Origin of the sequence: Fluviicola sp., from assembly GCF_039596355.1 — a bacterium.
Classification (GTDB): Bacteria; Bacteroidota; Bacteroidia; order Flavobacteriales_D; family Crocinitomicaceae; genus Fluviicola.
The window spans coordinates 1,095,758-1,193,794 of record NZ_JBCNJW010000001.1; the positions used below are offsets into that span (position 1 = coordinate 1,095,758).

A 98,037-nucleotide genomic window follows, 5' to 3' on the forward strand; every position below is an offset into this window, starting at 1 on the left:
TTTATAAAAGCAAAACTCACAACATGTTTATAGAAATCAATCCGGACAATATTGACAATCGTTTGGTTCAACAAGTCGTTGACGAACTCAAAAAAGGCGGCATCATCATTTTTCCGACCGATACGGTTTACGCTGTAGGATGTGATGTCATGAACAAAAAAGCGCTGGCCGAACTGGCAAAATGGAAAGATGTAAAACTTTCAAAAGCGAATTTTTCCATTATCTGTTCAGACCTGAGCCAGGTTTCCGAATATGTCAAACAACTCGACCGCAATATCTTCCGCCTCTTGAAGCAATCGCTTCCCGGACCTTTCACGTTTATCCTGGACGCAACCAACGAAGTTTCCAAGTTATTTGATGTCAGCAAGAAAGAGATCGGGATTCGGATTCCGGACAACAAAATTGTTCAAACAGTAGTGGAGCGATTGGGAAATCCGATGGCGGTCACTTCCCTGCACGATTCCGAAGATGAGATTATGGATTACTTCGTGGATCCTGCAGCTATTTATGAACGCTATGACGATGAAGTTTCCGTCATTATTGACGGCGGCCCGGGGAATCTCGAAGCTTCCACCATTGTGGATTGTACTTCCGGAGCACCGGAAATCATTCGTCAGGGAATCGGACAAATTGAGTTATGATTGTCGTTATCGATTGCGGAAGTTCCAAAACGCCCCTGATCGAATCCATTGTATATGAATACATGGACACCCGGGTCGTTCCTCTTTTCGAATTTCAACGCGAAGCACATTCCGACGCACTCGGATTCATCATTTCCGGGGCACCGATTTTGATCACGGAGGTCGACACCGAACCGTATCTCAAGCAGTTCGAATGGATCAAAACCGAAGAAAAACCGGTTCTCGGGATCTGCTTCGGACACCAGATGCTTGGGCTCACTTTCGGAGCACTTTCCAACCGTCAGCGGGAAGACCGCGACTGGCAAACCGTGGAAATAATCGCCGATTGCCCGCTTTTTAATAAACTTCCTTCCGAAATTGAACTCATGGAAGATCATTGTGAAGCAGTCAGCATCCCGAAAGATTTCATTCACACAGCCGTTTCAGATGCCACCGTAAATGAAGCCATGATGCACCGCGAAAAGCCGTTCTACGGCGTTCAGTTTCACCCGGAAGTGTCCGGAAATCACGGTGCTGTCATTCTTGAAAACTTTGTTCATATTTGCGAACAATACGAACGATCTCAGAGCAATTAAATCCCGATTTTTGATCTATGGTATTGAATAGAGTTTGGATCGGAATGTTTGTCATTGCCATCCTGATGGGATTTTCAAAATTCATTTTCTGGCAAGACACCTGGATTTTGAAACACATGATGGACGGTCTTTTTGAGACGGCCAAATCTGCATTTGAATTGGCAATCGGGATGACCGGAATTCTCTGCCTTTGGATGGGCTTAATGAAAATCGGTGAAGACAGCGGTGCTGTGAATGTGATGTCGCGGCTGGTGAATCCGCTTTTTTCCAAATTGTTCCCGGAAGTTCCGAAAAATCACCCTGCGATGGGAAGCATCATGCTGAATTTTTCGGCCAACATGCTCGGACTCGACAACGCAGCTACACCTGCCGGTTTAAGAGCCATGCAGCAGCTCCAGGACATCAACCCGGAAAAGGATAAGGCGTCCAACGCCCAGATCATGTTTTTGGTACTCAACGCTTCCGGTTTAACGATCATCCCTGTTTCGATCATTGCAGCCAGAGCAAGTGCCGGTTCTCACAACCCTACTTCTGTCTTCATCCCGATCCTGTTAACGACTTATTTCGCTACACTTGGAGGGCTGCTGTTCGTGGCAATCCGTCAGAAAATCAATTTATTGAATGCTACTATCCTCGGATATATCGGTGGGTTAACTGCATTGATCGTGCTGCTTCTGTGGTATTTGAATGCCCATCCTGAACAGGTCAATTTCCTTTCGCGGATTTTGAGCAACACCATCATGTTCGGGTTCATTACTTTCTTCATCATCATGGCCATCAAAAGCCGGATTGCAGCGTTCGAATCGTTTGTGGAAGGTGCAAAAGGCGGCTTTCAGGTGGCTTTGAACATTCTTCCGTTCCTGGTAGCGATGTTGTGTGCGATCAGCTTATTCAAATCATGCGGTGCGCTAACCGACCTGATGAACAATTTGAAATGGCTGGTAATTGAATTGGGAGTAAAATCTACCGAATTCATTGATGCGCTTCCCGTGATGCTGATGAAGCCGTTCTCCGGTTCCGGAGCCCGGGGATTGATGGTCGAAAACATGCAGCAATTTGGTGCAGATTCTTTTGTGAGCAACTTGTCTGCTACTTTCCAGGGAAGTACCGAAACTACCTTCTACGTCTTATCCGTTTATTTTGGTTCTGTCGGGATAAAAAAGACCCGATATGCTGCAACTGCGGGATTATTTTGCGATCTTGTAGGAGCAATTGCGGCAGTTTTGATTGCCTATTTATTCTTTGCTTGATATGAACTGGTTTAAACGTGTATTCGGAAAAGAGCCTTTGGAGGAAAAACGGAAAAAGGCCGAGGTGAAGAAAGCAAATATTGCGTTTGCGGAATTCAATTACCCGACCAAAATCATTTTGGCCTGGATCAAAGCCCTGGAAGGACACCAGGAACTCGAAAAATTCCTTTACGAAAACGGATACGAAGAAATCTTCTTTCTGAATCAGGCTATTTTACTCAAACAGGAAGCCCGCGACTGGCTCATGAAAAACGGGTATCCGCACCTGATGGCTTTTATCAATGCAGCAGAAGGAAATGAAAGCGCACAGCACTGGCTCCAGGTTCACGGATTTGAATTTCTGTATCACGCAGCAATGGCCATCGACGACGAGGAATCCGGTTTTAAATGGCTGAACCAAAACACCGACGAATTTGTATTCGGTCTGATCAAAACAATCAAGCATGTCAAAGACAAGATTGAATTCAATCACAACGACATGTATTCCTTCGGAAAAGATTTGTAACAACATGGTAACTTTACGCTTAGCAACAGTCGCTGATATCGCATTAATCCAGGAGATTTCAGAAAAGACCTGGCCCGTTTCCTACAAGGGGATTATCACCCCGGAACAGATTCGTTACATGCTCGACCGGATGTACAGCACCTCCAATATAGAGCAGGCAATCCTGGATTCGAACCAGGCGTTCTGGCTGGCAGAAAAAGACGGTCAGGCAGTTGGTTTCTGCGGAATCGAGCATCATCATCCGGAAGCTCATTTTACGCGGATTCACAAACTATACGTTCTTCCCGATACACACGGTATGGGAATCGGAAAACGCTTGTTGGAACAAGTCGAAAAACAAGCTCTTTTTCATGCAGATACGCATCTTCACCTGAATGTGAACAAAAATAACAAGGCCGTGGATTTTTACCGCAGGCACGGATTTTCCATTGCGTCTGAAGAAGTGTTGGATATCGGAAACGGGTTTGTGATGGATGATTTCATCATGACGAAAGCACTTTGACACTGAAAATCAGGTGGTTTAACCAGTTCTCCGGCTCCTTTCGTTTTGCCTGGAAATACTTTTTGTGTATCTTGTGTAAAATTTGTGCCTATGAAATACCTGACTGGTATCCTTCTTGCCTCATTTTTTTGTGTTTTAACGAATCAACTGAAAGCACAATCAAGTTACCGGGTGCTGTTTCTCGGCAACAGCTATACCAGTGTAAATAATTTACCGGCAATCGTACATGATGTTGCCTTGTCTGCTGGTGATACCATTATTTTTGACAGCTATTCTCCGGGTGGATATCAACTATTGGATCATACCCTTGACCCAACCAGTCAAAGTAAAATAATGTCCGGATCCTGGGATTATGTGGTGATTCAGGGACAAAGCCAGGAACCCATAACCCAATACAATCAGTTTAATAATGGAGGTCTCACCTTGTATAATCAGATAAAACAGTACAACTCCTGCGCCGTGACCGTGCCCTTTATGACCTGGGGAAGAAAAAACGGAGATCCATCCAATTGTGCCGCATTTTCAGCAATGTGTACTTATCAGGGAATGGATAGTACCATCAAAGAATGCTATTTAGACCTTACATCTTCTATTAACGGAGAAGTATGCCCGGTTTCGGTAGTCTGGAATTACCTCCGACAAAACTATCCGATGATTGAATTGTACCAGGCAGACGAGAGCCATCCATCAGTTGAAGGATCTTATGCTGCTGCATGCTGCTTTTATACCGCGCTCTTTAAAAAAGACCCTACTTTGATTAGTTTTGACTTCGGGTTAAATGCAACGCGGGCTGCTATCATAAGAAACGCCGTAAAAACACAAGTCTTTGATCATCTTCAAATTTGGGATTTCAAGAAACCACCTTTCTCTAAGTTGCTGTATCAAATCGGTACAAGCACTACCAATGAAGTTCTTTTCAAAGCGGTCAGCAATGGTGTCCGGCAAGTGTATTTTTGGGATTTTGGAGATGGCGCTACCTCTTCCTTAACCAATCCGGCACACGCTTATTCATCTGATGGAACCTATACTGTTTCTTTAACAACCACAACCTGTGACTTACAGGGCATTCATACCAGCTTTTCAGATACCGTCATTCAATTTTGCAGTCATACACCAACAATTTACACCACTAACCCGTGGTTGTGTCATTACGATACGCTCCGGACACAGGTTGCAGATTCTTACCAGTGGTTTATGAACAATACTCCCTTACCTGAGACCAATCAATACCTAGACAATTACTCCCGTTACGGAGCTTCGGGGTTTTCTGTTATCACCACCATCAACGGTTGTTCTGAATTATCTGTTCCCTATACGGTATCAGCAGAATGGTCCGGTTATTACTTTGATGCTATGGGCGATCCGTGTACGGGAGATACTGTAATATTTGCGGTATTGCATACGAACAGTTTTTTATCCGGCACAGAAAACATCCTGTGGTATCGAAATAATGCACTGTTACCAATGATGACGAATGAAGACACCTTATTGATCACTACATCCGGAACCTATTTTTGTAAAGTCAGTAACCCAAACGCGATTTGTCCTTCCGATACAACGACCTCTTTCATACTTGAATTTAATTGTGGTACGGCAGATGCTGCCTATCAAAAGCCGGAACCTTCCTGGTCTGTATCTCCCAATCCGGCATCAGAGACAATTACCTTAACTTTTTCTGACTTTCCTGAGGAAGAATCTATCCTTATTTACAGTGCAATTGGTCGTTTGGAGCGATCGGCAGCTATCTCAGCAAAGACGATGGACATCCCTATTCATGATTTGCCCGGTGGAATTTATTACATCCGTCTGAAGTATCACCCACAAGCTACATACAAATTTATCAAACAGTAAAACTCCGATTGAATGTAAATCCGGGTCATGCAACAACGTTGATCTCCGTCTGAATGAAAAAATCATGATGCCCGCTTCCCGGAACATTGCTTCAATGAAATTGATGCTGTTTTTTGGGCCGGAAAGTACTTTTATGTACTTTTAATAAAATTGTCTGTATGAAAAAGCTGGGGATTATTTTACTAACCGCGGGTGCGCTGGGTTCCTGTATGGGTGGCGGTAGCACGATCAAAAAGAATCGCAACATGCAATTCGACTGCGAAAATGAATTCAAGGTAACTTTCAGCGAACGTGTTGTCATTGCTTCGGGCGATAGCACGACCAGTGTGAAAGTGTCTGTGAAAAGTCCGGAGCTGAACGGGGAATACGACATGCAACAGGTTCGTGCGGCAAGCGGTGTGAAGTACGCAACAAAGGATGGAAAATACTACTTCTGGGAACACCAGGGCGAATTTACTTTCGGAACAGAAGATTCTATTTACTCTGTCTGTAAATAAGTGTTATTTCCTTCTGGTAAAGATTCTTAATAACCCAAAAGACAAAAACGAAGTCAGCAGGAATAACAGGTCAAAATAATACTGGAACGGAGCAAAAATAATGGCTGCCGGTAATAAGGGATTGCTTGTTTTTAACCCTAACCCCATCACCAACTCCATTCCCAGCATCAGAAAAGCGCTATATGAAAGCAAAGTCAGAACCAGGAAGAAAAAATAATTGGCCTTTCGACCTTTCCGGATTCTTCTTATCCAACCAGCAAACGCGATGAACGGAAGAAATGCCCAGGAAACAGCTAATGATACCGATACCGCTTCGAATGCCACTAATTTATTGCGGAGCTTAAAATATGCGTTTAAGAACCCGACGAACTGAGAAAAACCGAACAATCCACCCACTAGAAAAAGAATGCACAAAACAACAGACAGAATAAGCGTTTTATTCCTTCTGTTCTTTTCTTCAATGGAGAAATTAAGCTGATCGAACGGTTCTTCGGACATCACCAGTTCGGGTGAAATTCTACAGCTGTAGCGCCTTTCCCATATTCAAGGAAATCGGCATCGTATACTTCAATTTGATCTTGTTGTGATAAATAGGTACGGATTTCATTTTTCAACACTCCCTCACCTACGCCATGAATGACGATCAGTTTGTGAACCGATTGATTTTTGGCTTTTTTGAATGTTGCCCGGAATTCTGCCATCTGCTTCATCAAAATCTCCGTATTGGACATTCCCTGCGTAGATTCCAGGATTTCTTCGATATGCAGGTCGATTTCCCAAATAGTACGCGGTTTTTTAGCTCCGGTGCGCTCTTCGATAACCCGGAAGGTCGTTTCCGGTTCTACATCTTCTTTGGAAATGGTTATTTCATCATCCACATACTTCTCAGAATGGATGTATACCAACTCATTCAAGGGAAACCAGCGGTCAAAACCCGAATCATCCGAAACAAGTGCCCGGTTCGGTTCGAGCTTTAAAATAACACCGTCTCCCTTTTCATATAAAAACGACACTTTTTGTCCGATCTTAAACTGCATAGATTTTATTAAAAAAATCCTGACTCCACATCAGGTAAATCGGGCCAAAAATAGCCAAAATCCAGGCAATAAGTACTGAAATCTTCATCAGAAGTGTTACATCCTGTTCCATCGGAGGCTCCAGCATGTTTTTCACTTCATTCGCCACAACGGTTTTCGTGTCTTCCCCTTCCATGTTTTCGACAAATCGTCTCAGCCCCGGAGTGTGTTCCAACACGTGGTTCTTCACGAAATGATACGAACGGTCCGAAAGGTTATCATAAGTCGAATTGAAGTTCACCTCGTCTTCCTTCAGCCCTTTGTGAATGAGGTAGCGGCGGTGCAGGCTTCTGACCTGGAATCCCATCAGGAACCCGAAGATCATAATAATGTACCAATCCAGGAAATATCCCACTCCTATCAGTACCAGGGATGAAATGAATGAAAAAACAACCTGGAATAATTCGATTCGCTCGAAAAACAAGATGCTCAGCATACGACCGCCATCCAGCGGAAGCAATGGAAGCAGATTCAGAATATTGACCGCAAAAAGCAACAATGCTGTTTCAACCATCCAAGACACCTGGTAATTCAATCCGAGCAACCAAAGCGCAATTCCGATAATAATTCCGGGAAATGGTCCTGCCATCACCACCATCAGGCTTTGTCTTTGCCTGTACGATTCCTTGTGTCCGTGCACAAATGCTCCCATCAGCGGAACAAAAAGCATCCGCACGTTTTCGTATTTGTACAGTTTCATAAACAGGTAGTGTCCACCTTCGTGGATCACCAATACCGCGATCAATTCAATAAGGAACAAAAACTGATTGTCAAAAAACAGCAAAAAGCTCAATGCGAAAAGCAAAAGCGAAAAAACCGTCACAGCAATATGACCTTGCCGCATCGGTTCCTTTTCCAAAAAAGGTTTTGGCGGATATAGTGAATTTAAGTCGTTGTCCATAATAACACTAATGTACAAAATTCCTTTTTCAGAATCAATTATCAGACCAAGAAATCGGTGATTCTTTTTGCCACACGATCAGCTTCTTATCGTCGCCATAACTGGCAAAGGTTTGCTGGTCAATCAGAACCACTCCGTTTACCGAACGGTTGTGTCCGCCTTCTTTCAATTCAATGCGTTGTTCCACTTTTGAAAAGTCTGAATTCCACACCTTCATTGTTTTATCAAGGGAAGCGGTGACGAATTGATTTCCGACAGCAATCAGCTTGTAAATGGCCTGGTAATGTGCCGGAATCCGTTTCAAAATCTCGTAATCCGGGCTATTGATCACAATATGGGCATCTCTCCCGGCTGTGATAATGCGGCTGGCAGTTTCGTCGACATACAGGGCATTACTTCCCAACTCATTGGGTTCCCAGGATGCAATTTCGTTCCAGGTATCGCAGGAAAACACCAGTACACCGATCAACTGCGTGCTGACGAAGCAGCGGCTGTCCTTCCTGACAATTGTGCGAATCTTTCCCGCAGCCAGAGGCAGGTGCAAAATCCGTTTTCCCGATTTTGGGTCGAGAACCAGTAAATTTCCTTCGGAGTCACCGGCAATGAGCCAGTTCTGATCGGTATCCATTAGCAGGGAAAACCACGCATTTCCGAAGAAATTGTGTTCCCATAAGATGTTTTTCTGCTGTGTATCGATTGCAAGCAGCGTTCCGTCCGTACACCCGATAAAGCAGCAATCCTGCTTTGCTTCGATGACATAAGCTGCATGTTCCAGCTTAACAGTGAACGAAGAATCTTGCAGAGAAGCCGCAAGATCCCAACGCGTGACATATTTATCTCCGGACGAACTGTATAAAAAACGACCATCCCAGGAAGCCGCGTAAATCGGGCCGGCATGTCCGTTCAATACTACTTTCGACCGAAACATATCTTATTCTTCTTCCGGCTCGTCTGAATCTACCTGCTTCAGGCGCAGGGCGTAATCTTCCGGCAAGAAATCAAAGAAGGTATCCCCTCTCAGTCCCAAACGAAGGCATTCCAATGGAATTACTTCATTCGGAGCAATGTTTCCGAGGTTTACGTTTGCTCCGAAGAGTTTAACAAACCAAACCTGCTGATTTTTCTGCGGAGCTTCCCACAGGATATCTTCCGGTTTTACTTTCGCAATGATTTTATTGATCAACATAGTATGTGCTGTTCCGTTCGGACGGAATACACCTACGTTTCCGGCTTCACGTCCTTCAGCGATCACTTTCCAGGATCCTGCTTCGAGTTCGGAACTCATCATTTTAATCCATCTTCCCGGACTAATCAGAATCCCAGAATCTTTTGAACCTACTTCAGAAAGTACCGTTCTGGTCTTAGACAAACGCTGGATCAACTCCAGTTTCTCATCGTGGTTCAAAATGATTGAACCGTCAGAAATTTCAGCCAAATCCAGGTCGTATTTATCGAGCAGACGTAAGTAATCTTCAAAACGTCCGCGGGCATAAAATGCTTCGAAAAGCGTTCCTCCAAAATAAGGTCTTAATCCTGCCGAACGATATACCTTGAGTTTTTCTTCCAGATTGTTTGTGACGAATGCTGTTCCGAAACCAAACTTGACGATGTCTGTCAAATGACCGCTTGCCTGAATGAAATTCTCTGCTTCATTCAAACTCAAGCCTTTGTCCATCATCATGGTGATCCCGTTTTTCCGTGGTTGTTTGGTGCGTTCCGGAATATAAGGTAAACTAAAATTCATTTTTGGTAAAATTGGTAATTGAAAAATGCCAACTAAACTCCTACGAGCGAGTCAAATTTACGAATTCTTGGACATCCTCCAATTCCGGATAGCGAATAAAAACATCTTTTGTTTTTTCAGGATCCTTATTAAAAGACTCAAGCAACACAATCTTAGCGCCTTCCATATTTCCTGCCGCCCAATTCATATAAATGATCGGCAAGACGGAAAAGAAGAATTGATGCTTCAGAATATAGTTTTCTACAAAGGTTCTTGCGTCTCCTACCCGGTGTTCCAACATATAGTCGACATAATCGAAAAAGCAGTCTTCATTTCCCGGTTCCAATGTCAAACACGCCAGGTATGCTTCTTCGGCTTCTTCCAGCAGTCCGGCATTTTCCAGCGCCCCGGCATACACATGATAATAGCCGTCCATATTGGGTTCCAGTTCGAGCGCTCTTTCGATATAGTGCAGGCTTTCTTTGGGTTTTCCTTCCAAATCTTTGACAATTCCCAGTCCCAGCCAGGCTTCTCCCAGATTGGGAGCGAGTGAAAGTGCTTTCTGGTAAAAATCCCAGGCAACACCCAGGTTGTTCAGCTGTTCGTTCGCTTCGCCCAGGTAACAATAAGTCAATGGATCGTCTCCGTCTATTTCAATACATAATTCAAAAGACTCAATTGATTCGCGGTACTGCTCCAAGGTCAACTGTGCATTTCCCATATTGAAATATGCCGGGGAAAAACGATCGTTGATCGCTACACAGTATTCATAAGCTGTGATTGCATCCTGGAATTTTTCTTCTTTGGAGTAGGTATTCCCGAGGTTATACCACGCCGTAAACGAATAGGGATTATCGTCCAGGAAACGTCTATATGTTTGAATTGCGCGGGCATTATTCCCTAACTGATCGAAACAGAAGGCAAGTTCATACAATGCACCTTCGTTTTTCGGATTAGCCTTCATCGCTTCTTCCAACACTTCTACAGCAGCCTTGAAATCTTTCAGCTGTTCCAGTTCGGTTGCCAAATCGAGGTAAATCTCATCTTTTTCTTCCGTATCCGCCAATTCCAGCGCGCGACGGAAGAATGCAGCCGCTCTTTTGCTGTCGCGCAACTGACTGAAAATCGTTGCTTTCGTCAAAAACAACTCCATCGATTCGGAATCAATTTTCTCCGCTGCATCCAGTAATTCAAGCGCTTCCTTCAATTTTCCCAAACCGGATAAGGCCTGGGCTCTGCGAATCTGAAACAGGCTGTTGAACGGATACTGCTGTGCTCCGATCTCTGCGGCCAATTCACCTTTGGAATAGTTCCCGTTCATCAAATAATGATCGATGATCGCTTCCAAACGGTCACTGTCAAAAAAACCGACTGAATTGCTCTCCAACTGCGCCTCAAAGCGCGCCAGATCATCATTCAGGTGGTTTTCAAAATTATCACTATCGTCTTCCCAGTCAAACATGTGCTATATTGAGTTTCTATAAAATTAACCAAAATTGAAGGAGGGTTCGAAAGAATTAGGAAAGTTTATGAACAGGTTATTAATAATTACGAATGCCAAATGCTTCATTACGAATGGATATATGCCTGGTTATTAAAACGTAAAAGAAGTGGTCGTATTGTGGTTTTGGTGTGTTAAAATACAGTCCGTTCCCGCTACGCTTCGACTCTCGATAACTATTGAAGCGAACTGGCAAATTCACTGTACAAGACGATTGAGCGGAGTCGAAGGCATCTTGTGCAAAAAAAATCCCCCTATTGTTTCCAATAGAGGGACCTGATGATAAGAATAAAGGATTCTTAGTTTTTCACAAAGCGTGTAGCGGAAGTTTGTCCGTTGCTGTTCAGGCGAACCACATATACTCCTGCTTTCAAGTTGCTTACATCTACGGATGCAGTCCCTTTGATTGCTGAATGATACACCTCGTTTCCAAGCAAATCAACGATTGTCAATTCAGCTGCTGTGTTTTTGTCAGTCAGCTCAACAGTTACCTGGTTGATTGCAGGGTTCGGGTAAAGTGTCGCTGTTGCAGCAGACCATTCGTTCAATCCGACGAAAGAGTACGCCAGGATTACTTTTCCTAAGATATTATTATCAACTGAATCGATGTTTTTCAATTCCACTTCTCCTGTTGAACCGAAGTTGTAAACGTTGTTTACGTACAATGCTTCTACATTTTGAGAGAACGGTTTCATCGTCGTAACAGCGTACGGAGCCCACAATGGGTATGCTGTACTTGTTCCTTCCTGGTCATCCAATACGATGTAGTTTCCTAAATCCGTATCGAATGTGTTCTGATCTGCAGCTGTTGTACCACCGATTGTAATATCCGCAAATGCCGGAGTGTTTACACCATAGTGGTCAGCAAATACGATTGCAGTACCACCGTCTGCTGCTCCTGCAGTAAACGTGTTTCCTGTAATAACGATCTCATCAGAATATGTATTTCCCTGAACTCCGTTTGTCATCAATTTCGTGTTAGCCATGATAGAGATAAACGCATCTGCAGTTGATTTCGGAGTGAATTCGTTTGCATTCAGGGTTACATTTTTAGAAGCCATGCTCAATACACCGATTGTAGAGAAGTTCTCAATCGCGTTGTTGTTGAAGTCCAAAGAACCTTCAGAGATTCCACGGATATCGATTACTGCGTACAAGCTGTCAGAAGTCATGCTTGTATTCATATCTGCACCGGAGAATGTGTTGTTGTGAACGTTGAACAATGCGTTGTTGTGAGGCACATTCAACATCGTGATTCCATTGATATCATTGGATTCGATTGTCAGATCAGTCAAAATGTTCGCTGTCTGAATACCGTAATATGCTTTGATATCGTTGTTAGCGATCAATCCACCCGGACCGTTTGTAGAACCGGAACCTAAGTAAATTCCGCGACCGAATACATTCAGGTTCGCAGACTCAGTTGTTACCGTGTTATCTGTTACGGTGATGGTATCAATCTCTCCAGCCGCAGAACTCAATTGCACTGCAAATGCTGTCCAAACCATTCCTTCAGCATCCAAAGCAGCTGTAGAAACGAAGTCGTTGTTTTTCAGAGTCAGGTGGTTGAAGTTGTTTCCAGTAGAAACAATTCCTTTGATTCCTGAAGTGGAAGTCAATCCCATTTTGAACTCGAATCCGTTGATGACAACATCGTCTCCGTTCACGTCGATTACGTTTGCCTGGTTGCTTGTAACAACCGGTTTGTTTGTAATGTCAGATGCAGTCAAAACGATTCCGTTCTGGCTGATTGCCAATACGCTTGTTTCAGCGTAGTTCCCCGGAGCAACGATTACTGAATCTTCAGCTGCTGCAACAGAAAGTGCGTGTCCGATTGTCAAACAAGGGCTTCCCGGCAAGGTACATGTATTTACATCATCCGAACCTGTTGTTGATACGTAACGGTTTGTTCCGTCAACAGACAATTTGATTTTACCCAACAAGTTGTTATCCAACTGGTCGTAGTTTTTTGCTTCGATTGCAGCCAATGTTGTCAACCCGTATGAGTTGTAAATAGCATAAGCGTTTACATCTTCAGCAAATGGCTTCATGGTTGTTGCCGGATACGGTGCCCACAACGGGAATGAAGTACTTGCTCCTGTTTGCGCATCCAAAGCGATGAATTGACCCAAACCGGAAGCAAAGATGTTTTTCTCTGCTGTAGTTGGTCCTCCAACTGTGATGCTTGCAAATGCAGGTGTGTTTACTCCGTAATGGTCTGCGAAAACGATTGCAGAACCACTTGCTGCAGCTCCTGCGTTGAATGTGTTTCCTGTAATCACGATCTCATCGGAATACGTGTTCCCCTGAACACCATTCGTCATCAATTTCGTGTTTGCCATGATGGAAGCAAATGCGTTTGCTGTTGCAGCAGGTGTAAATGTGTTACCGGCAACCGTTACGTTTTTAGATGCTTCACTCAACAAACCTACGTTTACGTATTCGTTGAACTGGTTGTTTGTAACATTTACAGATCCTACTTCGAATGAACGCAATTCCAATACAGCGTAGTAACTTGCAGGAGTCATTTGAGTATCATTCCCCAATGTGTTGTCCTGGATGTCGATTACAACGCCAGCACGAGGAGAACTTACCAGCACTGTTCCGTTGATGTCGTTGTCAGAGATCAATAAATCATCTCCCATCAACACCGACTGGATTGCGTAGTAAGCCGCGATGGTGTTTCCGCGGATTATTCCTCCCGGAGCATCCAATCCTGCGCCACCGTTTCCAAGGAAAATTCCACGTCCGAATACGTTCGCTGATGCATCTGCACTAATCTCATTGTCTTCGATTGTTACGTGCTGAACGTCTCCTGCTGCAGAAACCAGGGAAATCGCGTAAGCTGTCCAAACCATATTCGTGTTCGGTGTTCCGGAAACCGGGTTCACCGATTCGAATACGTTGTTTACGATTTTCAGGTCGTTAAAATCCCCTGTGTTTGCAACGATTCCACGCAAACCGGTAGAAGCCGTTAATCCCATTTCGAACTGGATGTTGCTGATAGTCACATCATCGCTGTTTACAGAGATTACATCAGACGCTGTCGATGTAATAACCGGTCTGTTTACCGGGTCAGCACCAGTTAAAACAACTGATTGTAGTAAATTCAAAGTAGCTGTGAGTTGGTAGTTTCCCGGAGCAATCTGAATCGTATCTGTTGCCGCAGCTTGAGAATACGCGTGAGAGATTGTTCCACAAGGGTTTCCAGGTGTCAAGCAGTTATTAGACGCATCTGATCCGGTGGAGGATACATAAAGTGTCTGTTGAGAAAAACTGATACCTGAAACCATCGTGACGGAGGCTAGGGCTAGCCATTGTAAAGGTGATTTCATATTGTATTTTTAAAATTCCCAGCAAAAATAGGCCTTCAGCGAGCCGTTTCCTATCATGCGCCCTTCCCAAAACTTGTTAAAAGCACCATAACAATTAGTTCATCCAGGGATAACAATTGAAACCTCAGACGCTTATGTTCCTCCAATAAGAATTGTTAAAAAAACCAATTCCGGGTCGTTTTCTGCTTCAAACACGGTTCAAATTGCCGGATTCCTGATTTTTCGGGCTTTTTTCGAGACATTCTCTTTCCCGGAACACGGGCTTAAACGAAGACAGGTGATAACAACTATTTATAGAGTATCCGTTCAACATGTCCTATCTAAAGCATCCCCAAAGTTCAAACAAGTCTATTTTTGGTTTAAGCTGTAGAATGCTTTGTCGGCGATGTACAATGTTTTGACCGCTTCTGCATAGATTGTTCCGGCTTCATCCTGGAATGCGGTTGTAAAATCGATGGTGTATTTGCCATTCCGGGCTACTGCTTCGCGAATTTCAGCCAGCTGCTCATCCCCGATTTCAAATTTGGCGTAGACCGTTTTCCGAACCGGTTTTATGAATTTTACCTGGGCGGATTTATCCCAAACAACGTAGTCGTTACCCAGGATACGAATAAGCTGAATCATGTAAATCGGGTCAAGTGCTCCGTAAATACTTCCGCCGAAAACCGAACCAACATAATTCTTCGTGAAGAAATTCAGGCGCAGGCACACATGAACTTCATTCCAGTCTCCGGAGCAGAAAACGATCCTCCCTCCTGTCCTGCGGTAAGCAGGGAACCAATTGAAAAGAAGCCGTTTGCCTTTCGACTCGCGGCTTTCTTTTCTCCGGGTTTCGAAGATCGTCTTCATATCTTTTCAGCTGACGCTTTAATTTTCATTGATTGAGCGCATCGCGACTTTTGCAATGGCACTGTTCGACGCAGTTGTTTCCTGCGATTCGATGATTGCTTCGAGTAATTTCCGCGCGGTATCCGAATCGCCTTTCTCATGGAGAATCATGGCTTTATTGAGCATCAGGATTCCTTTTGTTTCCGAATCCGGGTTTCCAGCCAATCCCTGCTCGATGGCATACAGGCGTTCTTCGGGATCGTTTTGCAGATAAACCAGTTCTTTCCATGCCGGAGCATATCCGGGAATATTGTCGACAATCCGTTTCGCGATCTCGTATTTCTTTTCCGGCTCTTCCGTCCACTCAATCTGCATGTAGAACGTATACAATCCTTCCGGGAACAAACCGTTCTGCTCACCTTCCAGCGTGTAGACCGCTGTTTTGGTCGTGAAGAAACCTGCGGGTTCCAACTCGTCGGTTTGTTTGTAGTATTTCAACGCATTGGCAAAATCACCTTTCAGCAAATAGGTAAATGCCAAATCGTATACCGGGTAGGCCCAATTGGGTTCGATGACCATGGCTTCGTTCAGTTTTTGAATCGCCAGATCGTAGTTCCCAGCCTGTCCTGCTTCTCTCGCTTCTAAGTGTAATGTTGTTGCCTGTTCGTTTCTCGGTGCGGTTTCCATGTGTTTTGCCGGTTTGATTTTTCAGTACATGAACTTAGTCAATTCGTTTGAATTAGGAATCACTTTTTGGGAAAATCATCAGATTTCTCCCTTTAAAACCTTTCGAAAGCGTTTGGTCAACACCTTTGAATTCGTTGAAAGCGTATCGGTTTTCGGCTTTGAAAAATCCAGCAGGGCGTATTCCCTCCATTCGTCCACCGTATGATCCGTCGTGTCTTCCACTTCATGGTTGTATGAACTGTAAGCATACACCAACGCCTGGAGCTGTTTTTTATCCTTTCTGAACAACCAGGATGTCTTTATAAATGCATCTCCGGCATCCCCGAATACTTCTCCCAATTGGATGTATTCGGGAAGGAACTGATCTTTCTGTTTGTCGAAAAAGAACAGCTGAACGGATGAAGATTCGTACTCGGAAGGCGTTCGTGCAATGAGTCCCAAACGATTCTCATCGATATCAAATCGTCCGCAGGCATATACTCCCGACAACTTCCCGAAGTAATTCTCTTCAATCCCGATCGGAAGCAATTTGGCTTCTTGCAAGGTCAATTCTTTGCCGGAAAAGGCCTTACTTCCATAGTCATAAAACACTTTTAAGGTATCAAACACCAATGCTTTGAACTTTTTCAGCGTTTCGGCATGAACACTTTTCGTCTCCCAGGAAACAGCATCAACCAGCGGTTCTTTGTCCGGAACCGCTTTTGGAGTCGTTGAATTTCCACAGGATGTAAGCATTGTAAGCAAAAACGCGCCTGACAGCCAATAAGCGGACTTTCTCATGAATAAACAACTTTAGTTTCGCAAACTAGTGATTTTCCGCCACACTACGATTGATTGATCGCATCAAAAACTTCCGACAGGATTTGGTAAGATTTCAGGCGTTTCTCCGCATCGAAGATATTCCCGGCAATCATTATCTCATCTACCTGGTTTCCATCAATAAACTGACTGAATTGCTGAATCAGGGAATCTTTGCTTCCGACAAAGGTGCAGGCTGTCATCCCATTCACCGCATCAATCAATTCCTGCGGCCAGGAATCCAGCAGATTCGGGATCGGCGGAGAAAGCGGTTTTCGTGCATTGGTCAGGATTCCGGAGAAGAGCTGGTACAAACTCATGGATAGCAATTCTGCCTCTTCGTCCGTATCTGCCGCAATTCCGTTCACGCAAGCCAATACATACGGTTTGTCGAGGTATTCGGACGGCTGGAAATTGTGCCGGTAAATCTGCAGGGCATGTCTGAATTGTTTTGGCGCAAAATGTGATGCAAACGCATAGGGAAGTCCCATTTCTGCCGCCAGGTAGGCACTGTCGGTACTCGAACCTAAAATCCAGATCGGAATATTGAGTCCTTCTCCCGGAAATGCTCTTACCATGGACTTTTTGTTTTCCGCGCTGAAATAGTTTTGCAAAGCGATCACATCTTTCGGGAACTGGTATGCCGTATTCAGATCGCCTCTTCTCAGGGCAATCGCTGTCTGCTGATCTGTTCCGGGTGCTCTTCCCAGCCCGAGGTCAATTCTTCCCGGGTAGAGGGTTTCGAGGGTTCCGAACTGTTCTGCAATTGCTAATGGAGCGTGATTGGGAAGCATAATTCCACCGGAACCAACGCGGATAGCTTTTGTTTTCGATCCCACGTGTCCGATTAATACGGAGGTAGCCGAACTTGCAATGTACTCCATGTTGTGGTGTTCTGCAAGCCAGATGCGCTCGTAACCAAGTTCTTCTGCTTTTTGTGCTAATTCTACTGTTCGCTGAATGGCTGTTGCTGCGTTGCCGTCCTTGGTAATCATGGATAAATCCAGGACGGAATATTTGATTTGTTTCATGCCCTAAAATTACGGAACGAAGCGGCAACCAACATGACCCGGAACGTTAAATTTTGTGTATTTCAGGCTAACTGTTTCCACGAGTGAACCCTGGTGTTTTTCCCGCTGATCCCGCTCGTGATGCAGGAAGGTATAACTTATCAGAACGACATCCGCTTAGCGGTTAACGTTTTACTTATTTTCCGCAGACTTCGGCATGAGCTTAGCCGAACAAGAACATAGATACATCAATTCGCACCGATTCACACAAACAATCATGATACGAAATTACAATCCATTCCTATGTGTTTTTATGTGACCTATGTGGTCGTACCATTTACCTGCTTACGGAAAGTTTTTCACGTTGAGCACCGCAGATCACGTAGTATGTCCCGGAATTCCAGGTCGACACTTCGATTAATTGTGTTCCGCTGATTCGTCCCTGGTACACTTCTTTTCCGTCTGATCCGAAGATCTGGAAAGATTGTGCCTGCTTCACCCCCAGCAATTCAAGAGTAATGTAATCCGAATTCGGACTGGAATGCACCACTAAAAACGTTGAATTTGATTCTCCCGAAACGGGAAGCGCGCTTTGCGCATGTAAATTATTGTTGCCTAATAACCACACAGATAAACCGAACAACAGAAGTTTCATCTTTTCCATCTTTCACCAATAATTAATATAATTACGGCTTCAGTTTATGTTACAGCAAGATACAAAAAATTCGTTATTCCGTACCGGTTGATTCTTTAAAATTTCATAAAAAAGGAGTGCTTCTCACACACTCCTTCAACCTTCATCTCAATTTACGTAGTTGTACGATTAGACTGAACTTCACCAGTTTTAGTTCTTTATATAAAAACAGGTTATTACTTCCGGAATTTCTTCCGAAGCAGAAATGTACACTGAATCCCTGATTGTCAATTGAATTCACGGTAATGAGCGTGTTTTTAGCGGTAAAGAAGGTGTTTTAATTGTTCAAGTGCACCAGGATCGTGTCTCTCCGGTATTTCCCGGTTTTGTTTTTCACCGTTTCAACTTCAATTTCTTTGGATGTTTTTTTCGTTATGTGATACCCCATTACTTCCTGGTCATTGATCCCATGCAACCACTGATCCTGGTATTCAAAGATTCCTTTTTTCACAATCAGATACACATGCTCAGGTGGTGAGCCCAATACTCCAACCGCAGCCGGACGTTCGATCCGGTAATGGCTATCCGAATAGCGCACTTGTCCGAATTCGCCGAAAAACTCGTTTTTAACAACCCCCACAATGGACAACCCTAAGATCGGAATGAACAGCAGAAAGGCTAATAGGATCGGAAAAAACAGGAACATGCTGTAATAGACTTTCCGGATTCCTTTCAAAAAAACAGAGCTTCCTGAATTCAGGATACTCAAAGCTGAAAAATAAAAGAGCCACCAAATTGCTTCTTCTGTCCGGTAGCCGCGGAACGACATCCCGTAGCGCCTCATCCAGAGAATGGCGATGACCAGCACCAAAGTGGAGATATGAACCCGATGGATCACTTTCGTTCTTTTTTCAGAAACCGGTCGTTGCTTTTTACTGAAAAAATCCAGCAGGAATGCGACATAGAAAATAGCAAATACAATCATACATGTTAATTTACAGGTGAATGAGATTACTCCAGATCAGCTCCCCTTCTTTTCTGTTCTGATAATGATAACGGCACAAATCCCGTTCCGAGAGGTATTCATTGGGAGAAAGGGCGTAAAACCCGATCCGGAGCATGGTCTCCCGTTTTGAGCGTTTTACCAGGAATTCATAACTCACGGAGTCTTTCGGGGGAATCGCAACAATCACAGGATAGTTACTGTAGCACAATTTGACTGGCATCACTTTATTTTCTTGCGAACTGCTCGTGAAGAAATCGTCAATTGAGCAGGTCATTTCCAATACACGGATTGTATCTGTTCCTTTGTTGACCAACACTGCCTGAACTCTTACCGCGTATTGGTCTTCCTGCATTTCCACCGAATCTTTCAATTCTTTTACCTGTAAATCTAAAGCGGTGTTCAGGTTTCTGTTGCTGAGCAGATCCATCCGCCTTTCCATCCCGATTCTGCCGGAAGTACTGATTGGATAGGTATTTAGCTGCTCCAAATCGAGCAGAGAAGAATCTTTCGTGAGCACAAAATATTTGAACGGAAGGAAAATGCCATCGTATTCCTCTTCCAGCACAATCCGGTTGTTTTCCAAAGTATACGGCCTTAGCAGGACTGAATCTTTCTGTTTTCCGGCAAAAATTTCCCTGCAGGTTCCATCCGGCTGAAAAACGTATTGATGGTGTTGATGGACTCCAAAAGAAGCCTGTAATGTTTTCTGTGCAACAACGGGCAAAGTAACAAACAATAAGATGGTCAGCAGGTATTTCATTGATTTAGGTATTTGTTGTTTATTTGATCTTACTCACTTTTTGGATGACTTTTTCTACTCGTTTGCGTTTGGATTCCTTGTCGATTTCATGCAGTCTGGCACTCAATGAATTGACGAAAAGTTCCCGGTTTTCTTTGGTGATCAGATGCATTGCTCTTTCGGCATACATGGGAAGCTGGTTGGTGGGACTCTTGCGAAATTGTTCGATTAATAAAGGGAACGCACTTCCAGCAAAATCAGAGATTCCACACAATTTTATAAAAATGTTTACCGCACCGTCTTTGGTAATTACCGAACCTTTGTCAGCTGCATCCGCAATACGCGGCAATGCTTCATAAATCTGTTTCGGCGCTTCTCCTGCCACCGATTCCAAAGCAGCCATTGCTCCCCACTGCAACCGATTATTCTTCGACTCCAGCAAATCCAGGAATACGGAAATGTATTTCGCAATCAACTCCGGTTTTACTGCACCGATTTCGTACAACACCTTAATACTGTCGCTTTGAAGGTCTTTATTCTTCGCACTCAGCAATGTCACTAATTCTTCCACGGCAGAAACATCTCCCGAAGCTGCTATTTTCGAAGCCAACTCCTGGTTCGGTACTTCATCCCTCCGCCCTAACGCGGATGCCAGTTGATCTGCAATACTCATTTATTCTAAATAAATAATAAACTCACCAAACCGGTAACCAGTCCCACTTGTATGATGGTTGCGGCAGTTAGTACCAATCCTTCTTTCAGACGTGTAATCCTCCGGTATTTGAAGTATTCTTTTTTGACCGGAATATTCGTTTGATCTTCCTTCAGTGCTTTTTTAGTGTCTTTCGCATACGAAACCATCGAAAACAAATGCTCTTTTTCCGTGGGCATTTCATCCGCGAGGCCGTAAAACAAATCCGGACGCTGCTCTGCCACCAGGTTGACCGTTTCCCGGAGGTAGCTCGTATATTCATACGACCCCATCGGGAACTGCACATAAATGGATTTGAATTTGGCCAGATCAATGCTGTGCAAGTGATTTCGAACCGAATCTTTCAAATCCTTACAATGCTCATTTGTCCGCATCAGGCTATCGCGCAGCGCCAGTTTTGCCTCATCTGCAAGTGGTCTGAAAACCTCCGGTGCTTCCGTAAAATTCAACTCCGGCAGATTTCTGCGGTAATATTTATAATAAGTTCCGTTGAAATCCGGGTAATGCAACCCGACTTGTGTAACGGTTTTATCGTACAAATCTCCCCAATAATCCAGGTTGAGTGCGTTGTAAACAAAAACCGGATCGTCCATTTTCGTTGCTACGTACGTTTTCTTCGTTGAAATTTTTCCATTACCCTTCACTTTCGATAAGGTAAACCGGTTTTGATCATACGAAACGGCATACACTTTATTCCGGTACAACACCCCAATACTATCTGACGGTTGGGTGAGCGGATGCTCCTGCATCAATACCTGGGTTTCCCACAAACCGCCATATTTGAGGATTTCATAAACCGTACAACCAGTTTCGGAGAGTTCAAAAAAGTAGCTTTTGTGCTCCGTTCGATAATAAACAGGCGCATTCTGGGCCAGTAAAACACGGCCCGAAAACAGGAAAAACAATAGGATGACAAACACGGTTTTCATGGCTCGCAGGCTGATTGACAAACGTTAATTCTTCAGCAGCTGATTGACCATCAGCACATACTTTTCGGGATCAACCAGCGGTCCTTCCAAATGCTCCCCGGTATAAACCAGTGTATCGTGTTTGGTTACACAATTTGCTTCAACTAGTTCATATTGCGCAAACGGAACGCCGGAATCTTCTTTCGAATGAACAAACAACACCGGAATTTTGGTCAGTTTACCAATGTCTTCTTTTGCGGAATAAGGCGATACGATAAACTGGCGGATTGTGTTTTCCTGTTTCGGATCAGACGTTGCAACAGCAATATCCGTAAAGGAAGCGATGGTCCCGTCCAGGATCAGCGCAGTAAGTTTACTTTCGTTCCCAGCCGCCAGGTGTGCCGCAACCTGTGTTCCCATCGAAACACCACACAGAATGATTTTGGTATTCTTGATTTCTTTTTGACGTAAAGCCAGGTCGAACATTATTTGTCCGTCGGATGCCACATTGAGGTGTGTAGGTTTCCCGGTAGATTTCCCGTAACCACGCAAGTCGACCATAAACAACTGGAAACTGTCTTTCAACAACGGACGCACAAATTGCACATAATTCGATACGTTTCCTCCTGCTCCGTGGAAGTAGATGATCGTTGCTTTTGGTTTAGCCACATTCGACAACAGGTAAGCCGTTACTGTTTCTTCACCTGCCTTTTGTTTCAATTCCTTCACTTTCACGGAATCAATTTCCTTCCAGTCTTTCGACGGAAAATAAAAGTGGTCATCCATCTGGGCTTCAGCCTTCAGGGAAACAAATAGCAAAATGATCAGTGACGAAAGTATTTTTCCGGTTTGAAACATAAACGAGTTTTTAGTGTATTATTTCACTAAAATAATATCTTTTACGGCTTCAAATTGCGGTTCTACCACCCATTTTCCACTTTTATCGATTATTCCCCATTTTCCGTTAAATTTTGCCGCAGCATATCCGTTCTGAAATTTGCGCACGTCTTCGAACTGCGGTTTGATCACCCATTCGCCTTTTGCATTGTAAAATCCTCTCAATGCGCCTTTTTTTCCTTCAGCCAGTCCTTCGGAAAAATCGCCCCAGGATTCGGTGTCGGAAATGGTTACAATCTCTCCTTTCTTGTTCACGTAGAGCCATTGATCGCCTTGTTTTACACGGGCCAGCCCGCTTTTGACATCAAACTCTTTCCCGGCTTCAAATTTAGGTTCGATCACCCATTTTCCGGATTTGTCGATGTATCCCAGTTTTTTATCGGCTGTTTTTGCCCATGCCAGTCCGTTAGAGAAATATCCCACACTCTCAAACTGTGCCGGAATAACCATTTCTCCTTCGCCGTTTACGAACCCGAATTTTTTGTCCATTGCCCGGAACGGGGCCAATCCTTCGGAAAAATCTTTGATATCCATTGCCGCAACTGCCGGTTCGATTTCTTTTCCTTTCGTATCAATGATGATTAGTTTACCGCCTTTTTTTACTGTAGAAAAACCTTCCGTAAAATCATTCCCATCATCGTAAATCGCCGGAATTGCCATTTTCCCTTCGGTATCCATGTATCCCCACTTATCGCCGATTTTTACGAGCAGTAATCCATTTTGAAATTTACTCGCATTAAATCCCAGTCCGTCTTTGATCTTGAAATCCGGTTTTTCGGTTTTGAGCTTGTTATTTTCCAAATCAATGATGGAATGCTGACGGCTTTTCGGATCGTAAACAATCGCTAATCCGTTGGATGAAAACTCATAACATTTTTCAAACTGCGCCGGGATGATGAATTTCCCGTTGACATCGGCATAGCCCCAGGTTTTACTCCCGACCGGTTTTGCCTGGAATACCAACGTTTGAGCATGGAATAAAAAGGTGTTGAGGGTCATTGCACAAACTGCAAGTAATGTTCTATGAATCATGGCTTTGTTTTTAAAATCGAAAGATACAACATCTAAATGTAGAATGCAGAATTGAAAATGGAAAAGTAGAAGGATCTTTTACTAATACGAATACCACCTTCTTTCTTTTCAATTCTCCATTTCGATTTTTCAATGAATCAGTTCGTTCCGCTTTATGCACCAACTGTCCATCGATGTAAACTTCAGAGAGGTAATGAGCACCTCATTCTCCATAAAGATACTTCTCTGTATTTTTTACAAATGAAGGAAAAGTTCGGACCACCACAAGGAATAAAACCTTATTTCATCAGTTTTTGCCGGTACACTTTTCCGGTTTCCGTTAGCTGCACTTCGACCTGATACGTACCTTGCCCCAAATGGCTGATCTCCATTTCTTCGCCACTTTGAAGCCCTGTTTTCTGCCACACGATTTTCCCGCTTAAGTCATAAATCGTGACCAGATCCGCAGCTTTCGGCACAGACAAACGAATCGTATTACCCGCTGGGTTCGGAACAATGGAAACTTCGTCTCCTGTTTCGGGTTCATTCAATCCAAGCGTTGTCGGCGGCACAATCCGGATAATCGGGTGCTGACCTGAATTGGTTGCAAGGTAGATTTCCTTGTCCGGCCCGATTGCAATGTCTCTCAAACGTCCGAATTGCGCCTGTAGGTAAAGCACTTCATCGACCACAGCAGTTGTTTGCGCATCCAGTTCCATCGCAACAAGTTTTTGCCCGTTCAGGGTTGTCATCAACACGCGGTTGTTCCATTCCGGGAATGCCGGGTTTTCATAAAAAACGAGGTCTGATGTCGCAATCGTCGGAGTCCAGGCATGAATTGGTTCCTGGTACAAACCTGTCGCACAGGGAGCATTTTCAAAACTTTCATCACAAAAACCGTGAATTAGCGGCCAGCCATAGTTTTTCCCGGGTTCAAGTACCTGGAGTTCATCATCTGTCGAAGGTCCGTGTTCCGAAACCAGGATTTTTCCATTCGGCAAGGCACAAATTCCCTGCGAATTGCGGTGTCCCATGGTGTACACATACGATCCCGGAACCGGGTTGTCGGCAGGAATCGATCCGTCCGGATTCAAACGCAGGTATTTCCCTGAAAGCGAGCTGGAATCCTGCGACAGTTCCTGCACGGAGCATTCTCCGGTCGACATCAGCAGTGTGTTGTCGGGTAAAAAGTGCAGGCGTGAACCGTTGTGATTGGCCCAAGCCAGGATGTTGTCCAGCAGGATATCCGGGTTCTCCAGATCGATCCCGTTGAAGGTGTATTTCACCAACCGTTCTTTGAAATAGCCGTTGCTGTCTTCCGGCCCGTAGGTGTACACCAGGAAAACTTCCGGTGTTCCGGGAAAATCAGGATGGAAAGTGAAACCGAGTAAACCGCTCTCCCCGACCGTATGCACGTCAGCTGTCAAATCCAGCACCACGGTTTTGGTTCCCGTGCCCAGATGAATGCGACTGACCAAACCGCCCCGCTCCGTTACCCACAAATAATCCTCCCCTTCCACTTTCATTTCCCACGGAATAGTTACATCGGTTGTCAGGGTATCAATCCAAACGGTGGTAGAACCGATCTGTTGGGAAACCTGCGCCCGGACTGAAACTGAAACAACACATGCAACGCTGAAAAGTAATTGTTTTAATCGCATAACCTGAATTTTAGAATTGCATCTTTCAAGTTACCGCATTTGAGGTTGAATTCCAATTAAGAAAAGTTAATAACGTGTCTGCCGCTGATTTCAAGGATTACGCAGATTACGACGTTTTTATTTCCAGCCAAGGAACGCAGATGAAGAATTATTGACTAAATGTTTTTCTGTGTCAAGAGGACTATTTCTTTGGACATCGTTTCAAACAATACCCTTTGCGTTAAAAACTATTCGTATTTCTCTTTCATATAAGCGAAGGTACATTCCATCAGGTGAATCAGGCGTTCCATATGGATGTCGGAGAGTTTATTGACATAAACGCAGACTTTTCCCATTTTAAATTTCCCCAGTCCTTCGAGCAAATGTTGGTGTTCGGGCAATCCGGTGTAGACATAGAGCGAAAGAGCTGCTTTTCTGGGAGAAAATCCCATCAATGGCGCATCTCCTTCATGTCCGCTGGCATATTTGTAATGATACGCTCCGAAGCCGATGATGCTCGGCCCCCACATTTTCGGTTCATACCCCGTAATTTTTGTCAGCAATGCGATCAACTCAAGACTGTCTTTTCGTTTTTGCTCCGAAGTGGTAAAGGCGTCAATGAATGCATACACATCCTGATCTGTTTCATTGGTTTTATTCGTTGCCATAGTTCTAGTCGTTTCGTCACTTTATCATACTTCGCCCCACAAAACGTTCTTTCCCCAATAAGTAATTGAGTGCTTTCTCTACATTTCTCACTACGCTTTCTTCGGTTTTGAGATTGGCAATGTAGCGCACAATTTCCAGTTTGTGGGAAGGTGTCAGGGTTTCAAAAACCTGTTTTGCCTCCGGGTTGTTCTGCAGGGCTTCTGCTAATTTCGGATGCATTTCCACCGTTCGTTCTTCGGGATCAAAAATCACAGTCAGGGAAACGGTTTCACCGATGCGTTTGGGCGAGTTTTCCAGCATCTGCGTATTGATGTAAAGCCGCCATTCTCCACTAAACTTTACGAGTGTCTGCCGGTAATCTTTACCATTGATCTGTCCCTTAATCCGAACCGGACCTTTGCTTTTTCCTGCCTGCTGAAAGATGCGTTCCAGGATTTCATCCGGAACAAACACAAACGGATTAATCCCGATCAACTCAATTTCTGCTTCAAAAAAATCCATTTCTATGCTTGTCTGATCAGTTTTTTTATCAGCACAATCTGCCCGAGGTGATAGTGCATGTGCTCGATCATTCCGGCAATGTTCCGGTAATTTGTTCCGTATTTCGGGTCTACGAAACCGGCAGTCAATGCTTCATCGGGAAGGTTTTCAACCAAATTCGCTGTTTTTTCGGCCTCTTTCCAAATGTTCAGCTGCAATTGTTCCCACGCGTCCTGGCTTTCAATCGGTGGTAGAATCCAGCTCAATTCATCTTTCCCCACTAATTTTCCTTCTTCCAAAACCGTGATCATGACTCCCAGGTAATAGCTCATGTGGAACATGAGTGCAGCAATGGAATGAATTCCGTACATGCTCATTTTTGCTTCTTCCCAGCTCACATCTGACAAGGTGGCTTTCAAATCCACAGTTGTCCAGGTTCCGCCGAAATGGACATCGCGCAAGTGTTTGGCTAATTGCCCCGAGAGCTGTTTTTGGTTCGTTTTATCCATTGTCTTTCATTTCTGTTTCATTCGAATTACGGGCTTTCAACACATTTTTACAAATTTATAATCGTGTGTTTAAACGTTTCGTAAAGGACTGTTCCCTCACGACAATAAAGCCCTCAAATCATCTGAAGTTATTTCTTTCTAAACGGGTTTTCAACGGAAAAGGAATACGGAAAATCTGCCGGAACAAACTGGCGTGCAATTCCCGGCGTTGCTGTCATGTTGAAATCAAGCCTTGCTCCCTTCAGTAATTCGGAATGTTTGACGAACAGCTTCGTATATTCTGCCTGATTCCATTGGAGCGACGAAACATAGCGATTTTCAGCACTGTTTTGCGGAGCATTCAATACGATCTCGTTTCCGTTTTCCAGGTGTATCAGCGCTTTCGGGAACAAAGGTGCACCGAGCACATATTCATCCGTTGCCGGACAAACCGGGTAAAATCCGAGTGCTGAGAATACATACCAGGCCGAAGTCTGCCCGTTGTCTTCGTCTCCGCAATAACCATCCGGAGTCGGTTTGTACAAGCGATTCAACACTTCCCGAATCCAATACTGGGTTTTTCCGGGTGCTCCGGCATAATTGTACAGGTAAATCATGTGCTGGATCGGTTGATTTCCGTGTGCATACTGCCCCATATTGGCAATCTGCATTTCTTTGATCTCGTGAATCATGCCGCCATAATAACTGTCGTCGTAAACCGGGGGAAGTGAAAAAACGGAATCCAGTTTCGCCACAAAACGGTCTTTTCCACCCATCAGATCAATCAGTCCCTGTACATCGTGAAACACAGACCAGGTGTAATGCCAGCTGTTCCCTTCCGTAAACGCATCTCCCCACTTGAAGGGATTAAATGGTGACTGGAACTGGCCGTTTTCGTTTTTCCCGCGCATCATGCCGGTAGCCGGATCAAAGAGGTTGCGGTAATTCTGGCAGCGTTTTGCGTAAATTTCCAATTCTTTTTTCGGGCGGTTCAATGCTTTTCCCAACTGGTAAATCGCAAAATCATCGTAGGCATATTCGAGTGTCCGGGCGGCATTTTCATTGATTTTTACATCGTAGGGAACATAGCCCAGTTTGTTGTAATAATTCACGCCCAAACGTCCTACCGCACTCACCGGGCCTTCATTATTTGCTCCGTGAAGCAGTGCTTCGTAGAGTTTTTCGACCGGATAACCTCGCAATCCCTTGATATAGGCATCTGCAACAACTGAAGCCGAATTGTTCCCGATCATGATATCGGAATAGCCGGGACTCGACCATTCCGGCAGAAAACCACCTTCCAGGTAAGCATTGACCAATCCTTCCTGCATTTCGCGGTTGATTTCCGGATAAACGAGGTTCAGCAAGGGATAAAGTGCCCGGAATGTGTCCCAGAACCCGGTTCCTCCGAACATTTTTCCGGGAAGAACCTGCCCGTTATACGGACTCCAGTGTACTTCTTTTCCCGCCGCATCGATTTCGTACAGCTTATTCGGGAAAAACAAGGTTCGGTACAAACAGGAATAAAACGTACGTAGTTGCTCGTCTGTTCCTCCGGAAACTTCGATTTTACCCAATTGTTTATTCCATTCTTTTTCAGCTGACTGAAACACTTCATTGAAACTTTTACTTCCAACTTCCCGCTGCAGGTTCAGTTCTGCCTGCTCGAACGAAATGAAGGACGAAGCGGTTCGCACATGCACTTTTTCGCCTTTCCGGGTTTTGAATCCGACCACAATTCCCGAATGATTGGATGCCGATTCATCGCCTGTTGCTCCCCGTTTTCCATTGGAAACAAGGGAATAAAAGTCTATATCGCGATCCAGGTAAATGACAAAGTAATTTTTGAAATTGGTGAGTTTTCCTCTTGCATAGCGCTTCGTATATCCAACAATCTTACGCTCTTTGGGATAGACTTTCACATACGATCCGCGATCCAGTGCGTCGATTACAAGGAATGAACTATCGCTTTTGGGAAAGGTGAAACGGAAAACGGCCGCACGTTCGGTTGGTGTAATTTCTGTCGTGACATCACAATCTGCCAGGTAAACGGTGTAATAATGCGGTTTTGCCGTTTCTGATTTATGTGAGAACCAGCTTGCACGTTCGTTTTGATCGAAAACAGGTCTTCCGCTTCCGGGCATGATGGCAAACTGACCGTAGTCATTCATCCAGGGCGAAGGCTGATGCGTTTGTTTGAATCCGCGGATTTTGTCTGCTCCATACTGGTAAGCCCAACCATCTCCCATCACGTTCGTTTGCGCCGTCCAGAGGTTCATTCCCCAGGGCAATCCAACAGCCGGATAAGTGTTTCCATTGGACAATTCCATTTTGGAATCCGTTCCCATCAATGGATTCACATAATCAACCGGCTGGAGTTGGGCCGCTGCGGCAAAGGGTAAAAGCAAAAAAACAAGTCGTTTCATCGTCTGTTTTGAAATGAAACCACAAGATACTTATTTCTGTTTTTAAACGTGTGGAAACAGGATTGATCCCCCTTAATAATTTCCGAGAAGTATTGCGATTGTTGTAATCGGGAGTTCTTCGTTCGCAGTCCCAAGGCAGTCGGAATAACTGGTGGAATTTCCCTTGTAGACCTTTTTTCCGCTGATCGTCAGCATACAATCCGAATAGTTGGTTGAATTCCCGAAATACACCTTTCCGTTACTTATTGTGTACAAACAGTCGGAATAGCTCGTAGAATTTCCCTTGTAGATTTTATTTCCGCTAATGGTGTACAGGCAATCGGAGTAACTGGTGGAATTCCCACGGTAAATCTTATCTCCGCTCAGTGTAAAGGCGCAATCCGAATAACTGGTTGAGTTTCCGTGATAGATTTTCGACCCGCTGATGGTGAACAAACAATCGGAGTAACTCGTGGAGTTTCCTTTGTAAAGCTTGGTTTGTGCCTGAATTCCCGTAGATAACAGGAAAGTCATTATGAATAGTAAAAAGTGTTTCATTACGTATTTATTTGATATTGGACTTAAGCAAAAACCCTGCCTTTTTAAATTATTCTCTTTACCGCAAAGAAGCAAAGGGCGCAAAGCCATCTATAAAAGCGTCTTACCCCTGAAAATCGCCGCAATCGTGAACCTCGAAGCGTGGAACTGCTTGTGGTATGGTGAAATACCGGTTAATCCGTAAGTTGTCATTCCGTTGGATATTCCCCGTAATTTTCAACTCGTAGACAGGAACCGATTCGATCCATTGAAACTCAAATGTACACGCTTTGGTTTGGAATGTCATTCCTTCTTTCGTCACCGTTGATTTTAGAATCGGGAATGTTTCCACAATTTCCTTGTCACAGGCGTTTACCAGGCGAATCTGTTTGTTTTCAATCACAATATCGGCCACATCACAGGCATAGCAAAAACCCGTAAAATCGATTCCGTATTTTTCATAGACGTTTTTACTGTCTTTTTTGAGCAGTTCAAGCGCAACCAGTGTATCGGATTTTGTCTCGTTCTCCTGCGCAGGAGTTTCATCTCTTGATACGATGGCGGGCTGCTCGTCAGTTTGAGCTGGTTTTGCAGCTGTTTTTTCAGTATTCTGACTACATGCAGCGATGATGAAAATCAGCGCTAAAGGAACAATCTTTTTCATTTTTCAGATTCGTTTGTTTTTGCAGGTGTTTCGTCTTTCTTTTTGTCCAATTCGGGAGTTGCCATCACACGTGACATGTACCAGCTGGTTCCGTGGTTTCGTGCAACTCTGGTTGCCCACAAAATCCCGGTGACGAGTCCTGCCAACCCAATCAAAACAGCGATTACCAGGCCGGTAGATGTTGTATTGTTGACATAAACAATTACGCCGATCAACGAACCGATCAGTAACGGAGACAGCACAATCTGAATCCAGAAAACCAATCCGATTAAAAAATGAAATACTTTTTGCATCCGTGCGGGAATTGTACACAACTAAAATAGCTTTTCTCCCGCTGATTTCGCAGATAACACAGAAGTTTTTGGTTAATTACCTAAAAACAAAAAAGGAATCTACTGACTGGTCAACAACTTGTAAAACTCCTGATTTCTCACGGCTATGCGAAAACGATCGATTAAGGGCTTGTCCTTGTCTGCTGCAAGGGGTGAAAACGTTTGCATGTAAATGAGCCGAACGGTATCGTAAGGAATTCCATAGGGCTTTTCGCTAAACCCCACATTCAGATACAACTCTTCTGAAAGCGTCCAGTCTACGGTATCGATACTGGTCATGGATTCCAGGCACGAATCAATATCGCGTTTAATCCGTTCTTTTCCCAAAGCCTGAATGTAATACTTCATGCGTAAGATATCCATCCCATAATCCAGATAGAAAGTCATGCTGTTTAGCTCGTTAGCTGCTTCCAAATATTCTCCTTTGGCTGCCCGGATTTTTGTTCGGTTAGCAGTAATTGTCCAACGGGCCTCAATCCAGGCAAGACCGCAAAATCCATAATCGGCAGAATCGGCAGAATCGGCTTTATCCAGCAATTTGGAGGCTTTTTTGTAGTTTCCTTTTTCGATTTGTTTTTCTGCCTGATCAATGAACTTGTAGCCTTCTTGTGAAAATGAGATAAAGCACGACAGGACGAGGGCACAAAATATGATTGGTTTCATGTAGTTTTTCTTTTTAATGTTCTCCCGCAAATTCCGCCGATTTATATCGCGTGACTTATTCGAATCATCAGAATTCTTATCGAGAAGTACTCTTAAGATGTCGTTGATTCCAACATTCCATAAACTTATTTTGTACTTACCAACCGTGTTTCTTTTCAATCAAATCCCACAGGTTCCCGTACAAATCTGCGAAAATAGCGACTTTTCCCCAAGGCTGTTCCAGCGGTTCCTGGATGATTTTTACCCCGTTTTCACGCAGGCGGTTAAAGTAGCGTTCGATGTTGTCCGTATACAGGAAAAATCCGACTTTCCCACCTGCCTGGTTTCCAATCCCTGCCAGTTCTGCTTCCGTTTTGGCTTTCACAAAGACGATCCGCGTTGCCAGGTGATGCGTCAAAGGTGCAACCACGATCCAGCGCTTCGTTTCCGTAAGTTGTGTGTCTTCTTCGAGGTAGAACCCGAGTTTTTCCGTGTAGAAAATCAGTGCTTCATCGTAATCTGCAACCAAAAGCGCTACCTGCGCCAGGCGCTGGCTGGTAATTGCTTTATTCTCCGGATGAAACCATTCATTGGCAAATTTGTTTTTTGCTTCCGTCGCATCAAAGTGCTCATCACACAGGATCTTTTCCCAGCCATCGATCTGAACATGTCGACCGCTTTTCCCGCATTTCTGGCACATTTTCCGGCTGATAAATCCCACTGTGTTGACCAGGTTGGAAAACACTTTGTCGTCGCCGTCGTAGTAAACACGGAGTTCCGCGTATTTGTCCCACACTTCCCGAATGACGATTCCGTCCGGCTTTCCGTCGAAAATAATCTCTACGAGATTGATCCAGCCTTCCCAGTCATTTCGGCGGAATAATGCGATTGTTTCTTCTTTTGTTATCATGTTTTAGTTCTTTGTTCTGTTGAATTTTTTCGGGATTTGTTACGTCTTTTTTCTGGACGTAATTCCGCAATATTACGTCCTCAGTTTATTTTGGAAACTACCCAGAAAATCACGTCTTTCTCCAATACGTACATATCCGTGTTCTTCAAAAATGACCACTTTCGCATCGTTCACATTCACCAATACATCTCCATAAGAGTGAAAAAGCAAAGGATGACTGTATTTCAAAAACAATTCCCAGGTCATTTGGAATCCGGAATACCTGCCAAAAAACAAATACACCACATCTTCCGGGTTCCAGTTCAGGTATGGATTCAAAAAGTCTCCAAGTCCCCGAAGTTGATTCTCATCGCTGTCGGTTTCCCAATTATAACCTTTTACCCGTTCCACTTTCCGGATTTTCCAATGCTGTTCCACATCAGAACGCATCAGGTGATCACTTTCTTCCGTCACAAATTTGCTCCACAATTGCCGGCAGTAATTTGGGGTGAGCATCTTCAATTGTCCCAAATCTTCCTCCTCAACCGGGCGAAATTTCCAGTACCAGTGATTTTTCCATGATTTCGGGTCTACATATTCACGCGCTTCTTCCTCCTGATGTTTTTGCTCCTGCAATTGATGCCAGGCCGCTATCGCCTTGTCGGGAAATTCGAACTCCTCAATCAGCTCTTTTGCTTCCGACAATCCAATTCCCAAAGTATTTCGTACCTGTTTGATGAATTCAATTGCACTCATTTGTTCAGTAAATCCAGTACTTGTACCTCTATTCTCCTGCGCAGCCAATCCTGTTGTTCTGAAGTCAAATCAGATAATAACCCGTTGTTGTTTTCATCAAAATCCGTCCAGACATCGTTTGCAACTTCTTCCCGGAGTTGCTGCATGCGCACTTCATTTTCCCGGTCTATTTTCCCGGTTTTGGAGACGGCACTTTGCAAGCGGTTCTCATTGATGTAGGTACTCAATTCTTCCAGAATGAAAGACAATTCTTCCGATCTCGATTGAATTTTCCTGGTGAACGACCATTTCTCCGATTCGTGGAATTTCTTTTCCTCGTCAAACTCCGGGTTTTTCATCTTGACCACCGGCCGGAAATCCAAACTTTGTAAATGCTGATGATGAAGCGGTTTAATCACCACTCCTTCGATCAGATTGTGCTCCAGTTCAGGCAGATTTAGCTGAGCGGGAATCCCGGAATTGATGCGGATATTGAAATCCTGCACTTCATTCAGCTTCCCGATCATCACTGGTTTTGCATACAGGATTCCGGATTTTTCGAAGTAATCCATTGCCTTGTCATAGTCCAGATAAGACTTCTCCCCATTCAGTTCATAAGCCAGATCAAACGCACAAAAATCCACCGAAGGAGCATAGTAAATGCCCGTTTGAATGGCTTCCACATATTCATCTTTCGGAACATCCGGGTGTGGGTATTCTCCACCGAACAGTTCTCCGTACAGGATGTATTTAGCTGCCGGAACGTCCAGACTCAATTGCTCGAATAACTGCAAAACGGCGTCTTCCCGTTCATTTACTACCTGCTGAAATCCGAAAAAGTCGTCCTCCCAGCTCAGGTAATCTTTTCGCTTTGCAAACAGCAACTTGCGGTCCTCGTATACAAAACTGAAATTGGCGCCGTGAACCTTTTCGGTCACCACCCATTTCACCTTATTCACTTCATTCATGGCCTTTTCGCTTAATCCCAGTTTGGAGAAAGCTTTCGGCATTTTTTCGTATTCTGAATTCTTTTTCATATTGTTTTGAAGCACTTAGCTTCTCATCCGTTTAGTTTGAAGCCGTCTTTCTACTTCAGCTTCCATTTCGCTTACATCATAACCCAATTCGGTCAAATAAGTCATTCCGTTTTGAATTTCCAGTTTGTTTGTTCCGTTCCATCCTTGTTCGATTCCCAATTCGATCAAACGACGGATATATCCCGGTTCGTTCAGGTTTACCCATTCCTCGGAATTGGTCGGTTTGTGGAGCAATCGTACATTTTTGTTCAGGCGCTGGCCCACACGGTAATCTTCTTCGGTCAAAAAGCAAATGATCAGCGGAGTTCGCTTCACTCCCTTCAAAAACACTTTTACCGTTAGCGTATTCAGTCCCGTTTCAGGATCGTATTTGTCTGAAACGCGGTAGATATATTCCGCCTGGTTTACCACTATTTTCCGAATGTCTCCTTTCATCTGCTTCCCGAATACATCTATTCATCGATTCCCTGTTCTTCAAAATTAGTGTGTTTTCGAATCAACTCTAAAACAACGGTCAATACTTCACTCGTTTTCTTGCGGATAATGATCTTGCGTTTATTCTTCTGAATCAATGCGGTGAACTGATTGTCTTCAATGTTTACATCAATAATAAATGCTCCGTATTTCAGAGCCGTTTCCGTAATCGCAAGTGGCAGAGAAGTCGCTCCCGAAGTTCCCAGGATAAACAACACCCCGCTGTTCTTTGCAGCTTTCAGAGCACTGAATTTCTTATGCGTTTTCTCATCATAATACTCATCGAACCACAACACATTCGGACGCATCCATGCTCCGCAAGCAGGGCATTTCAACAAAGCTTTCTCCGGTTCCGTCAATGCGTCATCCAGCGTTTTAACAGCAACGGCTTCCGGTAAAGGCAAAATTCCTTTACATCCTACGCCGCATTTCATTTCACGGATATTCCCGTGGATTTCGTACATCTTTCGACTTCCGGCCCGGTAATGCAGTCCGTCAATATTCTGCCTGATGAGCTGAAAACGATCCTGCAATAACGTTTCAATTTCCGCCAGTGCATGGTGACTCGGGTTCGGATTTGCTTCCGCAAACATTTTCTTGCGGTAGAGCGTGTAAATCCACACTTCTTCCGGTTCTTCCAGGAAGTGTTTGAAGGTTCCGAATTCCTCCGGGCGGTAATTTTTCGTGCCTTTGATCCAAATCCCGTCACTTCCCCTGTAGGTTGGGATGCCGCTTTCGGCAGACAGTCCGGCTCCGGTCAGGAAGGTAAACAGGTTCCGGTGTTTCCTGGAAATGATTTCGGTGATGATGTGTTCTAATTCGTCCATTTGTTTGTTCAGCAGGTCTTTTCGCCCTCTGAAATTACTGTTTTTTGTTCATAGTTCCAGCTTTACGGCACTTTGACCATTTCCAGGTCGCCATCCCAGTCATCCGGATCTTTGTATTTGAGAACCAATTTCTCCCCGGTTTCAAATTCCAGCGTGATTTCACTGTCTTTGCATTGTACCGACCGGATCATTTTTCCTTCCACATCGAATTTCGCGGCATAGTTCCGGTGAACCGAAGTTTCATCTTCCGGCTCAATCTCACCCCAGTTTTCCCATACGCCGATGCAGACATCCAGGTAGTACTGCGACCAGCTGATTCCTTCCATTTTGATGTAGATCAGGATTGGGCCACGCCCGGGGTTTTCCGGGTCTTCCACCCCAATCAGTTGTTCGAGTTTTTTTCCTTTCGCACTTTTGACATTGAAAGTGAGATCCTGGAACATGCGTCCGGCTGCGTTTTTGTGTGTCATTGATTGGTTGTTTTGTGTTCAAAAGCCAGTAAAAACGGACTTTTTACACCATTTTATAAATTTGTGGTGAAACGGGAGCTTTCATGAGACATATTTACTCCCGGCATCATACCCCTCAACCACCCGGATCATTTCATCCAGTTGTTTTCTCCCGAAATTCGGAATCCCGCTGTAATTGGCAATTTTCACATAGGAATCAACATCCTGATTGCTTTTGATTTTTTTGAGTTCTTCTTTCAATCCTTCCAATTCCTTTTTACCTTCCAGCTGCACATACAAATTCGTATATACCTTATAACTGTCGACGTTCAATTGATTAAAATGTGCCGAAAACAGCGCCAGGTAATGATTGAAATATCCTTTCGGGTACTTTTCTTCCAGGGTTTCTGCAACCGCATAATCAAACCGAAAACGAACTTCGGCTGCCAAACATTCAACGATCCGGTCCGGAAGAAACAATACAAAATGCTTCAATTTCGTGCCTTTGAGCGAATCGTTTACGACGACCTTATCCGAAGGAAAATCACTTTTCCAGGTCGAATTGGGCAATTCATAAAACGCTCCCCAGGACAATTGATCGCTTTTGAACCGGAATGCACCGTTTTCATATTCCTCCCGGTTCATCGAAACAATCCGGTAGGCATACACTTCCGAAAAAGCACAAACTCCCTTGTCGCCATCATCAATGTGCGGAAAGGAATCGGCATCCAGTTCAAAAGTCAAGGTAAGCGTTTCATCCGTTACCGAAACCGGAACCTCTGTAACTTGCGGGGCAATCTGCCAATTCTTATTTAGTTTCGTGTATTTCATTCGTTTGTTTGTCCGCGATTTCTGTTGTAAGTTTCGGAATCAACGTTTTCAGTTGACGGAATAATGATCGTATACCGCTTTGGCCAATTCAGCGATCAATTTCCGGGTATCGTCATAGCCTTCCGAAGATTTGGAGACAAAAACCGACAAAGCCACATGTGTTCCGTCGGGAAGTGTGATCACCCCTACATCGTTACACGCATCGTAAACTCCGTTCCGGCTGTCTGAAGTACCGGTTTTATGAGCTACCAGCGTACCTTCCGGAATCAATGCCTTGATTCTTCCCGGATCATTCGTCGATTCGATCATTAAGTTCATCAAAAACAGGTTGCTGGAATCTGACAAGTACTTTTTCTGTTGGAAACCTTCCAGTAGGCGCGCCATTTCCAGCGGGGTACTCCAATTCGTGTATTGAATTTTCCAATCGCTGTGCATCTCGTGTTCCGTAGCAACAATTTCCATGTTTTTAATCCCGATCTGATGAATGAACTGATTGACCGGCTTGGTTCCTTTCGCCAGCTGAAACAGGATATCACAGGCAATGTTATCGCTTTTCGAAACAGAATAATCCAGTAATTCTGCCACCGTTAAATCAACATTCCCTTCAGGATATTTCTTCTTTAACGGACTCCAGGTTTCATCCAGTAAGTCTGCTTTAGTGACGTGATAAACCTGGTTCAAGCGCAGTTTCCCCTGATCAATTTGGTTCATTACAGCCAATGCCTGGGGAAATTTGTAAACGCTCTGCATCGGAAAGTGGACTTCGTTGTTTAAAGTCACCGTATCTCCGCTTTCAATATGGATCACTCCCACTCCAACCGTTGCCTTGTATTTCGATGCAATCGTGTGAAGTACCGTGCGCAGTTCCTTGTTTTGTACCGGTGTTTGGGCATGCACATTGTTCCGGTTTAAACCAACCTGAAGCAGTAACACCAGCAAAAGCAATCCGTTTCGATTCATCCCGCATGAAATAATGACAACACCAAATTAGGCAGAATTTTAATTAATTCGCGTGATTCGCTTTCGGAACTTTCCGCTTCATTACCAAAGCAGTAATCAGGGTAAACAAAATTCCCATCGGGAGAATTTCCATGTAAGTCACCGCGGCATTGAAAAACGGGTTCTGGTAACTAATCATAAATTCCTGCATTTCGCGATCCTGCTTCGCAATTTCCACTGCACTTGCTCCGCTTGCCACCAGTTCCTGGTGCATGCAGTTCGAATAATACTCCATAAAATCAGTTCCTACACCGAAGAAATAAATCAGCCAGGTAAGTACATAAATGGTAGAACCGATCAAGGCAATCAGAAGCCCGACGGTAAATGCCCTTCCAAAAGTAATCACTCCGCCGTTGTACTTATCCCGGTAGTTTTTCACTCCGACCACCAAAAAGATATTCGCAATAATCATCGAGGTATAGCCGAGTACCATCCCGAGAGTCATGTGCATGTTTTTCGGCAGCACAGTCATCGCAATCAATACCCAAATCACCGAAATCAAACCGGAAATTGTTCCGTAAACCAATACATTTCTTTTCATCTTCTTTGTTTTTAAATTTGAGCAAAAGTGCTGTTTGACTGGCGTTTCCCGTTCATACTTTCGGGTGATTTTCCGTTTTAGAGCGGAATAATTCCCAAACGCTTGGCAGATTCCACCGCTTGCGTGCGGCGTTTGACGTCCAGTTTTTCAAACAACCTCGAACAATGGGTTTTGATCGTATTGGGCGACACGAACAGGTGTTCAGCCATTTCATGGTTGCTCAATCCGCGGGCGATGAGTTCAAGGACTTCCAATTCCCTGCGGCTCAATCCCAATTGTTCAATAACGGCTTCGTTGCGTTCAAACGTTTCCGTATTGCCCACATACACTGTTTTTTCGACCAGCACCGTCTGGGGTTTCGTCAGATGGCGTGCAAGCCAGATTCCGAGTACGGTGAATACAACTGCAATCGCTCCGGCATACAATTCGGTAGCATGATCAATCAGCAGCAAACGGAATTCGAGCCAGCGCATGAGAAACAACAATCCGGCGAGTGAGATCCCGTAAAGCAAAATGAGTTTGTATGAACCGAATAATTTCCGAAGCATGAACCTGATTGAGAAGCAAAGATACGGAAATCATCTCTGCTCATTCGAACAGATAATTCGCTATTTTAGTCAGATGCAAACTGTTCCCGTAGACGCTATTTTCAAAGAAGTGGTTCTTTCTGCTTCAGAACAGGAAGTGATCGGATCCACATTCGAAGAAATCCCTGTGAAGAAAGGCGATATTTTATTACACGCCGGACAATCCGTTCCTGCACAGTATTACGTTTTCAGCGGATGCCTGCGGACATTTTACCTCACAGAAGCGGGAAAAGACATTACGCTGCAGTTTGCGGTTTCAGATTGGTGGATCAGTGATTACACCGCCTTTTTTACCGGAGGAAAGGCTTTGTTGAACATCGAATGCGTTCAAAATGCCGTGGTATACAGGATCACCCGGGAAAACATGGAGGATTTGTATTCGAAAATTCCATCGGTTGAATCCTTTTTCCGGGTCAAAATGGAACGGTTTTTTGCCAGTTTTCAGAAGCGCATCCTGTCTGATCTTGCTATGACCGCCAAAGAAAAATACCTGACCTTTTTGAAGACTTACCCGAATATTGAAGCGAATATCAAGAATTATCACCTGGCTTCGTATTTGGGAATTACGCCTGAAAGTCTGAGCAGACTGCGCGCAGAACTCGCGTATGAGTAAGCAATCCACGTAAACGTTATCGTTTATTAGATCCGCGGATTACTACACGCTATTTACGCGAGACGACTCTTCAGAAGTAGGCAAGCAATTAATTTGTGTAACTTGTCCCGACACTATATTCGTCGGGATTTGCGGGAGAATCACCTTACAACTGACCCAAATGGAAATACTTTTTGTAAAAACAGCACCACTTTCATCCGAAATTACCATAGATCAATTTTTTTAAGCCAGAACATCCGGAGATTTGTGTCATAGATTTAAACACACAATCATGGAAAAAACACTCATCGTCAAATGGAAGATCAGGGAAGACAAACTAGCCGATGTCCTGAAATTTCTCCCCGAACTGGCAGCGCAGACTCAACAAGAACCCGGAAACAAGTTGTATGCGGTTTATCAATCAGAGCAGAATCCCGGGGAACTCATCCTTCACGAAACATACGCCGACGAACTGGCTGTGGAAGCTCACAGAAATTCGGAACATTATCAGCGAATAGTTGTCAACGAAATCATCCCTCATCTTGAAACACGGGAAATCGTTTGGGTCAAACAACTCTTCTAACAACAAGGAATGAATCATTCACAATAACACAATCAAACATTCAAGATCATGAAAAAAGTTTTAATTATCGTATCAAATGCAAATGCCATCGGGCCAAACAACAGAAGAACAGGAACCTTTTTACCCGAAGTGGCACACCCTTATGCCGAATTTGAAAAAGCAAACTATCACATAGACTTCGCCAGTTTAACAGGCGACACGCCCTACCTCGATGCATTGAACCTGGCGGATGATCCGGATAACCTCGCATTCCTGACAGGTAAAGGCTGGGCAGACATGCAGCAGGCAGTAAAACTTTCAGAAGTAAACACCGGAGCATACGACGCAGTATTTATTCCCGGGGGACTCGCTCCGATGGTCGATATGCCGGAAAATCCGCTGTTGAAAGACACAATCCGTGAAACGTATGAACGCAATGCAGTGGTCGGAGCGGTTTGTCACGGACCGGTTTCCCTGCTGAATGTGCGCTTAAGCGACGGCACTTACCTGGTCAACGGTAAAAACATCGCGTCATTTACCAACGAGGAAGAAGAACATTATGCAAAACCGGATGTTCCATTCGAACTGGAAACTGCCTTGGTGAATCAGGGAGCTATCTTCCATGGAGTTGCACCATGGGGAGCAAACAGTATCGCCGACGGTAACCTGGTAACGGGGCAAAATCCGGCTTCTGCGAAAGGAGTTGCTGAAAAAATGATTGCTATCCTGGAAGCCTGAATCCGGAACCTCTTTTTGAAATCGGGCCCAAAAGCCCGATTTTTTTTATTGGATCGAATTGGTTTCCTAATGTGACACTGCTTTCAGCCCAACGATGGAACCGATGAGCGTCACGATGAAAAACAGTTTCCAGAAACTAACCGGTTCCTTGAACACGAAGATTCCGATCAAAACGGTTCCCACTGCACCGATTCCTGTCCAAACGGCATAAGCCGTTCCGATCGGCAGTGTCTGAATGGCTTTCATCAACAACAGCATGCTGACGATAATCGACACGAAGAAGCCCATATACCACCAGTACACCGCATTTCCTGCAGCCACTTTTGCTTTTTCCAGGCACGATGCAAATGCCACTTCAAATAATCCCGCGATAATCAAAATAATCCAATTCATCTGTATGTTTTTTCAGATCACAAAGTTCTGAAAGAGATTTCCGGGAGCCTTTTACAAATGATAAAAAAATGATCGTTCGGGGTTCGACTCCGCTCACTCCTCTAAGATTATTAGACTTTTGCGCGGATCCGGCTCAAACTGACCTGGGTGATTCCCAAGTAGGAGGCAATGTAACCAAGCTGTACTCTTTTGAGCAAATCGGGATTGGTTTCGATCAGTGCGGCGTAACGTTCCTGAGCTGTCCGGAACTGGCGTGAAATCAATCGCTCTTCGGTGCGGATCAATTCCCTTTCGGCAAAACGTCGCCCCCAGTTGGCGATGTGGATATCTGTCTGGAACAAGCTTTTCAAATCGCTCATTTTCAATTTCAGTAATTCGCAATCTTCGAGTAATTCAATGTCTTCATAGCCGGGCAAACCTTCCACGTAGCTTCTCATGGAGATCACAGCCTGACCTTCCGATCCGAACCAAAAAGTGATTTCGTTGTCGTTTTGATAGGCATAAGCCCTCACGATTCCCTTCCGGATGAAATAGATACCGGACTCCACTTTATTGGCGCGCAGGAGAATAAATCCCTTTGGAAAGTGCACTTCAGTCAATTTTGACTTCAATAATTCTTTTGATTCCTCCGGGAGTTTCGCTATTTCATCCAATATCTGATCCGCATTCATTGTCCGGCTTTCACTTGTGATCACGGACTAAAAATACGCTTTGTCGGGAAATAATTGATTTCGATTTTTTTATTTGTAGAGATAGTTCAATAGTTCAATTCAAAAATCTTTTCAATTTTCACTTCTCAATTCTCAATTACAATACTGAGCGACCTGTAGTGAGCACTTGCGATGAGTTTGTCGAACTAAGTCGAAGTATCAATTTTACATTTTCAATTATTCATGTATTTCCGTTGAATCAACCCAATCAACTCCCTGGTCATCTGTTCGTCTTTTCTTCCGCTTGCATAGTGTTTCCACAACGCGTCGATGAGCATCAGGAGCAGTTCTGCTTCCAATTCGGGATCGGTGTAGTTCAACTCCGAAAAAGCATGTTTTAAGTGGTCTTCGCAAGGAGTGATGAATGCCCGGTGGTATTTCTTCGACAACTGGTTCAGGGACAGGATATTGTACTGCATCTTCCAGAAAGCCCGGTGACTGTTGACCAAAATGACCGGAAGTTCTACAATTTTCAGAATGTATTTGAGTGCATCAGGTTCCTGAAGATATTCCAGCGTTTTCTTCGATGCCTGCTGGTATTCCGAACGCAGAATTTCGTCCAGCAGGTTGTCTTTCGTGCCGAAATATTTAAAAATCAGCGCTTCGGAAACGTCCGCATGGATGGCGATGGACTTCGTGGTCGTACTTTTCACCCCCTTCTCCGTAAACAGTTCCAGGGATGAATCAAGTATGAGTTGTTTTTTTGTCACGTGTGAAATCGACTAAGTGAAACGAATTATTTGGATCGCAGGTCTAAAATCCGGCTCAGTTTTCCGCCTTCACTTCGGGGAATGATTCCCGGTGAAGCCAGGTTTACTTTCATCGACAAACCGATTTCGTCTTTGATCTTTTTCGTCAGCATTTTATGCGCCTGCTGAATTTTTTCGTGCTGCAACACGTCTTCGAGCGAGGTTTCTTTTAGAAGTCCCTTGTACAATTCCGGGTTGATTTCGATGTTTACTTCCACCGAATCCATTGTTCCTTCGCGCTTCACCACCAGCTGGTAATTCGAACTGAAATCCGTGGAATGCTCCAAAACGGCTTCCACTTGCGTGTGAAACAGGTTCACTCCGCGAATGATCAGCATTTCGTCCGAACGGCCCAAAATCGGCCCCATTTTCACATGAGTTCGTTTCGCGCTTTTATCGTAGTACAAACTCGCAATGTCATTCGTCCAGTAACGCATCATCGGCATGGCTTCTTTGGTCAGCGTAGTGAAGACCAACACCCCGGTTTGACCTTCAGGCACAGGTTCTCCGGTGTCTTTATCCACGATTTCAGGGTAGAAATGATCTTCCCAAACGTAGCTTCCGGTTCCCTTTTCTTCAAAATCTTCCTGGGAAACTCCCGGCCCGATGATCTCCGAAAGTCCGTAGATATTCGTCGCCGTTACCCCTAACTTGGCTTCCACTTCTGCCCGCACACTTTCAGTCCAGGGTTCAGCACCCAAAACGGCATATTTCAGATTCAGGCTTTTCAAATCAATGCCTTTCTTTTCGATCATTTCAGCAATGGTGAGCGCATAGGAAGGCGTACAGCAAATGGCTTCGCTCTGGAAGTCCTGCAATAACATGATTTGCTTTTCAGTTCCACCTCCTGAAATCGGGATTACGGTCATTTCGAGTTTTTCAGCTCCATAATGCAACCCCAAACCTCCGGTAAACAAGCCATAACCGTATGCGTTCTGCATTTTCATTCCTTTCTGACAACCGGCAGCCGTCAACGAACGTGCAATCACTTCAGAGAAAATATCGATGTCTTTTTTGGTGTAACCGACTACAATCGGTTTTCCGGTAGTTCCGCTGGAACAATGCAGGCGAACGGTATCTGAAACCGGAACCGTAAACAATCCGAAAGGGTAATTTTCCCGCAAAGCATCTTTCTTCGTGAAAGGAAGTTTATGCAGATCGTGCACCGTCCGGATATCTGAAGGCTTCAACCCTCTTTCATCGAATTGCTGTTTGTAGAACGGCACGGTGTTGTAAATCATCTGAACCTGGTGCTGTAACCGTTCGTTTTGAAGTTTGCGCAGTTTGTCGATCGGTAAGGTTTCGATGTCTTTGTTAAAGTACGTCATGTTTTTGTTTTTCTGTTATCATTCCAATCCGGTGGCAGGATTTCGGTTTGTCATCCCGCCAACCGGATTTTGTTTCCTTTTTTATTCTTCAGCCAGGTCGATGTGATTTGTTTCCCGGATGGAAATGCTGTTCACCACAATTGCGATGACAATCAGGATCATCGGGTAAATCAAGCCGATGTACGGAGAAAGTGCCGCACTCACAACAATTGTTTTCTTCAGGAATTCCGTGATGAACGTAGTTGATCCTCCCAATACTCCGTTACTCATATTGTAGGCAAATCCCATACTCGTGTAGCGGATTTTCGTCGGGAAAATTTCCAGCATGAATGCACCCAGCGGACCGTAAGTTGCCGCTCCCGCAATGCTCAGCAACAAACTGATTCCGATCAATTGAATCGTGACTCCAGCACTGACTTCGTGCACCTCTTTCAAATGCTGCGGATTCCCGATTTCCATAAACAGGTAGAATGAAAGCGGAATCAGAATTGCACTGGCAATCAAACCGCTCAACAAGACCTTTTTACGCCCGATGCGGTCGCTCAATGCCCCGAAATACTGATAAAACGGCGTACTGCAAATCGTGGTCACTCCCATAATCAGCAAAACAGTTGTTTCCGGAAGCATCACTGCACGCTGCATGAAGAACAAAGTCACGAATAAACTCGTCTGCATAATGGTACTTTGTGCCGCATTGACACCAAAAATCGCTTTCAGCATCAGTTTGATGTTTCCTTTTTCCTTAAATGCGTCTTTGATCGGTGTTTTACTCGTTTTTCCTTCTTTCTTCAATTGGCTGAAAACCGGGCTTTCATGCAGTTTTTTACGTGCAATGTAACTCAGGGCAACCAATACGGCGCTAAACAGGAAGGGAATCCGCCAGCCGTAGCTGATAAAGCTTTCCGGAGTCATACTGCTTTTAGTGACATACACTACGAGCAAACAGATGATCAATCCGACAGGAACGGTTGCCTGAATGAACCCGGTATAGAATCCGCGTTTGTGTTTCGGAGCGTGTTCTGCTACATAAATCGTTGCTCCCGCATATTCCCCGCTGATTGCTAATCCCTGCATCAAACGGAAAAGCAGCAATAGCACAGGCGCAAACCACCCGATGGTTTCAAAAGATGGAATACACCCGATCAGGAACGTAGCGGCTCCCATCAGTAAGAGGGAAACCAGGAAGGAATATTTTCGCCCTACTTTGTCACCGATATTCCCGAACAGCAGGGAACCGATCGGACGGATTAAGTAAGACGAACCAACCACGGCAAGGGTTTCCAGGAATTTGGAATCTCCCGGAGGAAATAATTTCTCAGATAAAACGCTGGTTAGAATCAATGCCAGGAATAAGTCATACCACTCGATCAATGTTCCGGTGGCAGATGCCAGAATGACGAGGAAAAGACTGTTCTTTTCTTCCGGCTGAGCAGGTGTTGTTGTAGTTTGTGTTTCCATATTTTTCAAAAGAGTTAGTCGTTAAAATCAAAAAGTATACGTCGTTGCGAACAGCGCCCGGTAGTTGGTCGCCATTACTTTGTTGTTTCGAACCGTTCCGTCGTTTTCTGCATCCCCCCATTGCGCGGTCGTGCATTCGATTTCAAATCCGAACTTGAAATTGTTGAAGAGGAATTCCACGCGCGGAGATACACGGTACATGTATGCGATAGTGCGTTTTCCGGCTCCTGCAGCAACAGCTCCCAAAGCGGAAGACAATCCATAAGTGGCAACGGTAGCTCCGTCAACCGAACTTCCCGTACCGTCATTTTGTGTGTACCCGAAGAAAATTCCCGGTGCGATTTTCTTGTTGTTTGAAACAATATCGATCCAGGCTGATTTGGTATTCATCGTTTGATACGTTTCCAAACCACCCGGCAAGGTGTAGCCGACAAAACCTCCGAGCATCACAAACGTGGAAGCATTCTGCCCCACAAAAGCTTCCGCACGGATCATCACCGGTTTGGTAATGATTTTGGCATACGCGATCGATGAAAGACTGGTGACACGCTCATTGGAAACCTTCACAACTCCCGGAGCAATTGTTCCGCTGGTTTTCGGACGCAGGTTTTCCACGTGTCCGGCAATTCCGGCTACGAATTTCGCTGTCTTGAATTGGAACTGGAGGTGTCCGGCCGGCAGTGCGCTGTTCCGGTATGCTTCCGTATTCGAAGAGAAATCGCGCTGGGAAACCGCCGCAACGATCATATTGAATTTGGTTCCCAGTTTTTGAGTCAGGCGGATTTGCGGATTCCGGTTAAACGGCATGAAAGGCGCTCCGGTATTAAAGTTCACCACGCCGGCATAACAATCCATCACGGTCATCGGGTTCCAGTATTGTCCCAATCCGAGCTGTGTTTTTTTCCAGTCGAGCTTGATCCAGGCGTGACGCAAACGAAATTCGTTGATACTTGCTTCCGTGTTTCCAAAAAACTCTGCTTCAAAGATTCCGGACGTTTTTGCTTTCATCACATCCGGACCGGTAATCGTACCTGAAAGCCGGGAAATAATGGCCAGCATCTGGAAATTGGGCGCTGCATTGATGTCTTTTCCATCCACATCGCGCACCACATCTTTGGGCCATAAAAGCACACTGGACTCACGCGCTCCGATCACCTGACGCGAATCAAAAGCGGCATCGTGTCTCAAAAAACCTCCGAATTTAATCCCGAAATAAGGCGTTTTGATCATCAAAGAATCCAGGAACTTGTTTCTCTTAGCGGTTGAATCTGCTGTTTGTGCATGAGCAAAACCAATGCAGACCGTACTTAGTACAAGTAGTTTTAGTTTTTTCATAGTTAGTTTTCTTTTGTTTTTTCGGCTTACTAACGTTCGTTAGTTATTAATGCAAAAAAAAATAGTTTGTAACGGTCGCTAAATTAGAAGCAGAATTCAGGAGAAACATAACACGATAGTAACACTTCATATAAGGATAGTATCGTAAGTGAGTAATTACTAACAAATAAAATATTTTAACACATTTTGTTTAAATATTAAAACATAACAAGAAAGGGAGAAATAAAATGTAAATCTCCCTGTATTCCCTGTAATTATGGTATTCCTGCTAAAGTTGGATGACAGATTCGATCCCTATTTCCTCCAAAAAGGTTTCATCGTGTGAAACAACGATCACCGTTCCCGCATATTCCCGGATGGCAGCAGTCAGAATCTCGACACTTTCCAGATCGAGGTTGTTGGTGGGTTCATCCAAGACGATCAAATCGGGCGCTTTCGTTCCGAGTGCCAGACAACATAAAATCAAACGCATTCTCTCCCCTCCGCTGAGCACCGAACAAGGTTTGTCCCAATCGTTTTTGTCAAACAGAAAATAGTCCAGGCGCATCTTTACTTCGTGTTCCAGCAGTCCGGTTTGATTGAATTTAGAGGCTTGATCAAACACCGTTAACTGATTATTAATCAACGAATAATCCTGATCAATGTAAACCGATTGATCCAATGACCGGAAAATCCTTCCTTCAGTGGGTTCCCGGTTTCCGAGAATCAACTGAATCAACGTGGTTTTACCCGAACCATTGTCTCCTTTGATCGCGATACGTTCGCCGCTGTTGATCTGGAAAGACTGCGATTCATTCCACAAGTTGGTTTCCGAATACGTAAACTGTACTTGTTCGGCTTTGAGGATGATTTTTCCGCGGTGCAGGTGAGAATCGTCGAACCCGAATTTCAATTTATCGGGATCCGGCAGTGATTTTCTCAATTCCTGCAGGTTTGTTGAGATTCCCCCGATTTTATCGGCATGTGCCTGTTTAAGTTTAGACGTACTTTTCTCGGCGTTGTTTCGCAGCGTATTGAGCATGATCGTGGGAACTCCCGCTTTTTCCTGCTTCTTTTTCCCCCTGCTATCCAGTTTCTGCTGGCGTTCCATCGTTTCACGCTCTTTGTCTTTGGCTTTCCGCAGGGTTTTCTCCATACTGTTCAATTCCTGGTTCAAAGCCTTCAATTCGGCTGCTTTCCGGGATTGATAGAATTCGTAATTTCCGCCATAGACCGTGATTCCGCGTTTGTCCAGTTCACTGATTTTTGAAACCAGGTTCAGCAATTTCCGGTCGTGACTCACGATGAGCAGGGTTTTCGATGTCGTGCGGACAAAGTCGAACAGCAACTGCCGGGAAGTTTGATCCAGGTGATTGCTCGGTTCGTCCATCAATACCAGTTCTGGCTGATGAATCCATATTCCGGCAAGAAAGACCTTTGTTTTTTGTCCGCCACTCAACGCTGACAATTGTTGATTCAGTTCCAATTCGTCCAGTTTCCAATAGCTCAAAGCTTCTTTGCAGCGATCTTCCACGGTCCAGTCGTCGTCCAGGATTTCGAGGTTCGCTTCATTGGCGTTTCCCGACAAGATCTCGTAAAAAGCGTGTAATTTTTCTGCTACTCCGAGTACCTGCGCCACGGTTTGGTGATCAAACTGACCAAAAATCTGTGGAATGTAATACGGTTCGATGTCTTTCTGAATCGTTCCGGATTGCGGAGCAAGTACTCCGGCTATGAGTTTCAACAGCGTCGATTTCCCGGAACCGTTAGCACCTGCAAGTGCCATTTTTTCGCCTTTCTGAAGTGCGCATTGAATGGTGTCAAACACCTGTTCACCCGAAGCATGGGTGTATGAGATATTCTGTATAATAAGCATGTTTTTGGTCTAAAATGATGAATCGAGATTGGAACCCCCTTGGGTTTCGCATTCATTTATTTTCCAGGGAAACAGCTAATCACATACAGAATTTATTCGTTCAGGTCACAAAGATAAGGCATTTTGCCGTGTTATTCAAACAGGAAGGATTGCAGAGAGTTAAAAAAGATCATTGCAAACACCATACAAACAGCAAAAAATCCGGTTTTTGATGCATGTTCGCGATATTGCATACAACACCTTATTTTACTGGCATTTCAACCCGCACTCTCCGCCACGGCGGATCGAAGTCTGCGGAATCCAGGGAACTTAAAAACCGTGCTTAAACGAACAACAAAATCAATGTCAGAACCAAACCTGCCAGTGAATACAACAACCCGGTTTTGAATACTTTGGTTTTCGGCAAATACATCCAGAAAGCAGAGATCACGAAGAAAAGCAGCGCTACACCGAAAAACACATTCAGCCAGTAAAGCGGATCACTCGTTGTTGCTTTGTGCAGATGTGTCATTTTATCCAGGATATACGGAAGTTCCTTGCTGGTAATATGAGCTACTCCTGTTTGTTTGTTGTAATCGCCATTACGAAAATAAACCATCTCTCCTTCTTCCCGCTCGAACTGGTATTTACGGATTCCCAACTCTTTACCAAGCAATTCGTTTTTCACATGAGGAGCAATTTTCACCTCTTCCGTTACCTGGGTTTTCAGGAAATCCGTTTCACGAAAGATCAATACAATTCCGCTGATTGCATAAACGGCCATAATTCCGGCAAGGAAAAAACCTAAGTACCGGTGAAGGATGCGCATGGATGGTTTAGAATTCTTCATGGCTTAAAATTAGAAAAGAATCCGCTAAAACGCTTCATCCACTAATTCTTTGTTCGTCATTGCTCCAGCCAAAGTTCCCATAGCAACTGCATTTGCAACCGACCGCATCGGGGTCACACAGTCTCCGCAGGCAAACACTCCGGGAACCGTTGTTTTCTGAAAAGCATCCACCTGCAGGAATCCCTGTTCGTTGAGCGCACAGCCCAATTCCCCGGGAATATCCGCATGCTGCTCAAACGGAATCCTGGCATATAGCGCTTTCAATGTCAATGTTTTACCATCTTTAAAAACCACTTCTTCCAATACTCCGGAGGTGTGTTTCAGTGCTTCAATTTCTGTCTCGACAACTGCAATTCCTTTCGTCTCCAGGTGGGCCGTTTGTTCGGCTGTCATCGTCGATTTTCCATGGGTGAGGATGGTCAGATCATGCGTCAGATTATAGACCATTTTGGAGAATTCGTAAGCCATATCCCCGTTTGCAAAAAGTCCGGTTTTTTCACCCTTTACTTCGTAGCCGTGACAATACGGACAGTGAATCACCGAAATTCCCCAGGATTCTGAAAAACCTGGAATAGAAGGAAATAAGTCGCGAACACCTGTTGCAAAAATGAGTTTTTTGGAAGTGAAGACTTCTCCTGCTTCGGTAGTGATTTCAAATCCGGAACCGGTTTGTAGCCCCTGAATTGCTAACCCGGCATGAAATTGCACGGTATTGTACTGTTCTACCTGCTTTTTTGCAATTGCTGCAATGGCAGCCGGTGTTTCTCCGTCGCGGGTGAGGAAGTTATGCGAATGCGGCGTTTGTGCGTTACACGGTTTTCCGCTGTCGATCACCAAAACGGATCTCAATGAACGCCCCAGTGACATAGCCGAAGCCAGGCCTGAGTAACTGCCACCGATAATGATGACATCGAAAGTCTGTGAATGTGTCATGTTGCTGAAAGTTGTCTGTTTCTTTTCAGCAAAAATAGCCTTTCTTTTTATTAATGCAACAAAATTGCAATAACTATTTTAGTTCGATCAATCCTGCTTCCTGCATGAGTTTCACCGCCTTTTTGGTTTCATCCTGTCCGCCGGTTAAGGTTCCCGGCAATAGAATCATCCGTTTTTTGATTCTTCCCTTCTCATCTTCAAAAAACACTTCGAAGCGGGTACGCGTTAATCCAGGGATCGCTTTTTTCAAAACCACCTTCCGGATGCGTGAGCGCTCAATAACCGGTGTGGCAGAATTATTCCTCGAAATCACAATAATTACCACCTGAAACAGGGAGAATCCTAAAAAGAAAAGCGCTTCTTTCATTTTTCCCTCCTGGTACTTGGAGAAAGCCATAAAGAGGAAAAAGGCCACAGCAAGTCCATAAATACCCAAAATCCGGCCTAATTGGTTACCTACTACAACCTGCGACACCGCCCCCACTACTCCGTCTCTCGTCAGCACCAGTCTGTCCGGGAGAATATGGCAAAAACCGGTTTTGGTTTGAAAAACCTTTTCTTCTTCCATGGTCATTTATTCATTCATTTAATTCACACAGTCACTTTAAAACCGGCACAGGCTTCCAAAATTAATCGAAATAGACATTCCTGAAAAACAATTCTATAAAAGAATCCAACGGATCAACCACTTAAACGATGATGGCTTATGTTCCTTAAAATTGCGCCATTTGCTCTCCGAATCTTGTAATTGGACAACGACCGGTGAGAGTTTACCAAAAGCGTTCATGCTATCGTACTATTTTGAATTACAATCGTAAACCGATTATAAAGAACGGAGATTTTTCGAATCCAGCAGTTGTTTCAGCACCATCCGTTCCTCTTGATTCAACAGGCGTTTATCCAGTGGCAATAGGGTTAATAGTGAATCGTCAATCCTGAAAAACAGGAAATCTCCCTCTTCATGATACGATGTAATACTCTCCCATTCAACGATGCGTGCATTCTTTCCGCGATAACACTTCACAAGCTCATCGTCTATTTCAAACGTGATGATCTTATCTGCTTTCTTCAAGTGATTCAGCCTCATGCTCTTCTTTACCCGAATGATTCCTACCAAGTCAATCAACCCGTAAAAAAGGAGTGCAATTCCCAATGCCAGAAACAAATTCAGGTTCAAATAAATCGTTTTTCCCGACATGGAAGCGGTACTATAAGGTTTTGTAAACAATGCCAGCAGGATCAGGAATAACCCCGTAACCGGACGAAAGATCCAAAAAAGTGTCAGTTTCTTTTTCATTGAAATCTTCCAGATTACTTTAAAGCGCTCTTCTATTCTGGAACGTGAATTAGGGTCGTAGATAATTAATTTCATGTGGTTATTTTATTTCCAGCTAAAATACTGGTTTTGTGTAAATAATCAAAAATCACACAACTATTCCTGTAACCAATACCCATTCTCCCGGTGATCAGCAAGGGCGAAAACAGTGTTTGAAACCGGAATGAAGACCCGGGGTTCTTTTTCTCCACAAATTTCCAGGAGTTTGATGTAATCCCGGAACACTAGTTCATCCGGAAAATCAATCCGTATTCCGTGAAGCGAATCATGGGATGCTTTCAGTTCGTTTAAGGTCTTTCTGACCGTTCTGAATACCGGAACGTTTTTCACCGGATCGCTTGTCAGCTCAACCGATTTCCAACTCCACTGTTCGGACAAGTGCTTTAAAATCTGCTCTTCACGGTCTTTAAACAGAAAAGCAACCGGCAGGATTTTTTCCTGATCCATCCCGGATTCTCCGCGCTTTTCACTCCAGGTGATAACCCATAGGAACAATGTGCTGATCAACATACTGAGCAATGATTCGATGATGGTTTTCAGGTTCATGTGTTTATTTTGTTCGGAAGGTATACACAAAACGGGATTCTTCGACACGGTTCAGTGGAAGGTATCGTTCCCTGTACAGGTATAACAAACCGGTTTGATCGTAGTACAATTCTTCAATCCGGTAGCTTTTATTCCGGGTGTCGTAACTGGTTCTTACTTTTTGTTTCAAACTGCCATCCGAAGCGTACAAATAGCGGGTTTTAATCCGATGATTTTCCAGATAAGGTTTACTCATCACCACTTCAATTCGCTCAGAAGAATCGACTCTTCCCTTTTTATCCAGGTACACATCTTCCCAAAAGACAGAATCTTCCCAAGCGAACCAGGGAACCCGGATGTGTGTCCGGCTCAACCGGACGGTATCATTCCAATTCACAGATGTTGTATCTAAAACTTGTTCATTGAGATGCAAACTCGCAAACCCGTTCCCAAAGTTGTGTAAATCCATGTAGTTCATGCTGTTTCGTGCAGAATCTTTTCCAATAAGAGAAACCGAATTAACTGGGTTTTCGGTATCCGAAGACAGCTCTACGCGGCCAATCATTTCGCCTTTATCATCGTAGAAAAACAATGTCCGGGTCTCCACCCTTACCAATGCATCTGACTTTTTGTGTGAATACCCGTTTTTCTCCAGAATCTTCCCATCCTCGTTGAAACGCGCATAATATCCGTTTGGATGTTCTTTGAAGAAAGCAATGGAATCCTGTACCGGGCATTCCCGTATTTCGGACACCTTGTTTTTGATAATAGCAGCTTTTTGATTCAAAGCATGGTGAGAAATCTGACTGAACGAAAGTCCTGAGCAAAATAGTTGAATCACAAACAGCAGTAAACAATTTTTCATCCGGTGGGTTATTTGATTGTTGAAAATAGTGATTTCCGGCAAAACCGAGTTATTCCTACCTCAATCAAACGAGTCGTTCACTCAACCGGAAGAACAGATAGAAACAGCCCGTTCAACCAACCCTGGCAAAACGGACTGTTTTCCGGTTTTATCTCCATCCTCCACCGAGTGCTTTGTACAAAAGCACGTGGTTCTGGTTTTTCAGACGGTCAATTTCCAGCAACTCCACCTGCGACTGCAGGTAATTTTGCTGTGAGGTAATAATCTCCAGGTAGCCGGCTCTCCCGGAGGAGAACAAAATCCGGGAAGTTTCAACGGAACGTTTCAGCAAATCCACCTGTTCCTGTTTCACGGATTTTCGCGAACGGAAATTGTCGTCGAATTTCAAAAGCTGGTACACTTCCGTGAAAGCCTGGAGGATCGTTTTTTCGTAATTCAGATACGCCGTTTGCTGTGAAGCTTTACTTGCCATCAAATCCGCTTTCAATGCCCGCCGGTTCAATAAAGGCGTTGCAAGTCCGCCAATGACGTTGTATGCAATCGAAGCCGGGGATTCAAACAAAAACGCGGCGCGGAACGACTGATAGCCCAGGTTGGCATTCAGGGTTAAAGTCGGGTAAAATGCCACTTTTGCTGCTCTCACGTCTGCATTGCTTGCTCTCAACTGGTGAGCTGAAGCGAGAATATCGGGGCGGTTTTGCAAGACATCCGACGGAATACCTCCCGGGATGGTTTTGGTGAGTTCCGGCACAGTTTCCGCCCTGGAACGAACAACCGGCTGCGGATAACGTCCCAGCAAGAAATTCAGCGTGTTCTCTTCCCGGATGATTTCCTGATCCACTTCCATCACCAATGCACGCGATTCGAGCACTTTTGCCGTAATCAGTTCAATAGCCAGCTGGTTGCTTTTCCCGATATCCTTTTGCAGTCCGATGACTTCCAGCGCGCTTTCCTGCAACAGGATGTTTTCTTCAATGATTGCCCGTTTCCGGTCGAGCAGCATCAGGTAATAATAATGCTGAGCTACTTCCGAAACCAGGTTGGTGAGCACCAGGTTCTTTCCCTGTTCTTCGGCCAGAAACCGGCTCAAAGCTGCTTTTTTCTTCGATTTCAGTTTTCCCCACAAGTCAATTTCCCAACTGGAATACACCCCGGCATAAAAATCGGGAACCGGGTTAGGAAGCTGTTGTTTATCATTCAGGTTGGTAGAAAACTGTGTATCGTAATTCCCCACTCCATCGATGGTGTAATCTCCAAAACGGCGAATCCCCGTTCCGAGATTGATTCCCAGTTCCGGCAGCCGGATTCCTTTGGTATACTGAACTCCTGCCCGGGCATGCTGCACGCGCTGCAACGCAATCTGCAAATCGGGGTTGTTTACCAGGGCAGAATCGATCAGTTGTACCAGGATCGGATCGGTGAAGAATGTACGCCACTCCATCGGAGCTTCTGCGTTCTTTTTCACCGAATCAATAGCTATTAATTCCGACCGGTCTTCATATGTTTTCGGGATAACCAGGTCTGTTTTCAGCGCGTCTTCCCCGACTTTACAAGCCGACAAAGTAACAAGCAGAAACAAGATTATTCCCTGTTTGATGTGATTAATTTGTTTCATTTTTTTGAATTTGATTTGGATGACAGGGAAGCGAAAACCACGTACAACCCGGGAATAACAATGACACCGAAAATGGTTCCGAACAGCATACCACCGGCTGCGGCAGAACCGATTGTACTGTTCCCGATTTCACCGGCTCCGGATGCAAGCATCAGCGGGATCATTCCGGCGGTAAACGCAAACGAAGTCATTAAAATCGGTCGTAAACGGGCCACGGCTCCTTCAATGGCTGCCTGCACAATTGTTTTTCCTTCGGATTGCTTCAGGATCGCAAATTCAATGATCAGAATGGCGTTTTTTCCAAGCAATCCGATCAGCATGATCATAGCAACCTGCGCATAAATATTGTTCTCCAGTCCTAAAATTTGCAGGAAAAACAGCGACCCGAAAATCCCGATCGGGAGAAACAGCAGTACCGGAAGCGGAAGCAGGAAACTTTCGTACTGTGCTGCCAGCAAGAGGTAGACAAACAGCAAACAAATTCCGAAAATGTAGAAAATCTGGCTTCCCGAGAGTACTTCTTCCCGCGTCATTCCCGACCATTCGTAATCAAAACCGCGTGGTAAGTATTTCGCTGCAGTTTCTTCAATCGCCTGGATAGCCTCTCCACTACTGAAACCAGGAGCTGCTTCTCCGTTCAGCATGGCCGAAATGTACATGTTGTAGCGTGTAAGCTGTTCCGGACCGTAAACGCGTTCAATGCGCGCAAATGCACCGTATGGAACCATTTCTCCGGCGCTGTTCTTAATCCGCAGACGTAAAATATCGTCCGGCTGGGCACGGTATTTCGGATCGGCCTGCAACATCACTTTGTACATCTGTCCGTAGCGGATAAAGTTTGTCGCGTAATAACTTCCGATCAGTGCCTGCAGGTTGAACAATGCATCTTCAGCCGAAATCTGTTTCCGTGCCGCCAAATCCGGATCAATGTGAATCAGGTATTGCGGAAAACTGGGATCGAAACCTGAGAAGGCATCTTTGATTTCCGGTCTTTTCTTCAATTCTTTGATGAACAAGTCCGTAATCCGTGCGGTTTCCTGCAAATCTCCTTTCCCGGTTTTATCGAGCAGGCGCACTTCGAAACCATTTGCATTTCCGAATCCGGGAACGGCTGGTGGCGGGAAAAACTGTACTTCGGCATCCTTGACATGGGCCGTTTTGACCATCAATTCTTCGATCAGTTCGTTCGCATTTTTTCCCCTTTCATCCCAGGATTTCAGGTTAATGGTTCCCATTCCGAAGGAAGCTCCCACTCCTTCCGTCATCATACTGTAGCCAGACAGACTGGAGATGGATTCGACTTCTGGCAGTGTTTGGGTAATTTGATCGATTTCATCCATCACGGCTTCCGTTCGTTCGAGCGTGGAACCTACCGGCGTGGTCACATTCACATAAATGGTTCCCTGGTCTTCGGAAGGAATAAACCCGGAAGGCAGTACCTTACCGATTCCCCAGGTTCCGGCAACAAACAGCAGTAGGATTCCAATTGTTACCGTTCTTCGGTTCACAAGGACTTCGAGGAGTTTTTTGTAGCGATCCGAAACCCGGTCATAGCCCCTGTTAAATGCATCGAAGAAGCGCTGAAGACGACTTTTTTTCGCATTCGGATCCGGCTGTTTCAGCATGAGTGCGCAAAGCGCCGGTGTCAGGGTTAGCGCGTTGATTCCCGAAATGACAATCGCAATGGCCATCGTGACGGAAAACTGGCGGTAGAACACTCCAACCGGGCCGGAAAGAAAGGCAACCGGGACAAATACCGCCGCCATGACCAGCGTGATCGCCAGGATCGCTCCCGTAATTTCTTTCATGGATTCAATGGTTGCGGTTTTCGCATCCAGGTGTTCATCGTGCATTTTGGCGTGCACCGCTTCCACTACCACAATGGCGTTATCGACCACAATTCCGATCGAAAGTACAAGTGCAAACAAGGTCAGCAGGTTGATCGAGAAACCGAATAACTGCATGAACGCAAAGGTTCCGATCAGTGAAACCGGAACGGCAAAGACCGGAATCAACGTGGATTTCCAATCCTGTAAAAAGAGGAATACTACTAATGCTACCAGGATAAAGGCTTCGATCAGGGTTTTGATCACCTCTCCCATCGATGCGTCCAAAAAGCGGGAAACATCGTAACTGATCGTATAATCCATTCCCGGAGGAAATGATTTCTGTTTCATTTCTTCCAACCGGGCTTTCACCTGTTCAATGACCACACTGGCATTCGATCCGGGTCTTTGTTTCAAGACAATTGCAGCAGACGGACTACCGTTTTCTTTCGAAATCACATCGTAATCTACCGAACCGAATTCCACTTCCGCTACGTCTTTCAAACGAAGCATTTCTCCGGTTTCGGTTACTTTTACCACCATGTTTTCGTATTGCTCTTTTTCCGTCAGTTTCCCGGTATAGCGCAATACATACTGCATGGATTGTGATTTCCGACCGGAGCTTTCTCCTACTTTTCCGGGAGCGGCTTCCAGGTTTTGCTTGCGTAAAGCGGTCACCACATCATCTGCAGAGAGTTCGTAAGCATCCAGGCGCTGCGGCTTGAGCCAAATCCGCATGGCGTATTCCCGGTTTCCCATAATGTCTGCATATCCCACACCGTTGATGCGGCGCAATTCGGGAAGCACGTTGATATCGGAGAAGTTGTATACAAACTTTTCGTCTACTGAAACATCACTGCTTTTCAGGTTGATGTACATCAGCATACTGTTGATTTCCTTTTCAGTAGATACTCCGGCTTTAATCACTTCTTCAGGTAATTCATCGAGTACGGTTGCCACCCTGTTCTGGACATTCACTGCTGCCAGATCGGGATCGGTTCCGACCTCAAAATACACCTGGATAATGCTGGTTCCGTCGTTTCCTGAAACGGAACTCATGTAGGTCATTCCCGGCACACCGTTGATCGCCCGTTCCAGCGGGGTAACAACGGCTTTCGAACACACTTCGGCATTTGCACCGGTATAGCGTGTCGTAACGGAAACTGCGGGCGGTGCGATATCGGGATACTGCGTCACGGGAAGCGTACTCATTGCCAATAGCCCCAGCAACACAATGAAAATAGAGATGACCAGTGAAAGTACCGGTCTTTCAATCATTTTTTGAATCATCGTATGGATCTTAAATTGGAACTATGCTTCGGAAAACTCCCGGATAATGTGCTTCAACGGAATCCGTTTCTGTTTGATTTTCATCCCTTCACTCACGGATTGAATTCCTTCGTACAGAATCGTATCGTCCTTACTCAATCCCGCGGAAATCATATAGAAATGTGGAATGCGCGCCTGGATTTCCACAGCTCTTGTCCGGGCTTTTCCATATTTGTCGATGACATACACGTACACCTTATCCTGGATCTCGAACGTGGATTTTTGCGGAATAATCAATGCGTTCTTAAACGCTTTCTGCATCCTGATTTTCCCACTGGCTCCGTGTTTCAGTACTTTTCCTTTGTTACTGAAACGGGCACGGATCGCCAGGTTTCCGGTTTCGCGGTCAATCTCGCCATCCATGGTTTCAATCAAGCCCATATCCGGGTGAAGTTTCCCGTTTGCCATCACGAGCTGCACCTTGCGATCCTGTTCTTTCCCGTTCGCAATTTTCGACATAAACTCCAGGTATTCTTTCTCCGAGACATCGAAGTAGGCGAAGATTTCTTCGTTTTGCGACAGCGTTGTGAGCAGGGTTCCTTCTTCGATCAGGGAACCGATTTTATTCGGAAGCCTGGAAATTGTGCCGCTAAACGGTGCACGGAGTTCGGCATAAGAAAGCATCAGCTTGCCGTGTGCTTCTTCCGCAAGCATTTCTTCGACTTTCGCTTTTGCGATCTGCAATTTGTTTTTGGCAAATTCGTATTCGATTTTGGAAATGACATTTTTATCCCACAACACTTTGGTGTTTTCCAGTTCAAGCTCTGCATTTTTTGCTTCGGCACGTGCTATTTTCAGCAAGGCCCGGTCTTTTGCCAATGCTTCGCTGTATTCGCGGTTATTGATACTGAAGAGCAGCTGCCCCTCTCTGACATACGAACCTTCGTCTACATGGACTTTTTCTAAGTACCCGGTAGCTTTTGCCCTGATTTCGATGTTCTTTATAGCCGCAATATCGGCTACGTATTCTATCAGGGTGTTCGTGTCTATGCGGACTGGCGAGGTAACGGGATAGGTTTCCGATACCTGCGGATTTTCTTTTTGATCTGCGCACGAAGTCAATGCAAGCAGCATCAGTACTCCATACAGGAATACGCCACGATAATTCATGTGTTGAAATATTAAGTAATTCTGATTTTATTTATGAAACAGCTGGAATAAAACTGCTTTTCCGGGGAGGCGGAATCAGAATTTCAAGATAGATCGAGGAGAATTTCCGGGGAATGAATGCCCCTTTTTCAGTTGCTTCCGGGAAGAAATAAACGGAATAATGAAAAGCAAAAGGCTGAATAATCGAATCGCGGATAAAATCGAGTTCGTAATGAGTTGCCAGATCTGCTTCGGATTCATCAAAGAAGGTCGTGTTTTGCCCCACTTTTTCTGTTTTACACCGGAAAGGTCTTTCCAAATGGAGGTTGTACAAATAAGTACCCAACAGGAGAACAATCGCCAAACGGGACAGCATTCTGGTCATAAATATCAGACGCATTTTGTTCTCCATAAAGGCAAAACTACTCAAAAAAGAGACAAAACCGGGGCAAAACTGCCGTATTTCGGTCGAAAAACTCTTAAAAAATCCAAAACGGGTATTCGGTCTAGTAGTACTTTTTCCGCAAATCAATCTGCCGGAAAAAGGTCTCCGGAATTTCCCGGTCAATAGTGATTCCTTTAAACGGGCGAAAATCAATTCCCTGAACATCACCCAGGTACTGAATGATGTAACGGACTTCATAATAGGTGCGTTGTTTTCGTCCGGTCATCGTGAAATCTGATTTTCCGTTTGCACGTATTTCAATAGACTCCCCTTTTTTCAAGGTACCGATCCGGTAATGAACCCGGGGAGATTCGTAGATCAGATAGGGATTTTCAAGGAAGTCCACGAACAAATCAAACGTTCCTTCTTCCGATTTTTCGATCGACAACATTCCGAGCGGCCACTTCCGGTTTTGTTTGTTAAAGCAATACAATTCCCGGTTATGCTCCATCTGCGAACGCAGGTACCATTCGGGCAGGAACCTTCGCCTCACTTCCAGTTCCAACTCCCGCTGTCTTTCCCTTCCTGAATACCCCAAAATATCCTGCAACACAATTCCTCCCGTTCGCACAACAGGCGGCACCTGATCTTTCCAATAATCCGGTAAAATGAGCCGGTTGTTTTCGATATACCCCAATTCGGAACGCACAGAACTTCCCCAATCCAAAAATGATTTGCGGAATTCAGGAGTGTACCCGGTTTTGGTAACTGTAGCCGATTTTAAAAAGATGTGAAAAACAGGAATCATGAATGATGATTTAGCCGGGGCACTTTTAGTTGCTCAAAAATAAACACTCCGCACGAAAAAACGGTTTTTCAATTGAAGATTTGATGCGTCTGGTTTGTCTTAACACAAAAAAAGGACGCAGGTTTTCACCCGCATCCTTTCTACCTAACCACCACCCCGAGGGGTTTCATCAAACTAAACTATTACTTATGATTCTGATCCTTTACTTCTTTACAATCCTCGTGCGGGTGACGTGTTTTCCATCACTTAACTGAAGCATGTAAATTCCTGTTTGCAAATGTTCTGCCACAAACGCCTCATTGGTCTGTAACGAGGTTGTTTGTACCTGTCTTCCATTTACATCAAACACTTCCACCATACCACTAAATCCATCGATGTACAAGAGATCGGCAACCGGGTTTGGATAGAGCCGGAATGCCGGCTCCTGCTCTTCCAATCCTGCGGTTTGTTCATCGGCCAGGGAAAGATTGTCGATCGTTAAAAAGGAACCAAAACCATTCTGCACAATGAAACTTTCCGTCCCTCTCCGCAGCATGGACGGATCGATCAGAATCCGCACGGAATCCGGGAGTACCGTTGCATTGACGTAGGTAATCGTACTGGTAAAAGGCGTGTAATTTGTCGCAGCCGAGAGGTTCGCGATTCCCGTTCCGACGGTATCTCTTTTGGAAGTTGCACTATTCCAACGTGTCATATAGACTGCGACCTGTGCCGTATCGATTACATTGTCGGTATTTCCTAAAAGGCTGTTCTCCGTATACTTGTAGAATCCTCTCACGACACTCAGTCGTGTGTTGTAAGCACCAATCTGGATGGCAACGTCTTTCATGTAGTTATACCAGTTACATACGGTGAGTGCATAATCTCCATTTTGTGCATTTGTTGTGGGTGGAGCATAAAAAATATCCAGAGACGAGGGTTCCGTATTTCCGGGAGCCAGCATGAGCCATCCGGTGGGCAGATTACTGAATTGCGCTTCCGTAACCGGATGATCCCAAATTTCAAAATCCAGGTTGCTGACCTGTGCCTTTCCAACCAGCGGAAGCACCATCAGTACAAGCGCCAGCCAGGTGTTTTTATGAGTAGTTTTCATAACAAAATGAATTAATAGTGAATGAGACAAAGCTACATCCGGCTGGATTCATTCCCGTTATGAAAAAACCGCAAAGAGTTGTGAATTTCAGAAAGGTTGAAAGTCGTTTTTAGGAATGGTCATTTACCTGCAGGGATTCCTGGAGTTCTTTTGGAGTGAGTCCCGTGGCATTTTTGATGAACGCGCTGAAATTTGCCGTACTGTCGAAATTCAATTCAAAGGAGATTTCTTTCAGTGATAAATCGCTCACGACCATCATCCGACGGATTTCAATCAATAACTCTTCGTGAATGAGCTTCAAGGGCGTTTTGCCGAGGTATTTCCGGCATAGGACTGTGAGTTTATCGATGCTGTAATTCATCTTATCGGCATAATCTCCCACCTTTCTCTTTTCCTTAATCTGTTCGCTGATCAGAGAAAGGAAGCTGCTCACGAAATTGCTGTCGTCTGTTTCAAATGCCTGGCTGCTGTGTTCAATCAAGGTAATCAGGATAATTTTAAGGTAACTGTATGCCTTGTGGATCGACAAAGCACTCAACTCTTTGGTACGGCAAAGCGTTGAAATGATTTCCGTAAGTGCATAAATGTGTTCGAACGCTTCTTCCGGCAAGCGGATATTTGACTGCTGAAAATACAACTGGTGATGCTTGACCGGAAAAATGTAATCAAAGATATTTTTGTGAAACTGGATCAATAATCCCTGTGACGTGTTGCGGTTAAGCAGGTGAATCTGTCCGGGATAAACGACATAGATATCGTTCGCTTTCAGGGTTGATTCGGTAAAGTCAATCAATTGTTTTCCTTCTCCTTCTTTCACCAAAATGATTTCAAAATAATCGTGCCGGTGCGGTGTGTGAAAATCGTAGGCATTCGGATAATCCAATGATTCGATAACCAGCAGTTTATTCGGGTGCGGAAAGGAAACAACACTCATAGACAGATTTCAATTTTTCTTCTGTTGCTTAGACGTCAATAAATCCTGTTTGGTTGGAAGTTTCACGCCCGGAAATTTTGAATTACCACACAAAAGCTTTGCCTATCTCACTTTCCCGGTAGTTTTAATCATCCCCGACAGGTTGATTTTTGCAAAGCGCTTCTCCGGAACCAGTTCATACTTCTGTCCGGCGGTATTTCTGAGTTCTCCGTAAAACACCGGGAGTTTGAAAAAACGGTTCAACTCCAGCCCGATTCGCTCCGTGGTACTTTTGTCTTGCAAGCGCTTAAAGAAAAATGAGATGTGCAGCGGTTTTTCGTCTTCCGGCAAGTTCATCCGCTCTTTGAGTTCTCTGAAAATAGTGACCTTCGCATCAAAAAACATACTGTAACCATCCATATATTCCCATTGATTTTCCGCGTCGTGGAAGAGTTCTTTGATCTTTAAAAAAGCTTCCAGCTCCGGCTTCAATTCGAGCAGATCTCTTTCAATGATGTAAACGGAAAAATGCAGTCTGTTCATTTTGGAATTGCTCTGAAGTCAGTATGTAATTGGAATATTACGAGCCACTTTCGGCTCTTTTTTCCAGAGATTTTCAAAAAAGTCTTTCTTCCGCATCCGGATATACCAATCGTGTTCGCCGAACAATCCTGCGTTGGTGATTTTATAGTAATGCACCGAATCATTGTACTCCTTCACCACCAGCCAGTAATTTACGATCGTTTTATATGGTTCGGAATGCTGTTTGAAATCAACGGCTTCGCTGATCTGCCCGATTTGCCCGGGGCTTAAATTGACGCACAAACTGTCATTCAATCCCTGTTTCAGTTCGGCCCGTTCTATTTTCTGCCCGCCGAATGTTACCCGCACGGCTTTGGAACTTGTTCCGCAGGAAAAGCACAAACACAAAAGAATTACTACGACTATTTTCATTGTATTCCGGTTATTTCAGTTTTGTACCGATTCTTATACGGGTTCAGCTCCATGTGCAAAATAGGGTACGGCTTCCCGAAGCCATCTGTGTCGGAACTGCTTTTGGTTTCAAACCCGGAATGTTTATAGAACTTCACCGCCTGTTCGTTTTGTTCGTTCACATCTACTTTCGTCACAGCGAGGTGCTCAACGGCGTAACGCAATAATGCCTTCCCCAGTCCCTTTCCACGATGAGCGGCATCAATAAACAACATTTCCAGTTGGTCACCGTTCGTTCCGATAAATCCTGTGATCCGTTGGTCTTCGTCTTTCACGGAGAAAAGCGTTACCTGGTCAAAAAACGCAGGAACCAACTCTTTGTAAAATTCAAAATCTTTCCGACTCAGGAAATGGTGGGTTGCCTTTACTGAAGATTCCCAAACGGAGAGTAATTCGTTGTGCTCTGTATGTGTTACCGGGTAAACCATATGTTTTTTCATTTTTTTATCCTGCAAAAATAGTCCATTTATCGGCACCGATCTTTTTTACAATCTGCTCATTTCACTGGAATGTATGTGAAGTCGCGAATCCGGAATTCTTTGTAATAATACCGGTTGCTCATGACATAATCCCAACGCCTGGAGTTCAGTCCGAAATAGATTGTCTGGTAGATTTGGGGGAATTGGTACTTCTTCAGTTTCACTTCTTTTGTAGCTCTTCTCCCATACCAATCATAATAATCCATGAAGTCAAATATTCCGAAGTTGATTTGATCTCCCTTCCGGAATAAAAAATATTCATCCCGAATGCAGGATAATTTTGGCCCGTTTTCCTTCAAATCCTTTAATTGCTTGCTCAAATTTGTTTTTTCATAAACAGCGAACATTGATTTCAACGAATCAAGCACTGCAGGTTTGCATTTCAGGTAACTGTAACGCGGTTTCTTTTCCTGCAGATCTACCTGGAAAATGGTATCGTGATAAATAAAAAGTACAAAATGGATTTTTTCCGTTTCCAGGTATTGATTCTTTCTCAGGTACAAATCGTCTCCTCTGCTCACAAAACTAACTGCATAGAAATCTTCGCTCAGAGCAACGGGTTCCTCTTTACAGGAATTCAATACGCTCAGTGTGATGAGAAGTGCAAAAGCTGTTTGAATGGGTTTCATCTGATTGGGATTAAGGTTGTTTTTATCCGTTCGGGTCTGTTTAGCGTAAATATACCCGGAAAGCTGGATTGATGGCAGGCTGTGTAACGAATGGCGTTTTTGGCTGATTGAGTGATCTTCCACGCAATTTTACACATTTATAATCCCGATAGACTTCGGCGTTAGCTCAGTCGAACGCTATTGGGATGTGTGGAAAGTCCATTTTTAAAGGGATAGAAAGCATCTAAAGAAAGTAAAACAAACACCAACAAAAAAGCGGGGATTCCTCCCCGCTCCGTCTATTTCTATTTAAAACCTATTCATGCAAATCAAAACGATCCAGGTTCATCACTTTTGTCCATGCAGCAACAAAATCACGCACAAATTTATCCTGTGCATCCGCACTTCCATATACTTCGGCAATAGCTCTCAATTCGGAATTCGAACCGAAGATGAGATCGGCACGTGTTGCGGTCCATTTCAGTGCACTTCCGTCACGACCGCGGCCTTCAAACACTTCCTGGTGCTCGTCCTTCGCTGTCCAAACGGTTGCCATATCCAGCAAATTCACGAAGAAATCGTTGGTCAACGTACCCGGACGACTGGTAAACACTCCGTGTTTCGAACCATCGTAATTGGTATCCAAAACGCGCATTCCGCCAAGTAGCACAGTCATTTCCGGCGCTGTGAGGGTTAACAGTTGTGCTTTATCGATTAGCAGTTCTTCGGTAGAAACGCTGTATTTCGTTTTGAGGTAGTTGCGGAAACCATCTGCCATCGGCTCCAAAACAGAGAAAGATTCTACATCCGTTTGTTCTGCCGATGCATCCATACGCCCGGGTTTGAATGCAACCGTGATGTTCTTACCTGCATCTTTTGCGGCTTTTTCCACTCCGGCAGACCCGGCCAGTACGATCAAATCGGCCAGTGAAATGCGTTTTCCTCCGCTTTGCGCACTGTTGAACTCCTTTTGAATGTTTTCCAGTACATCCAGCACTTTGGAAAGCTGCGACGGATTATTGACTGCCCAGAATTTTTGAGGCGCCAGGCGGATTCGTGCACCGTTTGCCCCACCGCGTTTATCAGAACCACGGAATGTAGAAGCCGAAGCCCACGCTGTTCCTACCAATTCTGAAACGGAAAGTCCGGATGAACTGATTTTCGCTTTCAGGTTGTTCACATCGTTCTCATCCACCAGCGGGTGGTTGAGTACCGGAATCGGGTCTTGCCAGATCAGTTCTTCGGTTGGCACTTCCGGCCCCAGGTAACGGGCAATCGGTCCCATATCGCGGTGGGTCAGCTTGTACCATGCACGTGCAAATGCATCGGCAAACTGATCCGGATTTTCATGAAAACGTTTCGAGATTTTTGCATAAGACGGATCAAAACGCAGGGAAAGATCCGTTGTGAGCATCGTAGGCGTATGCTTTTTGGACGCATCGTAGGGATCCGGAATATTTTTGTCGGTTGTTTTGGCAATCCATTGATGCGCTCCCGCCGGACTTTTACTCAATTCCCATTCGTAACCAAACAGGTTATCGAAGAAGAAGTTACTCCATTGTGTCGGCGCTTGTGTCCAGATCACTTCCAATCCACTGGTAATTGCATCTCCGGCTTTTCCGGTTCCATGTTTGCTGAACCAGCCTAAACCTTGCTTTTCGATGCTTTCGGCTTCCGGCTCCGGCCCAACCAAACCCGCATCTCCGGCTCCGTGCGTTTTTCCAAAGGTATGTCCTCCGGCAATCAATGCCACAGTTTCTTCATCATCCATGGCCATGCGTGCAAAGGTTTCACGGATATCTTTGGCAGCTGCAATCGGATCCGGGTTGCCGTCCGGGCCTTCCGGATTCACATAGATCAATCCCATTTGAACGGCTGCCAGCGGATTTTCCAGGTCGCGGTCTCCGGAATAGCGGCTGTGCGGTTTATCACTCGTTGCCAACCATTCACGTTCCATTCCCCAGTATACGTCTTCTTCCGGCTCCCAGACATCTTCGCGCCCGCCAGCAAAACCAAATGTTTTGAATCCCATGGATTCCAGCGCCACATTTCCGGTTAAGACCATCAAATCGGCCCAGGAAATTTTCTGTCCGTATTTCTGTTTGATCGGCCAGAGCAATCTTCGGGCTTTGTCGAGGTTTCCGTTATCGGGCCAACTGTTGAGCGGGGCAAAACGTTGTTGTCCTCCACCTGCTCCACCACGACCGTCACCGATCCTGTAAGTTCCTGCACTGTGCCAGGCCATGCGAATGAAAAAAGGTCCGTAATGACCGAAATCTGCCGGCCACCAATCCTGGGAATCCGTCATCAAGGCACGTAAATCTTTTTTTAATGCCTGGTAATCGAGGCTTTTGAATGCTTCTGCGTAATTGAATCCTTCATTTAAAGGGTTTGACAAGGTGGAATGCTGGCGCAAAATACTTAATCGTAATTGATTGGGCCACCAATCGCGGTTTCTGGTTCCGCCACCTCCAAGACTGTGTTTTTGAGTACCTCCGTGAAACGGACATTTTCCACTTTCGTTCGAATTGTTTTCCATAGCATGCAATTATTTAACTCACGGAAGTTAAGTTAGCAAAAATCATTGATGGAACAAAAGGAAGGATATTAATTCATTGTTGGTTTTTGTATTCCTTAAATGTAATGGTAAACCACATAGGCACATAGAACACATAGCCCAATGAATGTAGAGGATTAGCGGGAACTTTCATATCTCCCCCGATACACCTTCAGCAAGCAATGGAGTTCCAGGGCATCGATCGGAAGGGTATCGATGCATTGTTTTTCCCTTCCTCCGGGGTGTTCGAATTCGAGATAATAACTGACTCCGTCATCGTCCTCGCGCACTACTCGTTCATGCTGAACAAATTCCCAGCTGATTAATCCTTCAGATGCTATTTCAATTCCCCGTTCATTCAAAACGATTTCCGGCTCATTTTTGCGATAATTCCGGATGTTTTTCCAGATATAATAACATCCGAGTACACACAAAGCCAAATGAAAGTTGTGTTTGGTAAGCCAATAAAGAAACAATGCGGCAATACATCCGACAGCATAGAACAAAGCCCGCATCACATATTTTCGTTTAGGTTTTCTCAGGATCGTTTCTTCCGGCACATCGGACTGATCCTTAAAAATCGCAACGGGCGGGTTCTTTTCCAGTTCGTTCAGTTTCTGTTCCTGAGCAGCTGTTCTGAGGAACTTTTCAAGGAAACCTTCTTCTTTTGAAACCAACCCTACCAGGATAGCACTTGCTTTCAACTCCCTGAGATCTTCGGTCCGTTCGTATGATTTGATTTTCCATTTGGTGAGAAAATAGCTTCTGTATACCCAGGGAACAAAAAATAACATGAACGGTATGACAATCAATTCAATCCACCAGAAAAAAAGCTGATAGGAGAATGCCAACCCCCAGGAGATGATCATAAACCAGTAGATCACCAACACCGGGTAAGTCAGCATGCGCTTTCCTCTCTTAAGTGCTTGTTGAACGGTTTCTTTTTCTTCTGCCATTGATCCATTCAAATCCCGTACCCGTTTCTTTTGATCGCACGCCGGAGGTTTTTCCATAAACTGCCTTTTTCATTCAGTGTAATCCGATGTGTGTATGGCGTTCGAAAAGTAGATTTCATGGCGACTTCATCCTCTTCGTCTGCCAAATGGATGAGCAACCGATACACCAGAATCGCTTTTTCGGTGTTGTTGTGAAACAGAAATGAATGTTCGTCAGACTGATGCTGCAGGTATGCTCCGGCAACAAATTCCAGTCGCTGGTTCAAACTCAGGGCATAGGTACCTACCGGCGGTTTGAACAGGGGATTAAAATAACTATCTTCCAATCCAGGTTCCACTTTTGGAATGTAGTCGCAAATACTTCGGGAAGTAATCCGGATTTCCACTTTCGGGTGGTGGTGTTTCATCGGGAGTTGTTGCATTTCCAAATCGTCTGCCAATCCCGCTTCGCGGATCAGTTCCCGGCACAGTTTCTCCAAATTGGCAACCCGCTTTTGCCCTGCTTTCTCATTGGGAGTAAGGAAAAATCGTTGTACAATACCTTGTTCGGGTTCATACGTCTCTGCATAACGACCCATGACGAATCCCCATAACGTATAAAAACTCCGCGGGTATTTCGACACCTGCCAGACTTGCTGATATTCTTCAGAAAAAAAGTCCATTTCGATTGATTTAACGGTTACTGGTTGATTCGGATCATTAATCCCATATAAACGGGCGGTCTACTCCCATTGCCCGTAAATAGGACAAAAACTGCCCGGCATGAACGGATTCATGGTATGCAATCCGCAGCAAGTAATCGCCCAGCAGTTTTCGCGAACCGTTTCCAGGATGAATGATTTCTGTTTCTGCCAATTCCTGTTCTGAAAAGCGATCTACTGTCTGCAGGAAATTATTCCGGTATGCTTCTGCAAAGAGCAATTCGTCCTGAACATGGGTATAGGGACGGTTTTCCCAGGGAGTACTGTAGTTCGACATGTCTTCCTGGAGAATGATCTTATTCCAACCGTAGTCTGCCTGCAAGACGTGGCGGATCATTTGAATTGCCGTTACAGCATCTGCGTCGGGTTTCCAATCGTAATACGATTCCGGCAAGCCTTCCCACAAGAGGACACTTCGTCTTCTGACTTCCTTCAAGTTTCTCAGAATCAATTCTTTTTGTTTCATACTGGCTATTTCCAGGGTTAAATGACATACCAAAGTTCCCCTCCGGCATATTATCATCTCAAAAATAGCCAAAAAACGAACCTTTAGTCTAATGATCCTGGTGGATCTGCTAAAAACTTATCCGGCGAAATTGACAGAATCAGTGGCAAATCCGATTTTTTCAACATCCCATCGGTTCTTCAAAAATCAGCAGATACGTTTGCTTTCCCCGCTTACCTGTTCCGGAAATCCGCACAAAAATTCTTCCGATTCCGACAATTGGTCTCCCTTCCTTTTGGGTGTACACTCCGGTCAGACTGTCTTCAACGGCTTTTTGTTCCAATTCGTCTACCGTATAGCGCGGAAACCGGTGTGATTCCTTCAAACTGATCTCCGGCATGTAATACCTTCCCGCTTTCGGGGAAAGCACTTTCCAGGGCGAGGTATAATGCTTCCAGTCGAGCAGGTCGAAATGTTCGCCGGAAAAACTGATCGTGAGGCTTGTCTCGTATGCTGTTTCCACTTTGACATCAGTCAATGACCCTCCGGTTACAAATAGACGCTGTCCCTGAATGGTTTCCGGAATGGTATAATACAATGCCACAGCATCCGGATTACTGGATTTGATTGAAAAAGTGTCCTGCTTGCCGGCCAGGTAATCGACCCGCAATTGAAGATCGCGAAACTTAATGAAAGTCGAACTGTCTGCCAGGTAAACACGGCTGGTTAATCCGTTTTCATCTGTTTCAAAATTCATATTTCCGGATTCCCTTTCGGCTTTGGCAGTATTTCCCACCTGTTTGTTCGTTTGCCCGGATGGGTTTGAATGGCAGGCAAGCAGCAAAAAGAGTGCTGCGAAATACCCGGTTTGAAGTGATTTCATGTTCAGATTTCGGAAGAAAACTACTAGGTTATAAGCTTCAGGCTGTTTCCACAAATACACAAATGCTATACGAGGCTACCGCCTCTTCTTAAAAAGACAATAACTTGTAGACTCTGAAACAAATCTATATTACTTGATTGAATACCAAATAACATCACTATCAGGCTCAACAACAGCGATCCAAGGTTCTCGATTTTGTTCACCAGCAAAATCAATAACCATATCATTATCTTCGTATTGAGTTTCGGGAGTTCTAACTCCAACAACCATTCTTCTAGTGCTTCCGTCAGCTTCTATATATGAATGCTTCGCTTCAATGACAATATGATGGTAACCATGAGATTTTAGCCAAGAAACTACTACTCTTTCTTCCTTTTTATGTGCTTCTACGATCATCTCCTCTTACTTTTTTAATTCATCAATTTCATCTCTAACGTCCTTTGGAATTTCCATCTTTAATGCCTTAGATGAAAATTCCAGCAAGTTCTTCACATAACCCTTCACAGAATAATTAGTTACGTCCTTATAACATTCTTTCAATTTAGCAAAATCCTGATAATTTGCAACTATTTCATCAAAATAAATGTGCTCTTTCCTAATGACAAGTATGTGTAAGCTGTCCTCCGTGTATATTGGACTAATCGTCGGCAAATATAAATCACAGGCTGTAAAATTAGTTTCTTCTTCTGGATAAATAATGAACATTTTTGAAATGCTTAAAAGACTCCCCATAAAACGTTCAAATTTTGCAGCTCTAATCCACTTGTCAGCAAATACTGTTCCACCTTCGTAATAAATCTCCCAATACTTAACCAAAGTATATCCTTTCTTTTCTTTCAAATATAGAGCAACGTAAAAATCTGCTTCAATATCAATTAGCTTCATTAATTCTGAACCAAAATCATCTTTGATTTTCGTTGCATCATCTTTATTTGGGACTTTTTGTACTGCCAAATGAAAAAACTCATGCAAAACAACTATTCGAAAGTAATCAAATGAACATTTTCCACATTGAAGAATATGCATATTGAAAGAAACACGACGTTTATCAATATTGACCTCCATCATAGAGTCCTTATCATCGGAGGGAAAATCAAATGTATGCTCTATATAAAACGATTTTTGGATTATCTTCTTATCAAATAACCATTGAATAAATTGATTAATCTCATTTTTTAAATTTTCAACCTCATTTCCAGCACTGGAATTGACTTCATTTATTTCATCAGACATAGTGGTCTATTTGTTTCGAATATAATAAGTTTCTATTAATTCGAAACAAAACAGAAAAAATCAAATTCTTCGTCCTTCCCGGTGTCTGCGTTTTTTGTATGCCAGATTCAACAATGATCCGTTGGCAAGTGTCCAAAGAAAAATGGCAAGCCCCATCAAAGCTCCGAACTGTCCGATTAACTCATACGGCAGGAAAGCCAAACCACTGACTACGGAAGTCAGGATAATCTGGGTAACCGAAAAATGCTTATTCAGTAAATACTTGGTGATGATCAGGAAAAACAGCGATCCCAGTGCCCCGGCCAAAACAGTGATGTATTTGACTTGTCCTTCACCCGAAAACAACCAGGCGCTCCCATGATAAATCCCAACGGAAAGTACCACATGCAACAAAATCCGGACATCTGAATTGGAATGACTACGGCCCCTGAAATAGCAGGTCGTAAGCGGAAATGTTAAGCCTGGTAAGAGTAACATGAGTGAAACAAACAAACCTTTGGTTGCATCTCCCGAATCAACCGACCAGCAAAGGAAGAAATAGAAAGCTCCTGTTAACAGCGAATTGAACAGTGGCTTGTTCTTTTCGTAAATAGTGACCTGCATCATAGCATTGTGTGTTAGTGATTACTTCACTCATACACAAAAGCAGCCGGTATAGCTGTAATAAACTTTGATCCAATTTAGGCCTTTCTGCTTAGTTCTCCTAACAAATCACCAAAAAAAGCTTCACCGGGAGCTCATTTTAACAATCCGATTTCCGGTCAAACGAACTGATTAGTCTTTTACTTTCTCCAGCTGTTCCAGCCAGTCGCGCTCGTTTGAAAGGTATACATCCGGTTTGACTCCCGTTCCTTCATACGACAGGTAACTCCGCCAATGATCCTTCAGGTCGGAAAAACAGATCCGGAATTTTCCGGAAGGCGTTTCTTTGTCTTCTGCATAATTTCTGCCGTAGGTAATCATTCCGCGGGTATTGTCTCCGTACAAGATTACCTTCGGATTACTTTTCCGGAGCTTGACGATAAACTGTTCAGCATTACTGACGGTGTAAAAATTCATCAAAACGGTAATCGGCTGACGGTGCTTTTTGAATAACTCATAAAACTGTTTGGAGCTTTTATCTCCACCGCCGCCATTGTTCCGAAGATCCACCATGAGATTATGTCCGTGGATAGAATCTTTGATCCGTTCGTAGAAGGCTTTTGCTTCTTTGATTCCGTCATTGGAAGCGTTGAAACTTCCCAGCTTGATGTAGCAGGTATTGTTTCCCAAATTGCGGAACACGAATTTCTGATCGGGATACGCCGCCATGTAATGATTGGTTTTCTTCCATTCTTTCTGCCATTGGGCGATTTTGAATTCTCCGTCTGCGAAACAATCCATTACCGAAAAGAGTTGTTTATCGACAAATCCCCCCATCACCAGGCGGAAGCGGTTCGTTTGTTTCGGAAGCAGGTAGAGCATCTTTTCGCCGCGTTCCCAGGACGGAATTTTTGTTTCGAGGACAATTCCCTGCAACACACCATCCGGACAACGCACCACTGCAATCTTGAGATAATTTCTATACACATATATTCCTTCTGGATCTTCTGTTTTTCGTCCGGATAACTCATGCTCCAGGCTATCCAGGTTCAGTGTTGTTTTCGGGTAAAAATTGTAGTCGGATGACTGTTTGATGTTCCGGAGAAAAGCTTCATCCGACAGGTCAGCGAAAGAAAAAGAGGCTGCATTTCCCGAAATTTCATTGTGGAAGTCTGCCACCTCATCGGTTAACTCCAGCAATTTCAGGTAACAATCGAGCGTACTCATTTCCATTGAAAGCAACTGCGTTCTTAAACGTTGGTATTTCGCCTCAACAGCGGCATGCGTTGCCTTTTGCGTTTTGTATGAACTCGTCTGCTTCAGGTTTTGGTACACAAAATCCAAATCCTTCATCCAGGCAGTTACAACAGCGTTTTCCTGCCCGAAACTATTCAAAGCCAGCAAAACCAGTAGCACACAGCTCCATTTCTTTATTATCGGGAATTTCATATGTCTTTGTTTCCAAAAAAGTTTAATCGGTTGAAAGCGTTCCAGGGTATCATACTTCGACAGGCTTGGTATCCCCTTTTAAAGCATGTCAACTTTTGAACTTTTTCAACTCATCGCATTTTTTTATTATCCTTCACTTAAGCAGATCCTTATTTCTTCGTCAACCATTCGGCAACCAGTTTCCGGTACGTTTCACCAATCGGGAGGTATTCCCTGTTCTGCATCTGGATTTGGTTTCCGTCGATCAATTTGATTTTATCTGTCGGGATAATGTACGAGCGGTGAATGCGGATAAAACGGCTGGACGGCAGTTTTTCCAGGATGTCTTTCATGTTTTCCAGTACCAGGATTTTCTCATTCGGCGTATGGATGCGGATATAATCCTTCAATCCTTCCACATACAAAATATCGTCGAATGCAATCTTGTAATGCTTTCTGTCAGCACGGACAAACAACGAATCTTCCTGCTCCACCGGCATGGATGCAAAGGAATCACGCCACTGGATGAATTTCTCGACCCCTTGATAAAACCGGTTAAAGGTAACAGGCTTCAGCAGAAAATCGATTACGTGAAACTGGAATGCTTCCAGCGCATATTCGGGATATGCCGAAGTGATGATAAAATTATTGCTCCGGTTGAACACTTTCATCAGTTCGATTCCAGTCAGTTCGGGCATCTGGATATCCAGGAAGATCAGGTCCACGTCCTGCGTTGTTACCACATCGATGGCTTGGTGCACATCGCTCCCGGCATAAAGTACATTGAGCGACGTGATTTTCTTCGCATAGTCTTCGATCAGCCGCACCGCTAAAGGTTCGTCGTCAATAATCACACATTTGATCGGAGATTTCATCGGAGTTGGATTTGAAGTTTGGCACTAAAATGAGCATTTTCCCTGAGCGTTTGCAGCCGGTGTTTATTCGGATAGAGGATTTCCAGCCGGGTTTCCAGGTTTTGAAGCCCGATCCCGCCCAATTGATCTTTTTTCTGGTTCCCGATTTCGTTTTTCACCTCAAATTCCAATTTCTCGTTATCGCAATAGAGCGATATCCGAATCGGGTTTTCATGGGAAAAAGCTCCGTGCTTCAGGGCATTTTCCACGAAAGGAGACAATAAATACGGCGGAATTTCGATGTGTTCGTTTTGAACATCAACTTCCCATTCAACGAATGATTTTTCGTAATGCCGCAATTCTTCCAGTTCAATGTAGGATTTCATGTAATTGATCTCTTCTGATAAGTGCACCTGGCTCTTCTGTGCTTCGTAGGTCGTGAAACGCATGATATTGCTCAGTTTCTCAATAGCCGATAAAGCGTTCGGCGACTGGAAGTGAACCATCGAATAAATGTTGTTCAAGGTATTGAAGATAAAATGAGGGTTGATCTGTGCTTTCAGGAATTTGATCTCCATATTCTTCTGTTCCCGGATCATGTAGTTGTTGTAATCCAGTGTTCGAACCAGCAGGATCACCGACCACAATACCGTGCTGAGAATAATCGGGTAAAAGCTGTAGAATAAGTTGTCGTAATAGTAATAAATGATTCCCGTACCCGGATAGTAATTGTGTTTCCCGAAAAGAGATGGCATCAGGACTTCTTCCAGCAGGTAGCGGGCAGTTGCAAAAAACAGGTAGCTGGTGAAGAAACCCAAAACCGCCCTTCTCCACCGGAAGGGTTTGAACACCCGTTTCAGTACAAACAGGTAGTTCAGGTAAAAGGTTGACACGTAAACGATATATCCCGTTACCTGGAACAGCGTGATTTCCGCAAAACTCACTCCTTGGTTACTAACAATGACCAGGTTGTAATAAGACCAGATCAACCAGAACACCAGGTTTATGACGATTTCTTTTTTAACGGATACGGAACTTTTATACATCTTGAAATTCGTTTTTGTAAAGCTAGACATATCGTTTCAATCCGTTTCAGGGGTTTGTAGATAAACTCCGGGGGTTCGTAGATAAAAGTTTCGGCCGTCAGACTCTTTGTCAATTTTTGCTTCATCAAAAAACAAAAACGCATGAAAACACTTGTTATCTACATCGGGTTACTGTTATCGGGACAACTCTACGCACAGGAAACCACAATGGTCATCCCGACCAAACTAGCCGATTCAATTCCTGTGATCAATATGGGAACTTTCCACATGGGCTATTCCAATGACGAACACACCACGGAGTTTGATGAATACAACAAAGAGAATGTGCGCCAGATTCATGAAATTGCACGCATGATCGCCGGGTTCAAACCTACTGTCATTATCGTGGAAACACCACCTTCATTCAACAAAGCTCTGCAGCAGGAATACCTGGAGTACCTGAAAAATCCGTCGATGAAATTCGAAGCTCCTTCTGAAATCGAACTGCTGGCTTACGAAATCGGCCGCCTTTCGGATTGCAAACGCATCTACGGAATTGATTTCAAGGAAGGCTATAATTATCTCATCAACCGCAATGTGAAGAAGAACACCGACAGCATCACGTTCAACAACTACTGGAAGATGATTAACGACTTTGACACCAAACACCCGGAAGACCAAATTCCCCTGTTCGAATTACTGAAAATGCACAACCGCCAGGCGTATCTCGACATGATGATCAACGTCAATGCAGATATTCTTACACATGTTTCTTCTGAAGGAAAAGCCCAGGGAGCCGATGAAGCCGCTAAGTTCTACCACCGGAACCTCGTGATGTATTCCAACCTGAATCAAATTAACCTGACCAAAGATGACCGGGTCTTTATCCTGATGGGAGCCGCACATACCGCTTTCTTCAATGATTTCATGAGACGTAGTCCCAAATACTTCCTGGTCGACATTTTCAAATACTTAAAATAATTCATTCCGGCATAAACCCATTTACAGTTATGAAAAAGAGCCTGTTTCTCGTTTTATTTTTATTTTCATTTTCAGCCAGTTACACCCAGACGTTTCAACTAACGGGTAAAGTCCTGAACCAGGAAAAAGCACCGGTTGAATACGCCAATGTATTCCTGATGAATGACAGCATCAAAGCCGGTCAGACACTGACCGACAGTGCCGGAGGATTTACCATCCGCGCAGCCAACGGTGTATACACACTTCACATCCAGCAATTCGGTGAAAAACTCCTGCAGCGGGAAATCATTCTGCTGGGAGACACCGATTTGGGGAACATCGAAGTCAACGAATCCCAGTTACTGGACGACGTGGTAATCGAAGGGCGTAAAAAGATCATCGAGCGCCAGGCAGACCGATTGGTGTTTCATGTCGAAAATGCCGCTACGGCCGGAGCCAATGCACTGGAAGTTCTGAAAGCAACGCCGATGGTGCGCGTACAGGACGAAACGGTTTCGATCGTGGGGAAAAGTGAGGTATTGGTCATGATCGACGACCAGATCCAGCGCATGTCTCCGGGTGATTTGGCAAACCTCTTACAATCTATTCCAGCAGACCAGATCAAAAGCATTGAAGTGATCACGACTCCGCCTGCCAAATATGAAGCGGAAGGAAACAGCGGGTTGATCAATATCCGCCTGAAATCGGCACGGGCAAATTCCTGGAATTCCAGCATCGGGGTTACGTACCGCCAGAAAACCTATGCCGGAGGGATGGCGTATGGAACCTTTAACTACAACCACAACAAACTGTCCCTTCAGCTTTCGATCAACAGCGGCGAGCAAAAGTACCGAACCACTTCTGAAAGCCGAACGTTCTATCCTTCCGAGACCTGGAGAATCGATGCGACCGATATTTCCAAAACAACCGGTTCGGGAATCACTGCCGGACTGGATTACAAATTCACTAAAAACTGGACTTCCGGGCTGCGCTATTCCGGGAACTTCACTTCAGAATCAGGTGGAAACAAGCCGCTGACCTCGCGAACAGAAACGGCATCTGCCCTTCCCCATTCCTACATTGCTTCCGGTATCAACTCCAGCAATAAACCAACGATGAACTCGTTCAACTGGTCGAATACGATCAAAGCAGATTCTTCGGGGCGAACGCTGACCATCGATCTGGACTATTTCAACTACCAGAAGAAAGATTACCGTTTCTTCTCCGGAAATGAGCTGGACGAAAACCATTCGGTTATTCCTGCAACCTTCTTTTCATCGGTGAATTCCAACACAAACCATATTCAGAATTATTCCGGGAAAGCGGATGTTGAACTGCCGTTCCGCACGTTTCAGTTCTCTTTTGGAGGAAAGGTTTCTTACACGGAAACGATGAATGACCTGCGTGTTTATGACCTTGAATCCGGGAACAGCGTTTTGAACACCAACCAGTCGAATGAATTCCGCTACCGCGAATACAACGAAGCCTTATACACTTCCTTCCACAAAAAACTGGGTTCCAAATGGAATGCCCAGGCCGGACTACGCGTTGAATTCACCCAAACGGAGGGGTATTCCAGAAACCTGGATCAAACGAACGTCAACAATTACATCAAACTATTCCCTACGGCTTTCCTGACGTACGAACCAAGCGATAAGCATTCTTTTTCCCTGAACTACAGCCGCCGCATTTCACGACCGAATTTCGATTACCTCAACCCGTTCATTATCCGTTCGAGTCCGTATTACTATTCGGAAGGGAATCCGTTTCTGAAACCGTCTTTCATCGATAACCTGGAGTTTTCCTACATGTTTCATCAAAAATGGGTTTCAACGCTGTATTACTCCCAGTCTTCGAACTTTTCCCAAAGTTTGTCCATTCCGGATCCGGTAACGAACGTGGTTAAAAATATGCCGCTGAATTATGCAGACATGTACCAAACCGGGATTTCGACCTACTACAATTTCAGTAAGTGGAGCCGCTGGAACTCTTTTACGGGAATCAGTGTCACAGTTCAGAAAATCAAGTCGCGGGCAGATTTCATTCAATCCATTTCGGGGTGGAATTCCTACTTCTATTCCAACAACGACTTTACGATCAACAAATCCAAAACGCTGATCGCAAGCGTGAACTATGGATTACAGCTTCCGGGACGCTACCAGATTTTCCACATCGCAACGATGCATATTCTGGATATCTCGGTTCAATCGCTGTTCTTCAACAAAAAACTTTCGGTTGCTTTCACGCTACAGGATGTATTGAACGGCCAGCGCCCACTGATCCGCTACGTTTCCAACAATGTATCAACGGACATACGGAATTACAACGATTCACGCGGGTTCCGCATTTCAGTCGGGTACAAATTCGGAAATGATAACCTGAAGTCAAAACAACCACGTTTTGGGAACGAAGACGAGCAAAACCGAACCAATTAACTTCATGCGTTAATCTTCGCTGTCTTTCATTCCGTGCAGGACCTCTTCGATGATCTGTTTCTGGACTTCTTCGGATTTCTGAACCAGCACCGAATGTCCTGCATCTTCGAACAGGAACAGTTGCTTCATCGATGTGTCGAGTACATCAAAATAGGCTTTCGCAATCGCATGATTGGTCTGCAGGTCTTTTCCCCCGATGAAGAAATAAACCGGGCAGTTGATCCGGGGAAGTTCCTGTACCAGGTTTTGACTAACGGCTTTGTTCCAGGTAGGAAGCCAGATGTCTGCCCAAGCTTTCAGATAGTCCTTCAGTACCGTTGTGTCTTTATCGGCAATGGGCTGACCATCGTGATAAAACATCCATTTCCGGGAATAAAAGATATCCATGTAGCTTTCAAACGGAATATGAACCGTGCTCAGTTCTCTTTCTTCGATTTGATTCCCCGCTGCTTTTGCTTCCTCTTTCAATAGATCAACCAGCATTTGTTCGCTTTTGGTTTGATCAACCACCGGACTGAATGCCAGGTAGGCATACAACAAATCCGGGTGCTTTTCTGCCATGCTGAATCCGAGTACCGTTCCCCAGGATTCTCCTGCGAGGTACAATTTCTGCTTGTTGAATTTCCGAAGCAGTTCCTGAACAAGCTGATACGTATCTTCTTCCATCAGTTCCAGCGTGATCGGGCCCGAAGTTTGATTCAGGGCAAGTGTTCTTCCGGTTTCGCGCTGATCCCATTGAACGACCAAAAAGTGTTTGCGCAATTCCGTTGAGAACAGATCTGCTTGTTTCATGCGTGAACTTCCCGGGCCCCCATGTAAAAACAAGATGATCGGAGCTTCCGTCTTCCCCTGGTATGCAATCACCTGACGGATTCCTCCTATTTCCAGGGTGTCATAAACGGGTTCTGTTTGCGCAGTTGCGTTCAGGACGGCGGTAAGCATCCAAAACAGGCAAAAAATGGCGGTGTGTTTCATGTTTAACAGGGTTATCTAATTGCATACAACGATCGCAAAGTACCTGGGGTAAAGCTATGTGTACTTTGTGACCCATGCGGTTAAAATCAAATACAACTTATCGATGCTGATCCAGCAGGATGACGTTTCCATCCGGGTCGGTGAGCATGATACTTCCCGGGCCGCTCGTGTTTTCATCTGCTTCTGCACTCAAAGCAACTCCTTCGCTTTTCAGGTGTTTCTGAATGGTTCTTACATCATCAAACGGCTCTACGTTCTTCGCATTTTCATCCCATCCCGGGTTGAACGTGAGGATATTTCCCTGGAACATTCCCTGGAACAAGCCGATCAGCGCGTTTCCATTTTTCATGATCAGGTATTTTTGTTCCATACTTCCGGCAAAAACATGGAATCCCATTTTTTCATAAAACGTTTTTGAAACAGCCAGGTCTTTGACACTCAAGCTCATTGAAAATGCTCCTAATTTCATCTGTTTTTCTTTTTCAGGTTTATGCTTCATTGGTTCTCCCGTAAAGATAGTCTGAAAACAGAAACCAAAACAAAATGCTGCAACAGTAATCAATCCTGAAAACAGGAAGGCTTTTCTTTTCATGTGATCCGATTTTTATGACGTGAAAGGTACTACCAAATTCGGTCATTCAAAAACAGATTGCATCCAATTTTCCTGTTTTAGACTTGCTGATTACTCCTGATAAATCTCGCGGGTTATCTCGCTGACTTTGTCAAACGCTTCACGATCCTTTTTCAGGTAGGTGCATTTGTATTCTTTGGTGGCCTGCAAAACCACATCAATTTCTTGCTGCGAACTCAGCAAAACGATATTCAGTTCGGGTTTTTCAGCACGGATTTGGCGGATGATTTCCAAACCGGTTTCCGCGTCATAGTATTTCGAATCCAGGAAATAATCCATAATGATGAGATCCGGGTTACGGTGAATTTCCAACAGACAGGTTTCTCCTACCGGAAACACTTTCACTTCCTTCACCGCAGGAACTTCTGCATACAAAAACGTTTTCAGAGTTTCGGCATAGGTCTTATTATCTTCAACGATAAAAACGATTCCGGTTGATTGTGTTTTGGTTTTAAACAGATTTGTCAAAAAACTCATTATTCCTCGTATTGCTTTTTTAACTCATTTATTTCAGCGATAGCGCGGTCACATAACAAAATTACAGAATTTTTCAATTCTGTTATCCGCTTCATTTCCAATTCGGAAAGCGCTAATTGCTCCATTTCAATCAATTGTTTTTCTATCTTATTGAGTCCCACAATAGATACGGATGATTTCATTTTATGGGCTGCCAGGCGGATCATCGAAAAATTTTCCTGTTCCACACCTTCCACTACATCCTGAAGGTTTTCCGGCAGGTATTTCAGGAAGATTGTCATCGTTTGCGCAATGATGTCTTTGTTTCCGCGCATGGTTTTTTCCAGGAAAGACAGATCGATAAACTGTTCGTCATCATTGGTTTTACCGGCTGGCTGCAACTTGCTTATTTCTGCCAGAAGTGCTTCTTCACGCACTGGTTTGAGCAGAATTCCGTTCATTCCGGCCTGGATGTACTTTTGATCAGCGTCTTCGGAAATAGCAGAAGTCAGCGCAACAATAGGAACCGGGTTCTTCAAAATTTCCCGGATATAGACTGCTGTTTCGTAACCGTTCATCCCCGACAGGTTCAGTTCCATCACTACCAAATCGTATGCTGATTCCTGCAGTTTCTCAATGGCTTCTTTTCCGGTTTCGGCATGATCTGAGGTAATTCCATGTTTTTCAAGCAAGGCTGCTATGAATTTCGCACTGATCACCACATCCTCCACAATCAGTATTTTTCCTTTTCGTGTCATTTTCAGTGTGCTTTCATAAAACAACCAAAAGATACTCCTTTTTACTGAATTCCGTCTTGTTTCAAGCGTATTTTCCCCAGCTCTTCACACTTTTCGATGTTTTTCTGTACCGCTTTTCCGCTTGCTGTCCGAGTTAAAATCCACCGCAATAAAATGCGTGCACCGGTTAATCGCTTCCAGATCACGCTGCTGATCGTTTTCAAATCCGCCGAGAACCGTCCAGCTTCCGGCTTGTGTTTTAAATTGATCCGGAAAGTAGCGCGGCTTATCGCCCACATGGTAAACCGTTACCCTCGGGGAAGCACATTTCAGCAATTCCATCGCCAGCGTATCCACTCCTCTGAAATCACAAAGGGAAAAGACAACATCTTCCTGATCCAGGTAGCGATTAATGACTTCTTCGTAATGGCTTTTAAAATCAGAAAAGCGGATATTCCCGTTTCCGAAAATATAAATGTTCATGGTGTTTGGTTTTAAATTGACTTCCGGTTTTTACCCCCGTTTTGTCAAAGCCACAATAAAAAGTCCTGCAGCTGTTACAATCGAAGCTCCTCCTATTCCAATGGCTCCGTAAAAAATCAACCCGGTTTTTGCCAGTGTTGCAAACAAACCGACTCCAAAGAACAGGGAGCCGAGCAGGAGGTAAACCCAGGCTCTTTGAGCAGCTGCTTTGTGGATTCCGCTTCTCACAGTGTCATAGCACATTTCTGCCTCTTCTAAAGGAATTTGCAGCAGTTTACTTGCTTTCCGAACGATTCCTCCTTTCGGTTTCAAGGCTAAAATTTCTCTTTTCATGTATTTCTCCAACTCAGGATTTTTCTCCGGATTCATGGTTGTTTTATTGTTTTACAGGTAGTTATTTCTATCAGCGGATGCGCGCAATCAAATGCGCAGCACCGGGTAAAGATACAATCAATTCAATTCGGTAACCTGGATCCGCGGATTGTTTTTAGCAGCCTCTTTCCCCCATTCAGCAATGGATCGAAGCAGCGGAATCAGTGTTCTGCCGAATTCCGTGAGTTCGTATTCGACCTTCAGCGGAGGTTTGGACGTGTACACCGTGCGGGTGATCAATCCGTCGTTTTCCAATTCTTTGAGCTGTAAACTCAGGGTTCTTTCCGTTACCCGCGGCAGTTCCTTTCTCAATTCATTATACCGCTTTTTCATAGCGAGATGAATCAAAATAACTGCTTTCCATTTCCCGCCGATAAAGCTCATGGTAAGGCTTGTGCTGCAGGGATATTGTTTGTCGTCGATGCAATACATATGCTACTATCCTTTTTGACCGTTATTGCAAAGTTAAAACACTAACATTATGTTTGCAACTATAAAAATGATAGTATAACTTTTAATTCTCAAAACATGCATTTTTCAGACCTTTCAAAGAACCGGTACACGACCAAAAAGTACAACCCGAACCAGCAGGTTTCATCCGAAATCATAGAACAGTTGAAAGAAATCATCCGTTTAAGTCCTTCATCGATCAACAGTCAGCCGTGGAAATTTACTTTTATTTCCGACCCGCAGGTGAAAGAAGCATTGGCAAGCGTTTCATATTTCAACGAACAGAAAATCAAAGATGCCAGTCATTTGGTAGTGTTCAGTGCAATCGACAACATCACGAAATTTGAAACCCAAATCCAGGAACACCTCCCGGAAGGATCGGTAGCTTATTACAACAATTTCCTGAAACCATTGCCGGAAGCGGAGATCAAATCCTGGCTGCAACACCAGGTGTACCTTTCCCTGGGCTTTTTCCTGAGTGCCTGTGCATCCCTGGGAATTGATTCCAGCCCGATGGAAGGAATTAAAACAGAAGAATATGCCCGCATCCTGAAGATGACGGATTACAAACCCTTATTCGCTGTTGCACTGGGCTACCGCGACGCAGAAGACGCCAACCAGCCTTCGGTAAAAGCTAAATCCCGTCTTCCAGAAGAATACACGATTGAATGGGTTTAATGCTATCTGGTAAAGGGATCAATTTGTTTGGGGTTGATCCCTCACACAAGCTATTGTTAAGCAATATAGCTTGTTAGACTAAATAAACCACATAGGGACATAGAACACATAGCCTGTCAGACTTCATAAACTGCGAACGTCTGCCGGAAACATAAAACACATAGCCGATGACGAATAATCAGTTACAATTTATTCATTACCGCGAAAGCACATTCCACAAAAAATAAACCACCACCGGAATCAGAAACGTGTATGCTCCGATTTTCAACCAGCGGGGTACTTTCAACCCGTTTTTCTTGATCACTTTGATTGCTTCCGTTTCGTCCAGTTCGTTGACTTTCCTGATCACCACCCGGTATTCGGAAACAATGACGATCCATCCTGCCGTAAATGCCAGAACAGGCAAATACAGGAACCAAGGAGCCTCATGCAGGAAAAATTCCAGGGAAATTGCTGCCTGAAGACACAATCCCATAAAAATAACCAGGAAAAAGGCAACGTTCATCGCGCGGTGCAGACCGAGGTAAATGATGATCGTATTCAATCCCGTGGCTTTGTCTTCGGTATAATCTTCGGCAGTGTTCAGCAAAATAATTCCCATTTGATGGAAGCCGTAAAGCGAAAACAAGGCTATTTGCAACAGTGATGGAAATCCGGCAGTGATAATTGCAGTATACAGCATCGGGCCGAAAAAAATAATCAGCCACAAACACAGCAATTGCCACAAACCTCTCGATTTAAACTTGAATGGTTTGACGGAATACTGCAAACCGATAAATGTTCCGGCGATTACCAGCGGAATCAAATAGTATTGTTTGGTTGCAATAGAAATGTAGAACGAAATCAGCAATGCGAGTACACCGGAAACAATCATCTGAATTCGCACATTGCGTTTCCCCAGTTCATAGACCGCATTCGACAGGTAGCTTTTGTAGATGGAATCCAGCTCATAATCGGCATAGCAGTTGATCATATCGCCGATATTGAACAGGAGCACAACCGATAACAATCCAAGATAGAGCATCGGGTTCAGGAAATCCTGCCAGGATCCGATACTGAGTAATAAGGGAATCAGGAAAATAGGCAGCTCAGCGAGGAAAAATTCCTTGCGCCGGATTGCCAGGGAGTTTTGAAGAAAGCGTTTCAGGGTTTTCTTCTTCGGGCGGTGAATGATGTTGACACGCTGAATGTGGCGCTCATTCGGATTCAGAAATGCTTCCCGTCCGTGGAGCAACGTGTGGTTATCCGCCAGTACGATGTCGTTCGTTTCCCAGCGGTGCACGTACAAGTATTTCGGATCATACAACAATTCCTTCATTTCTGAAATAAATGCTTCTTCCGATTGACCATTCAATCCGTTCACTTCCAGGGAAACCGGGTTCAAATCATGGACGGGTTCGGCGTAACGCAAAACCTGTTTGTCTTCAACCTCGTGTTTCTGAAGCAATGGCTGTACGATTTGACCACCGTAATGGACTATTTTCTTCGTCGTGTATGTAACCGAAATTTCCTTCCATTTTGCCAGTTGTTCTTCGCTCAAATCCCGAACCACCGCTTCCGTATCGCAGAAAGTAGTTCCTCCCAGGTCTTCTTTTTTTGGCGCAAGCAGGCACTGGAACAAAATAATATGCGGAATAGTTCCCACAAAAGCTCCATCCCAATGCATTGGCACTTCGTGATTGGTAAAAATGTAGTTCCCGGTATTTTCTTTGACCTTCAGTTCATTAATCGCGCCGAATTCCCATTGCAGCGGCTTGCCCAGTTTTTGCCCGAACAAGGCCAGTTCCTGTTTCGGCATGGTTTCATAGCCTCTGAAAACGACTAGTTTGTATTGGCTCACCCAGTTTTCGATCTGGTCAACCGGAAATTGCGTCAACGAGCGGTCGGAATGCTGGTTTCGGATCACCACTCCAAATGGTTCCAGGAGTTCGATGGTGTAATTCATCCCTGTTGAATGAGTGTGTAATAATGTGGTTGATTGTTTTTAGATACCAGTTGGGCATTTGCTGCTTCGGCTTCTTTTCGTTTCATCAGCACATAACCGTCGTCTTTCAGAATAATGACGCCGTGCCAGGGAGTGAGCCAATTGTCTTCCGCCCGGGTGATCTTCACCCCTATTTTTGCTGAATGGGCATGATACGTATGAATGGAAAGCCTGATCGACTGCGGATAAACATAGGTCAGGAAACGCGTCCAGGCATTGCTGTTGCGAATCACTTTCAGTGCTATTTCCCTGGACTCTTCTTTGATCTTACTGGTCGACAAATCCGGGAACAGGTATTTCCTGTCTTCGACAATGAAGCGGTGCATGCCGTTAAACAACTTCCGGAATTCCTCATCGGTTTTCAATCGTTCATACAACCTATCCAGCGATTCCGCATAGGTGTTCAAAACAGTATCTCTCAATTCATTAAATGAGTTTCCTTCGAGTAAATCTTCCAGATTAACAATCTCCACGAATTCCAGCTGCTGTTCTTCGATGACCTCGTTGATTCGCTGCACATAAGTGGAAATATCGTCGTCGCTCACAGCTACCAGCTCGGAAAAAATACGTCCGTCTGAACAGATGGTGATGTGTGCTCCCGGCTCGTAAACACTCCGGATTTCTTTACACAGATTATTCAGTGTATTCAGCGCGATTTCTTCTCCCAGATCGGGCAGTTTTCCAATTACTTTTTCTTCATTGGGCGATTTGGCCGGGAAAGCGGGCAGAATGAAATGGATCGGTAGTGACTGGCTGGTGAAGTAATCGAGATTCAGTTCGTGCTGTTCGAAACAGGCCGCACAGGTTCCGTTTTCACAGGCTTCCGTTCCGTCACTGATTTTCCGGTTATTGAAAATGATTTTCAGAATATCCCGGTTCACCTGGTGCTCGTGCACGTCTTCATCGACTGTCATTTTATTTGCCCAGGAACCCAATTCATTGATCAATGGGAAGAAATGTACCAGCAACGGAAAGGTGTTGGTTTTCCGGATGAGTTTCGCCATCAGACGAACGGCTTGATCGCTGCTCTCCCTGTCGTGGGTTTGAAGCTGTAAAAACATCACAGACCAATGCATCAGGTACAACAAAGCCGGAAGATCCTTCACTTTCTTCGACAATTTGCCGGAGTCCGTTGCTCCGTCAATAATCCTGCGAATGGTTTTCAATCCCATTGCCCGGATATGTGCCGTTTGGAATGACCGAACTGCCAGTGCTCTGTTTTGCTCCAGCAGTTTCCCGATAATATTCCCTAAAAACGCTTCATAGGGTTCCATCAAATCCAGTTTCAGCTTCAGGGCCGTTTCAAAACGTTCGGATAGTTTTCCTTCGGGAATGGAAGCAACCTGCAACTGCCAGTCGGAATTAATGCAGCGGTACAGAAACAGGATGATGTCTTCCTTGTTTCCAAAACGTTTGTACAATTCGTCTTCGTCAATGGAACTTGCCTTCGCAATATCCGGCATGTTTACGGTTTCGTAACCGTTCAATTCAAACAGTTTTACAGCATTTCTGCAGACGATATGATACAGGTTATCTGTTTTCATTGGTTGCTTCTTAAGTGGTGTTTTTTATACCTCCAAAGTATCAATTATTCCTGAAAGAAGCATCAACGTTCAGGACAAAAACATACACATCCGGTTAGCGTTCATATGTCAGGTTCACCAACCCGGTACTGAAGGATTCCACCCCGATCAATTTCCAATCTATTTCTTTTGTTTTATCCGGAAACAGGCGGATTCCCTCTCCCAGGTTTTTCGGAACAATAGTCAAAGTCAATTTATCAATCAAATCATGCTCCAGGAAATACGAAATGACTTTCCCTCCTCCGATAAGCCAGCAGTCTTTCACCGCTTTGCTTTTCAATTCACGGGCGAAAGCAAGCAAATCCGAACTAACAACAAAGGTATTCGGCGTGCTGATCGGATAATCCGGGTTTGTTGTCACTACATATGATTTCAAATTCGCATAAGGCCATTCCGGGCTTAACTTCAGGACTTCCTTGTACGTACTGCGTCCCATAACGGCCACTTCGAGGCTATCAAGTAACTCCTGATACCCGTAATCACTTCCGTCTTCCGGGTAAGGAATCGAAGTCAGCCAATCCAGATTTCCGTCTGGTTTTGCAATGTAACCATCCAGTGTCATTGCGATGTAAAGTTTCATGAGACTCATTCTGATATGTTCTTTCTTTTATGTTCTAGCAATCAAACTGGATCGCCACTTCAGACGTTTTTTTGTTCAGGCGGTCTTTACCTGCTTTGGAAGACAAAAACAACAGTACTCTTTCTTCTTCATAATCCCTGTTTGAACCGATGACAAAATCAGGTTTTCCGTCCCGGTCGATGTCCCCGATAAACAACATTTCGGTAAAGGTATCGTTGAATGAAGGTTCATCCAGAAGCAGTGTTTCGGTACCATTTCCAGTTGAAAGATAGAGTTTGTAATGCTCCACCTGGTGGTAAACCTCCTTTCCGGAATCGGTATGCCGTTCTTCTGTGGATCGGATGTCTCCTGCTCCACGCAGCGTATATTCCGTCCCGTTAAAGCTGAACGACCATTTTTCTTTCGGCCAGATATTCTTTTTGATACGTTTGACTACGGCTATTTCACCCGCTGTCAGTTCGGGATCATTGATGAAAAGCAGCGTTTTATTTTTAGAATCGATGATCCAGGTTGAATCTCCCGAACATTCGGAATATCCTCTCGACCGTATAAATTCAGCTTTCCCGATGTAGTACTTTCCGCTTTTCCGGTACAAATCAATCCATTCACCCGTTAACTGATTGGCCGGATTTTTCTCCTCCCAATCGCGGTACTGGCTGGGAAGCAGGATTTCAAAGTCGTTTTGGGAGTCGGACGAACCAAGCGGAGCCGGCTCGGGTTCTTTCTCTTGAATAACTTCGGTTGTTTTTGCCTGAACCGGCTCTTTGACTTCGCTTTTCGGTGCTTCCGGGTTCGCAGAATTCGTACATGAGGCCGCCGCAAGGACTATGAGGATATAGCTGATTACTTTCATCATCTGATTATGGAATAGCGTACCCGTTTTTAGAAGAAGATTTGACCAGCGAACCGTGTTTGTATTTTTTCATCCCGATGCGCTTTCTTCCGGATTTAAAACGGTTGTAATAGATTATTTTTTGTTTCAGAATAGTCACTTCTTTTCCATCGGAAGCGGTCCTCCACTTCGTTTTGATGTAGGTGTGTGTCCATTCTTTTTTCAACTTTCTCCGCACCGAATCAACAAATGTCAGAACCTGTTTCAGCGAGTCCGTTGTGTGCGTTTCATCTTCCATCCGGTAGATCAACTCATCCAGTTTGGCGATGGAGTCTCTCCGCATCCAATAATTGACCCGGGTACAAAAGGCCTTCTCTTTTGAAAAATAGTTGGAGTTTGTTCCCACAACGATCAACGGATGTTTGGTATAACAATCGCAGGAATCGTCCTGTGCAAACGGATAATTTCTGATCACGTTTTTGTGACTCAGACAACTTGCCATACTCAGCAATAGCAACCCCATCAGGCTATAGTGCAATCTGTAACGGAATCTACTTGTTTTCATAGCTGATCACTTATCCGGCAATTTGTCCCTGCATCTGGAACATTCCAGTCAGTTTCATTCCTGCGGTCAGTTCCGGAAACCGCATGTTTTCAGGGTTCACAAACAAATCGATCGTAAAGAAGTCTTTAACATCCGGGTTGGTAATCAGCCGCACTCTCATCAGGTAACCTTTTACGGTGTTGTTCTCCAATAAATGTGTTTCCCGGAAGTCTTCCAACTGCCCCACAAAGTCGAAACAAGCCTGCCCCGGCAAATCATTGTTCGGCATGTACATGGTAAAATCTTCGCTGTATTTTAACTCCCCATCTTCCTCGCCCAATGTACTTACATCCAGGACATACACAATCCCGCTGATTTTCATGTCCCATGCTTTTTGCGAAAGGTATTTTTCCCGGTTTTCAGCATAATCCGTTGCCAAATACGAAATCCCGAAGGTATCTCTTCCGCCGCCTGCTATAATCGCCTGCAAATCTGATACATTTTCCCATTCATGGATTTCCTTATTCACGACATCCAAAACAACATCCGTTTTGATTACCGGAACCATGGTGACCGGTTTTCCGTCTACTACCACGCTTTTCAGTGCAACATCTTCATAATTCAACTCCGAACAACTGATTCCGTTCGTTGAAAAAACGGGTTCTTTGATCATTGCAAGGGCAAAGTGTTCCCGCAACGACTGGCTTCCATTCGGTTTCCGGTAACTTTCAAACCCGAAGATTCCGCCCCAGGTATTACTCAAATCCGAATTATTTGTTTTCTTGATTTTTAAACCGATTTCGTTTTCAGAAACAGGAGCGGTGATTTCTTCCCTGTCCTGGAAATAATCGTGATTGTTTTTCAATGGTGTTCTGAAAATGAGGTTATTCTCTTCCTGGCTGAAATTTGCAAATCCGTGGTATGTCAGTTCATCATTTCCAAAAGAATAAGGCAGGCCGATCTTTCCTTTCTCCCCGTTGTTGAAATGGTACGAGATGGTGATTGCTTTGAATTCATGATCATCATTCGCCAGCTGGTGATTCGTATCATTGGCAAACTGTGAGTGATACAGAATAACGTATGAATTGATTTTTCCCTGTGCCAGTTCCTGTTCAAAGCGGTTTTCCATCCTGTCAATGACTTCCTGCGCGGAAAGCGAATAAGAAGCATCATCACCGATCACATACAAAAAACCGGAAATTCCTCCTGCAGCATGTTCATAAGCTGAAATGGGAGCATAATTGCCCTGGTGCTGCATGTTCATGAAACGAACGATGTATTCGTTATACCGGCTCATAGCCGAATAAAGCTCGCTGTGCGGTGCTATCGGATTTGTTTTTTCTTCTGCGGTTTTCTCTTTCTTCCTGAATCGGTCAAATAGTGCCATAATATCCTTGTTTTTTAAACGAACAATTGACTCCTGCTGATAAAATAGTATGAACATTCAGGCGTACAAGTTATCCGGATTTTAAAAGTAGTAAAATCTGCTAATCTTTAGGTGTTTATTTCTTCTCAACAAAAACGTGATCTGAGAACGGTTCTCCTGGCTTTTGATGTTGGTTTCGGGCCTTTTAAATCAGAACTCCCGGTCAAAACCCGAAAATTCTTCGTTCCTAGCGTTTTTCTCAATCAGTTCCATGATAAACCTGTTATAATCTTCCCGCATAGGCAGCTCAAAATCGGTGTGCAACTCGCGTCGGGTAGTCACTACTTTTTCGTTCGTCTTAGGATTAAATCCTTCCTTCTCCGAATTTATCCAATACATCCCGATTCCCCTTTTTTGCCAATTAGGTAATTCGTTAAAATTGATTCCATAGCGGAACAACAATTCGTTTTTGTCAGCAATACTTAGTCCCTGAATTTTTGCAGTTGCGTCTTTTGGTGAAAACTGATCCTGCCTCAGGCGCCAGTAACAATGTGCATTCAACGCATTTCTGTATGCATCTTCGTTTCTCCATCGAAAATAATCTTCCACCAGCTGTTTATTCGGAAGTTCGGAAAGCCTGCAATCAAACGCTCCTACAGCTCCCAGCAAGGAAGAAAATTTAGCACTTGCCTCCCCTGCTAAAATCGAAATCAACTTCCGGGTTTTACGGGAAAAGGCAGTTTCATGATGATCGAACAATAAGGATATTTCGTCACTTTCCGTATAACCGTAAATGACATTGAAACCACAATTCATCAAATGCCTGAGAGTTTCAATCATCAGGTCTCTAAATCGCTCATCAAAAGGAGCTTCAAAATCATGAGTTTCCTTCGTAAGTTTCGTAAAACCTCTGCCATCAATCCGTGCAACAAGATACATTCCGGGTAAAACACTGCGATCCTGTGCTGTTTCGTAAACCCTCATTTTGACGTCTAACTCATCAAATTTCATCGGTCCATTGATTTATTTTAAAACTTCCGTTTTCAATTTTCACATAATAAAGTTCGTCAAAACCCTCATCAAAACCGGGCAACTCCAATTTACGGTGTGTTCCTTTGATCCCGACTTCCGGAATCCGTTCCTTGCCTTCCCGCCCATCATTCCGATCCAGAGATTCCGCAAGCTTTGATTGAAAATAATAGCCCGTTACTTTAAACTTCTTCGCTTTTGCAACAGCAATGTATTTTGCCCGGTCTGCTTTCGTTGGATTGGTATTATCCACAACAAACGGATGCTGGGTGTTCAAACACGTATTGATAAATTGTTCTTCCTTGTTTCTGGTTCTCAATTGATCCATCGAAATCCGGATATGAGACTTGAAAAAGTTTTCCTTGTAAAAAGTTGTCTTTCCCGAAGCCTGAATCCCCACAAACAGAATCAGTTCCATATCTGGTGTCTTTTAATTGTTTTTTAGAATGACGGATCATCAACATTGCAACAGATCGTACTGTGCCGTTATTCTGATTACTTAAATAATCGGAAATTATGTGATTGAATCAGGCATTAAGTTATCTGAGTCTAAATGTAGTAAAATCTACTCGTTTTTCGTACGCATTGTTTTAGAGGCTTCATAATCTTCCCGGATTTTCTGATCTGCCAGGATTTGATCTAAAAACGGTGCTACCAGCTGTTGGATTTCAGTTTCGGAAATGTCCAGGGCATGCGGATCCTGAACCAACTGTAACCACGGTTTCGGGCCTTTGAAATCATAACTTCCGAACACCATGACCGGGGTTCCTTTTACACGGATCGTTGTTTTATTCGCCAGCACCCATTGATCTGCCCAGGTGTAGAGGTATTTCGCATCTCGTGCGGTGAGTCTCAAACAGGAATGAGAATCTGGATAACCGGGCATGCTGTACTGATGCCAGCCCACACCGGCCTTGTTCAGGATATTAAAGTTCCACTTTAACTCCCACTCGTCATTAAACGTACTGATTGTCTTTTTGGCCTTCCAGTTGGTATAAAACAACCCGGTCGGGGTTTGGTCTTTTTCCCTTCCCATACTCGTAGGCCCGGTGTAAACCAATTCTCCTTTTTCATATGCCCCAAACGATTGAGTCGCATAGGAGAAAAAGATGATTTTGTCAACATCTTTCAGGGTTGAAACCTCTAAGGGAAACGGGAAGTAATAGACCACATCGCCGCTCAAATCAACCGGTACGATGACCGAATCCATTTTCGCGAAGTGCGTACTGTCGACCCGGTTCAAAGCAAAAACAATGGCGCGCCGGGAATGGTTGTACAACGAATCATTTTGAAGCCATTCTTTTGCATTCCGGAACTCGTAACCCATTTTTTCCGGTTTCTTCCATTTTGACGATGCAGCAACTTGATCCGCAGGTGAAGCGGATGATTTTTCGTTTTGCCGGCACGAACTAAAAAGAGCGGCAACAGCAGATAGTATGATCACAAATCTTTTCATGCGCGAGTTCTTTCTTCTAATAAGTTAACCAATTACACTGAAAACCTCCCGGCAAAAAATGATTTATTAACAATTAAAAGACTCCGGCGTGCGAAACTATCCGATGAGGATGAATCCGGTTATCTTAAGGCTTCACCTGGTATTTCGCGGAGATTTTCGCAACCTTTTTCCAGAGTTTCCGCGATTGCGGCATTAAAGAAGCATAGCACACATATTCCTGTCCGTTGATTCTAAGCGGCAAACCATATTCCGGGCTGGAAAATCCGTCGAGGTTCAAAAAATCGGGGATTTCCTGCTTACTTCTCCCCGCTAAATAGACTTCCTCCGGGATGATCCGTCCTTTTTTATCCAGGTACAAAACGTTCGTATTGATCACATCGATTATCCGGTTGTCTTTCCAAATGATCCGGATCAGGTCTTTCTGCTGGTCATAATTCATAAACTCGTAAATCATGAGTCCCTGGAATGCTCCATGAATGTAATTGGAAAAAGCGATCGTGTCTCCGGCTTCATTAAAACGGATTTCTGATTGACGCCATTTCTGTGTCGACTCATCGGTAATTGTTTCGCTTTCTGACAAAATTGCTCCATTTTCGGAATAGTACACACTTAAACTCCGGGCCGTAATACTATCGAGATTGCTCTCGCAGGTCTCATGCCAAATTTGTCCGTTCGAAAAATAATAGATCTCGCTGTAGTTCTTTTTGTCTGGCCAATTTTGCGCATAGATGGTATTTCCGATTGAATCAAAATCATAACGCGATTTTTTCGGGGTGGCAGAAAATCCACACAGGTAATAATTGGAGCGTTCAGCGTAATTCGGGTTTGCTTTCAGGTAGATCGGGTTGGTGACTCCCAGGTCGCGGTAGATCGTTGCATCTGCTTTCGTATTGGCTTTCCCTTTCTTGTAACCGAATTCAGTGATCGAAACGTATTTTCCATCCCGGTATTCCAATACATCCAGCCAATAGTCCGTAATGAATGACCAGGCCTGTTCCAATTGGGTAATGATCACCCCATTAAAAGGAGTTGAATCATTGCTGTAATACAAGGGATGCATATACTCCCTGTAAAAACTCCCATGCGAAAACGGCTCATTGGACACCGGAATCAAAGTATCTTCTTTTCTCCAGCTTTTGTAAAAGGATAATTTAGTCCAGTCGCTGCTTTGCTCGTTGATATAAAGCGTGTCCTGTCCCAGCGTCTTCGTGCTGATAAACAAAACCACTAAGAACAGCCTGGTTGATCTACCTGCATTCATATTCCGGGTTTCTTTTAGTTGTTTAATCCGATTCGCGTCAATTTTAAAGACAAGCCACCTCTGTCTTTTTCCACCTGGTAGTTTATTCCTTCTATTTCCAACTCTTTGTAGGCCTTTGCTTTGAAGCCGGTCATTTTTTCAAAGGGTTTACAATCGATTTGGATAATGTACCGTTTCATTTGGTCATCATCGTCGTAAGACACGTGTACACACGCATAACCCAGTTCCAGGTTGCAGAAATTCACCTTTCCATCATGATGAGAATCCGTTTCACCGCGGAAATTCAAATCCCTGTCTACCCAAAAACCATTCGCTTCCAGTTCGGAGGGCGTTGCGCCGGATGGAATCGAAAAAATGGAGACTTCCCGTTCTTTATTGGAACAGGATGCAAGCAAAATACTTAAAAAAATAAAGAAAATTGCGTTGTATCGTTTCATCATGATGCGATTTCGGTTAATAGTTTAGCTGCCCGTTTTTTAAAGTCGGCAGAGTATTTGTCCATTTGCTCTTCCAGGCAGATTTTCAATTCAGGTTTCAATTCCGGGTACTTTTTAGCCAGTTTGGCAAGTACAAACAGCCCTCTTGATTTGATGGTAACCGTTGTATCGTTTGACAGAAGTAACTGGAACAACAAGTCTATCGCTTCACCTTCACCTTCATTTTCTACAGGTACACCTGCATACAGCCAAAACGATGCAAAGGAGTTTTTATAAACCGGGTTAAGGTTTGTACAGAACTGAAACAAAAAAGGAAGCTCAGATAGCAATTTTTCTGGAGCCAGGATGCCCACATCGCTCAGAAGCCACAAAAACCGGGTAGCAACTTTCTGTTCTCCCGTAAGCAGGCCGGCAAGTTCTTTGATTTCCAGATCGTCCCGTATGATCCTGGTTGCCCACATTTTCCGTTGTTCTCCGGTACTTGCAGCCAGGGAAGCTTCCAGTTCTCTGTAAAATTCCGTTTTTGAAACTGCAGTACTCATGTTACCTGATCTATGTGCTGTTTTTTAGGCAAAGATCGTTTTCTAAACGTACTAATTCAAATGATTGTCATTAGATGGATGATTTTTTTCAGCTTGTTTTATCAGACCTTCCGCAAATACTTGATCCAGCCTCCAAAAAACATACTTCTGTTCTCGCCCTGGAAAAACGGTTCCAATTCCTGATACAACCACTGTTCCGCATCTTCATAGCTTAGTTGATCCTGCTCTACCTGCGCGGTAATGTTACTTTGGGTGGTGAAGTACAGAACCAGTTGATCCAATGAAAATTCGAATACTTGTTGAAAGGATTCTTCGTGGAAAAGCGTGAAGTGTTGCTCATTCAGGTGTTCGTTCGTCCAGTTATAACGGTCATTTCGGGATGGTGGCGGGAATTTTTTACCATATACATCCGGATACCAATTGCTAAACGCTTCTACGTCTTTCATTTTTCCGGCAAAAAAACTGTCGTAAATCACCAACCAGCCATTGGGTTTCAATACCCGGTTGGTTTCCGCTAAAAACAGATTGATATCGAACCAATGTACTCCCGAACTGACTGTGACCAAATCAAAAAAACCGGGTTCAAAAGGTTGCTGTTCCGCCTTGGCTTCCTGGTAATGAATGCGTTCGTCCAGGTAAGCAACTTGCAGCATTTCAGCAGAAATATCCGTCGCATACACCTGTTCTGCAACAGTCAAAAGTGCTTTGGATGAAAGTCCGGTTCCGCAGGCAATATCCAACGCATTCGGTAACATCGATGGAAAATTCAACTGCTCTCTTACGCGGAGAATCACTTCTCCCTGGAAATAGGGCCGTCCCTTTTCGTAGCGGCGGGCAATACTTTGCGAATCAAAATAGTTGGTTTTCATGTTTCAGTGTGTGTTGATCGTATTTGACAGATACAAGATACTAATAATGAAAACTAAAGCGTCAACAAATCGGGAACGATATTCAGATAAAAAAACCGGTTATTTTCAAAAACAGTTTATTTTTGCCCTCGACCGATAAAAATCGGTTTTCCGTTCAGGAACCATCTAAACCAATGAAACATGCGAAAATTAGCAAGTATCCAAAAAATAAAAGCATTAGATCCTATTGAAGGCGCAGATGCCATTGAAAAAGCAACTGTATTAGGCTGGCAGTTAGTGGTCAAAAAAGGAGAATTTCAAGTAGGCGATCTGATCGTGTACTGTGAAATCGACAGCTTAATGCCCGAAAAACCTGCATTTGAGTTTTTGAAGGCGCGTGGGATGAGAATCAGAACGGTGCGGCTTCGAGGACAAATTTCACAGGGCATTTGCTTCCCGCTTTCGGTACTTCCCGCTGATTTTGAGGTAACGGAAGACGCAGACTGTACGGACGTGCTCGAAATCACCAAATACGAACCTCCGATGCCTGCCTGTCTGAGTGGCGTTGCAAAAGGTAAATTCCCTTCCTTCATCCCAAAAACAGACGAAACCCGGGTTCAGATTTTGCAGGATGTTTTAGACAAGTTCAAAGGCATCAAATGCTACATCACTGAAAAACTGGATGGAAGTTCAACGACCTATTATGTAAAAGATAACGAGTTCGGCGTATGCAGCCGCAACCTGGAATTAGTGGAAGATGCTGAAAACAGTCTCTGGAAAATTGCCCGGGAAATGGATATTGAAGCAAAATTGAGGTCGCTTGGTAAAAACATCGCCATCCAGGGAGAATTGATCGGTGAAGGAATCCAAAGCAACAAACTAAATCTGAAAGGACAAACGATCCGTTTTTTCAACGCTTTTGATATCGATGCCTATGAACACCTCGATTTTTCCGATTTCAATGAATTACTGCAGCAACTGGATCTTCCGCTTGTGCCTGTTCTTTCATTGGATTACGAACTCGAAAATGACATTGATGCAATCATCCGGAGAGCGACGATCAAAAGCCAGTTTTTGAAAGATGTCTGGGCAGAAGGTATTGTGATCCGGCCTTACGGAAAAGAAAACAATGCGCCTTCCTCAGACGAAAACTGGAATGCCGGACGTTTCAGTTTTAAAGCCATTAACCCGGAATTCCTGTTGAAATACGGTGAATAGTTCGAAAAAATCAACATCCTGCTCCTGGCACACAGGGGCAGGATTGACACACAAACTGCTGTTATTTCACTTGTCCAAGCCGTAGAAATGATCCATAATCTTTTCAATTGAATCGATGCAAAAAAGCTGCACGTCCCGTTCCAGTTTATTTATTTCAGTCAAATCATAGACCAAGATTTTCAAATCTTTCACCTGATCACTGAGTACCAGCTTATTCGGAATGGTTTCACTGGAAGAAAAAAGGTATTGCGGGAGATACACATCTCCTATTCCAACCCTGCCCGGGTAATGAGGAACCATCCGGCAAAGCACCCGATAGGATGACAGGGAGTCTTTCTGCAAATGGAACCCGCGGAATGTTGCTTTTCCGTTGGTAAAATGCATTTCGCCCAACTGTCCGTCCTTCTTACCCGGCATCTGAATTTCTGCCCCCACTTCCCAACGGTCTTTCTTTACGACGAAGATCTCTCCAAACCAATCAGGTATCTTTAATGGTTTTTGAAATTCAATGATCAATGAATCACTGTAAAGCCTGTAATTGGCCAGTGTATCTTCAAAATACTCGGTTTTAACTACTTTATTGAATCCTTCCTGCTTCGCTTCAATTTTGGAATTTGCAAGCAGGTTTCCCATGAGTAAAAAGGCGGGTACTGCAACAAACGGCAGTGAAAGCAAGGCAATTTCGTTGATTCGTTTCATTCTTTATGTGTTTTTTAATTTAGGTTGTTCTTTTCACGTATTTGATCAGTCCACCAGTAATTCCATCTCCCAGGTACCACGTCCCGGACAATATTTGACGGGAATAAATCCGAACAGGAAACCCCATGTTTTCTCAAAGGTCCATGTTCCGGCGTACTTGTTTTCACCGGTTAATTTCCCCTCATAAAACAGTACCGGATGCTGCTCATCGGTTGTTTTTCTATTGCCTTGTTTATCCAGGATCACACTTCTGACCGGCATTTGTTTCTCAAAGTAAATCCTGCCTTGGTGAATTTCTCCCGAAATCGTCCCAATCCCGCTCATTCCACCGGTATCGGGATCATCTTGAACGGTTCCTTTGAGCGTATCGTTTTCAAACAGTTCCATTTCAATCGTAAACCGCGTATATGGATGTCCAACGATCCTCTGAATTTTTTCAGAGTCGTATCGGTAAGTTCCTGTCCATTTATTTAGCATCTCATTGCGTGTTAGTGTGTCCTAAATTAAAGATGATAAAACAAAAAGCCACGAATTCACGAATTTTTAGGCGTCTAACGAAGGGATTTATGTACTTTAATCAGGTGACTACAAAAAGTACTTGTATGATTCATAATTTCAGTTCCTGCTAGCAGGAACTCTTTGTCTTTCCCACAAATGC

At 44.3% G+C, this 98,037-nt stretch carries 109 protein-coding genes; 15 read left to right on the forward strand and 94 right to left on the reverse strand.

Annotated elements, in window-relative coordinates; translation table 11 throughout:
- Nucleotides 1-23: 23 nt before the first annotated feature.
- From ABDV94_RS04615 to ABDV94_RS04645, 7 genes are all read left to right on the forward strand, one after another.
- Nucleotides 24-641, forward strand: coding sequence for an L-threonylcarbamoyladenylate synthase (locus ABDV94_RS04615; RefSeq protein ID WP_343605169.1), 618 nt, complete (start codon nt 24-26; stop codon nt 639-641).
- Nucleotides 638-1,216: a gamma-glutamyl-gamma-aminobutyrate hydrolase family protein gene (locus ABDV94_RS04620; RefSeq protein ID WP_343605171.1), complete on the forward strand. Its 579-nt coding sequence runs from the start codon at nt 638-640 to the stop codon at nt 1,214-1,216. Before ABDV94_RS04615 ends, ABDV94_RS04620 begins: the two co-directional genes overlap by 4 nt.
- A gap of 17 nt (nt 1,217-1,233) precedes the next feature.
- Entirely contained in the window at nt 1,234-2,466 is a 1,233-nt protein-coding gene (locus ABDV94_RS04625; protein WP_343605173.1) for a nucleoside recognition domain-containing protein, read from the forward strand.
- 1 nt (nt 2,467) lies between these two features.
- Nucleotides 2,468-2,971 carry a hypothetical protein gene (locus ABDV94_RS04630; protein WP_343605174.1) on the forward strand — a complete coding sequence of 168 codons (504 nt, stop codon included), beginning with the start codon at nt 2,468-2,470 and terminating at the stop codon, nt 2,969-2,971.
- Nucleotides 2,910-3,473 carry a GNAT family N-acetyltransferase gene (locus tag ABDV94_RS04635; RefSeq protein WP_343605175.1) on the forward strand — a complete coding sequence of 188 codons (564 nt, stop codon included), beginning with the start codon at nt 2,910-2,912 and terminating at the stop codon, nt 3,471-3,473. The genes ABDV94_RS04630 and ABDV94_RS04635 overlap by 62 nt, the downstream gene beginning before the upstream one ends.
- 90 nt (nt 3,474-3,563) lie before the next feature.
- Nucleotides 3,564-5,324, forward strand: coding sequence for a PKD domain-containing protein (locus tag ABDV94_RS04640; protein ID WP_343605177.1), 1,761 nt, complete (start codon nt 3,564-3,566; stop codon nt 5,322-5,324).
- A gap of 158 nt (nt 5,325-5,482) precedes the next feature.
- On the forward strand, nt 5,483-5,821 hold the full coding sequence (locus ABDV94_RS04645; RefSeq protein WP_343605179.1) for an MliC family protein: 339 nt from the start codon (nt 5,483-5,485) through the stop codon (nt 5,819-5,821).
- A 3-nt stretch (nt 5,822-5,824) separates the two neighbouring features.
- Here the strand turns inward: ABDV94_RS04645 and ABDV94_RS04650 are convergent, their stop codons facing one another.
- The 37 genes from ABDV94_RS04650 to ABDV94_RS04830 form a co-directional block, all read right to left on the reverse strand.
- On the reverse strand, nt 5,825-6,145 hold the full coding sequence (locus tag ABDV94_RS04650) for a hypothetical protein (RefSeq protein WP_343605181.1): 321 nt from the start codon (nt 6,143-6,145) through the stop codon (nt 5,825-5,827).
- Nucleotides 6,146-6,318: 173 nt separating this feature from the next.
- Nucleotides 6,319-6,858, reverse strand: a complete 540-nt coding sequence (locus ABDV94_RS04655) for a Smr/MutS family protein (protein ID WP_343605183.1) — start codon at nt 6,856-6,858, stop codon at nt 6,319-6,321.
- Nucleotides 6,848-7,741: a site-2 protease family protein gene (locus ABDV94_RS04660; RefSeq protein WP_343605184.1), complete on the reverse strand. Its 894-nt coding sequence runs from the start codon at nt 7,739-7,741 to the stop codon at nt 6,848-6,850. Before ABDV94_RS04660 ends, ABDV94_RS04655 begins: the two co-directional genes overlap by 11 nt.
- Nucleotides 7,742-7,832: 91 nt before the next feature.
- On the reverse strand, nt 7,833-8,726 hold the full coding sequence (locus tag ABDV94_RS04665) for a PQQ-binding-like beta-propeller repeat protein (RefSeq protein ID WP_343605186.1): 894 nt from the start codon (nt 8,724-8,726) through the stop codon (nt 7,833-7,835).
- 3 nt (nt 8,727-8,729) lie between these two features.
- Nucleotides 8,730-9,542 carry a phosphosulfolactate synthase gene (locus tag ABDV94_RS04670; protein WP_343605188.1) on the reverse strand — a complete coding sequence of 271 codons (813 nt, stop codon included), beginning with the start codon at nt 9,540-9,542 and terminating at the stop codon, nt 8,730-8,732.
- 40 nt (nt 9,543-9,582) lie between these two features.
- On the reverse strand, nt 9,583-10,983 hold the full coding sequence (locus ABDV94_RS04675; RefSeq protein WP_343605190.1) for a tetratricopeptide repeat protein: 1,401 nt from the start codon (nt 10,981-10,983) through the stop codon (nt 9,583-9,585).
- Nucleotides 10,984-11,321: 338 nt separating this feature from the next.
- On the reverse strand, nt 11,322-14,357 hold the full coding sequence (locus ABDV94_RS04680; protein ID WP_343605192.1) for a T9SS type A sorting domain-containing protein: 3,036 nt from the start codon (nt 14,355-14,357) through the stop codon (nt 11,322-11,324).
- Between the two features lie 348 nt (nt 14,358-14,705).
- Nucleotides 14,706-15,206 (reverse strand): DUF4442 domain-containing protein, encoded by a 501-nt coding sequence (locus tag ABDV94_RS04685; protein WP_343605194.1) that lies wholly within the window; start codon nt 15,204-15,206, stop codon nt 14,706-14,708.
- Nucleotides 15,207-15,224: 18 nt separating this feature from the next.
- Complete coding sequence (locus tag ABDV94_RS04690; protein ID WP_343605196.1) at nt 15,225-15,872, reverse strand: hypothetical protein; 648 nt, start codon at nt 15,870-15,872, stop codon at nt 15,225-15,227.
- A gap of 78 nt (nt 15,873-15,950) precedes the next feature.
- Nucleotides 15,951-16,652 (reverse strand): hypothetical protein, encoded by a 702-nt coding sequence (locus ABDV94_RS04695; RefSeq protein WP_343605198.1) that lies wholly within the window; start codon nt 16,650-16,652, stop codon nt 15,951-15,953.
- A gap of 44 nt (nt 16,653-16,696) precedes the next feature.
- Entirely contained in the window at nt 16,697-17,701 is a 1,005-nt protein-coding gene (locus ABDV94_RS04700) for an LLM class flavin-dependent oxidoreductase (protein WP_343605200.1), read from the reverse strand.
- 316 nt (nt 17,702-18,017) lie between these two features.
- Nucleotides 18,018-18,344 (reverse strand): T9SS type A sorting domain-containing protein, encoded by a 327-nt coding sequence (locus tag ABDV94_RS04705; protein ID WP_343605202.1) that lies wholly within the window; start codon nt 18,342-18,344, stop codon nt 18,018-18,020.
- A gap of 307 nt (nt 18,345-18,651) precedes the next feature.
- The gene (locus ABDV94_RS04710) at nt 18,652-19,299 is read right to left on the reverse strand and encodes a hypothetical protein (protein ID WP_343605204.1); all 648 of its coding nucleotides are present in this window, start codon (nt 19,297-19,299) and stop codon (nt 18,652-18,654) included.
- Nucleotides 19,300-19,309: 10 nt separating this feature from the next.
- Entirely contained in the window at nt 19,310-20,080 is a 771-nt protein-coding gene (locus tag ABDV94_RS04715) for a hypothetical protein (protein WP_343605206.1), read from the reverse strand.
- Nucleotides 20,081-20,099: 19 nt separating this feature from the next.
- Nucleotides 20,100-20,732 (reverse strand): hypothetical protein, encoded by a 633-nt coding sequence (locus tag ABDV94_RS04720; RefSeq protein WP_343605208.1) that lies wholly within the window; start codon nt 20,730-20,732, stop codon nt 20,100-20,102.
- 5 nt (nt 20,733-20,737) lie between these two features.
- On the reverse strand, nt 20,738-21,700 hold the full coding sequence (locus ABDV94_RS04725) for a hypothetical protein (protein ID WP_343605210.1): 963 nt from the start codon (nt 21,698-21,700) through the stop codon (nt 20,738-20,740).
- A 24-nt stretch (nt 21,701-21,724) separates the two neighbouring features.
- Nucleotides 21,725-22,537: an alpha/beta hydrolase gene (locus ABDV94_RS04730; protein WP_343605212.1), complete on the reverse strand. Its 813-nt coding sequence runs from the start codon at nt 22,535-22,537 to the stop codon at nt 21,725-21,727.
- Nucleotides 22,538-22,555: 18 nt separating this feature from the next.
- On the reverse strand, nt 22,556-23,608 hold the full coding sequence (locus ABDV94_RS04735; RefSeq protein WP_343605214.1) for a WG repeat-containing protein: 1,053 nt from the start codon (nt 23,606-23,608) through the stop codon (nt 22,556-22,558).
- 278 nt (nt 23,609-23,886) lie between these two features.
- Nucleotides 23,887-25,248 (reverse strand): PQQ-dependent sugar dehydrogenase, encoded by a 1,362-nt coding sequence (locus tag ABDV94_RS04740; protein ID WP_343605216.1) that lies wholly within the window; start codon nt 25,246-25,248, stop codon nt 23,887-23,889.
- A gap of 227 nt (nt 25,249-25,475) precedes the next feature.
- On the reverse strand, nt 25,476-25,895 hold the full coding sequence (locus ABDV94_RS04745) for a DUF1801 domain-containing protein (protein ID WP_343605218.1): 420 nt from the start codon (nt 25,893-25,895) through the stop codon (nt 25,476-25,478).
- A gap of 16 nt (nt 25,896-25,911) precedes the next feature.
- Entirely contained in the window at nt 25,912-26,397 is a 486-nt protein-coding gene (locus ABDV94_RS04750; protein ID WP_343605220.1) for a YdeI/OmpD-associated family protein, read from the reverse strand.
- Between the two features lie 2 nt (nt 26,398-26,399).
- Entirely contained in the window at nt 26,400-26,885 is a 486-nt protein-coding gene (locus ABDV94_RS04755; RefSeq protein WP_343605221.1) for a DUF1572 domain-containing protein, read from the reverse strand.
- A gap of 128 nt (nt 26,886-27,013) precedes the next feature.
- Nucleotides 27,014-29,290 carry a GH92 family glycosyl hydrolase gene (locus tag ABDV94_RS04760; RefSeq protein WP_343605222.1) on the reverse strand — a complete coding sequence of 759 codons (2,277 nt, stop codon included), beginning with the start codon at nt 29,288-29,290 and terminating at the stop codon, nt 27,014-27,016.
- Between the two features lie 72 nt (nt 29,291-29,362).
- Complete coding sequence (locus tag ABDV94_RS04765) at nt 29,363-29,827, reverse strand: hypothetical protein (RefSeq protein WP_343605224.1); 465 nt, start codon at nt 29,825-29,827, stop codon at nt 29,363-29,365.
- Between the two features lie 103 nt (nt 29,828-29,930).
- Nucleotides 29,931-30,470: a hypothetical protein gene (locus ABDV94_RS04770; RefSeq protein WP_343605225.1), complete on the reverse strand. Its 540-nt coding sequence runs from the start codon at nt 30,468-30,470 to the stop codon at nt 29,931-29,933.
- Complete coding sequence (locus tag ABDV94_RS04775) at nt 30,467-30,763, reverse strand: hypothetical protein (protein ID WP_343605226.1); 297 nt, start codon at nt 30,761-30,763, stop codon at nt 30,467-30,469. Before ABDV94_RS04775 ends, ABDV94_RS04770 begins: the two co-directional genes overlap by 4 nt.
- 99 nt (nt 30,764-30,862) lie before the next feature.
- Nucleotides 30,863-31,465, reverse strand: coding sequence for a hypothetical protein (locus ABDV94_RS04780; protein WP_343605228.1), 603 nt, complete (start codon nt 31,463-31,465; stop codon nt 30,863-30,865).
- Nucleotides 31,466-31,601: 136 nt separating this feature from the next.
- Nucleotides 31,602-32,354: a VOC family protein gene (locus tag ABDV94_RS04785; RefSeq protein WP_343605230.1), complete on the reverse strand. Its 753-nt coding sequence runs from the start codon at nt 32,352-32,354 to the stop codon at nt 31,602-31,604.
- Nucleotides 32,355-32,426: 72 nt separating this feature from the next.
- Nucleotides 32,427-33,089, reverse strand: a complete 663-nt coding sequence (locus ABDV94_RS04790) for a DUF2947 family protein (RefSeq protein WP_343605231.1) — start codon at nt 33,087-33,089, stop codon at nt 32,427-32,429.
- A complete protein-coding gene (locus ABDV94_RS04795; protein WP_343605233.1) occupies nt 33,086-34,105 on the reverse strand; it encodes an RNA ligase family protein in 1,020 nt (339 codons plus the stop codon). Before ABDV94_RS04795 ends, ABDV94_RS04790 begins: the two co-directional genes overlap by 4 nt.
- A gap of 15 nt (nt 34,106-34,120) precedes the next feature.
- Entirely contained in the window at nt 34,121-34,540 is a 420-nt protein-coding gene (locus ABDV94_RS04800; RefSeq protein ID WP_343605235.1) for a hypothetical protein, read from the reverse strand.
- A 17-nt stretch (nt 34,541-34,557) separates the two neighbouring features.
- Nucleotides 34,558-35,406: a Sir2 family NAD-dependent protein deacetylase gene (locus ABDV94_RS04805; RefSeq protein ID WP_343605236.1), complete on the reverse strand. Its 849-nt coding sequence runs from the start codon at nt 35,404-35,406 to the stop codon at nt 34,558-34,560.
- A 62-nt stretch (nt 35,407-35,468) separates the two neighbouring features.
- Entirely contained in the window at nt 35,469-35,876 is a 408-nt protein-coding gene (locus tag ABDV94_RS04810; RefSeq protein ID WP_343605238.1) for a hypothetical protein, read from the reverse strand.
- A gap of 81 nt (nt 35,877-35,957) precedes the next feature.
- Nucleotides 35,958-36,686 (reverse strand): hypothetical protein, encoded by a 729-nt coding sequence (locus tag ABDV94_RS04815; protein ID WP_343605240.1) that lies wholly within the window; start codon nt 36,684-36,686, stop codon nt 35,958-35,960.
- A 48-nt stretch (nt 36,687-36,734) separates the two neighbouring features.
- Complete coding sequence (gene bla, locus ABDV94_RS04820) at nt 36,735-37,646, reverse strand: class A beta-lactamase, subclass A2 (RefSeq protein WP_343605241.1); 912 nt, start codon at nt 37,644-37,646, stop codon at nt 36,735-36,737.
- 43 nt (nt 37,647-37,689) lie between these two features.
- Nucleotides 37,690-38,226, reverse strand: a complete 537-nt coding sequence (locus ABDV94_RS04825) for a DUF4199 domain-containing protein (protein ID WP_343605243.1) — start codon at nt 38,224-38,226, stop codon at nt 37,690-37,692.
- A gap of 77 nt (nt 38,227-38,303) precedes the next feature.
- Nucleotides 38,304-38,774: a LuxR C-terminal-related transcriptional regulator gene (locus ABDV94_RS04830; RefSeq protein WP_343605244.1), complete on the reverse strand. Its 471-nt coding sequence runs from the start codon at nt 38,772-38,774 to the stop codon at nt 38,304-38,306.
- Nucleotides 38,775-38,847: 73 nt separating this feature from the next.
- Between ABDV94_RS04830 and ABDV94_RS04835 the strand changes: the two genes are divergently transcribed.
- From ABDV94_RS04835 to ABDV94_RS04845, 3 genes are all read left to right on the forward strand, one after another.
- Nucleotides 38,848-39,426, forward strand: coding sequence for a Crp/Fnr family transcriptional regulator (locus ABDV94_RS04835; RefSeq protein ID WP_343605245.1), 579 nt, complete (start codon nt 38,848-38,850; stop codon nt 39,424-39,426).
- Between the two features lie 271 nt (nt 39,427-39,697).
- On the forward strand, nt 39,698-39,988 hold the full coding sequence (locus tag ABDV94_RS04840) for a putative quinol monooxygenase (protein WP_343605247.1): 291 nt from the start codon (nt 39,698-39,700) through the stop codon (nt 39,986-39,988).
- A gap of 48 nt (nt 39,989-40,036) precedes the next feature.
- Complete coding sequence (locus ABDV94_RS04845; RefSeq protein ID WP_343605249.1) at nt 40,037-40,705, forward strand: type 1 glutamine amidotransferase domain-containing protein; 669 nt, start codon at nt 40,037-40,039, stop codon at nt 40,703-40,705.
- A gap of 66 nt (nt 40,706-40,771) precedes the next feature.
- Here the strand turns inward: ABDV94_RS04845 and ABDV94_RS04850 are convergent, their stop codons facing one another.
- The 7 genes from ABDV94_RS04850 to ABDV94_RS04880 all read right to left on the reverse strand — a co-directional run bounded on the left by ABDV94_RS04850 (nt 40,772) and on the right by ABDV94_RS04880 (nt 48,533).
- Nucleotides 40,772-41,098 (reverse strand): multidrug efflux SMR transporter, encoded by a 327-nt coding sequence (locus ABDV94_RS04850; RefSeq protein ID WP_343605250.1) that lies wholly within the window; start codon nt 41,096-41,098, stop codon nt 40,772-40,774.
- 110 nt (nt 41,099-41,208) lie between these two features.
- Complete coding sequence (locus tag ABDV94_RS04855; protein ID WP_343605357.1) at nt 41,209-41,769, reverse strand: Crp/Fnr family transcriptional regulator; 561 nt, start codon at nt 41,767-41,769, stop codon at nt 41,209-41,211.
- 212 nt (nt 41,770-41,981) lie between these two features.
- Nucleotides 41,982-42,518 (reverse strand): helix-turn-helix domain-containing protein, encoded by a 537-nt coding sequence (locus ABDV94_RS04860; protein WP_343605251.1) that lies wholly within the window; start codon nt 42,516-42,518, stop codon nt 41,982-41,984.
- 26 nt (nt 42,519-42,544) lie between these two features.
- The gene (locus ABDV94_RS04865; RefSeq protein ID WP_343605252.1) at nt 42,545-43,885 is read right to left on the reverse strand and encodes a phenylacetate--CoA ligase; all 1,341 of its coding nucleotides are present in this window, start codon (nt 43,883-43,885) and stop codon (nt 42,545-42,547) included.
- Between the two features lie 81 nt (nt 43,886-43,966).
- Complete coding sequence (locus ABDV94_RS04870; RefSeq protein ID WP_343605254.1) at nt 43,967-45,343, reverse strand: MFS transporter; 1,377 nt, start codon at nt 45,341-45,343, stop codon at nt 43,967-43,969.
- A gap of 27 nt (nt 45,344-45,370) precedes the next feature.
- Nucleotides 45,371-46,678 carry a hypothetical protein gene (locus tag ABDV94_RS04875; RefSeq protein WP_343605256.1) on the reverse strand — a complete coding sequence of 436 codons (1,308 nt, stop codon included), beginning with the start codon at nt 46,676-46,678 and terminating at the stop codon, nt 45,371-45,373.
- Nucleotides 46,679-46,946: 268 nt separating this feature from the next.
- Nucleotides 46,947-48,533 carry an ABC-F family ATP-binding cassette domain-containing protein gene (locus ABDV94_RS04880; protein ID WP_343605258.1) on the reverse strand — a complete coding sequence of 529 codons (1,587 nt, stop codon included), beginning with the start codon at nt 48,531-48,533 and terminating at the stop codon, nt 46,947-46,949.
- A gap of 172 nt (nt 48,534-48,705) precedes the next feature.
- On the opposite strand from ABDV94_RS04880, the gene ABDV94_RS04885 reads away from it, so the two are divergent.
- Nucleotides 48,706-48,846, forward strand: a complete 141-nt coding sequence (locus tag ABDV94_RS04885) for a hypothetical protein (RefSeq protein WP_343605260.1) — start codon at nt 48,706-48,708, stop codon at nt 48,844-48,846.
- 9 nt (nt 48,847-48,855) lie between these two features.
- On the opposite strand, the gene ABDV94_RS04890 is transcribed toward ABDV94_RS04885, so the two are convergent.
- From ABDV94_RS04890 to ABDV94_RS05025, 28 genes are all read right to left on the reverse strand, one after another.
- Nucleotides 48,856-49,362 carry a hypothetical protein gene (locus ABDV94_RS04890; RefSeq protein ID WP_343605262.1) on the reverse strand — a complete coding sequence of 169 codons (507 nt, stop codon included), beginning with the start codon at nt 49,360-49,362 and terminating at the stop codon, nt 48,856-48,858.
- 24 nt (nt 49,363-49,386) lie between these two features.
- Nucleotides 49,387-50,295, reverse strand: coding sequence for an NAD(P)/FAD-dependent oxidoreductase (locus ABDV94_RS04895; RefSeq protein WP_343605264.1), 909 nt, complete (start codon nt 50,293-50,295; stop codon nt 49,387-49,389).
- Between the two features lie 73 nt (nt 50,296-50,368).
- Nucleotides 50,369-50,863, reverse strand: coding sequence for a phosphoribosylaminoimidazolesuccinocarboxamide synthase (locus ABDV94_RS04900; protein ID WP_343605265.1), 495 nt, complete (start codon nt 50,861-50,863; stop codon nt 50,369-50,371).
- 255 nt (nt 50,864-51,118) lie between these two features.
- Nucleotides 51,119-51,667 (reverse strand): hypothetical protein, encoded by a 549-nt coding sequence (locus ABDV94_RS04905; RefSeq protein WP_343605266.1) that lies wholly within the window; start codon nt 51,665-51,667, stop codon nt 51,119-51,121.
- Between the two features lie 60 nt (nt 51,668-51,727).
- On the reverse strand, nt 51,728-52,177 hold the full coding sequence (locus ABDV94_RS04910) for a hypothetical protein (RefSeq protein WP_343605268.1): 450 nt from the start codon (nt 52,175-52,177) through the stop codon (nt 51,728-51,730).
- A 4-nt stretch (nt 52,178-52,181) separates the two neighbouring features.
- Nucleotides 52,182-53,021, reverse strand: coding sequence for a hypothetical protein (locus ABDV94_RS04915; RefSeq protein WP_343605269.1), 840 nt, complete (start codon nt 53,019-53,021; stop codon nt 52,182-52,184).
- A gap of 148 nt (nt 53,022-53,169) precedes the next feature.
- Entirely contained in the window at nt 53,170-54,636 is a 1,467-nt protein-coding gene (locus tag ABDV94_RS04920) for an efflux transporter outer membrane subunit (protein WP_343605271.1), read from the reverse strand.
- Entirely contained in the window at nt 54,633-57,752 is a 3,120-nt protein-coding gene (locus ABDV94_RS04925; RefSeq protein ID WP_343605273.1) for an efflux RND transporter permease subunit, read from the reverse strand. Before ABDV94_RS04925 ends, ABDV94_RS04920 begins: the two co-directional genes overlap by 4 nt.
- 21 nt (nt 57,753-57,773) lie before the next feature.
- Nucleotides 57,774-58,901 carry an efflux RND transporter periplasmic adaptor subunit gene (locus tag ABDV94_RS04930; protein WP_343605274.1) on the reverse strand — a complete coding sequence of 376 codons (1,128 nt, stop codon included), beginning with the start codon at nt 58,899-58,901 and terminating at the stop codon, nt 57,774-57,776.
- Between the two features lie 31 nt (nt 58,902-58,932).
- Complete coding sequence (locus ABDV94_RS04935; protein WP_343605275.1) at nt 58,933-59,265, reverse strand: hypothetical protein; 333 nt, start codon at nt 59,263-59,265, stop codon at nt 58,933-58,935.
- Nucleotides 59,266-59,386: 121 nt separating this feature from the next.
- Nucleotides 59,387-60,073 (reverse strand): hypothetical protein, encoded by a 687-nt coding sequence (locus ABDV94_RS04940; RefSeq protein WP_343605276.1) that lies wholly within the window; start codon nt 60,071-60,073, stop codon nt 59,387-59,389.
- A 202-nt stretch (nt 60,074-60,275) separates the two neighbouring features.
- Complete coding sequence (locus ABDV94_RS04945; protein ID WP_343605278.1) at nt 60,276-61,166, reverse strand: T9SS type A sorting domain-containing protein; 891 nt, start codon at nt 61,164-61,166, stop codon at nt 60,276-60,278.
- Nucleotides 61,167-61,275: 109 nt separating this feature from the next.
- The gene (locus tag ABDV94_RS04950; RefSeq protein WP_343605280.1) at nt 61,276-62,100 is read right to left on the reverse strand and encodes a helix-turn-helix transcriptional regulator; all 825 of its coding nucleotides are present in this window, start codon (nt 62,098-62,100) and stop codon (nt 61,276-61,278) included.
- A gap of 102 nt (nt 62,101-62,202) precedes the next feature.
- A complete protein-coding gene (locus ABDV94_RS04955; RefSeq protein ID WP_343605281.1) occupies nt 62,203-62,622 on the reverse strand; it encodes a hypothetical protein in 420 nt (139 codons plus the stop codon).
- A gap of 18 nt (nt 62,623-62,640) precedes the next feature.
- Nucleotides 62,641-63,033, reverse strand: a complete 393-nt coding sequence (locus ABDV94_RS04960) for a hypothetical protein (RefSeq protein ID WP_343605283.1) — start codon at nt 63,031-63,033, stop codon at nt 62,641-62,643.
- Nucleotides 63,030-63,512 carry a GNAT family N-acetyltransferase gene (locus tag ABDV94_RS04965; RefSeq protein WP_343605284.1) on the reverse strand — a complete coding sequence of 161 codons (483 nt, stop codon included), beginning with the start codon at nt 63,510-63,512 and terminating at the stop codon, nt 63,030-63,032. Before ABDV94_RS04965 ends, ABDV94_RS04960 begins: the two co-directional genes overlap by 4 nt.
- Nucleotides 63,513-63,568: 56 nt before the next feature.
- A complete protein-coding gene (locus ABDV94_RS04970) occupies nt 63,569-64,180 on the reverse strand; it encodes a hypothetical protein (protein ID WP_343605286.1) in 612 nt (203 codons plus the stop codon).
- Between the two features lie 295 nt (nt 64,181-64,475).
- The gene (gene katG, locus ABDV94_RS04975; RefSeq protein ID WP_343605288.1) at nt 64,476-66,698 is read right to left on the reverse strand and encodes a catalase/peroxidase HPI; all 2,223 of its coding nucleotides are present in this window, start codon (nt 66,696-66,698) and stop codon (nt 64,476-64,478) included.
- Between the two features lie 155 nt (nt 66,699-66,853).
- Nucleotides 66,854-67,729, reverse strand: a complete 876-nt coding sequence (locus ABDV94_RS04980) for a hypothetical protein (protein WP_343605290.1) — start codon at nt 67,727-67,729, stop codon at nt 66,854-66,856.
- Nucleotides 67,681-68,334 (reverse strand): hypothetical protein, encoded by a 654-nt coding sequence (locus ABDV94_RS04985; protein WP_343605292.1) that lies wholly within the window; start codon nt 68,332-68,334, stop codon nt 67,681-67,683. Before ABDV94_RS04985 ends, ABDV94_RS04980 begins: the two co-directional genes overlap by 49 nt.
- A 37-nt stretch (nt 68,335-68,371) precedes the next feature.
- Complete coding sequence (locus ABDV94_RS04990) at nt 68,372-68,839, reverse strand: DinB family protein (protein ID WP_343605294.1); 468 nt, start codon at nt 68,837-68,839, stop codon at nt 68,372-68,374.
- A gap of 160 nt (nt 68,840-68,999) precedes the next feature.
- Entirely contained in the window at nt 69,000-69,701 is a 702-nt protein-coding gene (locus ABDV94_RS04995) for a hypothetical protein (RefSeq protein ID WP_343605296.1), read from the reverse strand.
- A 129-nt stretch (nt 69,702-69,830) separates the two neighbouring features.
- Nucleotides 69,831-70,097 carry a hypothetical protein gene (locus ABDV94_RS05000; RefSeq protein WP_343605297.1) on the reverse strand — a complete coding sequence of 89 codons (267 nt, stop codon included), beginning with the start codon at nt 70,095-70,097 and terminating at the stop codon, nt 69,831-69,833.
- A 6-nt stretch (nt 70,098-70,103) separates the two neighbouring features.
- Nucleotides 70,104-70,934: a hypothetical protein gene (locus tag ABDV94_RS05005; protein ID WP_343605299.1), complete on the reverse strand. Its 831-nt coding sequence runs from the start codon at nt 70,932-70,934 to the stop codon at nt 70,104-70,106.
- 60 nt (nt 70,935-70,994) lie between these two features.
- Nucleotides 70,995-71,540: a hypothetical protein gene (locus ABDV94_RS05010; protein WP_343605301.1), complete on the reverse strand. Its 546-nt coding sequence runs from the start codon at nt 71,538-71,540 to the stop codon at nt 70,995-70,997.
- A gap of 168 nt (nt 71,541-71,708) precedes the next feature.
- Entirely contained in the window at nt 71,709-72,965 is a 1,257-nt protein-coding gene (locus ABDV94_RS05015) for a hypothetical protein (RefSeq protein WP_343605302.1), read from the reverse strand.
- A gap of 149 nt (nt 72,966-73,114) precedes the next feature.
- Complete coding sequence (locus tag ABDV94_RS05020) at nt 73,115-73,819, reverse strand: LytTR family DNA-binding domain-containing protein (protein ID WP_343605303.1); 705 nt, start codon at nt 73,817-73,819, stop codon at nt 73,115-73,117.
- On the reverse strand, nt 73,816-74,844 hold the full coding sequence (locus tag ABDV94_RS05025; RefSeq protein ID WP_343605304.1) for a histidine kinase: 1,029 nt from the start codon (nt 74,842-74,844) through the stop codon (nt 73,816-73,818). Before ABDV94_RS05025 ends, ABDV94_RS05020 begins: the two co-directional genes overlap by 4 nt.
- Before the next feature lie 141 nt (nt 74,845-74,985).
- On the opposite strand from ABDV94_RS05025, the gene ABDV94_RS05030 reads away from it, so the two are divergent.
- Together ABDV94_RS05030 and ABDV94_RS05035 are read left to right on the forward strand one after the other, a co-directional pair.
- Nucleotides 74,986-75,804, forward strand: a complete 819-nt coding sequence (locus ABDV94_RS05030; protein ID WP_343605306.1) for a DUF5694 domain-containing protein — start codon at nt 74,986-74,988, stop codon at nt 75,802-75,804.
- Nucleotides 75,805-75,833: 29 nt separating this feature from the next.
- On the forward strand, nt 75,834-78,218 hold the full coding sequence (locus ABDV94_RS05035; RefSeq protein WP_343605308.1) for a TonB-dependent receptor: 2,385 nt from the start codon (nt 75,834-75,836) through the stop codon (nt 78,216-78,218).
- A 9-nt stretch (nt 78,219-78,227) separates the two neighbouring features.
- Here the strand turns inward: ABDV94_RS05035 and ABDV94_RS05040 are convergent, their stop codons facing one another.
- The 7 genes from ABDV94_RS05040 to ABDV94_RS05070 all read right to left on the reverse strand — a co-directional run bounded on the left by ABDV94_RS05040 (nt 78,228) and on the right by ABDV94_RS05070 (nt 82,304).
- Complete coding sequence (locus ABDV94_RS05040; RefSeq protein WP_343605310.1) at nt 78,228-79,193, reverse strand: alpha/beta hydrolase; 966 nt, start codon at nt 79,191-79,193, stop codon at nt 78,228-78,230.
- A gap of 97 nt (nt 79,194-79,290) precedes the next feature.
- A complete protein-coding gene (locus ABDV94_RS05045; protein WP_343605359.1) occupies nt 79,291-79,662 on the reverse strand; it encodes a VOC family protein in 372 nt (123 codons plus the stop codon).
- A gap of 213 nt (nt 79,663-79,875) precedes the next feature.
- Complete coding sequence (locus ABDV94_RS05050) at nt 79,876-80,301, reverse strand: response regulator (RefSeq protein ID WP_343605311.1); 426 nt, start codon at nt 80,299-80,301, stop codon at nt 79,876-79,878.
- The gene (locus ABDV94_RS05055; RefSeq protein WP_343605312.1) at nt 80,301-81,038 is read right to left on the reverse strand and encodes a response regulator; all 738 of its coding nucleotides are present in this window, start codon (nt 81,036-81,038) and stop codon (nt 80,301-80,303) included. Before ABDV94_RS05055 ends, ABDV94_RS05050 begins: the two co-directional genes overlap by 1 nt.
- A gap of 84 nt (nt 81,039-81,122) precedes the next feature.
- Nucleotides 81,123-81,500, reverse strand: a complete 378-nt coding sequence (locus ABDV94_RS05060) for a hypothetical protein (protein ID WP_343605313.1) — start codon at nt 81,498-81,500, stop codon at nt 81,123-81,125.
- A gap of 30 nt (nt 81,501-81,530) precedes the next feature.
- Nucleotides 81,531-81,869 carry a hypothetical protein gene (locus ABDV94_RS05065; protein WP_343605314.1) on the reverse strand — a complete coding sequence of 113 codons (339 nt, stop codon included), beginning with the start codon at nt 81,867-81,869 and terminating at the stop codon, nt 81,531-81,533.
- Nucleotides 81,870-81,950: 81 nt separating this feature from the next.
- A complete protein-coding gene (locus ABDV94_RS05070) occupies nt 81,951-82,304 on the reverse strand; it encodes a helix-turn-helix domain-containing protein (RefSeq protein ID WP_343605315.1) in 354 nt (117 codons plus the stop codon).
- A gap of 96 nt (nt 82,305-82,400) precedes the next feature.
- Between ABDV94_RS05070 and ABDV94_RS05075 the strand changes: the two genes are divergently transcribed.
- Complete coding sequence (locus ABDV94_RS05075; protein ID WP_343605316.1) at nt 82,401-83,000, forward strand: NAD(P)H-dependent oxidoreductase; 600 nt, start codon at nt 82,401-82,403, stop codon at nt 82,998-83,000.
- A gap of 196 nt (nt 83,001-83,196) precedes the next feature.
- Here the strand turns inward: ABDV94_RS05075 and ABDV94_RS05080 are convergent, their stop codons facing one another.
- The 13 genes from ABDV94_RS05080 to ABDV94_RS05140 all read right to left on the reverse strand — a co-directional run bounded on the left by ABDV94_RS05080 (nt 83,197) and on the right by ABDV94_RS05140 (nt 95,483).
- Nucleotides 83,197-84,945: a TauD/TfdA family dioxygenase gene (locus ABDV94_RS05080; protein WP_343605317.1), complete on the reverse strand. Its 1,749-nt coding sequence runs from the start codon at nt 84,943-84,945 to the stop codon at nt 83,197-83,199.
- The gene (locus ABDV94_RS05085; protein WP_343605319.1) at nt 84,942-86,528 is read right to left on the reverse strand and encodes an L-tyrosine/L-tryptophan isonitrile synthase family protein; all 1,587 of its coding nucleotides are present in this window, start codon (nt 86,526-86,528) and stop codon (nt 84,942-84,944) included. The genes ABDV94_RS05080 and ABDV94_RS05085 overlap by 4 nt, the downstream gene beginning before the upstream one ends.
- Nucleotides 86,529-86,622: 94 nt before the next feature.
- Nucleotides 86,623-87,147 carry a dihydrofolate reductase family protein gene (locus ABDV94_RS05090; RefSeq protein WP_343605321.1) on the reverse strand — a complete coding sequence of 175 codons (525 nt, stop codon included), beginning with the start codon at nt 87,145-87,147 and terminating at the stop codon, nt 86,623-86,625.
- A gap of 34 nt (nt 87,148-87,181) precedes the next feature.
- Complete coding sequence (locus tag ABDV94_RS05095) at nt 87,182-88,003, reverse strand: VCBS repeat-containing protein (RefSeq protein WP_343605322.1); 822 nt, start codon at nt 88,001-88,003, stop codon at nt 87,182-87,184.
- A gap of 4 nt (nt 88,004-88,007) precedes the next feature.
- Nucleotides 88,008-88,544 carry a hypothetical protein gene (locus ABDV94_RS05100; RefSeq protein ID WP_343605324.1) on the reverse strand — a complete coding sequence of 179 codons (537 nt, stop codon included), beginning with the start codon at nt 88,542-88,544 and terminating at the stop codon, nt 88,008-88,010.
- 10 nt (nt 88,545-88,554) lie between these two features.
- A complete protein-coding gene (locus ABDV94_RS05105; RefSeq protein WP_343605326.1) occupies nt 88,555-89,910 on the reverse strand; it encodes a hypothetical protein in 1,356 nt (451 codons plus the stop codon).
- 189 nt (nt 89,911-90,099) lie between these two features.
- Nucleotides 90,100-90,900: a tRNA(His) guanylyltransferase Thg1 family protein gene (locus ABDV94_RS05110; protein ID WP_343605327.1), complete on the reverse strand. Its 801-nt coding sequence runs from the start codon at nt 90,898-90,900 to the stop codon at nt 90,100-90,102.
- Nucleotides 90,890-91,336, reverse strand: coding sequence for an AAA family ATPase (locus ABDV94_RS05115; protein WP_343605329.1), 447 nt, complete (start codon nt 91,334-91,336; stop codon nt 90,890-90,892). Before ABDV94_RS05115 ends, ABDV94_RS05110 begins: the two co-directional genes overlap by 11 nt.
- A 147-nt stretch (nt 91,337-91,483) precedes the next feature.
- Entirely contained in the window at nt 91,484-92,374 is an 891-nt protein-coding gene (locus tag ABDV94_RS05120) for a L,D-transpeptidase (protein ID WP_343605330.1), read from the reverse strand.
- A gap of 124 nt (nt 92,375-92,498) precedes the next feature.
- Nucleotides 92,499-93,635 carry a hypothetical protein gene (locus ABDV94_RS05125; RefSeq protein ID WP_343605331.1) on the reverse strand — a complete coding sequence of 379 codons (1,137 nt, stop codon included), beginning with the start codon at nt 93,633-93,635 and terminating at the stop codon, nt 92,499-92,501.
- Nucleotides 93,636-93,649: 14 nt separating this feature from the next.
- Nucleotides 93,650-94,072, reverse strand: a complete 423-nt coding sequence (locus ABDV94_RS05130) for a hypothetical protein (protein WP_343605332.1) — start codon at nt 94,070-94,072, stop codon at nt 93,650-93,652.
- Nucleotides 94,072-94,614: a hypothetical protein gene (locus ABDV94_RS05135; RefSeq protein WP_343605334.1), complete on the reverse strand. Its 543-nt coding sequence runs from the start codon at nt 94,612-94,614 to the stop codon at nt 94,072-94,074. The genes ABDV94_RS05130 and ABDV94_RS05135 overlap by 1 nt, the downstream gene beginning before the upstream one ends.
- Before the next feature lie 101 nt (nt 94,615-94,715).
- Complete coding sequence (locus ABDV94_RS05140; RefSeq protein ID WP_343605336.1) at nt 94,716-95,483, reverse strand: methyltransferase domain-containing protein; 768 nt, start codon at nt 95,481-95,483, stop codon at nt 94,716-94,718.
- Between the two features lie 180 nt (nt 95,484-95,663).
- Here ABDV94_RS05140 and ABDV94_RS05145 point away from each other — a divergent pair, with 180 nt between their 5' ends.
- Nucleotides 95,664-96,680: an RNA ligase (ATP) gene (locus ABDV94_RS05145; RefSeq protein ID WP_343605338.1), complete on the forward strand. Its 1,017-nt coding sequence runs from the start codon at nt 95,664-95,666 to the stop codon at nt 96,678-96,680.
- 66 nt (nt 96,681-96,746) lie between these two features.
- Here the strand turns inward: ABDV94_RS05145 and ABDV94_RS05150 are convergent, their stop codons facing one another.
- Nucleotides 96,747-97,379: a hypothetical protein gene (locus tag ABDV94_RS05150; protein WP_343605339.1), complete on the reverse strand. Its 633-nt coding sequence runs from the start codon at nt 97,377-97,379 to the stop codon at nt 96,747-96,749.
- 45 nt (nt 97,380-97,424) lie between these two features.
- Complete coding sequence (locus ABDV94_RS05155; protein ID WP_343605341.1) at nt 97,425-97,856, reverse strand: hypothetical protein; 432 nt, start codon at nt 97,854-97,856, stop codon at nt 97,425-97,427.
- Between the last annotated feature and the right edge of the window lie 181 nt (nt 97,857-98,037).

What these genes read in the sequence shown, in the direction of transcription:
- ABDV94_RS04615 (WP_343605169.1), top strand. Translation starts at nt 24, where the DNA reads ATGTTTATAGAAATCAATCCGGACAATATTGACAATCGTTTGGTTCAA.
- ABDV94_RS04620 (WP_343605171.1), top strand. Translation starts at nt 638, where the DNA reads ATGATTGTCGTTATCGATTGCGGAAGTTCCAAAACGCCCCTGATCGAA.
- ABDV94_RS04625 (WP_343605173.1), top strand. Translation starts at nt 1,234, where the DNA reads ATGGTATTGAATAGAGTTTGGATCGGAATGTTTGTCATTGCCATCCTG.
- ABDV94_RS04630 (WP_343605174.1), top strand. Translation starts at nt 2,468, where the DNA reads ATGAACTGGTTTAAACGTGTATTCGGAAAAGAGCCTTTGGAGGAAAAA.
- ABDV94_RS04635 (WP_343605175.1), top strand. Translation starts at nt 2,910, where the DNA reads ATGTCAAAGACAAGATTGAATTCAATCACAACGACATGTATTCCTTCG.
- ABDV94_RS04640 (WP_343605177.1), top strand. Translation starts at nt 3,564, where the DNA reads ATGAAATACCTGACTGGTATCCTTCTTGCCTCATTTTTTTGTGTTTTA.
- ABDV94_RS04645 (WP_343605179.1), top strand. Translation starts at nt 5,483, where the DNA reads ATGAAAAAGCTGGGGATTATTTTACTAACCGCGGGTGCGCTGGGTTCC.
- ABDV94_RS04655 (WP_343605183.1), bottom strand. Translation starts at nt 6,858, where the DNA reads ATGCAGTTTAAGATCGGACAAAAAGTGTCGTTTTTATATGAAAAGGGA.
- ABDV94_RS04660 (WP_343605184.1), bottom strand. Translation starts at nt 7,741, where the DNA reads ATGCGGCAAGGTCATATTGCTGTGACGGTTTTTTCGCTTTTGCTTTTC.
- ABDV94_RS04665 (WP_343605186.1), bottom strand. Translation starts at nt 8,726, where the DNA reads ATGTTTCGGTCGAAAGTAGTATTGAACGGACATGCCGGCCCGATTTAC.
- ABDV94_RS04670 (WP_343605188.1), bottom strand. Translation starts at nt 9,542, where the DNA reads ATGAATTTTAGTTTACCTTATATTCCGGAACGCACCAAACAACCACGG.
- ABDV94_RS04675 (WP_343605190.1), bottom strand. Translation starts at nt 10,983, where the DNA reads ATGTTTGACTGGGAAGACGATAGTGATAATTTTGAAAACCACCTGAAT.
- ABDV94_RS04680 (WP_343605192.1), bottom strand. Translation starts at nt 14,357, where the DNA reads ATGAAATCACCTTTACAATGGCTAGCCCTAGCCTCCGTCACGATGGTT.
- ABDV94_RS04685 (WP_343605194.1), bottom strand. Translation starts at nt 15,206, where the DNA reads ATGAAGACGATCTTCGAAACCCGGAGAAAAGAAAGCCGCGAGTCGAAA.
- ABDV94_RS04690 (WP_343605196.1), bottom strand. Translation starts at nt 15,872, where the DNA reads ATGGAAACCGCACCGAGAAACGAACAGGCAACAACATTACACTTAGAA.
- ABDV94_RS04695 (WP_343605198.1), bottom strand. Translation starts at nt 16,652, where the DNA reads ATGAGAAAGTCCGCTTATTGGCTGTCAGGCGCGTTTTTGCTTACAATG.
- ABDV94_RS04700 (WP_343605200.1), bottom strand. Translation starts at nt 17,701, where the DNA reads ATGAAACAAATCAAATATTCCGTCCTGGATTTATCCATGATTACCAAG.
- ABDV94_RS04705 (WP_343605202.1), bottom strand. Translation starts at nt 18,344, where the DNA reads ATGGAAAAGATGAAACTTCTGTTGTTCGGTTTATCTGTGTGGTTATTA.
- ABDV94_RS04710 (WP_343605204.1), bottom strand. Translation starts at nt 19,299, where the DNA reads ATGATTGTATTTGCTATTTTCTATGTCGCATTCCTGCTGGATTTTTTC.
- ABDV94_RS04715 (WP_343605206.1), bottom strand. Translation starts at nt 20,080, where the DNA reads ATGAAATACCTGCTGACCATCTTATTGTTTGTTACTTTGCCCGTTGTT.
- ABDV94_RS04720 (WP_343605208.1), bottom strand. Translation starts at nt 20,732, where the DNA reads ATGAGTATTGCAGATCAACTGGCATCCGCGTTAGGGCGGAGGGATGAA.
- ABDV94_RS04725 (WP_343605210.1), bottom strand. Translation starts at nt 21,700, where the DNA reads ATGAAAACCGTGTTTGTCATCCTATTGTTTTTCCTGTTTTCGGGCCGT.
- ABDV94_RS04730 (WP_343605212.1), bottom strand. Translation starts at nt 22,537, where the DNA reads ATGTTTCAAACCGGAAAAATACTTTCGTCACTGATCATTTTGCTATTT.
- ABDV94_RS04735 (WP_343605214.1), bottom strand. Translation starts at nt 23,608, where the DNA reads ATGATTCATAGAACATTACTTGCAGTTTGTGCAATGACCCTCAACACC.
- ABDV94_RS04740 (WP_343605216.1), bottom strand. Translation starts at nt 25,248, where the DNA reads ATGCGATTAAAACAATTACTTTTCAGCGTTGCATGTGTTGTTTCAGTT.
- ABDV94_RS04745 (WP_343605218.1), bottom strand. Translation starts at nt 25,895, where the DNA reads ATGGCAACGAATAAAACCAATGAAACAGATCAGGATGTGTATGCATTC.
- ABDV94_RS04750 (WP_343605220.1), bottom strand. Translation starts at nt 26,397, where the DNA reads ATGGATTTTTTTGAAGCAGAAATTGAGTTGATCGGGATTAATCCGTTT.
- ABDV94_RS04755 (WP_343605221.1), bottom strand. Translation starts at nt 26,885, where the DNA reads ATGGATAAAACGAACCAAAAACAGCTCTCGGGGCAATTAGCCAAACAC.
- ABDV94_RS04760 (WP_343605222.1), bottom strand. Translation starts at nt 29,290, where the DNA reads ATGAAACGACTTGTTTTTTTGCTTTTACCCTTTGCCGCAGCGGCCCAA.
- ABDV94_RS04765 (WP_343605224.1), bottom strand. Translation starts at nt 29,827, where the DNA reads ATGAAACACTTTTTACTATTCATAATGACTTTCCTGTTATCTACGGGA.
- ABDV94_RS04770 (WP_343605225.1), bottom strand. Translation starts at nt 30,470, where the DNA reads ATGAAAAAGATTGTTCCTTTAGCGCTGATTTTCATCATCGCTGCATGT.
- ABDV94_RS04775 (WP_343605226.1), bottom strand. Translation starts at nt 30,763, where the DNA reads ATGCAAAAAGTATTTCATTTTTTAATCGGATTGGTTTTCTGGATTCAG.
- ABDV94_RS04780 (WP_343605228.1), bottom strand. Translation starts at nt 31,465, where the DNA reads ATGAAACCAATCATATTTTGTGCCCTCGTCCTGTCGTGCTTTATCTCA.
- ABDV94_RS04785 (WP_343605230.1), bottom strand. Translation starts at nt 32,354, where the DNA reads ATGATAACAAAAGAAGAAACAATCGCATTATTCCGCCGAAATGACTGG.
- ABDV94_RS04790 (WP_343605231.1), bottom strand. Translation starts at nt 33,089, where the DNA reads ATGAGTGCAATTGAATTCATCAAACAGGTACGAAATACTTTGGGAATT.
- ABDV94_RS04795 (WP_343605233.1), bottom strand. Translation starts at nt 34,105, where the DNA reads ATGAAAAAGAATTCAGAATACGAAAAAATGCCGAAAGCTTTCTCCAAA.
- ABDV94_RS04800 (WP_343605235.1), bottom strand. Translation starts at nt 34,540, where the DNA reads ATGAAAGGAGACATTCGGAAAATAGTGGTAAACCAGGCGGAATATATC.
- ABDV94_RS04805 (WP_343605236.1), bottom strand. Translation starts at nt 35,406, where the DNA reads ATGGACGAATTAGAACACATCATCACCGAAATCATTTCCAGGAAACAC.
- ABDV94_RS04810 (WP_343605238.1), bottom strand. Translation starts at nt 35,876, where the DNA reads ATGACACACAAAAACGCAGCCGGACGCATGTTCCAGGATCTCACTTTC.
- ABDV94_RS04815 (WP_343605240.1), bottom strand. Translation starts at nt 36,686, where the DNA reads ATGAAATACACGAAACTAAATAAGAATTGGCAGATTGCCCCGCAAGTT.
- bla (WP_343605241.1), bottom strand. Translation starts at nt 37,646, where the DNA reads ATGAATCGAAACGGATTGCTTTTGCTGGTGTTACTGCTTCAGGTTGGT.
- ABDV94_RS04825 (WP_343605243.1), bottom strand. Translation starts at nt 38,226, where the DNA reads ATGAAAAGAAATGTATTGGTTTACGGAACAATTTCCGGTTTGATTTCG.
- ABDV94_RS04830 (WP_343605244.1), bottom strand. Translation starts at nt 38,774, where the DNA reads ATGCTTCGGAAATTATTCGGTTCATACAAACTCATTTTGCTTTACGGG.
- ABDV94_RS04835 (WP_343605245.1), top strand. Translation starts at nt 38,848, where the DNA reads ATGCAAACTGTTCCCGTAGACGCTATTTTCAAAGAAGTGGTTCTTTCT.
- ABDV94_RS04840 (WP_343605247.1), top strand. Translation starts at nt 39,698, where the DNA reads ATGGAAAAAACACTCATCGTCAAATGGAAGATCAGGGAAGACAAACTA.
- ABDV94_RS04845 (WP_343605249.1), top strand. Translation starts at nt 40,037, where the DNA reads ATGAAAAAAGTTTTAATTATCGTATCAAATGCAAATGCCATCGGGCCA.
- ABDV94_RS04850 (WP_343605250.1), bottom strand. Translation starts at nt 41,098, where the DNA reads ATGAATTGGATTATTTTGATTATCGCGGGATTATTTGAAGTGGCATTT.
- ABDV94_RS04855 (WP_343605357.1), bottom strand. Translation starts at nt 41,769, where the DNA reads ATGAATGCGGATCAGATATTGGATGAAATAGCGAAACTCCCGGAGGAA.
- ABDV94_RS04865 (WP_343605252.1), bottom strand. Translation starts at nt 43,885, where the DNA reads ATGACGTACTTTAACAAAGACATCGAAACCTTACCGATCGACAAACTG.
- ABDV94_RS04870 (WP_343605254.1), bottom strand. Translation starts at nt 45,343, where the DNA reads ATGGAAACACAAACTACAACAACACCTGCTCAGCCGGAAGAAAAGAAC.
- ABDV94_RS04875 (WP_343605256.1), bottom strand. Translation starts at nt 46,678, where the DNA reads ATGAAAAAACTAAAACTACTTGTACTAAGTACGGTCTGCATTGGTTTT.
- ABDV94_RS04880 (WP_343605258.1), bottom strand. Translation starts at nt 48,533, where the DNA reads ATGCTTATTATACAGAATATCTCATACACCCATGCTTCGGGTGAACAG.
- ABDV94_RS04890 (WP_343605262.1), bottom strand. Translation starts at nt 49,362, where the DNA reads ATGAAGAATTCTAAACCATCCATGCGCATCCTTCACCGGTACTTAGGT.
- ABDV94_RS04895 (WP_343605264.1), bottom strand. Translation starts at nt 50,295, where the DNA reads ATGACACATTCACAGACTTTCGATGTCATCATTATCGGTGGCAGTTAC.
- ABDV94_RS04900 (WP_343605265.1), bottom strand. Translation starts at nt 50,863, where the DNA reads ATGGAAGAAGAAAAGGTTTTTCAAACCAAAACCGGTTTTTGCCATATT.
- ABDV94_RS04905 (WP_343605266.1), bottom strand. Translation starts at nt 51,667, where the DNA reads ATGAAATTAATTATCTACGACCCTAATTCACGTTCCAGAATAGAAGAG.
- ABDV94_RS04910 (WP_343605268.1), bottom strand. Translation starts at nt 52,177, where the DNA reads ATGAACCTGAAAACCATCATCGAATCATTGCTCAGTATGTTGATCAGC.
- ABDV94_RS04915 (WP_343605269.1), bottom strand. Translation starts at nt 53,021, where the DNA reads ATGAAAAATTGTTTACTGCTGTTTGTGATTCAACTATTTTGCTCAGGA.
- ABDV94_RS04920 (WP_343605271.1), bottom strand. Translation starts at nt 54,636, where the DNA reads ATGAAACAAATTAATCACATCAAACAGGGAATAATCTTGTTTCTGCTT.
- ABDV94_RS04925 (WP_343605273.1), bottom strand. Translation starts at nt 57,752, where the DNA reads ATGATTCAAAAAATGATTGAAAGACCGGTACTTTCACTGGTCATCTCT.
- ABDV94_RS04930 (WP_343605274.1), bottom strand. Translation starts at nt 58,901, where the DNA reads ATGAATTATCGTGGCGTATTCCTGTATGGAGTACTGATGCTGCTTGCA.
- ABDV94_RS04935 (WP_343605275.1), bottom strand. Translation starts at nt 59,265, where the DNA reads ATGACCAGAATGCTGTCCCGTTTGGCGATTGTTCTCCTGTTGGGTACT.
- ABDV94_RS04940 (WP_343605276.1), bottom strand. Translation starts at nt 60,073, where the DNA reads ATGATTCCTGTTTTTCACATCTTTTTAAAATCGGCTACAGTTACCAAA.
- ABDV94_RS04945 (WP_343605278.1), bottom strand. Translation starts at nt 61,166, where the DNA reads ATGAAAACTACTCATAAAAACACCTGGCTGGCGCTTGTACTGATGGTG.
- ABDV94_RS04950 (WP_343605280.1), bottom strand. Translation starts at nt 62,100, where the DNA reads ATGAGTGTTGTTTCCTTTCCGCACCCGAATAAACTGCTGGTTATCGAA.
- ABDV94_RS04955 (WP_343605281.1), bottom strand. Translation starts at nt 62,622, where the DNA reads ATGAACAGACTGCATTTTTCCGTTTACATCATTGAAAGAGATCTGCTC.
- ABDV94_RS04960 (WP_343605283.1), bottom strand. Translation starts at nt 63,033, where the DNA reads ATGAAAATAGTCGTAGTAATTCTTTTGTGTTTGTGCTTTTCCTGCGGA.
- ABDV94_RS04965 (WP_343605284.1), bottom strand. Translation starts at nt 63,512, where the DNA reads ATGAAAAAACATATGGTTTACCCGGTAACACATACAGAGCACAACGAA.
- ABDV94_RS04970 (WP_343605286.1), bottom strand. Translation starts at nt 64,180, where the DNA reads ATGAAACCCATTCAAACAGCTTTTGCACTTCTCATCACACTGAGCGTA.
- katG (WP_343605288.1), bottom strand. Translation starts at nt 66,698, where the DNA reads ATGGAAAACAATTCGAACGAAAGTGGAAAATGTCCGTTTCACGGAGGT.
- ABDV94_RS04980 (WP_343605290.1), bottom strand. Translation starts at nt 67,729, where the DNA reads ATGGAAAAACCTCCGGCGTGCGATCAAAAGAAACGGGTACGGGATTTG.
- ABDV94_RS04985 (WP_343605292.1), bottom strand. Translation starts at nt 68,334, where the DNA reads ATGGACTTTTTTTCTGAAGAATATCAGCAAGTCTGGCAGGTGTCGAAA.
- ABDV94_RS04990 (WP_343605294.1), bottom strand. Translation starts at nt 68,839, where the DNA reads ATGAAACAAAAAGAATTGATTCTGAGAAACTTGAAGGAAGTCAGAAGA.
- ABDV94_RS04995 (WP_343605296.1), bottom strand. Translation starts at nt 69,701, where the DNA reads ATGAAATCACTTCAAACCGGGTATTTCGCAGCACTCTTTTTGCTGCTT.
- ABDV94_RS05000 (WP_343605297.1), bottom strand. Translation starts at nt 70,097, where the DNA reads ATGATCGTAGAAGCACATAAAAAGGAAGAAAGAGTAGTAGTTTCTTGG.
- ABDV94_RS05005 (WP_343605299.1), bottom strand. Translation starts at nt 70,934, where the DNA reads ATGTCTGATGAAATAAATGAAGTCAATTCCAGTGCTGGAAATGAGGTT.
- ABDV94_RS05010 (WP_343605301.1), bottom strand. Translation starts at nt 71,540, where the DNA reads ATGATGCAGGTCACTATTTACGAAAAGAACAAGCCACTGTTCAATTCG.
- ABDV94_RS05015 (WP_343605302.1), bottom strand. Translation starts at nt 72,965, where the DNA reads ATGAAATTCCCGATAATAAAGAAATGGAGCTGTGTGCTACTGGTTTTG.
- ABDV94_RS05020 (WP_343605303.1), bottom strand. Translation starts at nt 73,819, where the DNA reads ATGAAATCTCCGATCAAATGTGTGATTATTGACGACGAACCTTTAGCG.
- ABDV94_RS05025 (WP_343605304.1), bottom strand. Translation starts at nt 74,844, where the DNA reads ATGTATAAAAGTTCCGTATCCGTTAAAAAAGAAATCGTCATAAACCTG.
- ABDV94_RS05030 (WP_343605306.1), top strand. Translation starts at nt 74,986, where the DNA reads ATGAAAACACTTGTTATCTACATCGGGTTACTGTTATCGGGACAACTC.
- ABDV94_RS05035 (WP_343605308.1), top strand. Translation starts at nt 75,834, where the DNA reads ATGAAAAAGAGCCTGTTTCTCGTTTTATTTTTATTTTCATTTTCAGCC.
- ABDV94_RS05040 (WP_343605310.1), bottom strand. Translation starts at nt 79,193, where the DNA reads ATGAAACACACCGCCATTTTTTGCCTGTTTTGGATGCTTACCGCCGTC.
- ABDV94_RS05045 (WP_343605359.1), bottom strand. Translation starts at nt 79,662, where the DNA reads ATGAAATTAGGAGCATTTTCAATGAGCTTGAGTGTCAAAGACCTGGCT.
- ABDV94_RS05050 (WP_343605311.1), bottom strand. Translation starts at nt 80,301, where the DNA reads ATGAGTTTTTTGACAAATCTGTTTAAAACCAAAACACAATCAACCGGA.
- ABDV94_RS05055 (WP_343605312.1), bottom strand. Translation starts at nt 81,038, where the DNA reads ATGACACGAAAAGGAAAAATACTGATTGTGGAGGATGTGGTGATCAGT.
- ABDV94_RS05060 (WP_343605313.1), bottom strand. Translation starts at nt 81,500, where the DNA reads ATGAACATTTATATTTTCGGAAACGGGAATATCCGCTTTTCTGATTTT.
- ABDV94_RS05065 (WP_343605314.1), bottom strand. Translation starts at nt 81,869, where the DNA reads ATGAATCCGGAGAAAAATCCTGAGTTGGAGAAATACATGAAAAGAGAA.
- ABDV94_RS05070 (WP_343605315.1), bottom strand. Translation starts at nt 82,304, where the DNA reads ATGTATTGCATCGACGACAAACAATATCCCTGCAGCACAAGCCTTACC.
- ABDV94_RS05075 (WP_343605316.1), top strand. Translation starts at nt 82,401, where the DNA reads ATGCATTTTTCAGACCTTTCAAAGAACCGGTACACGACCAAAAAGTAC.
- ABDV94_RS05080 (WP_343605317.1), bottom strand. Translation starts at nt 84,945, where the DNA reads ATGAATTACACCATCGAACTCCTGGAACCATTTGGAGTGGTGATCCGA.
- ABDV94_RS05085 (WP_343605319.1), bottom strand. Translation starts at nt 86,528, where the DNA reads ATGAAAACAGATAACCTGTATCATATCGTCTGCAGAAATGCTGTAAAA.
- ABDV94_RS05090 (WP_343605321.1), bottom strand. Translation starts at nt 87,147, where the DNA reads ATGAAACTTTACATCGCAATGACACTGGATGGTTACATTGCAAAACCA.
- ABDV94_RS05095 (WP_343605322.1), bottom strand. Translation starts at nt 88,003, where the DNA reads ATGATGAAAGTAATCAGCTATATCCTCATAGTCCTTGCGGCGGCCTCA.
- ABDV94_RS05100 (WP_343605324.1), bottom strand. Translation starts at nt 88,544, where the DNA reads ATGAAAACAAGTAGATTCCGTTACAGATTGCACTATAGCCTGATGGGG.
- ABDV94_RS05105 (WP_343605326.1), bottom strand. Translation starts at nt 89,910, where the DNA reads ATGGCACTATTTGACCGATTCAGGAAGAAAGAGAAAACCGCAGAAGAA.
- ABDV94_RS05110 (WP_343605327.1), bottom strand. Translation starts at nt 90,900, where the DNA reads ATGAAATTTGATGAGTTAGACGTCAAAATGAGGGTTTACGAAACAGCA.
- ABDV94_RS05115 (WP_343605329.1), bottom strand. Translation starts at nt 91,336, where the DNA reads ATGGAACTGATTCTGTTTGTGGGGATTCAGGCTTCGGGAAAGACAACT.
- ABDV94_RS05120 (WP_343605330.1), bottom strand. Translation starts at nt 92,374, where the DNA reads ATGAAAAGATTTGTGATCATACTATCTGCTGTTGCCGCTCTTTTTAGT.
- ABDV94_RS05125 (WP_343605331.1), bottom strand. Translation starts at nt 93,635, where the DNA reads ATGAATGCAGGTAGATCAACCAGGCTGTTCTTAGTGGTTTTGTTTATC.
- ABDV94_RS05130 (WP_343605332.1), bottom strand. Translation starts at nt 94,072, where the DNA reads ATGAAACGATACAACGCAATTTTCTTTATTTTTTTAAGTATTTTGCTT.
- ABDV94_RS05135 (WP_343605334.1), bottom strand. Translation starts at nt 94,614, where the DNA reads ATGAGTACTGCAGTTTCAAAAACGGAATTTTACAGAGAACTGGAAGCT.
- ABDV94_RS05140 (WP_343605336.1), bottom strand. Translation starts at nt 95,483, where the DNA reads ATGAAAACCAACTATTTTGATTCGCAAAGTATTGCCCGCCGCTACGAA.
- ABDV94_RS05145 (WP_343605338.1), top strand. Translation starts at nt 95,664, where the DNA reads ATGCGAAAATTAGCAAGTATCCAAAAAATAAAAGCATTAGATCCTATT.
- ABDV94_RS05150 (WP_343605339.1), bottom strand. Translation starts at nt 97,379, where the DNA reads ATGAAACGAATCAACGAAATTGCCTTGCTTTCACTGCCGTTTGTTGCA.
- ABDV94_RS05155 (WP_343605341.1), bottom strand. Translation starts at nt 97,856, where the DNA reads ATGCTAAATAAATGGACAGGAACTTACCGATACGACTCTGAAAAAATT.